The sequence below is a fragment of the Mycolicibacterium iranicum genome (genome assembly GCF_014190915.1).
In the GTDB taxonomy this organism is placed as follows: Bacteria; Actinomycetota; Actinomycetes; order Mycobacteriales; family Mycobacteriaceae; genus Mycobacterium; species Mycobacterium iranicum_B.
Window position 1 is genome coordinate 1 of the sequence record NZ_JACHVU010000010.1, and the last position, 89626, is coordinate 89626.

General features: G+C 69.0%; 81 protein-coding genes, 1 tRNA gene and 1 other RNA gene. 43 read left to right on the forward strand and 40 right to left on the reverse strand.

Annotation, left to right across the window (positions count from 1 at the left end; genetic code table 11):
• Window positions 1-91: 91 nt before the first annotated feature.
• Entirely contained in the window at window positions 92-724 is a 633-nt protein-coding gene (locus FHR72_RS19455) for a TetR/AcrR family transcriptional regulator (protein ID WP_183471153.1), read from the reverse strand.
• 70 nt (window positions 725-794) lie between these two features.
• On the opposite strand from FHR72_RS19455, the gene FHR72_RS19460 reads away from it, so the two are divergent.
• Window positions 795-1823, forward strand: coding sequence for an aromatic ring-hydroxylating dioxygenase subunit alpha (locus FHR72_RS19460; protein WP_183471155.1), 1029 nt, complete (start codon window positions 795-797; stop codon window positions 1821-1823).
• A 19-nt stretch (window positions 1824-1842) separates the two neighbouring features.
• On the forward strand, window positions 1843-2916 hold the full coding sequence (locus FHR72_RS19465) for an NAD(P)H-dependent amine dehydrogenase family protein (protein WP_183471157.1): 1074 nt from the start codon (window positions 1843-1845) through the stop codon (window positions 2914-2916).
• On the opposite strand, the gene FHR72_RS19470 is transcribed toward FHR72_RS19465, so the two are convergent.
• Entirely contained in the window at window positions 2913-4133 is a 1221-nt protein-coding gene (locus FHR72_RS19470; protein WP_183471159.1) for a cytochrome P450, read from the reverse strand. The genes FHR72_RS19465 and FHR72_RS19470 overlap by 4 nt on opposite strands.
• On the opposite strand from FHR72_RS19470, the gene FHR72_RS26595 reads away from it, so the two are divergent.
• Both FHR72_RS26595 and FHR72_RS19475 read left to right on the forward strand, forming a co-directional pair.
• The gene (locus FHR72_RS26595; RefSeq protein WP_260156129.1) at window positions 4132-4254 is read left to right on the forward strand and encodes a hypothetical protein; all 123 of its coding nucleotides are present in this window, start codon (window positions 4132-4134) and stop codon (window positions 4252-4254) included. The genes FHR72_RS19470 and FHR72_RS26595 overlap by 2 nt on opposite strands.
• Window positions 4255-4318: 64 nt before the next feature.
• Window positions 4319-4855, forward strand: a complete 537-nt coding sequence (locus tag FHR72_RS19475; RefSeq protein ID WP_183471161.1) for a TetR/AcrR family transcriptional regulator — start codon at window positions 4319-4321, stop codon at window positions 4853-4855.
• A gap of 25 nt (window positions 4856-4880) precedes the next feature.
• Here FHR72_RS19475 and FHR72_RS19480 read toward each other — a convergent pair whose 3' ends face one another.
• Genes FHR72_RS19480 through FHR72_RS19500 form a run of 5 tightly spaced genes read right to left on the reverse strand, consistent with a single transcriptional unit; the run spans window position 4881 to window position 10674 of the window.
• Window positions 4881-5621, reverse strand: coding sequence for an SDR family NAD(P)-dependent oxidoreductase (locus FHR72_RS19480; RefSeq protein ID WP_183471163.1), 741 nt, complete (start codon window positions 5619-5621; stop codon window positions 4881-4883).
• A gap of 31 nt (window positions 5622-5652) precedes the next feature.
• Window positions 5653-7266 carry a dipeptide ABC transporter ATP-binding protein gene (locus FHR72_RS19485; protein ID WP_183471165.1) on the reverse strand — a complete coding sequence of 538 codons (1614 nt, stop codon included), beginning with the start codon at window positions 7264-7266 and terminating at the stop codon, window positions 5653-5655.
• Window positions 7263-8153, reverse strand: a complete 891-nt coding sequence (locus FHR72_RS19490) for an ABC transporter permease (protein WP_183471167.1) — start codon at window positions 8151-8153, stop codon at window positions 7263-7265. Before FHR72_RS19490 ends, FHR72_RS19485 begins: the two co-directional genes overlap by 4 nt.
• Window positions 8150-9124, reverse strand: a complete 975-nt coding sequence (locus tag FHR72_RS19495) for an ABC transporter permease (protein ID WP_183471169.1) — start codon at window positions 9122-9124, stop codon at window positions 8150-8152. The genes FHR72_RS19490 and FHR72_RS19495 overlap by 4 nt, the downstream gene beginning before the upstream one ends.
• A 2-nt stretch (window positions 9125-9126) precedes the next feature.
• On the reverse strand, window positions 9127-10674 hold the full coding sequence (locus FHR72_RS19500) for an ABC transporter substrate-binding protein (protein WP_183471171.1): 1548 nt from the start codon (window positions 10672-10674) through the stop codon (window positions 9127-9129).
• Between the two features lie 130 nt (window positions 10675-10804).
• Between FHR72_RS19500 and FHR72_RS19505 the strand changes: the two genes are divergently transcribed.
• Window positions 10805-11320 carry a hypothetical protein gene (locus FHR72_RS19505; protein WP_183471173.1) on the forward strand — a complete coding sequence of 172 codons (516 nt, stop codon included), beginning with the start codon at window positions 10805-10807 and terminating at the stop codon, window positions 11318-11320.
• Window positions 11321-11410: 90 nt separating this feature from the next.
• The gene (locus tag FHR72_RS19510) at window positions 11411-12439 is read left to right on the forward strand and encodes an NAD(P)H-dependent amine dehydrogenase family protein (protein WP_221194036.1); all 1029 of its coding nucleotides are present in this window, start codon (window positions 11411-11413) and stop codon (window positions 12437-12439) included.
• Between the two features lie 15 nt (window positions 12440-12454).
• Here FHR72_RS19510 and FHR72_RS19515 read toward each other — a convergent pair whose 3' ends face one another.
• Complete coding sequence (locus tag FHR72_RS19515) at window positions 12455-13537, reverse strand: class I SAM-dependent methyltransferase (RefSeq protein WP_183471177.1); 1083 nt, start codon at window positions 13535-13537, stop codon at window positions 12455-12457.
• Between the two features lie 77 nt (window positions 13538-13614).
• Between FHR72_RS19515 and FHR72_RS19520 the strand changes: the two genes are divergently transcribed.
• A complete protein-coding gene (locus tag FHR72_RS19520; protein WP_183471179.1) occupies window positions 13615-14331 on the forward strand; it encodes an SHOCT domain-containing protein in 717 nt (238 codons plus the stop codon).
• Here FHR72_RS19520 and FHR72_RS19525 read toward each other — a convergent pair.
• Window positions 14325-14954: an MBL fold metallo-hydrolase gene (locus FHR72_RS19525; RefSeq protein ID WP_183471472.1), complete on the reverse strand. Its 630-nt coding sequence runs from the start codon at window positions 14952-14954 to the stop codon at window positions 14325-14327. The genes FHR72_RS19520 and FHR72_RS19525 overlap by 7 nt on opposite strands.
• Window positions 14951-16048: an S-(hydroxymethyl)mycothiol dehydrogenase gene (locus tag FHR72_RS19530; RefSeq protein WP_183471181.1), complete on the reverse strand. Its 1098-nt coding sequence runs from the start codon at window positions 16046-16048 to the stop codon at window positions 14951-14953. Before FHR72_RS19530 ends, FHR72_RS19525 begins: the two co-directional genes overlap by 4 nt.
• A gap of 74 nt (window positions 16049-16122) precedes the next feature.
• Here FHR72_RS19530 and FHR72_RS19535 point away from each other — a divergent pair, with 74 nt between their 5' ends.
• From FHR72_RS19535 to FHR72_RS19545, 3 genes are all read left to right on the forward strand, one after another.
• Window positions 16123-17205, forward strand: a complete 1083-nt coding sequence (locus FHR72_RS19535; protein ID WP_183471183.1) for a class I SAM-dependent methyltransferase — start codon at window positions 16123-16125, stop codon at window positions 17203-17205.
• 22 nt (window positions 17206-17227) lie between these two features.
• A complete protein-coding gene (locus tag FHR72_RS19540; RefSeq protein WP_183471185.1) occupies window positions 17228-18052 on the forward strand; it encodes a serine hydrolase domain-containing protein in 825 nt (274 codons plus the stop codon).
• A gap of 138 nt (window positions 18053-18190) precedes the next feature.
• Window positions 18191-18703, forward strand: coding sequence for a DUF3145 domain-containing protein (locus tag FHR72_RS19545; RefSeq protein ID WP_183471187.1), 513 nt, complete (start codon window positions 18191-18193; stop codon window positions 18701-18703).
• Here FHR72_RS19545 and FHR72_RS19550 read toward each other — a convergent pair.
• Together FHR72_RS19550 and FHR72_RS19555 are read right to left on the reverse strand one after the other, a co-directional pair.
• On the reverse strand, window positions 18700-19602 hold the full coding sequence (locus FHR72_RS19550) for a diacylglycerol kinase (protein ID WP_183471189.1): 903 nt from the start codon (window positions 19600-19602) through the stop codon (window positions 18700-18702). The genes FHR72_RS19545 and FHR72_RS19550 overlap by 4 nt on opposite strands.
• Complete coding sequence (locus FHR72_RS19555; protein ID WP_183471474.1) at window positions 19599-21179, reverse strand: FAD-binding oxidoreductase; 1581 nt, start codon at window positions 21177-21179, stop codon at window positions 19599-19601. Before FHR72_RS19555 ends, FHR72_RS19550 begins: the two co-directional genes overlap by 4 nt.
• Before the next feature lie 53 nt (window positions 21180-21232).
• Here FHR72_RS19555 and FHR72_RS19560 point away from each other — a divergent pair, with 53 nt between their 5' ends.
• A complete protein-coding gene (locus FHR72_RS19560) occupies window positions 21233-21811 on the forward strand; it encodes a TetR/AcrR family transcriptional regulator (RefSeq protein ID WP_183471191.1) in 579 nt (192 codons plus the stop codon).
• A complete protein-coding gene (locus tag FHR72_RS19565) occupies window positions 21808-23346 on the forward strand; it encodes a glycerol-3-phosphate dehydrogenase/oxidase (protein WP_183471193.1) in 1539 nt (512 codons plus the stop codon). Before FHR72_RS19560 ends, FHR72_RS19565 begins: the two co-directional genes overlap by 4 nt.
• 6 nt (window positions 23347-23352) lie before the next feature.
• On the opposite strand, the gene FHR72_RS19570 is transcribed toward FHR72_RS19565, so the two are convergent.
• The 7 genes from FHR72_RS19570 to aceE form a co-directional block, all read right to left on the reverse strand.
• Window positions 23353-24783: an acyl-CoA carboxylase subunit beta gene (locus FHR72_RS19570; RefSeq protein ID WP_183471195.1), complete on the reverse strand. Its 1431-nt coding sequence runs from the start codon at window positions 24781-24783 to the stop codon at window positions 23353-23355.
• A gap of 14 nt (window positions 24784-24797) precedes the next feature.
• A complete protein-coding gene (gene kasB, locus FHR72_RS19575) occupies window positions 24798-26051 on the reverse strand; it encodes a 3-oxoacyl-ACP synthase KasB (protein ID WP_183471197.1) in 1254 nt (417 codons plus the stop codon).
• Between the two features lie 40 nt (window positions 26052-26091).
• On the reverse strand, window positions 26092-27342 hold the full coding sequence (gene kasA, locus FHR72_RS19580) for a 3-oxoacyl-ACP synthase KasA (protein WP_183471199.1): 1251 nt from the start codon (window positions 27340-27342) through the stop codon (window positions 26092-26094).
• Entirely contained in the window at window positions 27339-27638 is a 300-nt protein-coding gene (gene acpM / locus FHR72_RS19585) for a meromycolate extension acyl carrier protein AcpM (protein ID WP_011893658.1), read from the reverse strand. Before acpM ends, kasA begins: the two co-directional genes overlap by 4 nt.
• A gap of 64 nt (window positions 27639-27702) precedes the next feature.
• Entirely contained in the window at window positions 27703-28623 is a 921-nt protein-coding gene (locus tag FHR72_RS19590; protein ID WP_183471476.1) for an ACP S-malonyltransferase, read from the reverse strand.
• A gap of 142 nt (window positions 28624-28765) precedes the next feature.
• The gene (locus FHR72_RS19595; protein WP_183471201.1) at window positions 28766-30055 is read right to left on the reverse strand and encodes a PucR family transcriptional regulator; all 1290 of its coding nucleotides are present in this window, start codon (window positions 30053-30055) and stop codon (window positions 28766-28768) included.
• Window positions 30056-30107: 52 nt separating this feature from the next.
• Window positions 30108-32897, reverse strand: coding sequence for a pyruvate dehydrogenase (acetyl-transferring), homodimeric type (aceE, locus tag FHR72_RS19600; RefSeq protein WP_183471203.1), 2790 nt, complete (start codon window positions 32895-32897; stop codon window positions 30108-30110).
• A gap of 215 nt (window positions 32898-33112) precedes the next feature.
• Between aceE and FHR72_RS19605 the strand changes: the two genes are divergently transcribed.
• The 7 genes from FHR72_RS19605 to FHR72_RS19635 all read left to right on the forward strand — a co-directional run bounded on the left by FHR72_RS19605 (window position 33113) and on the right by FHR72_RS19635 (window position 39393).
• On the forward strand, window positions 33113-33664 hold the full coding sequence (locus FHR72_RS19605; protein ID WP_183471205.1) for an Rv2240c family protein: 552 nt from the start codon (window positions 33113-33115) through the stop codon (window positions 33662-33664).
• 106 nt (window positions 33665-33770) lie between these two features.
• The gene (locus FHR72_RS19610; RefSeq protein WP_183471207.1) at window positions 33771-34199 is read left to right on the forward strand and encodes a DUF3052 domain-containing protein; all 429 of its coding nucleotides are present in this window, start codon (window positions 33771-33773) and stop codon (window positions 34197-34199) included.
• Window positions 34200-34227: 28 nt separating this feature from the next.
• Window positions 34228-34692 (forward strand): peroxiredoxin, encoded by a 465-nt coding sequence (locus FHR72_RS19615; protein ID WP_183471209.1) that lies wholly within the window; start codon window positions 34228-34230, stop codon window positions 34690-34692.
• A gap of 46 nt (window positions 34693-34738) precedes the next feature.
• Window positions 34739-34813 (forward strand) — tRNA-Val (locus FHR72_RS19620).
• 171 nt (window positions 34814-34984) lie between these two features.
• On the forward strand, window positions 34985-35746 hold the full coding sequence (locus tag FHR72_RS19625; protein WP_183471211.1) for an SDR family oxidoreductase: 762 nt from the start codon (window positions 34985-34987) through the stop codon (window positions 35744-35746).
• Window positions 35743-36660, forward strand: coding sequence for an NAD-dependent epimerase/dehydratase family protein (locus FHR72_RS19630; protein WP_183471213.1), 918 nt, complete (start codon window positions 35743-35745; stop codon window positions 36658-36660). The genes FHR72_RS19625 and FHR72_RS19630 overlap by 4 nt, the downstream gene beginning before the upstream one ends.
• Before the next feature lie 3 nt (window positions 36661-36663).
• The gene (locus FHR72_RS19635; RefSeq protein WP_183471215.1) at window positions 36664-39393 is read left to right on the forward strand and encodes a helix-turn-helix transcriptional regulator; all 2730 of its coding nucleotides are present in this window, start codon (window positions 36664-36666) and stop codon (window positions 39391-39393) included.
• A 2-nt stretch (window positions 39394-39395) separates the two neighbouring features.
• Here FHR72_RS19635 and FHR72_RS19640 read toward each other — a convergent pair whose 3' ends face one another.
• From FHR72_RS19640 to FHR72_RS19655, 4 genes are all read right to left on the reverse strand, one after another.
• On the reverse strand, window positions 39396-40475 hold the full coding sequence (locus FHR72_RS19640; protein ID WP_183471217.1) for an NAD(P)-dependent alcohol dehydrogenase: 1080 nt from the start codon (window positions 40473-40475) through the stop codon (window positions 39396-39398).
• Entirely contained in the window at window positions 40472-40978 is a 507-nt protein-coding gene (locus FHR72_RS19645; RefSeq protein WP_183471219.1) for a hypothetical protein, read from the reverse strand. The genes FHR72_RS19640 and FHR72_RS19645 overlap by 4 nt, the downstream gene beginning before the upstream one ends.
• A 3-nt stretch (window positions 40979-40981) precedes the next feature.
• A complete protein-coding gene (locus FHR72_RS19650; RefSeq protein WP_183471221.1) occupies window positions 40982-41437 on the reverse strand; it encodes a hypothetical protein in 456 nt (151 codons plus the stop codon).
• A 66-nt stretch (window positions 41438-41503) separates the two neighbouring features.
• Window positions 41504-42061: an HD domain-containing protein gene (locus FHR72_RS19655; protein ID WP_260156130.1), complete on the reverse strand. Its 558-nt coding sequence runs from the start codon at window positions 42059-42061 to the stop codon at window positions 41504-41506.
• 41 nt (window positions 42062-42102) lie between these two features.
• On the opposite strand from FHR72_RS19655, the gene FHR72_RS19660 reads away from it, so the two are divergent.
• Entirely contained in the window at window positions 42103-42732 is a 630-nt protein-coding gene (locus tag FHR72_RS19660; protein WP_260156131.1) for a DUF4396 domain-containing protein, read from the forward strand.
• Here FHR72_RS19660 and FHR72_RS19665 read toward each other — a convergent pair whose 3' ends face one another.
• Window positions 42733-43371 carry an SOUL family heme-binding protein gene (locus tag FHR72_RS19665; protein ID WP_183471222.1) on the reverse strand — a complete coding sequence of 213 codons (639 nt, stop codon included), beginning with the start codon at window positions 43369-43371 and terminating at the stop codon, window positions 42733-42735.
• Window positions 43372-43430: 59 nt separating this feature from the next.
• Here FHR72_RS19665 and FHR72_RS19670 point away from each other — a divergent pair, with 59 nt between their 5' ends.
• On the forward strand, window positions 43431-45083 hold the full coding sequence (locus tag FHR72_RS19670) for an alpha-keto acid decarboxylase family protein (protein ID WP_221194019.1): 1653 nt from the start codon (window positions 43431-43433) through the stop codon (window positions 45081-45083).
• On the opposite strand, the gene FHR72_RS19675 is transcribed toward FHR72_RS19670, so the two are convergent.
• On the reverse strand, window positions 45084-46793 hold the full coding sequence (locus FHR72_RS19675; protein WP_183471224.1) for an amidohydrolase: 1710 nt from the start codon (window positions 46791-46793) through the stop codon (window positions 45084-45086). It lies immediately after the preceding gene.
• 79 nt (window positions 46794-46872) lie between these two features.
• Here FHR72_RS19675 and FHR72_RS19680 point away from each other — a divergent pair, with 79 nt between their 5' ends.
• Window positions 46873-47811 (forward strand): cobalamin biosynthesis protein, encoded by a 939-nt coding sequence (locus FHR72_RS19680; protein WP_183471226.1) that lies wholly within the window; start codon window positions 46873-46875, stop codon window positions 47809-47811.
• Here FHR72_RS19680 and FHR72_RS19685 read toward each other — a convergent pair.
• The 3 genes from FHR72_RS19685 to FHR72_RS19695 are packed head-to-tail and all read right to left on the reverse strand — an operon-like array spanning window position 47765 to window position 49768.
• Window positions 47765-48601 (reverse strand): SURF1 family cytochrome oxidase biogenesis protein, encoded by an 837-nt coding sequence (locus FHR72_RS19685; protein ID WP_183471228.1) that lies wholly within the window; start codon window positions 48599-48601, stop codon window positions 47765-47767. The two genes, FHR72_RS19680 and FHR72_RS19685, sit on opposite strands and share 47 nt — an antisense overlap.
• Before the next feature lie 2 nt (window positions 48602-48603).
• Window positions 48604-49098 (reverse strand): low molecular weight protein-tyrosine-phosphatase, encoded by a 495-nt coding sequence (locus FHR72_RS19690; RefSeq protein WP_183471230.1) that lies wholly within the window; start codon window positions 49096-49098, stop codon window positions 48604-48606.
• Window positions 49091-49768 (reverse strand): HAD hydrolase-like protein, encoded by a 678-nt coding sequence (locus FHR72_RS19695; RefSeq protein ID WP_183471482.1) that lies wholly within the window; start codon window positions 49766-49768, stop codon window positions 49091-49093. The genes FHR72_RS19690 and FHR72_RS19695 overlap by 8 nt, the downstream gene beginning before the upstream one ends.
• Window positions 49769-49843: 75 nt before the next feature.
• Here FHR72_RS19695 and FHR72_RS19700 point away from each other — a divergent pair, with 75 nt between their 5' ends.
• From FHR72_RS19700 to FHR72_RS19710, 3 genes are read left to right on the forward strand one after another with little or no spacing between them, the layout of a single operon-like run.
• Window positions 49844-50968, forward strand: a complete 1125-nt coding sequence (locus tag FHR72_RS19700; RefSeq protein WP_183471237.1) for a Nif3-like dinuclear metal center hexameric protein — start codon at window positions 49844-49846, stop codon at window positions 50966-50968.
• A gap of 1 nt (window position 50969) precedes the next feature.
• Complete coding sequence (locus FHR72_RS19705; RefSeq protein WP_183471239.1) at window positions 50970-51707, forward strand: zinc ribbon domain-containing protein; 738 nt, start codon at window positions 50970-50972, stop codon at window positions 51705-51707.
• Window positions 51704-52762 carry a bifunctional RNase H/acid phosphatase gene (locus FHR72_RS19710; RefSeq protein WP_183471241.1) on the forward strand — a complete coding sequence of 353 codons (1059 nt, stop codon included), beginning with the start codon at window positions 51704-51706 and terminating at the stop codon, window positions 52760-52762. The genes FHR72_RS19705 and FHR72_RS19710 overlap by 4 nt, the downstream gene beginning before the upstream one ends.
• Here FHR72_RS19710 and FHR72_RS19715 read toward each other — a convergent pair.
• On the reverse strand, window positions 52753-53340 hold the full coding sequence (locus tag FHR72_RS19715; RefSeq protein WP_183471243.1) for a helix-turn-helix domain-containing protein: 588 nt from the start codon (window positions 53338-53340) through the stop codon (window positions 52753-52755). The two genes, FHR72_RS19710 and FHR72_RS19715, sit on opposite strands and share 10 nt — an antisense overlap.
• Window positions 53341-53386: 46 nt before the next feature.
• Between FHR72_RS19715 and FHR72_RS19720 the strand changes: the two genes are divergently transcribed.
• From FHR72_RS19720 to FHR72_RS26600, 5 genes are all read left to right on the forward strand, one after another.
• Window positions 53387-54301: an NAD(P)/FAD-dependent oxidoreductase gene (locus FHR72_RS19720; protein ID WP_183471245.1), complete on the forward strand. Its 915-nt coding sequence runs from the start codon at window positions 53387-53389 to the stop codon at window positions 54299-54301.
• 2 nt (window positions 54302-54303) lie between these two features.
• Window positions 54304-54930: a class I SAM-dependent methyltransferase gene (locus FHR72_RS19725; protein ID WP_396888485.1), complete on the forward strand. Its 627-nt coding sequence runs from the start codon at window positions 54304-54306 to the stop codon at window positions 54928-54930.
• A gap of 39 nt (window positions 54931-54969) precedes the next feature.
• Window positions 54970-56256, forward strand: a complete 1287-nt coding sequence (locus FHR72_RS19730; protein WP_183471249.1) for an HNH endonuclease — start codon at window positions 54970-54972, stop codon at window positions 56254-56256.
• A gap of 61 nt (window positions 56257-56317) precedes the next feature.
• Window positions 56318-56720, forward strand: an RNA gene (gene rnpB, locus FHR72_RS19735) — RNase P RNA component class A.
• Between the two features lie 802 nt (window positions 56721-57522).
• A complete protein-coding gene (locus FHR72_RS26600; RefSeq protein ID WP_260156132.1) occupies window positions 57523-57900 on the forward strand; it encodes a CDGP domain-containing protein in 378 nt (125 codons plus the stop codon).
• Window positions 57901-57992: 92 nt separating this feature from the next.
• On the opposite strand, the gene FHR72_RS19745 is transcribed toward FHR72_RS26600, so the two are convergent.
• Window positions 57993-59510, reverse strand: coding sequence for a CYTH and CHAD domain-containing protein (locus tag FHR72_RS19745; protein ID WP_183471251.1), 1518 nt, complete (start codon window positions 59508-59510; stop codon window positions 57993-57995).
• A 151-nt stretch (window positions 59511-59661) separates the two neighbouring features.
• On the opposite strand from FHR72_RS19745, the gene FHR72_RS19750 reads away from it, so the two are divergent.
• Together FHR72_RS19750 and FHR72_RS19755 are read left to right on the forward strand one after the other, a co-directional pair.
• Entirely contained in the window at window positions 59662-61443 is a 1782-nt protein-coding gene (locus tag FHR72_RS19750; protein WP_183471253.1) for a fatty acyl-AMP ligase, read from the forward strand.
• A 25-nt stretch (window positions 61444-61468) separates the two neighbouring features.
• A complete protein-coding gene (locus FHR72_RS19755) occupies window positions 61469-62248 on the forward strand; it encodes an enoyl-CoA hydratase/isomerase family protein (RefSeq protein WP_183471255.1) in 780 nt (259 codons plus the stop codon).
• Here FHR72_RS19755 and panB read toward each other — a convergent pair.
• Entirely contained in the window at window positions 62245-63084 is an 840-nt protein-coding gene (gene panB / locus FHR72_RS19760) for a 3-methyl-2-oxobutanoate hydroxymethyltransferase (protein WP_183471257.1), read from the reverse strand. The two genes, FHR72_RS19755 and panB, sit on opposite strands and share 4 nt — an antisense overlap.
• Before the next feature lie 158 nt (window positions 63085-63242).
• Between panB and FHR72_RS19765 the strand changes: the two genes are divergently transcribed.
• Genes FHR72_RS19765 through FHR72_RS19800 form a run of 8 tightly spaced genes read left to right on the forward strand, consistent with a single transcriptional unit; the run spans window position 63243 to window position 74145 of the window.
• Window positions 63243-64646, forward strand: a complete 1404-nt coding sequence (locus tag FHR72_RS19765; RefSeq protein ID WP_183471259.1) for a WS/DGAT/MGAT family O-acyltransferase — start codon at window positions 63243-63245, stop codon at window positions 64644-64646.
• Window positions 64647-64705: 59 nt separating this feature from the next.
• Window positions 64706-66238: an alpha/beta hydrolase gene (locus tag FHR72_RS19770; protein ID WP_183471261.1), complete on the forward strand. Its 1533-nt coding sequence runs from the start codon at window positions 64706-64708 to the stop codon at window positions 66236-66238.
• Window positions 66232-66678, forward strand: coding sequence for a GNAT family N-acetyltransferase (locus tag FHR72_RS19775; protein ID WP_311736198.1), 447 nt, complete (start codon window positions 66232-66234; stop codon window positions 66676-66678). Before FHR72_RS19770 ends, FHR72_RS19775 begins: the two co-directional genes overlap by 7 nt.
• 58 nt (window positions 66679-66736) lie before the next feature.
• Window positions 66737-68251 (forward strand): alpha/beta hydrolase, encoded by a 1515-nt coding sequence (locus FHR72_RS19780; protein ID WP_183471263.1) that lies wholly within the window; start codon window positions 66737-66739, stop codon window positions 68249-68251.
• Between the two features lie 45 nt (window positions 68252-68296).
• Window positions 68297-69637 (forward strand): type I glutamate--ammonia ligase, encoded by a 1341-nt coding sequence (gene glnA / locus FHR72_RS19785; protein ID WP_183471265.1) that lies wholly within the window; start codon window positions 68297-68299, stop codon window positions 69635-69637.
• A gap of 46 nt (window positions 69638-69683) precedes the next feature.
• Entirely contained in the window at window positions 69684-72662 is a 2979-nt protein-coding gene (locus FHR72_RS19790; protein ID WP_183471267.1) for a bifunctional [glutamine synthetase] adenylyltransferase/[glutamine synthetase]-adenylyl-L-tyrosine phosphorylase, read from the forward strand.
• 2 nt (window positions 72663-72664) lie between these two features.
• Window positions 72665-73294 carry a PaaI family thioesterase gene (locus FHR72_RS19795; RefSeq protein WP_183471269.1) on the forward strand — a complete coding sequence of 210 codons (630 nt, stop codon included), beginning with the start codon at window positions 72665-72667 and terminating at the stop codon, window positions 73292-73294.
• A complete protein-coding gene (locus FHR72_RS19800; RefSeq protein WP_183471271.1) occupies window positions 73291-74145 on the forward strand; it encodes a TIGR03619 family F420-dependent LLM class oxidoreductase in 855 nt (284 codons plus the stop codon). Before FHR72_RS19795 ends, FHR72_RS19800 begins: the two co-directional genes overlap by 4 nt.
• 1 nt (window position 74146) lies before the next feature.
• Here FHR72_RS19800 and FHR72_RS19805 read toward each other — a convergent pair whose 3' ends face one another.
• From FHR72_RS19805 to glnA (FHR72_RS19815), 3 genes are all read right to left on the reverse strand, one after another.
• The gene (locus tag FHR72_RS19805; RefSeq protein ID WP_183471273.1) at window positions 74147-77392 is read right to left on the reverse strand and encodes a cadherin-like domain-containing protein; all 3246 of its coding nucleotides are present in this window, start codon (window positions 77390-77392) and stop codon (window positions 74147-74149) included.
• 192 nt (window positions 77393-77584) lie between these two features.
• Complete coding sequence (locus FHR72_RS19810) at window positions 77585-78127, reverse strand: DoxX family protein (protein WP_183471275.1); 543 nt, start codon at window positions 78125-78127, stop codon at window positions 77585-77587.
• Window positions 78128-78244: 117 nt separating this feature from the next.
• The gene (gene glnA, locus FHR72_RS19815) at window positions 78245-79681 is read right to left on the reverse strand and encodes a type I glutamate--ammonia ligase (protein WP_183471277.1); all 1437 of its coding nucleotides are present in this window, start codon (window positions 79679-79681) and stop codon (window positions 78245-78247) included.
• Between the two features lie 148 nt (window positions 79682-79829).
• Here glnA (FHR72_RS19815) and FHR72_RS19820 point away from each other — a divergent pair, with 148 nt between their 5' ends.
• The gene (locus FHR72_RS19820) at window positions 79830-80297 is read left to right on the forward strand and encodes an RDD family protein (RefSeq protein WP_183471280.1); all 468 of its coding nucleotides are present in this window, start codon (window positions 79830-79832) and stop codon (window positions 80295-80297) included.
• On the opposite strand, the gene FHR72_RS19825 is transcribed toward FHR72_RS19820, so the two are convergent.
• Genes FHR72_RS19825 through sucB form a run of 6 tightly spaced genes read right to left on the reverse strand, consistent with a single transcriptional unit; the run spans window position 80294 to window position 87385 of the window.
• The gene (locus tag FHR72_RS19825; protein ID WP_183471282.1) at window positions 80294-82105 is read right to left on the reverse strand and encodes an amidohydrolase; all 1812 of its coding nucleotides are present in this window, start codon (window positions 82103-82105) and stop codon (window positions 80294-80296) included. The genes FHR72_RS19820 and FHR72_RS19825 overlap by 4 nt on opposite strands.
• Window positions 82106-82153: 48 nt before the next feature.
• On the reverse strand, window positions 82154-82906 hold the full coding sequence (locus FHR72_RS19830) for a DUF4191 domain-containing protein (protein ID WP_183471284.1): 753 nt from the start codon (window positions 82904-82906) through the stop codon (window positions 82154-82156).
• A 24-nt stretch (window positions 82907-82930) separates the two neighbouring features.
• Window positions 82931-83884 (reverse strand): lipoyl synthase, encoded by a 954-nt coding sequence (lipA, locus tag FHR72_RS19835; RefSeq protein WP_183471286.1) that lies wholly within the window; start codon window positions 83882-83884, stop codon window positions 82931-82933.
• The gene (lipB, locus tag FHR72_RS19840) at window positions 83881-84579 is read right to left on the reverse strand and encodes a lipoyl(octanoyl) transferase LipB (protein ID WP_183471288.1); all 699 of its coding nucleotides are present in this window, start codon (window positions 84577-84579) and stop codon (window positions 83881-83883) included. The genes lipA and lipB overlap by 4 nt, the downstream gene beginning before the upstream one ends.
• A gap of 10 nt (window positions 84580-84589) precedes the next feature.
• The gene (locus FHR72_RS19845; protein ID WP_183471488.1) at window positions 84590-85501 is read right to left on the reverse strand and encodes a TIGR01777 family oxidoreductase; all 912 of its coding nucleotides are present in this window, start codon (window positions 85499-85501) and stop codon (window positions 84590-84592) included.
• A 12-nt stretch (window positions 85502-85513) separates the two neighbouring features.
• Entirely contained in the window at window positions 85514-87385 is a 1872-nt protein-coding gene (gene sucB, locus FHR72_RS19850) for a 2-oxoglutarate dehydrogenase, E2 component, dihydrolipoamide succinyltransferase (protein WP_183471290.1), read from the reverse strand.
• A 161-nt stretch (window positions 87386-87546) separates the two neighbouring features.
• Here sucB and FHR72_RS19855 point away from each other — a divergent pair, with 161 nt between their 5' ends.
• Together FHR72_RS19855 and FHR72_RS19860 are read left to right on the forward strand one after the other, a co-directional pair.
• On the forward strand, window positions 87547-87900 hold the full coding sequence (locus tag FHR72_RS19855) for an oxidoreductase (protein WP_183471292.1): 354 nt from the start codon (window positions 87547-87549) through the stop codon (window positions 87898-87900).
• 22 nt (window positions 87901-87922) lie between these two features.
• Entirely contained in the window at window positions 87923-89506 is a 1584-nt protein-coding gene (locus FHR72_RS19860) for an SDR family oxidoreductase (protein WP_183471294.1), read from the forward strand.
• Window positions 89507-89626: the final 120 nt, after the last annotated feature.

Consider the following 89626-nt stretch of genomic DNA (forward strand, 5'->3'; position numbering starts at 1 on the left):
TGGTGAGCGTTCCTAGACAGCTCGCACTCCACTCGGAGGTCTTCGTCTTGTCACCTCACCACGCCGTCACCAACGTCCGTGGTCAGTACAGCTAGTCGCCGGCCTGCAGGTAGGCCACCAGGGCGTTGGTCAGACCTCGCCGCGCGACGTCGAGGTCGGCGTAGGAGCCCAGCTGTCGCTCGGAGACCAGGCCGCGCATCGCGCCGGGGATCAGTGTCGCGACCTCGCGGACACGCTCCGGGTCGACGCCGAGGCCGGCGAACGCAGTGTGGCAGATCGCCAGCCAGGACTGGCCCCAGGAGTACAGCTCGGCGGCGGTCTGCGGATAGAGCCGTTCCAGTTCGGCGGGATCACGGGGCAGCGCGGCCCGCAGGTTCTCGATGGCGCGCGAATCCGGTGCTGCCAGACCGGCATACAGCGTGTCGATGATGCCCGCGACGCGCTCACGCAGCGAGGCGTCGGCATCGACGGTGGCGAAGACGTCCGCGCGGCGCTGGGCGGTGCGGTGCAGCACGGCCGCCCAGAAGCCGTCGGCGTCACCGAACTGATACTGCACCGCACCCCAGGTCGCGCCGATGTCCTTGGCGATCCGATTGGCCGACACCGATCCGGGATCTCCGGAGGCCAACGATCTGAGTGCGGCTTCGAGCATGTTCTCCCGCGTGGCCTGACCGCGGCGGTTGGTGCGCCGGGGCGGTGTGGCTGCCTGCGCGACGTCGGTCATCGCCCGAGCGTACCGAAAGTTTCGTAGAACCCACTATGTTTCTTTCATTGACTGTTCTATTCTTCTGCGCATGGCCAAACCGCCTCTGTCGATGAAGCCGACCGGCTGGTTTCAGGTCGCATGGTCCGACGAGATCCCGGTCGGCCAGGTGCGCACCATGAAGTACTTCGACCAGGAGATGGTCGCCTGGCGCGCCGAGTCCGGTCAGGTGACGGTGATGAACGCCTACTGCGAACATCTGGGCGCCCATCTCGGTTTCGGTGGCACGGTGCACGGTGAGGTGCTGCAGTGCCCGTTCCACGGGTGGCAGTGGAATCAGCAGGGCCGCAACGTGTGCATCCCTTACGAGGACCGACCCAACCGCGGCCGCCGCATCAAGACCTACCCCGTCACCGAGCGCAACGAATCCGTCTACATCTGGCATGACATCGAGAACCGGCCGCCGTTCTTCGACGCCCCGGACATCTTCGCGAGCTTCGGCGGCGACGCCGGTGTCGAGGACTACTACCCGCAGCAGCGGCTGTTCGAGCAGGGCCACGAGATGCATCCGCAGTACGTGCTGGAGAACGGCGTCGACTTCGCGCATTTCAAGTACGTGCACGGCACCCCGATCAACCCGATCTTCACGCGCCACGACTTCGACGACGCGGTGTCCTACGTGGACTTCACGATCACGTTCGAAGGGGACGACGGGCAGAGCATCGACGACGTCCGCAGCGGTGTCGAGGCCATCAACGGCGGCCTGGGCATCGCGGTGACGAAAAGCTGGGGGATGATCGACAACCGCACGATCTCGGCGATCACCCCGGTGGACGAGTCCACCTCCGACGTGCGGTTCATGGTGTACATCGGCAAACCCAGAGGCGATGTGCGCAATCCCGACCGCGCCCGCGTGAAGGCCGAGGAGTTCGGCGCGGAGGTCATCCGGCAGTTCCGCCAGGACATCCACATCTGGGCCCACCAGCGTTACTCCGACCCGCCGGCACTGGCGAGTTCGGAACTGCAGGGGTTCACCGCGATTCGCGAATGGGCCAAGAAGTTCTATCCCGACGGCAAGGGCGGCAGCGCCGCCGAGCTGGCCGCCCGGTCCGCTCACTGACCCCCAGGAGAGGTTCTCAATGACGATCACGGTATTCCAGGTGGCGACCGGCAACGTCGGCTCCGAGATGATCAAGCGGATCGCCGACCAACCCGACCTCGAATTGATCGGCGTGCACTGCTATTCGCCGGACAAGATCGGCAGGGATGTCGGCGAACTGGTCGGGCTCGCCCCCGTCGGCGTGACGGCGACCGGCACCGTGGAGGAAATCCTGGCCGCCAGGCCCGACGTGGTCACCTTCCACGGCGTGTTCCCCGACGAAGACCTCTACGTCAAGGTGCTCGAGGCGGGGATCAACATCGTCACCACCGCGGATTGGATCACCGGTTGGCACCGCGACCGCAACCATCCGCACCACTCGGGCAAGCCCGTGACGCAGTTGCTCCAGGAAGCCTGTGAGAAGGGCGGTTCCACGTTCTACGGCACCGGGATGAACCCCGGCCTGAACCAGATCCTCGGCGTGGTCTGCTCTGCTGACGTCGCCGAGATCGAGAACATCACGACGATTGAGTCGGTCGACGTGTCCTGCCACCACTCCAAGGACACGTGGATCGAGGTCGGTTACGGCGCACCCGTCGACGACCCCGAGATCCCGGGCAAGCTGGAGAAGTACACCCGGGTGTTCGCCGACAGCGTCTACATGATGGCCGACTGTTTCGACCTGCAGCTCGACGAGGTGAAGTTCACCTACGAGCTGGGCGCGTGCACGAAGGACGTCGACCTGGGCTGGTATCAGCTGCCGAAAGGTTCCCTGGGCGGCAACTACATCAAGTACCAGGGCATGGTCGACGGGGTGCCGCGGGTCGAGACCCACCTCGAGTGGCAGATGACGCCGCACACCGATCCGAGCTGGGACATTAAGGGCTGCTACATCACTCAGATCAAGGGCGATCCCAACATCTACAACAAGCACATGATCTTCCCGCAGCCCGGTGTCGACCTGTCCGACCCTGCGAGCTTCGCCTCCATCGGGATGACGGTCACCGGCATGCCCGCGCTCGCGTCGATCAAGTCCGTGGTCGCGGCCAGGCCGGGCATCATCACCTCGGCCGATCTGCCGCTGCGCGGCTTCGCCGGACGGTTCGCGCTCTAGGAGAAGCTCAGCGGAAGCTCCGCGAGCCGCCGAACCAGCAGGCTGGGCAGCCAACGGCCCGGCGCCGCCGCCTCGATCCAAGACGTCCGCGTGATGAGGTGCTCGAGCACGACCCGGCTCTCGAGTCGCGCCAGCGCCGCGCCCACACAGAAGTGCGCACCCTTGCCGAACGCGATGTGGCCCTTGCTGTTCGGGCGGTCCAGCCGGAATTCGTGCGGTGCCTCGAGATGGGCCGGATCCCGGTTGGCGGCGCCCCAGAGCAGGAGTAGCCGTGAACCCGCGTCGAGTGGGTGGCCGGCAAGATCGCAGTCGGCGACGACGTGCCTGTAGTGCGCGCGAAACGGCGGCTCGAAGCGCAGCACCTCTTCCAGGAACGCCGGGATGAGCGTCGGATCGTCGCGCAGACGCCGCTGCAGTTCCGGGCGTGACGCGATGATCTGGGTGGCCGAGCCGATCAGGGATGCCGTGGACTCACCGCCCGCGCTGAACAGCGTCACCAGCATCACCTGCGCGGTGATCAACTCCACTTCTCCTGTGCCGCAGGCTCGGGCGAGGTCGCCGAGCAGGGTGTGGCCGGGCTCGGCGGCCGATGCCTCCATCTGCTCTGCGATGTAGCCGGCCAGCTCCAGCGCTGCGGTGCCCGCGGCGGCCAGCTTCGGATCGTCGACCCGTCCGTCGAGGACCTGCGTACTGGCGTAGGCCCATTGGCCGACGCGATCGGTGTCCTCGCGGGGAATGCCGATGAGTTCGCAGATGACTTTCATCGGAAGGGGGTTCGCGACCGCGCTCATCCACTCGGTGACACCGACGTCGGTGACGTCCTGCCACAGCGCGGTCATCGTCTGGGCGACGAACGTCTCCAAGGCGCCGATGCGTTTGGCGGCCAGGTGCGGGATCAGCATCCTGCGGTGTGCGGCGTGTGCCGGATCGTCCGCAGTGGCCAGTGCCTGCGTCGGACTGCCGAGAGAATCCAGGGGCAGGAGGTCCACGGTGCCGTCGGGCATATATCTGATCGCGCCGGTCAGATTCGAAGAGAATGTGTCGGGGCGTGCCACCGCCTCCTCCACCGCGGCCCGTCCGCACACCGCGAAGAAGTCGGAGGCGCCGACCCGGTGTACGGCGCCCTCGGCCTGCATCCGGGCATAGAGCGGGTAGGGATCTTGAAGGAACTCCGCGTCGAGTAACGCCAGGCCCAGGTCGGTGTGTCGCGCGGTCATGACGTCAGGAAAGGCCGTCGCCACCGCCCGCGTCAACGGCTGCGCCAAGGTCGAAACCCCGGCCGTCGCGGCGGCCGCATCCGGGTCTCACGCGGCCGCAGGCGAGCAGCGAAAACAGTGAGAAACGCACCGCATTGTGTCTCACACTGAGATATTCGAGCAAGCCCATCTCAGTGAGGACAGCGGTGACGCGGAATGACTGGCTCGTCGGCGACCGGCGTGCGGAAGCGGCCGAGCGCATCTACGCGGCGGCGATCGATCTGATCGTGCGTGACGGCTTGGACGCCTTCGACATCGCCGCGCTGCAGGCGGTGGTGCACTGTTCGCGAGCGACGATCTACCGGCACGCAGGCGGCAAGAACCAGATCCGCGACACCGTACTGATGCGGGAGGCCGAGCGGATCGTGGCGACGGTTCGTACCGCCGTGGCGGGGCTGACCGGAGCGGAGCGCGCCACCACGGCGGTCATCGTCGCCCTCGAGCGCATCCGGGCCGACCCGATGGGACGCGTGCTGCTGAACTCGCTGCGCGGGGGTGAGCTCACCGGGATCGTGCGATCGCAGATTCCGGCCGCGCTGGCCGCCGAGCTGACGGGCGCCACCGACGACCCGCAGGCCGCACAGTGGACGGTGCGCGTGGTCCTTGCGTTGCTGTTCTGGCCTGTCGAGGACCCGGTCGTGGAACGCGAGATGCTGCAACGCTTTCTGACGTCCGGCGCCTGAAGGGCGCGGCGACGTGAGGGTTCGGCTATCCGGCGCCCTTGCCGTTGTCCACCCGGTACACCGCGCCGTGCACGGCGGCCGCGTCGTCGCTTGCCAGGAACGCGATGGTCTTGGCGACATCCTCGGTGGCCATGAACCCGCGCGGTGAGGCGATCCGCATGATGAGGTCCCAGTCGGCGTTCTCGGGCGCCTCGAACTCGGTGGTCTGCGCGGTCGGCATGCCGCCGGGGCAGATTGCGTTGACCCGCAGTCGCTCCTTGGTGAATTCCACGGCCAGCGCGCGTGTCAGGCCGATCAATCCGTGTTTGGCCGCGCAGTAGCCGGCGGAGTAGACCTCTCCTTCGACTCCGGCGATCGATGCGACGTTGACGATGTTGCCCGCGGTCTTTAACAGGTGGGGGAGCGCGGCGCGGCACAGGTAGAACGGGCCGTTCAGGTTCACCGACAGATCGGCGTCCCAGTCGTCGTCCGTCATCGACATGGTGTGGCGCATCTTGTGATAACCGGCGATGTTCGCCAGGACGTCGAGCCGTCCGAACTGCGCGACGCAGTCCGTGACGGCCTGTGCGCAGGCGGCGGGCGAGGTGACGTCCACCGACGAGAAGCGGCCGCCGGGGATGTCGGCGAAGACCTCGGCCATGCGGTCGGCGTCGCGGGCGATGCCGAAGACCGTCGCACCGCGTTCGGCGAACAGCTTCGCCGTCGCGGCTCCCAGTCCGGTCGACGCACCGGTGACCAACGCGACCTTGCCGCTCAGTTGACTCATGCCCATGACTTTCTCATGAGCTCTGCGGCTCTCAGACAGCGGCGCGGGGTGTCACCGGTGGTACCGCCGCCAGCAGATCGCGGGTGTATTGCTGCTCGGGCGAGGTGAACAGCTCCCCGGCCGGCCTGTTCTCGACCACCTCGCCGTTGCGCATCACCAGCACCTCGTGGCTGAGCTGACGGATGACGGCGAGATCGTGCCCGATCAGCAGGTACGTCAGACCCAGCTCGGACTGCAGGCGCGACAACAGATCCAGCACACGCGCCTGCACCGACACGTCCAACGACGCGGTGGCCTCGTCGAGGATCAGCAGGTCCGGTTCGGCGGCGAGCGCCCTGGCGATGCTGACGCGCTGGCGTTGTCCGCCCGAGAGCTCGTGCGGATACCTCTGGGCGAATTCGGCGGGCAGGCCGACGAGGTCCAGAAGTTCGTCGACCCGTCGCCGCCGGCCGCTCCTGCCGTCGGCCAGCTTGTGCACGATCAACGGCTCGGCGATCGATGTATCAACGCGCGCACGGGGATTCAGTGACGCGAACGGGTCCTGGAACACCAGCCCGATGCGGCGCCGCATGTCCCGCGCGGCCGCTCCCTTCACCGACAGGACGTCGTCGCCGGCGAGCGTGGCGGTGCCGGAGTCCGGCGTCACCAGCCCGGTCAGTGCGGCGGCGATCGTGGACTTCCCCGAACCCGACTCACCGACCAGTCCGAGCGTGGTGCCGCTGCGGATGCGGAACGAGACGTCCCTGACCGCGTGCACCGTCGTGCGACCGACCGGGCTGGTCACCGGGAAGCGCACGTCGAGGCCCTCCACCTTCAGGAGCGTCTCGCCGTCGGGGGTCGCCGCCGGCCCGGACCTGTCGAGCACGGGCCGCGCGGCGAGCAGATCGCGGGTGTAATCGTCACGCGGGTGGTCGAACACCTGCAGGATCGGCGCCTGCTCGAGGGCGACGCCTGCGCGCATCACCGTGACGTCGTCGGCGACCTGACCGATCACGCCGAGATCGTGGCTGATCCACACCACGGCGGTGCCGAAATCGCGCTGCAGGTCGCGGACCAGCTCGATGATCTGAGCCTGCGTCGTGACATCCAGCGCGGTCGTGGGTTCGTCGGCGATGAGCAGTTCGGGCTCGCACGCCAGCGCGATCGCGATCATCACGCGCTGGCGCTGGCCGCCGGACAACTGATGCGGATAGGCCTGCAACCGCATGTCGGGATCGGGCAGTCCGACCGCCTCCAGCAGCTCCAGCGCGCGTCCCGTCGCGGCGCGCCGGGTCATGTTCCGGTGTGTCTCCAGCGTTTCGGTGATCTGACGTTCCAGCGTCAGCAGCGGGTTCAGTGACGTTCCGGGGTCCTGGAAGACGAAACCGACCCGGGCGCCGTGGACGCTGCGCAGCACGCGCGGTGACGCACCAACCAGTTGGACCGGCTCGCCCGCATCGCCGCCGCCCAGCGTGCTCGTACCGGACACGCGGGCCCCGGGAGCGTCGAGCAGACCGGTCGCGGCGAGGACCGTCATCGTCTTGCCCGAACCCGATTCCCCCACGATGCCGACGGTCTTGTCGCGCTCCACGTCGAAGGACACGCCGTCGACGAGGGTGCGCGCGCCGATGCGCACACCGAGGTCTGTGACGCTCAGAACGGTCATCGCTCCCGCCTCCGCGCCTCGATTGTGGTGCGCTGCTTGGGATCCAGCACGTCGCGCAGTCCGTCGCCGAAGAGGTTGAAGGCCAGCACGATCACGAAGATCGCGGCGCCGGGGAACACCGCCATCCACCATGCCATGGTGACGAACCCCTGGGAGTCGAAGATCATCCGGCCCAGCGACGGCTGCGGCGGCTGAATACCCAAGCCCAGGAACGACAGTGCGGCTTCGGAGAGGATCGCGAACGCCAGGGACAGCGAGGTCTGCACGACCAGCGGGCCCGTGATGTTGGGCAGGATGTGCCTCCGCAGGATGTAGGAGTCTCCCGTCCCCATCGCCCGCGACACCGACACGTACGGCTCGGTCCGCACCCCGAGCGTGCTGGCTCGCGCGACGCGGGCGAAGATCGGTGTGTAGACGATGCCGATCGCGAGAATGGTCGTCGTGACGCCGGGGCCCAGGATGGCGACGACCGCGAGGGCGAGCAGCAGCACCGGAAACGCGAACATCACGTCGACGACGCGCATCAGGACGGTGTCCAGCCACCCCCCGCGGTAGCCCGCGATCACGCCCACCGCGACGCCGACGACTGCCGCGAGCGCGACGCTGACGACGGCGATGCGCATCGACGCCTGCACGGCCACCAGGACGCGGGAGAGCACGTCACGTCCGAGTTCGTCGGTGCCGAACCAGTGCGAACCACTCGGCGGCTGAAGGGCGTTCGGGACGTCGACGTCGTTGACGCCGTACGGGATGATCCAGTTCGCGGTGACTGCCACGACGGCGACGGCCACCAGCACCGCCGCACTCACCAGGGTGACGGGGTTACGTGCGAGCAGCCGCCAGGACGCCAGGCGGCCGCCGTCGGTGTCGTTCTCGGTGCTCGTCATCCCAGCCGGATCCTCGGGTCCACGACGGCATACAGCACATCGACGAGCAGGTTGATGAGAAGGAAGAGCGCCGCGATCACCAGGACCGCACCCTGGATCAGCGGATAGTCACGCGCGGCCACCGCGATGAACACCAACCGGCCCAGCCCCGGCCAGGCGAACACCACCTCGACGACGATGACGCCGCCGAGCAGCGTGGCCAACTGGATGCCGGTGATCGTCAGGATCGGGACGAGCGCGTTGCGCACCGTGTGCCGGAAGGTCACGACACGTGGCGACAGACCTTTGGAACGTGCCGTGCGCACGTACCCCATCGAGGCGACCTCCAGGACCGCCGCACGCACGTAACGGGTCATGATGGCCGCGGCGACCACGCCGACGGTGAGTCCGGGCAGGATGATGTGCCGCAGCCACCCGGCGGGATCCTCGAACAGAGGCCGGTAGCCCGAGGTCGGCAGCCACCCCAGCACCGTCGAGAACAGGGCGATCAACAGAATGCCCATCCAGAAGTCCGGGATCGACACGCCGAACTGACTCGACACCCGCACCAGCGCGTCGCTGAATCTGCCCTCCCGCAGCGCGGAGTAGATACCGGCGGGCAGCGCGATCACCAGCGCGATGACGATTCCCGCGAACCCCAGTGACAGGGTGGCCGGTAGCCGCTCCAGCAGAGTGACCGTCACGGGGTCGCCGTTGCGGAAGCTGACTCCGAGGTCTCCGGTCAGCGCGGAGCCGAGGTAGCCGAAGAACTGGGACACCAGCGGCCGGTCGAGCCCGCTGGCGGTGCGCAACGCCTCGTAGGCCTCAGGGGTGTAGCGGGTGCCCAGTGCGATGCGCACCGGGTCGCCGGGCACCAGGTGCACCAATGCGAAGACCAGCACCAGCACGCCCAGCATCACGACCGCCGAATACGCCAGCCGCCGGGCGACGAATTGGGTGACGGGGTGGGTCAGGATCGCGGGCGCCGGCACGGTCACACCCCGCCGTCGGGGTCGAGCGCGGCCGTCCGGAACCGGACCGCGCCGTCGCGGCGCGCCTCGTATCCGGTCAGGGCGGGGTTCCAGGCCTGGATGACCGACGAGTTGTACAGGTAGATGTAGCTGACCTCGTCGGCGATGAGCGTGGCGGCCCGGGCGTACACGTCCTTGCGGGTCGCCTGGTCAGTTTCCACGCGGCCGGCGTCGAGAAGGCGGTCGACCTCCGGGTTGGAGAACTTCTGGGCGTTGCTGGTGCCGTCGGTGTGGTGCTGGGCGTAGTAGAAGTCGTCCGGGTCGATGTTGCCGAGCCAGCCGAGCATCAGCATGTCGAAGTTCCCGGAGTTCTGTTCGTCGAGCCAGGTGGCGAAGTCGACGGTCCGGATGCCGACGGTGATGCCCAACGGGGCGAGGTTGTCGGCGACGATCTGGGCCGCGGTGACCGTCTCGGGATATTCGGTGGTCACCAGCATGTCGAGTTCGGTGGGCGCAGCGCCGGCCTCCTGCAACAGTTTTCGGGCGGTGTCCAACCCCTGCTCGCCGTCGTCGCGGTACCTGTCGTAGGGCGTGAACCACGGGTTGCCCTCGGGGATGGCCAGTTCGTTGACCGCAGCCGTGCCGTAGCTGGTGGCCTGCACGATCGCGTCCCGGTCTATCGCGTGGGCGACGGCCTGCCGCACACGCACGTCGTTCCACGGCTCCCGCGCCTCGTTGAGGGCCAGATACCAGTAGTCGTTGCTCGGAGTGACCGACAGCTGCAGTGATTCATCGTCACGCAGCTGCGCAACGCGTTGTGGCGGAACGGAATCGGTCCAGTCGATCTCGCCGGCCTGCAGCGCCGACAGCGCGGTCGAGGGCTCGGAGATGAACCGGAACGTCACCCCGGACACGCCGGGAGCGCCGTCCCAATAGTCCGGATTGGCCGCCAGCGAGATGGAGTCGCCGCTCTTCTGACCCACGAAGCTGAACGGTCCGGTGCCGACGGGGTGGGTGGCGATCCGTCCACTGTCGACATTGGCCCGCGACACGATGGCCATGCCCTTGAAACCGCCGATGTTGGTCAACATGTTCGGCGTCGGGCGGTCGACGCGGAGCACGACGGTGGCGGGATCGGGCGCCTCGACGGCGGTGACCGAGCTGAACTTGTCGGAGTTCGCCAACTGCTCGTCGATGATCCGCCGGTACGAGAAGACCACGTCGTCGGCGGTCAGCGGGGTGCCGTCGTGGAAGGTGACACCGGGCCGAAGACGGAACGTCCAGGTCAGCTGGTCGGGGCTGACCTCCCACGACTCTGCCAGCGCGGGTTTCATCTGCAGGTCCGCGTCCGGCTCGACGAGCGTGTCGAACACGTTCTCCAACACCTCGAACGAGAAGTAGGCCGTGGTCTTGTGGGGGTCGAGTTGGTCGGGCTCGCCGGCGATCGCCGCGACGAGTGCACCGGAGGTGCCGTCACCGAGATCGACGCTCTGGCCGGTGGAACAGCCGGTGAGGGCTGCCAGTAACGCGCAAATGACGAGGACAGCGGCATGCACCGCTGTCCTCGCCATATGCAACCACCCCGGGAACTCGAGCCTGCTTCACTCTGTCTACCCCGGCCTGCGGGCGGCAAAACCACGTGGCGCATCCCAGGCGACAAACCCGTGACTTTGTCCACCCGCGGCTGAAATACTGCGGGGCATGAAGATGCTGCGCGGCCTGGCCGCTGTCGCCGTTCTCGCCGGTGCCTCTGTCGGCGCCGCTGTGCCCGCGCAGGCCGACACCCCCGTGATGCAGGGCGTCTACAACTATGTGTCCGAGGGCAAGACCGGAACGTGGACCATCTACCCGTCCTGCGTCCCCGTCGTCGGCGATCTGCGCGAAGCCCTGTACCTGCCGGTCGGCTGCCAGCTGCACGTCGGCCCGTCCGAGGGCGTCACCGGGGGTGACGCGCGGCTTGTGGGCGGCCTCTGGTCGTTCACGACCCCCAAGCGGGAAGGCATGCAGTGCCCCGACGGCTCATGGGCGCCGACCATCGAGGACATCAAGTTCAGCGAGACCTCCGGTACCCGCAGCATCTCCCACAGCGGGGCGTGCGGGCTTCCTCCGGGCATCATCAAGGTCCCCTTCACGCTGTCGTTCAAGGAGCCGCTGCCGATCCCGGTCGACCAGTACCCGCTGATCTGCGAGCCCGGCGGTCTGCGACGCTGCTTCTGAGTGCCGGCACCAACCAGACGAGAGGCGGTGCGCGTGAGCGTTTCTGACGTGAAAAGGGTGGTCATCTGGGGCACCGGGTTCGTCGGCAAGATGGTCATCGCCGAGATCGTCGATCATCCCCGTTTCGAACTGGTGGGTGTCGGGGTCAGCAATCCGGACAAGGTCGGACGCGATGTCGGGGAGCTCTGCGGGCTCGGCCGCGATCTCGGCCTGACCGCGACCGACGACGTCGACGCGCTGATCGGCCTGAAACCCGATGCGCTGGTGCATTACGGCCCGACGGCGGCGCGGGCGGATGCCAACATCGAGTTGATCACCCGCTTCCTGCGCGCCGGCATCGATGTGTGCTCGACAGCGATGACGCCGTGGATCTGGCCCACCATGCACCTGAATCCGCCGAACTGGATCGAACCCATCACGGTGGCCTGCGAACTCGGTGAATCCTCGTGTTTCACCACCGGCATCGACCCGGGGTTCGCGAACGACCTCTTCCCGATGACGCTGATGGGTCTGTGCTCGGAGGTCCGCACCGTGCGCGCATCCGAACTGCTGGACTACACCAATTACGAGGGCGACTACGACCGGGAGATGGGCATCGGCAAGCCGCCGGAGTTCCGGCCGATGCTGGAGAACCCGGACATCCTGGTGTTCGCCTGGGGTGCAACGGTTCCGATGATCGCGCATGCGGCGGGCATCATGCTCGACGAGATCACCACCACGTGGGACAAGTGGGTCACCCCCGACGAGCGCAAGACCGCCAAGGGCATCATCGCGCCCGGCAACGTCGCCGCGGTCCGCTTCACCATCAACGGGATCTATCAGGGCGAGACCAGGATTGCGCTCGAGCACGTCAACCGGATCGGCAACGACGCCGCTCCGGACTGGCCGTCGGGCAACGAGAACGACGTGTACCGCGTGGACATCGAAGGAACGCCCAGCATCTTCCAGGAGACGGCGTTCCGGTTCACCGACGGTTCGGGGCGTGACGCCGCCGCGGCCGGATGTCTGGCGACGGGCCTGCGTGCGCTCAACGCCGTCCCCGCGGTCAACGACCTCTCCCCGGGCTGGGTGACCGCCCTGGACCTTCCGCTGATCCCCGGCGTCGGCACGATCCGCTAGCCGTGCCGGCGGCGGTCACGCGGCGCGTTTGACCAACACGAGGTGGGCGAGCGGGATCTGCGTGCGCTCCGGGGCCGCGGACAGTCGCGCGGCCACACCCGCTTCGAGACGGTCGAAGAACTCCGGGGCGCGCGCGTCGGCCGGACCGGCGGACAACGCCGCGGTCAGTGCGGGAAACACCGCGGCCCGCGCGAACCCCGCCCACCTGGCCCCGAAAGCGCGTGCGTCACCGTCGATCCGGTAGCGATCCCAGAAGCGGTCCTCGGCGTCGAACACCTCGATGTGGTCGATCTCCAGACGTTCGAATCGCCCGGACGGCGCGAACGGCGCCGTGAAGTCACTCGCGCGGCGCCCGACCGTCGGAATGCACATGCCCGCCACTTCGTCCTCGGTCACGATCCCGCCGCCCGCCAACTCGGCGAGGGCGTCGACGATCGCCGCCAGTAGCGGCCCGAACCCGAAGTCGCCGTCCTCGCTGATCGCCATCGTCATGACGACCAGACGGCCGCCCGGGCACAGTTCCCGTCCACGGAAGGCGACGAACTCGTGCCAGTCGTGGGCCGCCTGCCTGGTGTACGCCGCGCGCACCGCCTCGTCGTGGCAATGGTGGACATGGATGTGGCCGGCGATGCCGCCGGGGGTCTTGCGCAGCCAGTGGATCGCCCAGGCGCTCCATCCCAGGTTCACACTGTTGGACGGAAGGATCTGCGAATAGAAGGACCTACCGACCCCGGAGACGAACGTCGCCCGGTCCTTGCGCAGGTAGGAGTCTGGATCGTTTTCCAGGTTGTGGAACATCTGGGTGAAGTCGTTGTCGGGTCTGTCGGTGTGTGCGACCAGTATCGAGTGGTCCGGCCGGGTTCGGTTGCGCAGCACCGAGATCGCCGCACCCATCGGCAGCAGCGAATTGAGCCCGTTCGAGGCGCCGTAGTCGGCGACGACGATCGGCTGGGGCGGCTTGGGGATCGGCACCTCGGCGGCGGCCCGTTCGAACACGGCGATGGCGGGCGCGAGGCCCGCTGCCTGCAGTCGATTCGCGGCGCTGTAGGAGCCACTGTCCTCGGGCTCCGGGCGCACGACGATGCTCGACTCGGCCATGTTCCGACGGTAATACCGGCGCAGCGATCGCGCCGCCGAACTCCGCGCAGCGACCCGGTCGTGCGAGACTTCGGCTCATGAAGGGACGGGTGGGTCCGCGGGTCGCCCTCACCGGCGCCATCGTCATGCTGGTCGCCGGGGCGGTCGGCCTGATCGTGTCGCTGCTGATGAACGTGTTCGTCTTCGACGAGTTCGACGCCTACGGCGAGATCCCGATCCCCGGTTCGGAGCGCATCCACCTGCCGGCGGGGGAGGTGACGATCAACTTCCACACCTTCTCCACCGGCAGCAGCAGCGGCGGGTTCCCGGTGCCGCCGCTGAAGATCCGTATCGTCCCGCCGGAGGGCGCCCCCGACCCCGTCCTCACCGAGACGATGGGATCGACGACATCGGTGAACAACGATGTCCGCCTGCAGGTGTGGATCGCACAGATCGCCGAGGAAGGCCTCTATGAGATCGAGACCGGCGGCGAGGTCGACGGCTACATCAGCCCTCGGCTGGCGTTCGGGCGCGACACCTCGCCCGGATGGATGCCGTGGGTGTTCGGGGGGCTGCTGGCCGCGGGCATCGTCTCGCTGGTCGCGTCGATCCCCTGGTGGACCCGGTCGGGCCGGCGGCCCCAGCCGCTCCCGGCGCCCGTGAGCCTCGACGAGCCGACGATGCACACCTATCAGCCCACCGACGAGGGGGTGCGGCTCGAACAGCTCAAAACGTTGGCCGCACTGCGTGATTCCGGTGCGTTGACCGTCGACGAGTTCGAGTCGGAGAAGCGCCGGATCCTCGACGGTCAGTGACCCCGGGCCACCCATTCGTCGTAGTGCACGATCTCGTCGCCCACCGTGGTGGTGTCGCCGTGGCCGGTGTAGACCACGGTCTCGCCCGGCAGCGTGCCCAGCCGCCCCGAGATCGACTCGAGGATGGTCGGGAAGTCCGAGAACGACCGCCCCGTCGCGCCCGGCCCACCCTGGAACAGGGTGTCGCCGCTGATCACCGCGTCGAGTTCGGGCGCATGCCAGCACACCGAACCCGGGGAGTGTCCCGGTGTGTGCAACGCGCGCAGTTCCGTGCCCGCCACGCGGAGGGTCTCTGTGTCGGACACCGCCCTGAAGTCGCTGTCCGGGTGGGTCATCCGCCACAGCACCTCGTCGGCGGGGTGCAGGAGCACCGGCGCATCGAGCGCCCGTCCGAGTTCGGGTGCGACGGTCACGTGGTCGTTGTGACCGTGCGTGCACACCACCGCGACGACGTGCCGGCCCCCGACGGCGTCGATGATCGGCTCGGCGGTGTGCGCGGCGTCGAAGACGATGACCTCCTTGTCGTCACCGACTAACCAGATGTTGTTGTCGACATCCCAGCTGCCGCCGTCGAGTTCGAACGTGCCGCTGGTGACCAGGCGCTGGATCGCTCCGCTCATCAGATCACCACCACGGAGCGCAGGACTTCGCCGTTGTGCATCTTGTGGAAGGCGTCTTCGATGTCGTCGAGTCCGATGCGTTCGGAGACGAACTTGTCGAGGGGGAAGCGGCCTTGGAGGTAGAGGCTGATCAGGGTGGGGAAGTCGCGTTCGGGGAGGCAGTCGCCGTACCAGGAGGACTTCAGGGAGCCGCCGCGGGAGAAGAAGTCGATCAGCGGCATGTCCAGGGTCATGTCGGGGGTGGGCACACCGACGAGCACGACGGTGCCGGCCAGGTCGCGGGCGTAGAAGGCTTGTTTCCAGGTTTCGGGTCGTCCGACGGCGTCGATGACGACGTCGGCGCCGAAGCCGTCGGTGAGGTCCTGGATGGTTTCCACTACATCTTTTCCTGCGGAGAGCTCGCCCGCGTTGATGGTGTGGGTGGCCCCGAATTGGCGGGCCCAGTGCAGTTTCTGGTTGTCGCGGTCCACGGCGATGATGGTTTTGGCTCCGACCAGCGCGGCCCCGGCGATGGCGGCGTCGCCGACTCCGCCGCAGCCGATGACGGCCACGGTGTCGTCGCGCGTGATCGCGGCGGTGTTGATCGCCGCACCCAGGCCGGCCATCACCCCGCAGCCCAGCAGGCCGGCCGCGGCGGGGTCGGCGGCGGGGTCGACTTTGGTGCACTGTCCTTCATGGACGAGGGTCTTGTCGGCGAAGGCGCCGATGCCCAGGGCGGGGGTCAGTTCGGTGCCGTCGGTCAGCGTCATCTTCTGGGCGGCGTTGTGGGTGTCGAAGCACAGGTGGGGGCGGCCGCGTTTGCAGGCCCGGCACTGTCCGCACACCGCGCGCCAGTTGAGGATGACGAAGTCGCCCGGGGCGACGTTGGTGACGCCCTCGCCGACGGATTCGACGAGGCCGGCGGCTTCGTGGCCGAGCAGGAACGGGAACTCGTCGTTGATGCCGCCCTCGCGGTAGGTCAGATCGGTGTGGCACACCCCGCAGGCCTGGACGTCCACGACCACCTCACCAGGACCGGGATCCGGGATCACGATCTCGACCACCTCAACCGGTTGAGCCTTCGCCCGAGAAATCACACCACGCACAGTCTGAGCCATGCTTGAACCCTAATGGTTCCGACTTCTTCGTTCGATCGAAGATCCGGGCCGGGTCGTCGGCCTAGCGTCGACACATGACCTCATCAACCGACAACCCGTCGATCTCTGCCGAGACCACCGACGCGTTCGCCCACCGCATCGTCGGCGCCCTCGACGCCGCGAGCATCGCACTGCTCGTGTCCATCGGACACCAGACCGCACTGTTCGACACCATGGCCGCCCAGCCGCCCGGCACCAGTGCCCAGATCGCCGAAGCCGCCGGGCTGAACGAACGCTACGTCCGCGAGTGGCTCGGCGGAATGGTGGCCGGACGCATCGTCGAGTACGACCCTGCGACACAGGCCTATTCGCTCCCCGACCATCGCGCCGCGGTCCTCACCCGCGCCGCCGGACCGGACAACCTCGCCCGGGTCGCCCAGTTCATCCCGCTGCTCGCCGAGGTCGAACAGAAGGTCATCGACCGCTTCCACTACGGAGGCGGCCTGTCCTACGCCGAGTATCCGAGATTTCACACCCTCATGGCCGAACAGAGCGGCGAGGTGTTCGACGCCGCCCTGGTGGACACGATCCTGCCGATGGCCGAGGGACTGACCGACCGGTTGCGCGCCGGTGCCGAGGTCGCCGACTTCGGTTGTGGCAGCGGCCATGCGGTCAACGTCATGGCACAGGCGTTCCCGCAGAGCCGGTTCACCGGGATCGACTTCTCCGACGAGGGTCTGGCCGCCGGCGCCCGTCAGGCTCGCGCACTGGGCGTGACCAACGCCTCCTTCGTCGCGGCCGACGTCGCCACGTACGCCGCGGCGGAGGCGTTCGACGTCGTCACCGCCTTCGACGCGATCCACGACCAGGCGCACCCGGGGGAGGTCCTGAAGAACATCCACTCCGCTCTGCGCCCCGGAGGGACGTTCCTGATGGTCGACATCAAGTCCTCGAGCCGGGTCGAGGACAACATCGGCGTCCCCTTCGCGCCGTACCTGTACACCGTGTCGACGATGCACTGCATGAGCGTGTCGCTGGGGCTCGACGGAGATGGCCTGGGCACCTGCTGGGGACGTGAGCTCGCCACCTCGATGCTGACCGAGGCGGGTTTCGCCGACGTGCGGGTGCGGGAGATCGAGTCCGACCCGATCAACTTCTACTACATCGCCAGGAAATGATCGCTCGCTAGGCTCGGGCGCGATGACTGCTCTCGATGTCCTCGACGACTGGCCGGTCCCCACCGCCGCCGCTGCGGTGGTGGGCCCTTCGGGCGTGCTGGCCACGCACGGCGACACCACCCGCCGCTTCCCCCTGGCCTCGGTGACCAAGCCGCTCGTGGCCCGGGCAGCGCAGGTCGCCGTCGAGGAGGGCGCCGTCGACCTCGACGACGAGGCCGGGCCGCCCGATGCCACCGTCCGGCACCTGCTCGCCCACGCGGCGGGCTACGAGATGACGTCGGCGAAGGTGATCGCCGCGCCGGGCACCCGGCGGATCTATTCGAACTACGGCTTCACCGCGCTGGCCGAGACGATCGAGACCGAGACGTCGATCGCGTTCGCCGACTATCTGGCCGAGGCGGTCTTCGCGCCCCTGGCGATGTCCGACACCGCGCTCGACGGCGGTGCGGAGGCAGCCGGTTACGGGGTGACGTCGACCGTCGCGGACCTCGCGGCCTTCGCCGCCGATCTGCTGACGCCGACGACGGTCTCCGGGCAGATGCACGCCGACGCGGTCAGCGTCCAGTTCCCCGGACTGGACGGAGTGCTCCCGGGCTTCGGGGTGCAGCGCCCCAACGACTGGGGACTGGGCTTCGAGCTGCGCGGCGGCAAATCACCGCACTGGACCGGGTCGACGAACTCCGAGCGGACCTTCGGTCACTTCGGCCAGTCCGGGACGTTTCTGTGGGTAGACCCCGACGCGGTCACGGCCCTCGTGGTGCTCACCGACCGCAAATTCGGAGACTGGGCACACACGGTGATGCCGGCCCTGTCTGATGAAGTCCTAAGAGAGTACGGGGCGGACTAGCGCAACACGCGCCTCACGAGGCACAATAGACACGCAAACCACAATTTCATCGCACGACTCGCACATCGCGCCGCGCGCCGTTCGGAAACCACCAGGTCGTTGGGGAAGACGTCCCTCGTGGAACCGAAGGAGCAGGAGATGCGCGCAGCGAACCAATTCGCCGACGTGACGACGGGCGTGGTGTACATCCACGCTTCGCCCGCGGCGGTATGCCCGCATGTCGAGTGGGCGTTGTCGTCGACCCTCAATGCGAGGGCGAACCTGAAGTGGACCCCGCAGCCCGCCATGCCCGGACAGCTGCGCGCGGTGACCAACTGGGTCGGTCCGGTCGGCACCGGCAGTCAGCTCGCCAATGCCCTGCGCTCGTGGTCGGTGCTCCGTTTCGAGGTGACCGAGGACCCCAGCAGCGGCGTCGACGGGCATCGCTGGTGCCACACCCCGCAGCTCGGTCTGTGGAGCGGCGCGATGAGCGCGAACGGTGACGTGATGGTCGGGGAGATGCGGCTGCGCACCATGATGGCCTCGGGTGCTGACACGCTGGCCGCCGAGCTGGACTCCGTGCTGGGCACCGCGTGGGACGAGGCGCTCGAGGCTTACCGCGACGGCGGCGAGGGCGCGGAGGTCAGCTGGCTGAGCCGGGGAGTCGGCTAGGCCGGCCGCAGGATTCGCAGCGCGTTCGGCACCGCCGACACCTCGACCGGCAGCGGGCACACGAACTCGCCGTCGGCATAGGCGTTGATGCCCGGAGAGTCCACCGAGATCGTGCGGGCGCGCGCCGTCCGCACCTCATCCAGGGCGACGTGGGTGCCCTTGAACACCGTCGGGAACAGCCGGATCAACCGTGACCGCGAGGCCGAGGCCACCATCGTGGCGTCGAGCTGCCCGTCGCGGGGGTCGGCGTCCGGGCAGATCTTCATACCGCCGCCGTAACTCCTGGTGTTACCGAACGCCGCCAGCGTCAGCTCGGTGGCCACCTCATCGGCGCCGTCGAAGGACAACCGGAACGGCAGCAGCCGCAGTTTCGACAGCTCGGCGACCATCGCGAGGTTGTACCGCATCCGCCCGTGCGGCCACCGCATCCGGTTGGTGCGGTCGGTGACCAGCGAGTCGAAACCCGCGGCCATGACCGTGCCGAACCACCGGTCGGTGCCGTCGGCGCCCGCGATCCGGCCGAGGTCGACGGTGTCGACGATGCCGTCGACGATCACGTCGGCGGCGGCCTCGGGAGCCCCGGTGGGGATACCGAATTCGCGCGCGTGGTCGTTGCCGGTGCCGGCCGGGACAAGCCCGAGCGGGATGTCGCTGCGGGCGAGTACCTGCAGTGCCAGGGACACAATGCCGTCGCCGCCGACGACCACCAGGGCGTCCATGCCGCGTTCCAGAGTGCCCTCGACGAGCGCGCGGGCATGGGCGGCGTCGCGCCCGGCGATCGCCACCACGTCGACGCCGCGGCGGTGCAGCTGGGTGATCGCGCGTTCGGCGGCGTGCGGGGCGCTGCCGTGACCGGACGCCGGATTCGTCAACACCGTGACGCGCGCGGGCGGGTTCACGGAATCAGCTTGCCGGGGTTCAGGATTCCCGCCGGGTCCAGTGCCGACTTGACCGCCCGCAGCACCGCCACGCCGACGTCGCCGACCTCGTCGCGCATCCACGGACGGTGGTCGGCGCCGACGGCGTGGTGGTGGGTGATCGTCGCGCCGGTGCGCACCATCGCATCCGAGGCAGCGGCTTTGGCCGTGCGCCACTGCTTAATCGGATTCCCGCGCTGGGCGGCGACGACGGTGAAGTAGAGCGAGGCTCCGGTGGGGTAGACGTGCGAGATGTGACACAGCACCAGCGCCGGGGTGCCCGAGTCGGCGAGCGATCGGGTCAGCGCATCGGTGACCGCCGCCTTGAGAGCGGGCACGTTGGACCAGTTGGTCGCGGTCTCCAGCGTCTCGCACAGGGCGCCGGCGGACAGCAGCGCGTCCCGCAGGTACGGCGCATTGAAGCGGCCGTGCTCCCAGGCCCGTGCCGGTGCTTCGCCCAGTGAGGTACCGCCCTTGTCTGTCAGGAGGTCTCGCGTCTCGGCATGTCGGCTGGCCACGTGTGCCTCGGAGCCCTCGAACGCGGTGATCGCCAGGCAGCCGCCGGTGATCTGCTGCTCGCCGATGTTGTCGGTGGTCGCCAGGTTGACGCCGGTCTCGGCTTCGTCGGACAGCCGGATGACCGTGGGGCCCGTGCCCGTCTGCACGACCGCGCGCAGTGCGTCGGCGCCGGTGGCGAAATCGGGGAAGGACCACGCCTCGTACCGCGTGACCTCCGGAACGGGGTGGACCCGCACTCGGACGCGGGTGATGATCCCCAGGGTGCCCTCCGAGCCGAGGAGAAGGTGGCGCAGATCGGGGCCTGCCGCGGATGCCGGGGCCCGGCCCAGGTCGAGGACGCCGGCCGGGGTGACGGCCCGCAGGCCGCGGACCATGTCGTCGAACCGGCCGTACCCCGCGGAGTCCTGTCCGGAGGAACGGGTGGCGGCAAAGCCCCCGATGGTCGCGAACAGGAAGCTCTGCGGGAAGTGTCCCAGCGAGAACCCGCGCTCGCCGAGCAGCCGCTCGGCGTCCGGCCCGGACAGGCCCGCGCCGAGTTCCGCCTCGCCCGAGACCTCGTCGAGGGAATGCAGTTCGTCGAATCTGCGCAGGTCCACCGACACCACGGCCCTGAAGTCGCCGCGCAGCGGATCCAGCCCGCCGACCACGCTGGTCCCTCCGCCGAAGGGCACGACGGCGATGCTGCGGTCGGCGCAGAACCGCAGGAGGTCGGCGATCTCGTCCTCGGTACCGGGGCTCACCACCGCATCGGGGGCATCCTGCACGCCGAAGTCTCTGCGCCGCAGCAGGTCCAGGGTCGACTTGCCGCCGGCACGCAGCAGCCGCGCCGAGTCGTCGACCGTCAGATGGGCGGCGCCGACGATCGCGGCCAGGCCGTCGCGGTCGGCGGGCGACAGCGCCGAGGGCCGCAGGCGCACCTGCTCACGGGTCGGTTCGTCGGCAGCGGCCCCGTCGAGGCCGAGAGCCCGATCCAGCAGCGAGCGGATGCCGGGCGACAGCGGCTTGGCGGCAGCGGGGTCACCCCAGGCGTTCCACTGCATCGGCGGGTCGCTGGGTTGGGCATCGGCGCGCGTCATGCGTTACAGTATTACAGATGGTGTCAATCCGTAACACTGATGCGACCGTCGAGCAGCGGATCCTCGATGCCGCTGCCGCGTGCATCCTGGCCTACGGCGTCGAGCGCACGACGATGACCGAGATCGCGCGCCGGGCCCGGGTCAGCAGGCCCACCATCTACCGCCGCTGGCCCGACATCCGATGGGTGATCGCCGAATTGCTGACCGTCCGGATCTCCGGTGTCCTGGAGGCGGTCCCGCACACCGGGGTCGGCCGGGCAGATCTCGTAAATCGCGTGGTCAAGATCGCCGAACATCTGCGGGGCGACGAAATCGTCATGTCGGTGATCTTCAACGCCCCGACGCTGGCGATGGTCTACATCACCGAACGGCTCGGCACCAGCCAGCGCCTGCTCGTCGACGCATTGGCCGAGGCGATCACGGCCGGCCAGGACGACGGCAGCGTGCGCGACGGCGACCCCTACCAGATGGGCGCGATGTGCCTGCTCATCGCGCAGTCCACCATCCAGTCGGCTCAGATGGTGGAGAAGATCCTCGACCGCGACGCGCTCAACGTGGAGTTGGCGCACTCCCTGAACGGATACCTGAAACCGTGACCGCCTCAACAGCATTGAACGCCGCCCGGCGCGCCGCCGACCTCGCCGCGGTGGCCGACGGCCCGCCCGTCGACGTCGTCGTGATCGGCGGCGGCATCACCGGCGCGGGTATCGCGCTCGATGCCGCGACCCGGGGTCTGTCGGTCGTGCTGGTCGAAAAGCACGACCTGGCTTTCGGAACGAGCCGTTGGAGCTCCAAGCTGGTGCACGGTGGCCTTCGGTACCTGGCGACCGGCAATGTCGGCATCGCCAGGAGAAGCGCCGTCGAACGCGGAATCCTGATGACGCGCAACGCCCCTCACCTCGTGCGCGCGATGCCGCAGCTCGTTCCGCTGCTCCCCGAGATGAACACGGCCTCGAGGGCGCTGGTGCGGTTCGGCTTCGCCGCCGGGGACGGGCTGCGCAAGCTCGCCGGCACGCCGGCGTCGACCCTGCCCCGGTCGCGGCGCGTCGACGCGCGGAAGGCGATCGCGCTGGCCCCGACCGTGCGGCGCGACGGCCTCGACGGCGCGCTGCTCGCCTACGACGGTCAGCTCATCGACGACGCGCGTCTGGTCGTCGCGGTGGCCCGCACGGCCGCCCAGCACGGCGCGCGGATCCTGACCCGCGTCGCCGCGTCCGAGGCGGGACGTGACTCGGTCACGTTGACCGACACGCTGACCGGAGAGTCGATGCTCGTGAAGGCCCGGGCCGTCGTCAACGCGACCGGCGTGTGGGCCGGTGAGGTCGACGACTCGTTGACGTTGCGGCCCAGCCGCGGCACCCATCTGGTGTTCGACGCCGCGGCATTCGGGAATCCGACGGCGGCACTGACGGTGCCGATCCCGGGGGAGCTGAACCGGTTCGTCTTCGCGATGCCCGAGCAGCTGGGCCGGGTGTATCTCGGCCTGACCGACGAGGACGCGCCGGGCCCCATCCCCGACGTTCCGGAGCCGACCCCGGACGAGATCACGTTCCTGCTCGACACCGTCAACACGGCGCTGGACACGGCGTTGCGTCCCGAGGACGTCAGAGGGTCCTACGCGGGACTGCGCCCCCTGATCGACACCGGCGCGGGCCGCACCGCCGACGTGTCGCGGGAGCACGCCGTCACCGAATCGCCGTCGGGGGCGTTGAGCGTGATCGGCGGCAAGCTCACCGAATACCGTTACATGGCCGAGGACGTGATGGACCGTGCGATGCGCACCCGTGGCCTGGCCGCCGGTGTCTGCCGGACCCGCAACCTGCCGCTCGTCGGCGCACCGTCGAATCCGGTGGCGAGTCTGCGGTCACCGGTCGAGCTGCCGGGGTCCCTGGTCGCACGCTTCGGGGCCGAGGCGCCGAACGTGATCGCGCGGGCCACGTGCGGGCGTCCCACGGACGCGGTCGCCGACGGGATCGACGTCACGCGTGCGGAATTCGAGTACGCGGTCACCCACGAGGGGGCGCTGACGGTCGAGGACATCCTTGATCGCCGCACCAGGATCGGCCTCGTCGCGGCGGACCGCGAACGTGCCGCAGCCGCCGCGGCCGAAGTGTTGGCTACCGCGACCTGAGGCCGGTCAGAGCGGGATGTTCTTGTGGCGGCCGCGGCGTGCGGGTGCCTCGGCGAGCGCCTGCGTGACCTTCGAGCGGGTGTGCGCCGGGTCGATCTTCTCGTCGACCACGCCGATCTCGATCGCGGAATCCACACCGCCGGCGATCTTCTCGTGCTCGATCGCCAGCGCCTCGTGCAGCGCCTCGCGCTCCTCGGGGGCGGCGGCGGCCAGCTTCTTCTTGTGCAGGATGCCGACCGCGGCCTTGGCGCCCATCACGGCGACCTCGGCCTCGGGCCATGCGAAGACCTTGGTGGCGTTCAGCGACCGCGAATTCATCGCAATGTAGGCGCCGCCGTAGATCTTGCGGGTCACCAGCGTGACGCGCGGGACCGAGGACTCACCGAAGGCGTGCAACAGCTTGGCGCCGCGACGGACCACGCCACCCCACTCCTGATCGACACCGGGCAGGTAGCCGGGCACGTCGACGATGACGACCAGCGGGATCCCGAACGCGTCGCAGAGACGCACGAAACGCGCCGACTTCTCGGCACTTTCGGAGTTCAGGCAACCACCGAGCCGCAGCGGGTTGTTGGCGATCACACCGACGGTGCGTCCGGCGAGGCGACCGAGTCCTACGACGATGGACGGCGCCCAGCGCGACTGGAACTCCTCGAAGGGCACACCTTCGTCGAGCAGGGCCTCGACGAGCGGGTGCACATCGTAGGCGCGTCGCGCCGACTCGGGCAGCAGCGCCTTGAGGTCGGTGTCGCCGGCTTCAGCCTTGGAACGGTCGAAATGGCCCTGCTGGCAGAACAATCCGACGAGGCGGCGGCCGCGCTCGTAGGCGTCGAGCTCGTCGTCGGCGACGATGTGGCACACACCGGACTTCTTGTGGTGGGCCTCGGGGCCGCCCAGCGACACCATGTCGACGTCTTCGCCGGTCACGCTGCGCACGACGTCGGGGCCGGTCACGAAGACCTTGCTGTCGGGGGCCATCACGATGACGTCGGTCAACGCGGGGCCGTAGGCCGCACCGCCGGCGGCGAAGCCGACGACGACCGAGATCTGGGGGATGTAGCCGGACGCGCGGATCATCGCCTCGAACACCAGGCCCACCGCGTGCAGCGCCTTGACGCCCTCGGCCAGGCGCGCACCGCCGGAATGCCAGATACCCACGATCGGGCTCTGCTCCTCGATGGCGACGTCGTAGGCGTCCACGATGTGCTTGCAGCCGTCCACACCCATGGCGCCGCCCATCACGGTGCCGTCGGTGCAGAAGGCGACGGTGCGCACGCCGTTGACGGTGCCTGCGGCGGCGAGCACGCCGGACTTGTCGCGCTCGTGCAGCAGCTCGACGCTGTTGTCGTCGAAGAAGGTCGACAGGCGCAGCAGCGGATCGCGCGGGTCGAGCGATTCGTTCACATCGAGTGCGGGGCGGTTCTCAATCGTCGTCATGTTTCTCCTGCGTCCTAGTACTTGCCGAAGGCGAGTGCGACATTGTGCCCGCCGAATCCGAACGAATTATTGATGGCGTATTCGTAATTGCCTGGTCGTGGTCCGCCCGCGACGACGTCGAGGTCGATCTCGGGGTCCAGGTTCTTGAGGTTGCGCGTCGGCGGGATGACGCCGTCCCGCAGCGCCTGCACCGTGAGGATCGACTCCACCGCGCCGACGGCGCCGACGGAGTGACCCAGCGCCGACTTGGGCGCGTACACCGCGGGGCGGTGCCCGCCCATCGCGCTGTTGATGGCGCGGCCCTCGGCGAGGTCGCCGACGGTGGTGCCCGTGGCATGCGCGTTGATGTGGTCGATGTCGGAGGGCTTCAGACCCGCGAGCTCGATCGCGCGCGTCATCGCATAGGCGGCCCGTTCCCCGTCGGGGTCGGGGGCGACCATGTGGAAGCCGTCCGAGGTGATGCTGGCGCCCATCAGGCGGGCCAGGATCGTCGCGCCGCGAGCCTTGGCGTGCTGTTCGGTCTCGATGACCATCAACGCCCCCGCCTCGCCGAACACGAACCCGTCGCGGTCCTTGTCGAACGGGCGGCACGCCCCTGCCGGGTCGTCGTTGTTGGTCGACATCACGATGCGCATCTGGGCGAAGCCCGCGATCGGCACCGCCTCGATGCGCTGCTCCACGCCGCCGCAGATCGCGATGTCGGCCTCGCCGAGCACGATGTTGCGCCACGCCTGGGCGATACCTTCCGAGCCGGAGGCGCAGGCCGAAACCGGCGTGACCACACCGGCTTTGGCGTGGCGCTCCAAACCGACGACGGCCGACGGACCGTTGGGCATGTACATCTGCACGGACAGCGGGGAGACGGAGCGCAGCCCCCTCTCGCGCAGCCCGTCGTAGGCGAACACCAGGGCCTCGGCACCGCCGAGGCCGGTGCCGATCGACACCAGCAGTCGCTCGGTGTCGACCTCGGGCGAGCCGGCGTTCTCCCAGACACGCCGGCCCAGCACCGTGGCCATCTTCTGCACATAGGACATGCGGCGGTTCTCAACCTTGTTCAGTTGAGAGTCGAACTCTTCGAGAAGGTGCCCGCCGATGCGAACCGGCAGGTTGAACTCGTCGACGAAAGGGTCCTCGAGCCGGCGGATGCCGCTCTGGCCGTCCAGGAGGGACGTCCAGGTCGTCTCGGCATCCGCGGCCAGACTCGTGGTCATCGCGATACCGGTGACCACGACGTCCGGGAGTCCGTTCCCTGTCGTCGGCGAAGCCATACTCAGCCGCGCGTCCTTTCTGCCTTGCTACCGATCTGACTCAGTAGCGACCAAACGCCAGAGCCACATTGTGGCCGCCGAACCCGAAGGAGTTGTTGATCGCGTACTGGTAGTCGCCGTACCGAGGCTCACCCGCAACGACATCGAGATCGATCTCGGGGTCGGGCGTCTCGTAGTTGAGCGTCGGTGGGATGACCCCGTCGCGCAGCGCCAGCACGGTGAGTGCGGACTCGAGAGCGCCGACGGCGCCGATCGAGTGGCCCAACGCCGACTTCGGTGCGTACACCGCGGCGTGCTCCACACCGGCGACCCGGATGGCATTGGCCTCCGCGGTGTCACCGATCGGGGTGGCCGTGGCGTGCGCGTTGACGTGGCTGATGTCCTTGGGGGACAGGCCGGCCGTCTCCAGCGCCCGCTTCATCGCCTGACCGGCACGCGCACCGTCGGCCGCCGGAGCGACCATGTGGAACGCGTCGGAGGTGATACCGGCACCCATGAGCCGGGCCAGCGGCGTCGCGCCGCGGGCCTTGGCGTGCTCCTCGGTCTCGATGATCATCATCACGCCGGCTTCGCCGAACACGAAGCCGTCGCGGTTCTTGTCGAACGGTCGCGACGCCCCGGCGGGGTCCTCGTTGTTCGTCGACATCGCGCGCATCATCGAGAACGCCGCGATCGGCAGTGCCTCGATACCGCCTTCGACACCGCCGACGACGGCGAAGTCCGCGTCCCCCATGACGATCTGGCGCCAGCCGTGGGCGATGGCCTCCGACCCGGACGAGCACGCCGACACCGGGGTGATGACCCCGGCGCGGGCGCCCAGTTCCAGGCCGGCGACCGCCGCGGCACCGTTGGGCATGATCATCTGAACGGCGAGCGGGGACACCTTGCGGGGCCCGCCCTCGTTCATCGCGTCATAGGTTTCGACGATCTTCTCGCCGCCGCCCAGGCCGGTGCCGATGACGACCGAGAAACGATCCGGGTCAACCTCGGGCGCGCCCGCGTTGTCCCAGAGACGACGTGCCAACAACTTCGACATGCGCTGCACGTAGGACATGCGGCGCATCTCGATGCGGGTCATGTGGCTGTCGACGTTGTCGACGAGGTGACCGCCGATACGCACCGGCAGGTCCCACTTCTCGACGAAGTCGTCTTCGAGGATCCGGATACCGCTTTCGCCCGCAAGCAGACCCTTCCACGTGCTCTCGATGTCCGCAGCGAGGGCCGTGGTGGCCTCAATGGCGGTCACCACGACGTTAGGAAAACCGCCGTTGGCAGTGGAAGGTCTGGTCACTTGTCGCCCGTGATCTGTGCGCGGATGGCCGCAGCGGCCTCGGGGTTCTCTTCCTCGAGCTTCTGGATGTAGGCGACGACGTCACCGACGGTGCGCAGCCCGGCGAGGTCCTCGTCGGGGATCTTCACGCCGTACTTGTCCTCGGTCTGCACGGCGATCTCGACCATCGACAGGGAGTCGATGTCCAGGTCGTCGACGAAGCTCTTCTCGGGGGTCACCTCGGACGGCTCGATGCCGGTGACCTCTTCGATGATCTCTGCGAGACCCGAGATGATTTCTTCCTGAGTGGCGCCCACTGTGGCTCCTTCTATTTCTTGGTTACTTCAACTGGATGTGATCGCGCTGTGGATATTTGTCTGGTCAGGCGCGGAGCGCTGCTCCGAGTCCGTCCAGGTCAGCGGGGGACTTGACGGCGTGCGTCGGTGTTCCCCGAAGTTCTCGTTTGGCGATACCGGTCAGGGTCCCGGCGGGCGGGAACTCGACGATCGCGGTGACACCGAGTTCCTTCATAGCTTCGGTGCACAGGTCCCAGCGCACGGGGCGGGTCATCTGCGCGACGAGCTTATGCAGCGCATCCCCACCCGAGGACACCGGACGGCCGTCGGAGTTCGACAGCAGCGTGACCGAGGGCTCGGCCGGATTGATGCGGTCGGCGACGCGGGTGTACTCGTCGAGCGCCGAGGCCATGTAGCGGGTGTGGAACGCGCCGGCGGTGGCCAGCGGACGCACGCGGGCACGGGCCGGCGGATCCTCGGCGAGCTTCTCCAGCGCGGCGAGGGCACCGGCGGCGACGATCTGCCCGGCGGCGTTGCGGTTGGCGGGCACGAGGTCGAGTGCTTCGAGCCGGGCCAGCACCTCGGCTTCGTCCCCACCGAGCAGCGCCGACATTCCGGTGGGCTCCAGCGCGCACGCCTTGGCCATCTCCTTGCCGCGGGTGGCGGCGAGCGAGACGGCCTCGTCGGCCGAGATGACGCCCGCGATCGCATACGCGGCGATCTCGCCGACGGAGTGGCCCGCGGCCACGATCTCCTCGTCGCCGGTCAGCACGTCGCGCGCGGTGAGCTGTTCGTAGGCCAGCAGCGTGGCGGCCACGACCAGCGGCTGGGTCACCGCGGTGTCCGTGATCTCCTCGGCGGTGGCGGTGGTGCCCAGCCGGCTCAGATCGAGACCGCTGATCTCCGACCAGCCCGCGATGCGCTCAGCCGCGCCGGGGAGCTCCAGCCACTCGGCGAGCATGCCGGGGGTCTGCGAGCCCTGTCCGGGCGCGAGGAATGCGAGCACAGTCTTCTGAGGCACTTCTTAAGAGAACATTATGAAGACGGTTTTGTGCGGTGTAAGAGATTATGAACCTCGTCTTATGTTTTTGTAGGGAGTCCACAAATCCGCATGTGATGGGACTCCATCGAGATCTGGCCGCGATCTGTTACCCCTGGACAGGTACGGCAGGTGTGACCGGTGCAACACCGGTGACCTGCCCTGATCTTGTTCCTCCTGACGGCGCTATCTGCGCCTGGCGGGTCAATCGGCCCAGCGACGACGCGACCCGCAGCACGTAGGCATCGCGCGGAACGGTGGGGTCACGCCCGGTGAAGTCGGCGATGCGCTTCAAGCGGTACCGCACGGTATTTGGATGAACGAACAATTTGCGTGCGCACGCTTCGATCGCTCCCCCCGAGTCCAGATACGCGTCCAGAGTCTCCATCAGCGCCGGGCCTGCGTCCGAGAGGGGTCGCATGACGTCTGCCTCCAGCGCCGCGGCCGCCGTGATGTCGCCGAGCAGGGCCCGCTCGGGCAGCAGTTCGCGCGCCGACACGGGGCGCGGCGCGCCTGCCCAGCCGACCACGGCGTTCATCCCGGCGATCGCCTCGGTGGCGCTGCGGTGTGCCGCACCGAGTGTCGGAGCGGTCGGCCCGATCACGACGGGTCCGTCGGCGAAGACCTTCATCAGCTCCGACAGGAAGCGCTCGGTCGGCGACAGACCTCCGGAGAGCACCGTGACCAACCACGTGCCGTGGATGTCGGACAGCGCCGCGCGGCCGTTCCGGTTGGCGACGTCGTGGACGTCCTCGCCGGCGAACTCGATCCGGTCGGGCCGGGGCATCCCGACGATGACCGTCGCCGGAGCCGTGGCGTCCCAGTTCAAGGCCGCGGCCTGGGACTGCAGCCCGGGCCCGGTGTCGCCGCGGACGACCGCGTCGACGAGGTTGGCCTCCATCCTGGTGTCCCACGCGCCACGCGCCTCGGCCTGGTCGGCGTAGGCGGTGGCCGCGGCGAACGCGAGGTCGCGGCTGTAGCGCAGGATGCCGGCGGTCAGCGCGGTCAGCTGCTGCTCCGAGCGCGCCAGCAGCGGCACCACTTCCTCGAAGAACTCCATCGTGGTGCGCACCATCTCGACGGACTGACGCAGCGCGATCCGCCGGCGCAGATCCTGCGGGACGACCTCGAACGCCTGCGCGGTGTAGCTGACGTCGCTCTGCGGATTGCGCATCCACTCGACGAAGTTCACCACGGCGGTCTGCACCACGAGCTGCACGCTGGCACGCTGGGACGCCTCGAGCTCGGCGAAGAACGGCAGCCGTTCACCCATGGCCTGCACCGCCTCGGTGGCCAGCCGGCCCGAGTACTGACTGAGCCGGCGCAGCACCGAATCCGGGACGATCTCGAGCACGTCGACGGTCGACTTCGGCGGGATGTACCGATTGTTGTCGGTCATCCCTAAAATCTACGCCGGTTTTTGTGCGAACCCTCCAGCGCCCCGGTGGGTGCTAGGCGACCCCGGGATCCGAGGTCTGCTCCGGGGCGGCCATCACGTCGTCGATCTCGTACTTCCTGGCCGCCTCGACGGCTAGCGAGATGTCGATCTCGCCGTCGCGGGCCAGGCCTTCGAGCACCGCCACCGCGATGGATTCGCCGTCGGTGTTGTAGTAGCGCCGCGCGGCGGGGCGGGTGTCGGAGAAGCCGAACCCGTCGGTGCCCAGCGTCACGTAGGTCCCCGGCACCCACGGCCGGATCTGCTCGGGAACCGCACGCATCCAGTCGGACACGGCCACCACGGGTCCCCGCGCGTCGGCCAGGACCTCCGTGACGTACGGCGTCGCGGCGGGACGGTCCGGGTGGCGCAGCTTCTCCTTCTCGATGGCCACGCCGTCGCGGTTGAGCTCACCCCAGCTCGTCACCGACCACACGTCGGCGGCGACATCCCAGTCCTCGGCCAGCAGTTCGGCGGCTTTGAGCGCCGACGGCATCGCGACGCCGGAGACCAGGATCTGCGCGCTGTAGGTCTTCTTCGCCGGCGCCGCCTGATAGCGGTACATGCCGCGCAGCAGGCCCTCGACGTCGATGCCCTCGGGTTCAGCGGGCTGCACATACGGCTCGTTGTAGATCGTCATGTAGAAGTAGACGTTCTCCGGGTCCTTGCCGTACATGCGGGCCAGGCCGCTTTCGATGATGTAGGCGATCTCGAACGCGAACGCCGGGTCGTAGGCCACCACCGCCGGGTTGGTGGCCGCGAGCAGCAGCGAGTGCCCGTCGGCGTGCTGCAACCCTTCGCCGACGAGCGTGGTGCGCCCGGCCGTGGCCCCGAGTACGAAACCGCGGGCCATCTGGTCGGCCGCCGCCCAGAGCCCGTCACCCGTGCGCTGGAACCCGAACATCGAATAGAAGATGTAGATCGGGATCATCGGCTCGTTGTGGGTCGAGTACGACGTGCCCACCGCGGTGAACGACGCGGTCGAACCGGCCTCGTTGATGCCCTCGTGCAGGATCTGGCCCACTTCGGATTCCTTGTAGGCCAGCATCAGCTCCGCGTCCACGGCCGTGTACAGCTGACCGTTGCGGTTGTAGATCTTCAGCGACGGGAACCACGAGTCCATGCCGAACGTGCGGGCCTCGTCCGGGATGATCGGAACGATCCGCTTCCCGATCTCCTTGTCGCGCAACAGTTCTTTGAACGTGCGCACCGTCGCCATCGTGGTGGCGACCTCCTGCTTGCCCGAACCCTTCTTCAGTGCCTTGTACGCGTCGCGGCCGGGCAGCGGCAGCGGTTTCGCCTTGGTGCGGCGCTCGGGAAGGAAGCCGCCGAGGGCGCGGCGCCGGTCGAGCATGTAGCGGATCTCGGGTGCCTCCGGGCCGGGGTGGTAGTACGGCGGCAGGTACGGGTTGTCCTCGAGCTGCTCATCGGAGATCGGGATGCGCTGGGCGTCGCGGAAGTCCTTGAGGTCTTGCAGCGCAAGCTTTTTCATCTGGTGCGTGGCGTTGCGGCCCTCGAAGTGCTTGCCCAGGGTGTAACCCTTGATGGTCTTGGCCAGGATCACCGTGGGCTGGCCCTTGTGCTCCATGGCGGCGTGATAGGCCGCGTAGACCTTGCGGTAGTCGTGCCCGCCGCGCTTGAGATTCCAGATCTCGGTGTCGGTCATCGGTTCGACGAGGGCCTTGGTGCGCGGATCGCGGCCGAAGAAGTGGTCCCGGACGTAACTGCCGTCGTTGGCCTTGTAGGTCTGGTAGTCACCATCGGGCGTGGTGTTCATCAGGTTGACCAACGCGCCGTCGCGGTCGGCGTGCAGCAGGGCGTCCCACTCGCGGCCCCACACCACCTTGATGACGTTCCAGCCGGCGCCCCGGAAGAACGACTCCAGCTCCTGGATGATCTTGCCGTTGCCGCGCACGGGACCGTCGAGACGCTGCAGGTTGCAGTTCACGACGAACGTCAGATTGTCCAGGCCCTCGTTGGCGCCGACCTGGATCAGGCCGCGGCTCTCGGGCTCGTCCATCTCGCCGTCGCCCAGGAACGCCCACACATGCTGCTTGGAGGTGTCCTTGATGCCCCGGTCGTGCAGGTAGTGGTTGAACCGGGCCTGGTAGATCGCGTTCATCGGGCCCAGGCCCATCGACACCGTCGGGAACTCCCAGAAGTCCGGCATCAGACGCGGGTGCGGGTAGGACGGCAGGCCGCCGCCGGCATGGCTGTGCTCCTGGCGGAACCCGTCGAGCTGGTCGGCGGTGAGCCGGCCTTCCAGGTAGGCGCGCGCGTAGACGCCGGGCGAGGCGTGGCCCTGGATGAAGACCTGGTCCCCGCCGCCGGGGTGTGCCTTGCCGCGGAAGAAGTGGTTGAAGCCGACCTCGTACAGTGCGGCCGACGACGCGTAGGTCGAAATATGGCCGCCCACACCGACTCCGGGCCGCTGGGCGCGGTGGACCATGATCGCGGCGTTCCACCGGATCCAGGCCCGGTAGCGACGCTCCACGTCCTCGTCGCCGGGGAACCACGGTTCCAGCTCGGTCGGGATGGTGTTCACGTAGTCGGTCGACGTGAGCGCGGGGATGGCGACGCGCTGCTCGCTGGCGCGCTCGAGGAGACGCAGCATGAGGTAGCGCGCCCGCGCCGGCCCGGACCGCTCAACCAACTGGTCGAACGACTCGAGCCACTCGGACGTCTCGTCGGAATCGATGTCCGGCAGGTACGACGCGACGCCTTCCCGGATCACCCGGACTCGGTCGGGTTCGCTTGTGCTGGTGGAGTTTTGGGCCAGGTCTTGGCGCACGAACTCGGTGGTCAAACTTCCGCTCCTTGTTGTGGCGGTGGAAAGTGCGCACACGCGTCGGCCCAGTCGGTCACCGAGCGTTCGGCGTGTACGTTTCCATCCTTCTCTAATCCTGCCCGAAGTGCACGAGCGGGTGGGGGCAGTGCCGTCGAAGCGGCGAACGACGGCCGCAACGGGTGCCCGACCGGTAACGTCTGCAGGCTGTGCTGATCGGTTGGCGGAGCACCCGCATGGCGCGGCTCGTCCTGCTCGTCACCGGCACGGCCGCAGCGCTGGCGATGGTCGTGGTGGGGTGCACCAGCGTCACCGACGGCGACGCCGCGGTCGCCGAGGGGGAAGCGCCGCTATACCGGGCGTCGGTCACGGCGTCGAGCGAGGAGGCCGCGGCCAGCTCCAGCGCACGCGAAGCCGAGCGTCAGACGTCGTTGACGGTCGAGGCGGTGCGCACCTCGTGTGAGGCGATGAGTTCCAGCAGTGCGGAGGCCATCGGTGCGGTCAACAACTACGTCGACGCGTTCAACAACAATCCCGCCGACATCGGCAGGATGGCCGGACCTGCCGTCGATGCCCTCAATCACAGCGCCGACCTGGTGGCCGGCAGCATGTCCGACCCGCTCACGCAGGAGCTCCGCGATTCGCTGAACGCCTGGGTGGATTCGGCCCGCGCCGTCGCCACCGCGATCGCAGGCAACTATCCCGCGGACGAATTCAACGCCGCCATCGCGGGCCTGAACGAGTCGAAATCGACCGCCCTGGACCGCTGCGATGCGGCTTACCGATGAAACCTGCCGCTAGATGGCTTGCTGTGTGGCCTCGGCATGCGACGATAGGGCTGTCGAACGTGACCGGGCGCAGGGTGCGACCGAGTCGGCTGAAGGAGGACTGACCGTGGTGTCGGCGGGTGACCCCCCGAACTACGCCCGCAAGCTGGGCATCCAAAAAGATCAGGTTGTGCAGGAGTTGGGCTGGGACGAGGACTCCGACGACGACATCCGGGCGGACATCGAGGACGAGAGCGGCGGTGACCTGCTCGACGAGGATGCCGACGAGGTCGTCGACGTGGTGCTTCTGTGGTGGCGCGACGGCGACGGTGATCTCGTCGACAGGTTGATGGACGCCATCACCCCGCTCGCCGAGGACGGCGTCATCTGGGTCGTCACCCCGAAGACCGGCAAGCCGGGCCACGTGCAGCCCGCCGAGATCGCCGAGTCCGCGCCGACGGCAGGCCTGATGCAGACCTCGTCGGCCAATCTCGGGGACTGGATCGCCAGCCGTCTGGTGCAGCCGAAGGCCAAGGCCGTCACTAAGCAGCGATGAGCGCTCGCGCGAAGAGCAGACAGCCGCGATGAGCGCAGTCGTCGGTGACCCGGCGCCGGACTTCACGCTGAAGGATCAGAACAACCAGCCGGTCTCCCTCGCGAGTTTCCGCGGTCGCAAGAACGTTGTGCTGGTGTTCTTCCCCCTGGCCTTCACCGGCATCTGTCAGCGCGAACTCGACGACATCCGGGATCGGGTCTCGGATTTCGTCAACGACGACACCGCGACGCTGACCATCTCGGTCGGGCCGTCGCCGGCCCACAAGGTGTGGGCCACGGAGCGGGGGTTCACCTTCCCGGTGCTGTCGGACTTCTGGCCGCACGGCGAGGTGAGCCGGGCGTACGGCGTCTTCAACGAGGTCAGCGGATTCGCCAACCGCGGCACGTTCGTCATCGACCGCGACGGTGTCGTGCGTTTCGCCGAATGCAAGGAGCCGGGGGAGGCCCGCGATCAGGCGGTGTGGGTCGAGGCCCTCGCGGCGCTGACACGCTGATCGGATTTACTCTCGCGTGCGGAATCCGTGTAGCCTGCCCGGGATCGGGCGCGTAGCTCAGGGGTAGAGCTCTGGTTTTACACACCAGCGGTCGGCGGTTCGAAACCGTCCGCGCCCACCACGGTGACGTCACGCCGATGGGGCGCGAGCCCGTTGCGTCGGAATCGAATTCGAGAACGCGTGCGTCCGCGTTGTCGCCGCGTGCAGACCGATCCCGGCAATTTCGCCGGTGCCCGGCACGCATCCCTGCACATACCGTCTCCTCATCGACCACCCCACAGGAGGAGACGAGATGAACGTTCTGGTCACCGGCGGCACCGGCGTCCTCGGCCGCGAGGTCGTCAGGCAAATCGCCAACAGGGGTCACCGAGTGCGCAGCCTCAGCCGCACCGCCACGTCGCTGTCCTATGCCGATGTCGTCGCCGGCGATCTCGGCACCGGCGACGGCTTGGTCGCCGCGCTGCACGGAATCGACAGCATCGTGCACACCGCGTCCGACCCGAAGCGCCATCAGGAGGTCGACGTCGACGGCACCGCGCGGCTGCTCACCGCGGCCGCACACGCCGGAGTCCGCCACCTCGTCTACATCTCGATCGTGGGCGCCGACCTCATCCCGTGGCCCTACTACCGCGCCAAGGTCGCCGTCGAGGAGATGATCGAAGCCGCGGGGATTCCGTACACCCTCCTGCGTGCCACCCAGTTCCACGAGTTCACCGAGAAAACGCTCAGCCCGATGGCTCGGCTGGCCATCGCCCCCCGTGGCTGGCGGATGCAGCCCGTCGACGTGGGACTCGTCGCGGCCCGCCTGACGGACGCCGTCGACAACGGCCCCGCCGGCCGGCTGCCCGACCTGGCGGGACCAGAGGCGATCACGTGGGCCGACGCCGTGCGCGCCCTGCGCGTCGCGAGTGGCCGGGGGTCACGGGTGCTCAACGTCCCCATCCCCGGCGGCTTTTCCGCCGCATGGCGCAACGGCGCCGCTCTGGCCCCGTCCGCCGGCGGGCGCACCTTCGCCGAATACCTCGCCCAGCGCGTGAACGCGCCGTCCCGATGATCGTCGTCGTCACCGGGGCCACCGGTGCCCTCGGCAGGCCCACCGTCGCGCAGCTGACCCGAGCCGGGCACCGGGTGAGAGCCCTTGTCCGCAGCCGACAGTCTGCCGACGCGGCGCGCGCCCTGGGTGCGGAGGCGGTGCCCGCTGCGCTCTTCGACCCGGACTCGCTGCGCCGTGCGGTCAGCGGTGCCGACGCGATCATGCACCTCGCCACCCGCATCGTGTCGGCCGCGCGTGCCCGACACCGCGCCGCCTGGGCCGAGAACGACCGCATCCGTCGCGACGGCACCCGCCACCTCGTGGATGCCGCGCTGGCCGCCGGCGTCGGCGCCGTGGTGTACCCGAGCTTCGCGCCGGTCTACGCCGACGGCGGGGACCGCTGGCTGGAGTTCGGCAGTCCGCTCGACCCGACCGACATCCTCGTCTCGACGCTCGACGCAGAACGCGAGATCGACCGCTTCACGACCCACGGGGGACGTGGTGTGGTGCTGCGGATGGCCGCCATCTACGGGCCCTACAGCGCGGCCAGCGGCGACGTGATCGCGCTCGCCCGCAAGGGGATCAGCACCTTCGCCGGTCCGGCCGGTGCTCACCAGTCGCTGGTGTGGGACGAGGACGCGGCGGCCGCACTCGTCACCGCGCTACACGCCCCACCCGGCGGCTACGACATCGCCGACGACGAACCCCTCACCCGTGCCGACCTCGCCGCCGCTCTGGCCACCGCGGTCGGGCGGCGCTCGGTGTGGCGTCCCCCGACGCCTCTGGTCCGCGCCGCGCTCGGCGCCCGGATGGGATTCCTGTTGCGCAGCCAGCGGGTGTCCAACCGCCGCTTCGCCGCCGGCACCGATTGGCGACCGCGCGTGCCGGACGCCACCGTCGGGCTCGGCCGGATGCGGAAGGTCCTTACGATCTGAAGCGTGCTTGCCGGCCGCGACCAGGAACTCGACCACGTGACCACCACGCTGGCCGACGCCCGGGCCGGGGTCGGACGCGTGGTCCTGCTCCGCGGCGAAGCAGGCGTCGGGAAGTCCGCCATCCTGCGGGAGACCGTCGCCGTCGCCGCCGCCACCGACATGACCGTGCTCAGTGCGCGCGGTGTGGAGGCCGAAGCCGACCTCCCGTTCGCCGCCCTGCACCGCCTGTTGCGGCCCGTGCTCGGCCATGTCGATCGGCTCCCCCCGCCACAGGCCGGGGCGTTGCGCACCGCGTTCGGCATGGAGTCCGGCCGCTCCGACGACCGCTTCCTGCTGTCGCTCGCAGTCCTCACGCTCATCGGTGAGGTGGCCGAAGAACGCCCGGTGCTGTGCGTCATCGACGACGTCCACTGGCTCGACACGGCGTCAATGGACGCCCTGACCTTCGCGGCCCGCCGTCTCGACGCCGAGCCGGTGGCCATGGTGCTGGCCGTGCGTGAGGGCGCCGACGGACATCTGCGGCTCGGCGACCTCCCGACGCTGCACCTGACGCCGCTGGGGCTGTCCGCGGCCACGGACTTGCTGACCGCCGAGGTCGGTGCCGGTGTCCATCCCGACGTCTGCGTGCGACTGGCGACCGCGGCCGGGGGCAACCCCCTGGCACTGGTCGAGCTGGCCCGGGCTCTGCACCCCGAGCAGCTCGCGGGCCGCCAGCCGCTGCCCGCTCCGTTGCCGGTCACCGCGCAGATGGAAAGCACGTTCGGACAACAGGTTCGACGCTTGCCGTCGGACACTCAGCAGATGCTGCTCGTCGTGGCCGCGGATGACACGGGCCGGTTGTCGACCGTGCTGGACGCCGCCCGCCGTCTCGGCGTCGGCGACACCGCACTCGGGGCCGCCGAACGCATCGACGTGGTGCGTGTCACCGACGGCGGTCTGGAGTTCCGCCATCCGCTGCTGCGCTCGGCCGTCTACCACGGCGCCACATTCAGCGACCGGCAGGCGGCTCACCGCGCGCTCGCCGACGCTCTGGGCGGCGAGGCGGATCGCGACCGGCGAACGTGGCACCTCGCTGCGGCCGCCGTCGGGCCCGACGCGGACATCGCCGACGCGCTCGAAGAGGCGGCCAACGGCGCCGATCGACGGGGCGCATTCGGCACGGCCGCAACGGCGTTGGAGCGCTCCGCCGAGCTGACTGCGGACACCGACCGCCGTGCGATTCGCTTCGCCAACGCCGCGGAACGGGCCTGGCGGGCCAATCAACACGACCGGGCGGCGCTCCTGCTCGACCGCAGCCGCTCGCTGGCGACGTCGCCGGCGACCCGCGGCCGGGTCGAATATCTGCGTGGCATGGCGCAACTCGCGGCCGGGATGTCGACGGATGCCTACCGCATCGTGCGTGACGCCGCGGAGGACCTCGCGGCGACGGATCCGGCAGGTGCGCTCCAGCTGTTGCTCTTCGCCACCGAGGCGGCCGCGACCGCCATCGACACCGACGCCGTCGTGTCGCTGGGCGAGCTCGCGCTTCGGTTGCAGGTAGACGACGGCCCACGCGAACAGTTCTTCGTCGACGTCCTGGCCGGCACCGCGGATCTGTTCGCAGGCCGGGCGGGTGACGGCGTGATACGCCTGCGCCGAGCGATCACGGTCGCTGCCGACTTCACCGAGCCGACGCTGCTGATGGTTGCGGGACGTGTTGCGTTCTACTGCGGCGACGACGAGGCCGCCCACCGCCTGAGCGCCACCGCGGTGTCGCTGGCCCGCGATGCCGGAGACGTCGGCATCGTGCCGATCGCGGGCGCGCGGGCCGGGCTGGCCGACCTGCTGGCGGGCCGTTGGGCCCAAGGCGAGGCGGCCGCCACGGAGGCGGTGGGCCTCGCCGAGGTGGTCGGGCAGCCCACGATCTCGGGACACGGATTGGCGTGCCTGGCGGTGCACGCGGCGATGCGCGGACACACCGAGCGGTGCCAGGGATACGTCGACCGCGCGCTCGGTGTCGCCGCCGGCCGCCCGATGGAGTTCATCGAGGACTGGGTGCGATGGGCGCAGGGCATATCGGGCCTGGCCGTCGATCAACCTGACACCGCCTACGGAAGGCTTTACGAGATCCGGCATCCGGTCGTCGTCGTGCTGTCCGGTCTCGATCGCGTCGAAAGTGCGTTGCGCGCCGGAGAATTGGATACCGCAGTGCGGTGGACGTCCGAACTCGGCGACTACGCGAAAGCCGCCGCCCAGCCGTGGGCGCTCGCCCGCGCCGCGCACAGCCGCGCGCTGCTGGCCGACATGCCCGATGCCGAGCGGTTCTTCGACGAGGCACTCGACCACCACGCACGGGCCCACCGGCCGTTCGAGCGGGCCCGCGCCCAACTGGACTACGGCGCAACGCTTCGTCGGGCCCGTCGCCGCACCGCCGCCCGCGGGCACCTGAAGGCGGCGTTCGACACCTTCGACGCGCTGGGCGCCGACCCGTGGAGTGAGCGGGCACAGGTCGAACTACGTGCCTGTGGCCAGAGCGTCCGCAAGCGGGACGACAGCTCCCGTCGACAGTTGACGCCGCAGGAGAGCCAGGTGGCCAACTTCGTCGCGCAGGGCCTCAGCAATACCGATGTCGCGGCGAAGCTGTTCCTTTCGCGGCGGACCATCGACTTTCACCTGCGCAACGTGTTCACCAAACTCGGCGTCACCTCGCGCACCGAACTCGCCCGGGTGCTCGCCGAATCGGTCACTCACTGACGTCACGACACCATGATGGCGATCTTGCCGACCGTCCGGCCCGTCTCGCTCGCACGGTGCGCCGCGGCCAGATCTTCGAGGCGGTAGGTCGAGGCGGTGTGCGGCCGCAGCTTGCCCTCGGTCATCCAGCGCGCCAGCGCCGGCAACCCGTCTGCGGCGGGTAACCCGACCAGACCCGGGATCAACCGGTACCTACCCGTCGCGTACCGGCGGGCGAGCCGGGCGCCCAGGACCGCGCCGTCGCGAACTCCGACGTCTTCACCCGGTCGGCCCGGCCGGAAGCTGGGTAGCGCCGCGGTCACGTATCGGCCGGTGCTCTTCAGCAACCACGGCGCCAGCTCGGTGTAGTACCCGTCGTCACCCACGCAGTCGAGGATGAGGTCGAAAGTGCCTGCCCAATCCGGAAAATGGGACGGTATCTCGGTTGTCGGGATGCGGTCGTAGGGCACGACGGTGTGGGCGCCGAGGCCGGCGACGAAGGCCGCGTTGCGCGAACTCGACACGCCGGCGACGAGGCCGGCGCCCACGGCGTTGGCCGCGATCTGCACGGCGAGGTGGCCGACGCCGCCGGACGCGCCGACGATCAGGACCCGGGCGTCCGTGTCGCGTTCCCGGAGGCCGCCGTAGGTGACGAGGCCGGCGTAGGCGACCAGGCCCGCGAAGGGCACCAGCGCCGCTTCGGCGTGGGTCGCTCCGGCCGGCTTGTGGACGATCGCCGCGCGGCGACCGCGGGTGCGGACCGCGATATGTGTGGTGTCGGCGCCGGCGATCGGCATCACGCCCATGACCTCGTCGCCCACCCGGTAGGGAGTCGCGTCGGCTCCGGTGGCGACCACCTCTCCGGAGAAGTCGATACCGAGGACCATCGGCGACCCGATGAGACGGCGCCACAACCGCTTCGGCAGTCCCAGCCCCTGGCGCATCTTCCATTCGATCGGGTTGACACTGGTCGCCGACACCTGCACGAGGACGTCGTCGGGGTGCTGCAGGCGGGGCATCGGCAACTCGGTCATCGTGAAATCGGCGCCGTCGCCGAAGGTCTCCAATACCGCTGCGCGACGGGTTCTTTCGAGCGTGCTCATGATGTCGCCGCTCCCTTCCTCAATCGTCGTACATACAGCGCCGCGATCAGGGCCGCATCGCACACCAGCAATCCGGCCAGCGCAGGCACGGTCATCGCCCACCCGGTGCCCGAGCCTGCAGTCACACCCCAGAACAGCTTGCCGATGGCGATCAGATTCACAAGGACCAGGCCCCACCGCAGCGACCGTTTCCAGAACACTGCGCAGTAGACGGCCAGCAGCGCCGGGGCGAGGAGCGCCCATCCCAGCTTCGAGGCCGTCCAATCACCGGTCAACGATTCCCGCTCGAACGCAAGGAACTCGGCGACCCGCGGGTCCGGGGTGTCGGGCGCGGGGAACCAGAACATGCTGGTGGCCAACGCCACCAGGGTGGCGGCGATGCCCACTCCGCTGCGCCGGTAGGCGAACCACGCGAGCGGCAGCATGAACAGCGGACGGATGTACCAGCTCACGACGTTGTGGTGGCGTAGCCACACCCACTCGAGAATGTCTGCGGCGGTCATCGGTCACCTCCCGCCCGCGTAGGTCAGAGCCGGCGCCTTCGCCTCCGGGGACACCGGCAACCGGAACGCCAGAACGGTCAGCGCGACGGCGGTCACCGACACGAAGGACAGCGTGACGGTCTGCATGATCTGCTCCGTCACGGTGGGCAGGATGTCGATGTGCGCCTGGTGATAGATCTGGTGTGGGACGTTCGCGACCATGACCGCCATACCGGTGACCCTGGCCAACCAGACGCCCCCGATCAGCAGCGCGGTCAGCGCGAGCAGGCCCATCGCGACGTTGCCCTGGCCCACGTCACGTAACAGGTGCTCGTTGTAGGGCCCGTCGATGTCCACCCAGTGCAGTCCGAACCCGGGGAAGTGGTCGTAGAACGAGCGAGGGGCCGCTTGCTGCCAGACGCCGGTGGCCAGCAGATAGGTGGCGAACCAGGCCAGAAGCAGCGTGACGGCGCGATTCATGGTTCCTCCTTGAGCGCGATTGTTGTCGAGGCAATCGTGCGTCGGGGGGAGTGTGCTTCGAACCGGTCAAATTGCCGGGATCAGCGATCCGCTCCCCGATGACCGGAGCGGGTCAATGCGTTGCCAGGGCGCAGGAAACCCGGTTGTTCGAGGCGGCGCACCGCACGCAGCACTCCGGTCGGGACGACACCGGATCAGACCCTGGCTGACGTCGATGAGGTCGGCTCGCCGAACCGCCTCGACCAGCGGTGCGAACGGACGCTTCTGGCTGTAGGGCAGAAGCCGATGGTGTTGGGCGACAACGAGCGCCAACTCATCGGACCACAGTGCGCGGCCGGTCCTCCGCAGCCACGCGTCCTGCGCCTGGATCGAGGGCACGAGATAGTCCAGCGTGGTGAAGGAAGCCAGGTCGTGAAACGCCGCGCCGATCGCCAGCTTCTCGTCCCTGTCGGCGTCATCGGCACCGGAGGCGTCGGGTCCGAGCGCCCGAGCGAAGTTGATGACCCGGTAGACGTGCGCCCGGTATGCCCCCCAGCCGACCTCGTCGCCGCCCGCCCGGTCGCGGTGAGATGCGAGAATCTCCTCGGCCAGCGGCGAGTCGCGGACGATCTGCGGTAGCGGCATCACGCGATGCTAACTGCGAAGCGCTGATCGGAGGAGCACCCATGAACGGCGACGACCATCATCACGGCGCCGGCGGTGGCATCAACGCGATGGCCGTCAGCGCCACGTTGCACTGCCTCACCGGTTGCGCCATCGGCGAGATCGTCGGGCTGATGGTCGGAACCGCCCTGGGCCTGTCCAACGCGGTGACCATCGCGCTGTCGGTGGGCCTGGCCTTCCTGTTCGGGTACTCACTGTCGACGCTGCCGCTGCTGCGAGCAGGCCTGGCGCTGGGGGCGGCGCTGAGCGTGGTGCTGGCCGCCGACACCCTGTCGATCCTGACCATGGAGATCGTCGACAACCTCGTGATGGCCGTGATCCCCGGAGCGATGAACGCGGGACTGGTCAACAGCGTCTTCTGGATCGGCATGATGATCGCCCTGACGGCCGCCTTCCTGGCTGCCTACCCCGTCAACCGGTACCTGCTGCAGCGCGGCAAGGGTCATGCCCTCACCCACGAATATCACGGGGCCGGTGGGTCGGTGACCGGCCTGCGGCGCTTCATCCCCCAGCTGGGCACCGGCGCGTTGATCGCGGCGATCGCGGCGTTCCTCCTGGGCGGACTGGTCACCTCGATCGCCGCGGAGATCGGCGGCGCCGACATCGGCTCCACCCACACGCCATCGGCGTGATCAGCCTGCTTTGACGACCACCGCGACCTCGTTGCGCCGCCGGAACGGCAGCGTCCACGGCGGATCGTAGAACCAGGCGACAGGGTCACCCGCCGGCCGGAAATCGCTGCCGCCCACCGCCTCAAGCAACTCTGCCGTCTTGGCCGCAACGGCTTTCGGGCTGCGGTCGCCGCTGAAGCGCAGCACCGCATAGGTCTCACCGGGCACCTCGACCAACTCGACGCGCGAGTCGTCGGGCTCGGGTAGCAGCTCCATCGACCACTTCGACGGCATGAAGAACCGGATCACCGAGGCGCCGTCCGCGCTGCGGGACTGCGCGACGGGCGCAGTCATGGCGATCTTGTCGCTCTGCTGGGCCACCGGCGCCGTCATCGCGATGGTGGTCCGCCGGCGATTCCCTCCGAAGATGTAGCCGGCGAGTCGACGGAAACCGGCGTTGCGCGCCGCCTCCTCGTCGCCGTCGACCGACGTCTGCGCGGCGATGCGGGGGCCGTACCGACGGATCTCGACATCCCCGGACCCCGACGTGACCACGGCCTCGCGTACGAACATCGGTTCTTCGGTGCCGGTACGGATGCCGACGATCCCTCCGGCGCCTTCGGCGATCTGCGCTGCGGTTTCGGTGATCTTGGAGAACATGCCTCCGGGATACCCTCAGGTCCCCGAAAAATCAACGACGCCATTGTTAGGTTGAGGCCATGGCCGTGGCGCAGACAGTCATCGAATATGTCCTGGACCGGCTGTGTGACATCGGGATCACCGATATCTTCGGTGTGCCTGGGGATTTCGCATTCCCGATCAATGACGCAATCGTCACACATCCACGGGTGAACTGGATCGGCTGCTGCAACGAACTCAACGCTGCCTACGCCGCGGACGGGTATGCGCGGGTACGCGGTGTCGGGGCGGTCAGTACCACCTACGGCGTCGGCGAGTTGGGGGCCATCAGCGCGATCGCGGGGTCCTACGCCGAGAACGTGCCGGTGTTCCACCTGACGGGCATGCCCAACCTGGCGACCCAGGCGCACCGGTCGGTCGTCCATCACACCCTCGGCAACGGCGAATTCGACGTGTTCCGCAGGATGGCCGACGCCGTGGTCGGGGCGAGCGCGATCATGACCCCGGCCAACGCCGTGTTCGAGACCGAGCGTCTGATCGGCGAGGCGCTGTATCACCGGCGGCCGGTCTACATGGCGTTTCCCACCGACGTCGTCGATCAGCCGGTGCTCGGTCCGGGGGAACCGTTGCCGATGCCCACCAGCAACCCGGCGACCCTGCGCGCGGCTGCCGACGCGGTGGCCGGTGCGATCGCCGCGGCGAGCACGGCGGTCGCATTGCCGGGTCTCGTCGTCGACCGGCTCGGTCTGCGCGAGGACGCCCGTGCCTTCATCGAAGCCGCCGCCCTCCCGTTCGCCACGATGTTCGCCGACAAGTCCGTCCTCGACGAGACGCATCCGAACTTCATCGGCATGTACGACGGGAAGCTGATGGACGAACCCGCCCGGGCGTACATCGAAAGCGCCGACCTCGTGCTGTCCCTCGGAACCCTGCCCAGCGACTTCAACACCGGGGCCTTCACCGCGACGCTCGACCCACTGCGCACGGTCGGTATCGACGTGCACCGCACCACCGTCGGGGCGACCGTGTACCAGAACGTCGAGATGGGCGAGCTGCTCGGAGAACTCGCGCGCCGCGCCTACGGTGAGCGTGAGCTCCCCGACATCCCGCTGCCGACACTGGGGCCGGTGACCGGTGCCGGCGACGACCCGATCACCGCCGCCACGCTCTATCCCAGGTGGGCGAACTTCCTCCGCGAAGACGATGTGATCATCGCCGAAACGGGCACCGCCTCGATGGGCCTGGCGTTCACGACACTGCCGCGCGGGGCCCGCTATCACAACCAAACCCTGTGGGGCGCCATCGGTTGGGCGACGCCGGCGGCGTTCGGGGCGGCGATCGCCGACCGGCGACGACGGTTGGTGCTCATCACCGGAGAGGGGTCGCACCAGTTGACCGCCCAGGAGATCAGCCAGTTCGGCCGGCAGGGCCTGACGCCGATCATCTTCGTGCTCAACAACAACGGGTATCTGATCGAACGGCTGCTGTGCGCGGAGCCGGGCATCGAGTACAACGATCTGGCCCAGTGGAATTATGCCGAGCTGCCCCACGCCCTGGGCTGCCGCGACTGGTACACCCCGAGGGTCACCACGCTCGGCGAACTCGACGAAGCTCTGGAGACCGCGGGCACCGCGGAACGGGCGTGCTACATCGAGGTGGTCACCGGCACCTACGAATCGCCCCCGCTGCCGAAGCTGTTGCACGACAGCATGAATACGCTCTACCGCACCTGATCAGCAGCATTTCTTGGTGCTTCGTTCCGCCAGATGCGTGTGTTCGGAACCGTCGGCGCCTCTGATCGCGGCGAGGAATTCGTCCAGATCGATCCGGCGGCCGCCCAGCCAGGTACCCGTCACCTTCACGCTGTCGATCAGCGACGCAGGGTCGACCTCCCACGGGTCGGCGGTCAGCTCGACGAAGTCGGCCAGCTTGTCCACCTCGATCGAGCCCACCAGGTGCTCGCGCCGCAGAGTCCGCGCCGCATCGAGGGTCTGGGCGCGCCAGGCCTGACCCAGCGTGATGGCCTGATCGGGTCCGTGTACCCCGCCGTCGCGGGTACGTCGGGTGACGGTGGTGGCGATGTTCACCACCGGCGTCGGCGGCGAGACCGAGCCATCGTTGTGCAGGGACACGCACGCACCGGATTCCACGGCGTCGTGGAACGCGGCCCAGCGGGAGCCGTGCTCACTGTCGAAGATCGCGCCGTCGAGCAGATCGCCCCAGTAGTAGTACTGGAACGGCGACATCGACACGTGCACACCGAGGCGTGCGGCGCGGTCGAAGTGCTTCCGCGTGCCCGCGCCACAGTGTTCGAGGCGCCACCGATGGTCGGTGCCGAGCAGACCGTGCCGGGTCAGGGCGTCCTCGTAGGCGTCCAGTGCGAGGTCGAGGGCCAGGTCGCCGTTGGCGTGGAACGCCATCTGCCATCCGGCGGGCGCGGCGCGGTCGAGGATGGCGTCGAGCTGTTCGCGGCTGTAGTTCATCGAGTCCGCCCCACCGGCCGTCGCCGGGTTGATTCCCGCAGTGCGGGTGACCTCGGTGTCCAGATACGGGAACGAGATCGCGATGTTGCCGACCCACGGTGAACCGTCGGTCCAGAGCTTCACGCCGGTCTTGGTGAGCCATGAGTCACCGGCAGTGAATGTCGTTGGCTCCGAATAGGTGTCGCTGGTCGACACCTCCCACATGCTGATGCGCAGCGGGCAGGACGGCGCGGCGGCGAGGGCTTCGTAACCGGCGGCGAACTTCGGGTCGTAGGTCATGTCCGACGTGGAGGTGTAGCCGCCGCGCGACATGAGCGCGAAGTACAGCGCCCCCGACATCAGCGGGTTGCCCAACTGGGCCATCAGCGGCCCGGTCACCGCGGTCAGCACGGCGAGCTCGAAACCCTGACCGTTCAGCGATCCGTCGGGGTGGCGCCCGAATCGGGACGCGACGGGGTCGGCGGGCGGGTCCGTGTCCCACCCGCGGCTGCGGATCAGCGCGGAGTTGAAATACACCCCGTGACCGGAGTTGTCGGTCACCACCACGACGCGGTCACCGAAGATCGCGTCGAGCTCGGCCGCGTCGGGCGCCGGATGACGGTGCAGCAGTGCGTCGAATCCGGCGAACAGCAGCGGGGTGGTGGGATCGCTGCCGGCGATCGTGTCGGCGAAGACGCTCTGCACGTCGGCCCATGTCGGGCAGTCCCACGGCGCGATCGATCGGGCGGGAGCCTGGGTGGCCACCCCGCTGATCAGCGGATGACTGTGTGGTTCAACGAAACCGGGCGCAAGCGCGGCGGCGCCGGTGTCGACGACCTCTCCGCTTGGCAGTGCCGCGCGGCAGTCATCGAGGCTGCCCACCGCGACGATCCTGCCGTCCGAGACCGCGACGGCGCGGGCGCGTGGTGCGGCGTCGTCCATCGTGATGATCGTCTGTGCGGTCAGGATCACGTCACCCATGGGCACAGTGTGTCATCGCAACCTCGCCGCAACCGGGCGAATCGTGCTGTGAGACGCTGCCGGGGTGTTTGCTCGAGCAATGGGCATCGCCGCAGGCGCGGTGGCCGACCTCCTGTTCGGTGACCCGAGGCGGGGTCACCCGGTGGCCGTATTCGGCACCGGTGCAGCCGCTGTGGAACGCCGCACCTACCGCGACGACCGGGTGGCCGGGATCCTGCACTCCGCGGGGCTGCTGACTGCCGTCGGCCTGTTCGGCGCCATGGCGGAGAGGGCTGGTCGCCGGCGCGGCGCGGCGTCGGAAGCGGCAGCGGTCGCGGCAGCGGTGTTCGTCGCCTCGGGCGGGACGACACTGTGCCGCACCGGGGAGCAGATGGTGGCTCTGCTGCGCGCCGACGATGTCGAGGGGGCCCGGCGCCTGCTGCCGTCGCTGTGTGGACGCGACCCGTCAGCGCTGGACGGGCCGGGGCTGACCCGCGCCGCACTGGAGTCCATCGCCGAGAACACCTCCGACGCACAGATCGGCCCGCTGGTGTGGGTCGCAGTCGGTGGTGTGCCAGCGGCACTCGTCTACCGCGCCGCCAACACCCTCGACGCGATGATCGGGCGCCGTTCGCCGCGCTATCTGCGCTTCGGTTGGGCGGCAGCCAGATTCGACGATCTGGTCAACCTGATGCCGGCGCGGCTGACGGGACTACTGGTCGTCGTCGGCGCCCCCGCGGTGGGAGGCTCGCCGGCCGGAGCATGGCGGGCGTGGCGGCGCGATGCGGCGAAACATCCGAGCCCGAATGCCGGCGTCGCGGAAGCGTCGTTCGCCGGCGCGCTCGGAGTGCGCCTCGGCGGACCCACGCAGTACGCCCACGAGTTGGAGATCCGTCCGACGCTCGGCGACGGGCGAGATCCCGGCGTCGAGGACCTGGCGCGCGCCGTCCGGCTCTCGCGGGTTGTCCAGGTGCTGGCGGCGATCGCCGCGGTCAGCGTCGCTTCCCGTACCGGTCGGCGAGCTTCTGCTCGGTGGTGAGCGGTGCGGCGGACGCATCGTCGGTGTCGGCCGCCGCAGCCGCAGCCGCGGCCTTCTCGCGTCGGCGGACCTGGATCTCCGAGTACACGAAGTAGCCCACACCGATCGGGGCGATGATCCCGAACGCGATCCACTGGATGCCGTAGGACAGGAACGGCCCGGCGTCGAGGTGGGGGAGCGGGATCGTGCCGAGCCCGCCGGGCTGGCCGTCGACGAGCTGGAGATAGGACCCCGCCAGCGGAACTCCGGTCAGCGCGGAGATCTGCTCGATGTTGATCGAGTACACCTGCTGCACGCCGTCGGCGTCGAACGGGGCCTTCCCGGCGAGGCCTTCGGAATCCCGCAGCCGCGCCGTGATCGTCACCGGTCCGGTCGGGACCGCGTCGATGGGCGGGACCGCCGAACCCTCGACCGGGCGCACGTAACCGCGGTCGACGAGCACCGTGGGGCCGCCGTCCACCGCGAACGGCACGAGCACCTCGAAGGCGGGATCGCCGTCGATCAACCGCAGCCGCGCCAGGACCTGTACGTCGGGCACATAGCGCCCCGTCGCCGTCACCCGCTGCCACTGCTCCTGCGGCGCCGACGAATCCTGCTGCGGCAGAACAGACGTGACCGGCACCGGGTCGGCATCCAACGATCGCGAGATCTGGGCGTTCTCCCGCGAGGTCTTGGTGTTCTTGCCCAGCTGCCACGGTGCCAGCACCGTGAAACACAGGTAGGCGAACGCGAGTACGACGACGAACAGCGCCAGCCATTGCGGCCGCAGCAGAAAAGCCCAGCGCCGCATCGTCAGCCGGCCCGTCCGATGTCGGCGAGCCGCTCGTCGACCCAGCCGTGCAGGCCGGGCAGCGCCGCGTCGATAACCGAGTAGGTCTCCTCGAAGTCGTCCTGGGTTCCGTAGTAGGGGTCTTCGACGTCGAGAACGTGCGCGCCGGATCTGGGATCGAACGAGCGCAGCATCCGCAGACGTTCGGCGGGCACGCCCATGTGCTGCAGCATGCGCAGGTGGTTGCGTCCGAGGGCGACGATGAGGTCTGCGGCGAGATGGTCGTCGCCGATCTGCGCGGCACGGTGCTCGGTCGGGTAGCCGTGGGCCCGCAGGGTGTGGCCCGCCCGCCGGTCCGCCGGTTCACCCTCGTGCCAGTGGCCCGTCCCGGCGCTGGTGACGCGCACCACGTCGGAGAGTCCGCGTTCACTGATCTGGTGGGCGAACATCTTCTCGGCCATCGGGCTGCGGCAGATGTTGCCCGAGCAGATGAAGGTCACGTGCAGAAGTTCAGACACCGAGCACCTCGCGCAGTTCCTGCACGGTCGCGACATGGGCGAGTGCCCCGCCGTCGCCGTCGGCGAAGTCGCGGTGGCCGTAGCCCCAGCCCACGACGATCGTGCCGACCCCGTGCGCGGCGGCGCCTTCGACGTCGTGCGAGCGGTCCCCGATCATCAGGATCCGCTGCGGAAGCGGCGCCAGGCAGCTCAGCGCGTGCGCGACCACGTCGGCCTTGGCCGAGCGGACGCCGTCCGTGCTCGCGCCGGCGATGACCTCGAAGCAGCCGTCCAGGTCGAAGTGGGCGAGGATGCGTTGCGCGGTGGGTTCGGCCTTGGAGGTCGCCACCGCCAACCGGACACCGCCGGCCCGCAGGTCGTCCAGCAGGCCGGGGATGCCGTCGAACGGGCGGTTCATCGACCATCCGCGGGCGGTGTAGTCGGCGCGGTAGGCCGCAATCGCGGCGTCCGCGCAGCTCCCGAGACCCATCTGCTGCAGGGTGACGTGCATCGGCGGTCCGACGATGCGGCTGACGAGGTCACCCTCGGGGACGGGCGCACCGACGGTCTCCAAAGCGTGACGGAAGCTGGCGACGATGCCCTCGGCCGAATCGGTCAGGGTGCCGTCGAGGTCGAAGAGCACCAGATCGCCACGGCCGACCGGGGCGACGCGGCGGGTGCTGTCCAGCATGTCTGTCACAGCGTCCATTGTCCCTGAGACGGGTGGCTGCCTCGTCCGCAGGCCCGCGAGCACTACTGTCGTGATGTGGCAGACGTCCGGCTGGTCGACATCATCGACGTGCTCGAGGCCGCCTACCCACCGCGCCTGGCCGAGAGCTGGGATTCCGTCGGGCTGGTGTGCGGCGACCCGGCCGAACCGGTCGAATCGGTCACGGTCGCCGTCGACGCCACCGCCGACGTTGTGGCACAGGTGCCCGAGCGCGGGCTGCTGCTGGCGCACCATCCGTTGCTGCTGCGCGGTGTGGACACCGTGTCGGCCGGAACCGCCAAGGGCGCCCTGATCCACTCGCTGATCCGCACCGGACGGGCCCTGTTCACCGCGCACACCAACGCCGACAGTGCGTCGCCGGGGGTCTCCGATGCGCTGGCCGAGGCGCTCGGCCTGGAGGTGACCGGCGTGCTGTCACCCGCGAAGGCGCGACCGAATCTGGACAAGTGGGTCGTGTTCGTCCCGGTCGAGGACGTCGACGCGGTGCGGTCGGCGATGTTCGACGCGGGGGCCGGCCGGCTCGGGGACTACTCGCAGTGCAGCTGGAGCGTGACCGGCGGCGGACAGTTCCTTCCCGGCGACGGCGCCTCGCCGGCCATCGGCTCCGTCGGCACCGTCGAGCACGTCACCGAGGACCGGGTGGAGATGGTGGCCCCCGCAGGGGCGCGCGCAGCGGTGCTGGCCGCCCTGCGCCACGCCCACCCGTACGAGGAACCGGCCTACGACATCCTGGCCCTGCAAGCCCCGCCGGGCGACGTCGGCCTCGGTCGTATCGGAACCCTGTCCGAACCGGAACCGTTGGCCTCGTTCGTATCCCGGGTGCGTCGTGCGCTGCCCGCGACCTCCTGGGGGGTCCGGGCCTCCGGCGATCCGGAGGCGACGGTGTCGCGCGTCGCGGTGTGCGGCGGTGCGGGGGATTCCTTCCTCACCGACGTGGCCGCCGCCGGGGTGCAGGCCTACGTGACCGCCGATCTGCGGCACCACCCCGCCGACGAGCACCGCCGCGTCTCGGACGTCGCGCTGGTCGACGTGGCGCACTGGGCCAGTGAACACCCGTGGTGCGGGCAGGCGGCGTCGCTGTTGCGCCGCCACTTCGGCGCCGCGTTGCCGGTCACCGTCTCCGAAGTGCGCACAGACCCATGGAATGTCGAGGAGTGCTGACATGAAAGCCGCCGTGGCACAACAGCAGATGCTGGCCGAGCTGGCCGAGCTGGATGCCGAGATCAGCCGGGTCGAGCACCGGACGAAGAACCTGCCCGAGCAGAAGACGGTGGAGGAGGCGCAGGCCGCGCACCGCGAAGCCGAGGACCGCCTCGCCGCGCTGCAGATCGCCCTGGACGACATCGACGGCCAGGTGGCGAAGTTCGAGACCGAGATCGACGGGGTGCGGCAGCGGGAGGACCGCGACCGCGCGCTGCTGGAGGGTGGAACGGTGGATGCCAAGCAGCTCACCGACCTTCAGCACGAACTCGAGACCTTGCAGCGGCGCCAGGCCAGCCTGGAGGACGCCCAGCTGGAGGTCATGGAGAAGCGCGAGGAGCTGGCCGCCCAGCAGGCCGAGGCGCGCGCCCGCATCGAGGAGCTGCAGACCGTGCTGGCCGACGCGCAGCGGGCCTGCGATGACGCCCGCGCCGAGCTCGCCCGCACCAGGGACCACTCGGTGGCGCGTCGCGCCGAGCTGGCCGGAACCATCGACGAGGCCCTGGTGACGCTCTACGAGCGGCAGCGGGCCCGCGGCGGGGTCGGCGCCGCGGTGCTGCAGGGCCGGCGGTGCGGCGCCTGCCGGCTGGAGATCGACCGCGGCGAGTCGGCACGGATCGCGGCCGCCGCGGACGACGACGTGCTGCGGTGCCCGGAGTGTTCGGCGATCCTGCTGCGCGTCAAAGGGTTTCGGGCGTGAAGGTGCTCGTCGAGGCCGACGGGGGTTCACGCGGAAACCCCGGACCGGCCGGATACGGCGCGGTTGTGTGGTCGGCCGACCGCGGGTCGGTGCTCGCCGAGGCGAAGTCGGCGATCGGCACCGCCACCAACAACGTCGCCGAGTACCGCGGGTTGATCGCGGGCCTGGAAGCCGCGGCGCGGCTGGGCGCCACCGACGTCGAGGTGCTGATGGACTCGAAGCTGGTGGTGGAGCAGATGTCGGGCCGCTGGCGCGTCAAGCACCCGGATCTGACGCCGCTGAACCAGACCGCCCGCGACCTTGCCCGCAGATTCGAGCGGATCTCCTATGCGTGGATTCCGCGCGCGCAGAACGGCGTCGCCGACCGGCTGGCGAACGAGGCGATGGACGGCGCGAGCACGACCGAGGTGGTCACCAACCCCGCGGGGTGGACGGGCGCCCAGGGTGCGCCGACGAAGCTGCTGCTGTTGCGCCACGGTCAGACGGCCCTGTCGGTGGAGCGCCGCTACTCCGGACGGGGCAACCCGCCGCTCACCGAGCTCGGTACCCAGCAGGCCGGCGCCGCGGCGCGCTACCTCGGGGACCGGGGTGGGGTCGACGCCGTCCTCGCCTCACCTCTGCAGCGTGCCCGTGACACCGCCTCGGCCGCCGCGGCCGCGCTCGGACTCGACGTCGTCGTCGACGACGACCTGATCGAGACGGATTTCGGTGCGTGGGAGGGGCTGACGTTCCGGGAGGCCTCCGAGAAGGACCCCGAGCTGCATCGGCGCTGGCTGCGCGACACGTCGGTGCCGCCCCCGGGCGGGGAGAGCTTCGATGCGGTCGCGACACGGGTGCGCGGTGCGCTGCAGCGCATCCTGGCCGAGCATGCGGGGCAGACGGTGCTGGTGGTGTCGCACGTGACGCCGATCAAGACCCTGCTGCGGATGGCGCTCGATGCCGGGCCCGCGATCCTGTACCGCCTGCATCTGGACCTGGCGTCGCTGTCGATCGCGGAGTTCTACCCCGACGGTGCCGCGTCGGTGCGTCTGGTCAACCAGACGGCCTACCTCTGATCGGTGTGCAGGTGCACGCGCTCGCCGTGCAACCCGAACAGGGCGATCGCCTCCACCGGTCCGTCGACCACCCCGAACCAGTGTGGGGTCCATGTTGAGAACTCAACGGCCTCACCGGGTTTGATCGTGAAATCCCGGTCGCCGAGCATCAGTCGCAGTTGTCCTGACAGCACGTACATCCAGTCGTGGCCCTCGTGGACGGGGAGCTCGTCCGGAGGTGTGCGCCGACGCGCGCTGATGCGGATCTTGTAGGCGTGCAGTCCGCCGGCGGGGCCCTGCCCGGTCAGCGGCCAGAACGTGATCTGGTTGTGGGTGTGGGACTGCCCACGCACGCGGGGGTCCTCGACGTCGGGCGAGCGCAACAGCTCGTCGGTGCTGACCGACAGGGCGCCCGCCAGTCGCGGCAGATGGTCCAGCGCGAGCCGCCGCTTCCCGGATTCCAGTCGGCTCAGCGTCGAGATGTCGATATTCGACCGCGTGGCAACGTCTTCGAGCGTCATGCCGCGCTGGAGTCGTAGGTCGCGCAGCCGCCGGCGGACACGGGCGTCGACCCCCTCGTCGTCCTCATTTGCCTTCATGGCAAAACAGCTTGGCATGTATGAACGTGCGCGGCAAGGTGGGGTCATGGACAAGATCTGGGATTGCGTGGTGGTCGGCGGCGGAGCCGCGGGCCTGAGCGCGGCACTCGTGTTGGGCAGGGCCAGGCGGCACACGCTGGTGGTGGACGCCGGGGCGCAGAGCAACCTCGCGGCTCACGGTATCGGTGGCCTGCTGGGTTTCGACGGGGTCGCCCCGTCGGAGTTGTACGCCAAGGGCCGGCGCGAGTTGGCCGCGTACCCGACCGTCGAGGTGCGCGCCGGCGAGGTGCTGGTGCCGACCGTGGGAGAGGACACCTTCACCCTGGAACTGGCGGACGGCAGCGTCGTGCACACACGGCGGGTGCTGCTCGCGATGGGCATGCGCTACGAGGCGCCCGATCTACCGGGATTGGCTGCGCTGTGGGGTGATTCGGTGTTCCACTGTCCGTTCTGCCACGGCTGGGAAGCGCGGGACAAACCGCTGGCGGTGCTGGCGAACGGTGACCGGGGCGTGCACATGGCCACGATGCTGCAGGGGTGGAGTGACGATGTCGTCCTGCTGACCAATGGCCCGGCCGAGGTGACCGCCGACGCGCGGGCGCGGCTGACTGCTGCGGGGGTGCGCCTCGACGAACGCGCCGTCGCGGAGGTCGCCTCGGAGAACGGGGAGATGACCGGCGTGGTGTTCGCCGACGGGACGACCCTGGCGCGGGGTGGGCTGCTCGTCGCCACCACCTTGCATCAGCGGTCGGCGCTGGCGGCGAAGCTCGGAGTGGAATTCGCGGCGCCGGGACCGATCACCGCCGAGGCGATCCGGGTCGACGGCGCGTGGCGCACCTCGGTTCCCGGGGTCTTCGCGGCCGGCGATCTCAGCGTCCCGATGCCGCAGGTGGCCGCTGCGATCGCTTCGGGTTCGGCCGCCGCCGCGGCCGTGGTGGGAAGTTTTCTGGAGGAAGGATGACAATGTCTGAGGTCAAACAACATTGGGAAGAGCGCTACGCCGAGCGGGATCGCATCTGGAGTGGGCGGGTCAACCCCTGGCTCGCCGACGTCGCCGAACCGCTGCCTGCCGGCCGGGCGCTCGATCTGGGGTGCGGTGAAGGCGGGGACACACTGTGGCTCGCCGAGCGCGGCTGGCAGGTCGTCGGGGTCGACATCTCCGACACCGCACTGGGACGTGCGGCCGAGGAGACGGCCCGGCGCGGGCTGACGGACCGGGTGCACCTGGTGCAGATGAACCTGTCCGAGTCGTTCCCCGACGGCACCTTCGACCTGGTGTCGGCGCAGTTCCTGCAATCGATGGTCCACCTGGACCGCGAACGTATCTTCGCCGCCGCCGCCCGCGCCGTCGCACCCGGCGGGCTGCTCATCGTGGTGGATCACGGTGCGGCACCGCCCTGGGCGCCGCAGCACATTCTCGACCACGTTTTTCCCGGCGTCGACGAGGTGTTCGCGGCCATCGATCTCGGACCGGGGCGGTGGGAGCGGCTCCGGGTCGGGTCGGTCGAGCGCGATGCGGTGGGCCCGGACGGGCAGCCCGGTGTGCTGGTGGACAACCTGATCGTGGTGAAGCGGCTGTCCACGGACTAGTCACCATGGGTTGTCGGTGGGCGGCGGTAGCGTCGGGGCATGTTCGAAAGTATGTTCGAAATCGATGCCGCGGCGTCGCAGGCCGACCTGCGGGCGATGGTCGAGCGCTGTGAACGGCTCAAGGCCCGGGCTGCCGCCGCCCAGGCCCGCGCGACCGCCCTGTGGGCGGCACGGCGAACCGCCGCCGAGCGGGCCGCGGGTATCCGGGCCGACAAACGGGGGAGGGGTCTCGGTGCCGAGGTTGCGCTCGCGCGCGGCCAGGCGCCTCAGACGGGCGGGCAACATCTGGGCTTCGCCAAGGCATTGGTACACGAGATGCCCTGCACCCTTGCGGCATTGGAGTGCGGGGCGCTCACGGAGTGGCGGGCGACGCTGATCGTGCGGGAGTCGTCCTGCCTCAGCGTCGCGCACCGTCGCCAACTCGATTCCGAACTGTGCGCCGACGTCGCCGCGCTGAAGGGTTGGGGGAACAGACGGGTCGAGGCCGAAGCGAAGAGGATCGCCGCACGCCTGGACGCCGCAGCGGTGGTGGAGCGCATCGACAAGGCGGCCGCGGCTCCGCGGGTGTCTTGCCGGCCGGCGCCGAACGGCATGGTGTACTTCACCGCCCTGCTGCCGCTGGCCAAAGGAGTTGCTCTGTACGCGGCGTGCACGCGTGCCGCCGACACCACGTTCGACGAGCGCTCCCGCGGCCAGATCATGACCGACACCCTCTACGAACGCGTGACGGGACGTCCCGCGGGACAACCGGTGCCGGTCGAGCTGAACCTGGTGATGGCCGACACGACGCTGTCCGGCGACGACGAGGAACGCGGCTGGCTGGACGGCTACGGGCCGGTCCCGGCCGGGTTCTGCCGAACCCTGATCGGCGAAGCCGCCGCCGACGCCGAAACCAGGGCGACGTTGCGGCGGCTGTATCGCCACCCGCGGTCGGGTCAGCTGGTCGCGATGGAGTCGCGCGCGCGAATCTTCCCGAAGGGATTGGCCCGGTTGTTGGAGCGGCGGGACCAGACGTGCCGGACCCCGTACTGCGACGCCCCGATTCGGCATCACGACCACGCGACGCCCCACCGCGAAGGAGGGAAGACCAACGGGCGGAACGGGTTGGGTCTGTGTGAGGCGTGCAATTACGCCAAAGAGGCGCCCGGATGGGCGGTCGACACCTACTGCGAGGACGGCGCGCACACCGCGGCGTACACGACGCCGACGGGGGCGACGTATTACTCGGTCGCCCCGGCGCTGCCGGGACCTCCGGTACGCCGGCAGGTCAGCCTGATGGAGGGCAGGCTGAGCGTCGACCTGGTCACCTTCGACGCGGCCGCCTGACCGGCGGGCGCCGCATTCATTACGTATTTCGGCGCCGCACCCATTACCTTGTGAGTGCGGATGAGCTGGCTGGGCGGCCGCGGCACTCAGGTGTCGAGGAAAGTCCGGACTTCACAGAGCAGGGTGATTGCTAACGGCAATCCGAGGTGACTCGCGGGAAAGTGCCACAGAAAACAGACCGCCACCACCACGTCTTCGGACCGGTGGAGGTGAGGGTGAAAAGGTGCGGTAAGAGCGCACCAGCATCCCGGGTGACCGGGGTGGCTAGGCAAACCCCACCCGAAGCAAGGCCAAGAAGGCCGCAACCTGGTTGCGGCCGCGCAGGCGCCCGAGGGCTGCTCGCCCGAGCCTGCGGGTAGGCCGCTCGAGGCACCCGGCAACGGTGTGTCCAGATGGATGGTCGCCGCCTCGCTGCCAGTTATGGCGGTGAGGAACAGAATCCGGCTTACAGGCCGGCTCATCCGCCCCCGGCGACCTCAGGACTTGCTTCTCGCTACATGAGGGTCGGTGCCGTCCTCCGATGCCCACGTCTCGTCCGAGGTCGGGTCGACGGGCCCGCCGGCCGTCCGTAATGGGCGTCAAGTGAGCTGAACGTGTGCGAGTCTCATTATCTGCGCCATGTGGCCGAGCTGTGCTGTCGAAGCCGATGACTGATGTTGAAGCACGGATCCAACACCGGCACCCATCGCCGCGGGCAATTTGTATAAGGAGGGGGCATCAAACGGGAGACTGGATCGTCTTGAATTCTGTTCGCGCACAACGAGCTCAAATCCTCTCGGCGTCTTCGCCCCCTAGCTGCCCCGGGCTCTGAATGCCCATGTTGGTGATTGACTCGCATACTGAATAAGGGGTAGGCGAACGTCGTCGGCTGCTTCTTCTGATCATCGATTCGTGACGTGTTGGCGCCTTGGGGCCGGGCCGTCCGGATCGGTCAAAGGTCGCGCCCGAGGCGAGTTCATCTTTCGGCGCGCTCGTATGTATCCCGCCTGTTTATACGCACCGCCGCGACGTGATCCTTATCTAACTGGCGGTTCGTCGAGTTTCTTTCGAGCGGCGTAGTTGAGCGTGCCGGCACTGAAGATGATGTACCTAAGCCGGGTAATCAAGCTGCAACGAAGGTCTCAGTTAATCGCTGGACCACTGCGCAACGGTGGCCCGCGGTATTCGCCCATCGGCATTTCGGCGTTCGCAGCAAATATTCACGAATGCGTTAACCGCCGTCGTGAATCGTGATGCAATCGATGCACAATTGGAGGGGGAAGGAAAATGAAGGGTGTCTATACGGCTCTGACCACGGCGGCAGCGATAGCGAGCTCGGTCTCGATTGTGGGATTGGCCCCATCTGCCAACGCGCAACAGAACTGCTTCACCGACCAGGTGCGCCGAGGTATTTTCGGGCTGCAATTTTTGACGCGCACGATGTGCGATGGGCCGGTCCTGCCTGATGGCTCGTGGATGCGTCACCGTTTGATCGGGATTCCGGCGCACTACAGAAACGCGAGTTCAAGCTGCACAAGCGGCACGTACACCAGCAACTGCACCTACTACGAGGCCGGGTGGGTTCGCGAACAGATCTATGAAGAAGACTTCTACCCGGTGCGACCAGAAACTGTGCTGCCCGACGAGCCGGGCCACATTGGGTGATCACCTATGCAAGCGCCTTACCGGCCTAGTCCACGCAAGTCCTCGATTGGGATGCTCCGGCTTACAGGCCGGCTCATCCGCCCCCGGCGACCTCAGGACTTGCCGACGGATTTGTCCAGTTGCTTGAGCGCGTCCTCGATCTGCTCTTCGCACCGTCGCGCCAGATCGTCCTCGAGCTGGTACAGCAGCCCGTAGGTGAAGGTGTCCTCGCCTGCGGTGTGGGCCACCTCGGCCTGGCGACTGAGGTGGGTGCGGCTGACGACGCTGTCCTGGTGATCGCCGAGCAGTGACTGGATCGCCTTGGCGCGATCGGCCACCTTCGCATCCCCGGTGGCCGCCGCGGTGTAGCGAAGAGCCTTGGCGCGCTTGCGGATCCGATGCAGGGCCTCGTTCGACTCGTCCGCGTCGACCTCGGGATCGCCGGCGGCGACCCGCGCGGCCTTCGCTGCCTTACGGACCCTCTTGTAGGCGGAGTGAATGGTGAGCTCGGCGGGCTCCTCACCCGTGGCCGACTTCGGCGGCTCCGTGGCCACCAGCGCTTCGAGCGCGTCGAGCAGACGGAAGTAGCGCTGCGAGCGCATCGCGGTCAGCGACCGCCTCCATCCGGTCTGATAGCGCTTCTTAGCGCCCTCCACCAGGCGTTCCCGCACCGGACCGCGCACCGTGGCCTCGGGCAACCCGTCGAGCGCACGCTCGTAGCGTTCGGCGAGGACCTCGGCGTCACGCGCCACCCCCAGCACCGCCGCGAGCTCCCGCAGCTCGTCGAGCACCCACGCATGGGCGTCGATGTCGAACGATCCCTCGGAGGACTGCAGCAGGCTGCGTATCTTGCGGGTCGTCACCCGCATCTGGTGGACCGAATCCCACACGTCGGAGCGGACCGCCCGATCCCACTCGATGAGTTCTCGGACATGCTGCGCCACCGCGCGGCGCGCCGGGTCCTTGATCGCCCCGGGCCCCTTCCCGGAATCCCCGGCCGCCGGGGCGCTCGACAGCACGCGCGCGAGCTTCGACCCGTGGCCGGCCGGCTGCGCACCTGCGTCCAGCAGTCGGTTGGTCAACCGGTCGAACAGGTCGCCGTCGGCGCCGGGTCGCAGTTCGAGTTCCCATTCGCGCCAGCGCTGTTCGTCCCCGCCGACCGCGCTGGCCGTCACTTGGTCGTCGCAGAACTCGGCGATGACCTCGCCGTCGGACCCGTAGAGCAGCTCCACGGTCCTGGTCGTGTCGATGCGCGCGACCGGGGTCAGCGGCCGGTCCCGCACGATCGCGAGCACTATGTCGCGCAGACTCTCCGGCACCTCCGGATGCTCGGGGGAATCGTCGTCGGAGAGAGGGGCGTGGACCTCGGTGCGGGTCTCGCCGCCCTTGGGCAGCTTCAGATGCCACGCGGCGTCCGTTCCACCCGTGCGGCGACGCAGCGTGATCTTGTTGCGGGCCAGATCATGACCCGGGGTGTCGAAGTACACAGCGGCCAGCGACTGTGACGGCGGCCGCTCGACGCGGGCGACGGACGACAGGCCTTCGAAGGAGGGGGAGACGGTGGACTCGACCACCTCGAACTTCCGCTCGGTCTCGGTGTACCTGGAGGTTTCGGGCGATTTGGCGGCCATGGTCACCTTCGTCTCTGGCGTGATGCGGGGGACCATAGCCTGCCACACGGAGATGAATCTCCAGCCTGGCCAGGTCTCGGCCGTGCAGCGGCGGGGCCACGCTCGGGTGTCGCCTCCACCAAAAAGTAAAGATTTCTCTTAATATCGGCTCATGAGTCCAAACCAGAGGCTCGACGACTACCTCGACCGCGACGGTGCCATCGCCGTCCCGGCCGGGGTCACGCTGACCTCCTTCCTCGACAGCAATGCCGCCACCTTCGGCGACGCCCCCGCATACCGGTACCTCGACTTCGACGGCGATCGCACGATCGAGCTCAGCTGGACGCAGCTGCAGACGCGGCTGCGCGCGGTGGGTGCCCGGCTGCAACAGGTCACCCAGCCCGGCGACCGGGTCGCGATCCTCGCGCCCCAGGGCGTCGACTACGTGGTCGCCTTCTTCTCCGCGCTGCAGTCCGGGGCGATCGCGGTACCGCTCTTCGCGCCCGAGCTGCCCGGCCACGCCGAGCGCCTCGACGCCGTACTCGACGACGCCCGACCCACGGTGGTGCTGACGACTTCGGCTGCGGCCGAGGCGGTTCGGACGTTCCTGCGCGGGGTGCCGCGGCCGCGCCGCCCCCGTGTCATCGCGGTCGACGCCGTGCCCGATGCGATCGGCGCCGACTTCGTGCCCGCCCCGCTGCAGACCGACGACATCGCCTACCTGCAGTACACGTCCGGGTCCACCCGCGCGCCCGCGGGCGTCGAGATCACCCACCGCTCGGCGTGCACCAACGTCGTCCAGATGATCCTGTCGGTCGGTCTGAACCGCGGTATCCGCAGCGTCAGCTGGCTCCCGCTGTTCCACGACATGGGCCTGCTGATGATCATGTTCCCTGCGCTGGTCGGCGGGCACATCACGCTGATGTCGCCGGTGGCGTTCGTGCGCCGGCCCTACCGGTGGATCCGGGAACTCGGCGCCTCGGATCTCCCGACGTTCGCCGCGGCCCCGAACTTCGCCTTCGAGCTCGCGGCGCAGCGGGGCCTCCCGCCCGCCGGTGACGACCTCGACCTGAGCAACGTCGCCGGACTGATCAACGGCTCGGAGCCGGTGAGCATCGCCTCGATCGACGCGTTCAATGCCGCCTTCTCTCCCTACGGGCTGCCCGCCACGGCGATCAAGCCGTCGTACGGCATGGCCGAGGCCACATTGTTCGTCTCGACCATCGCTCCCGATGCGCAGGCCGGCGTGGTCCACCTCGACCGCGCACAGCTCGGCGCCGGGCATGCCGTCCCGGTCCCGCCGGACCATCCCGACGCCGTCGCGCAGGTCTCCTGCGGGCGGGTCGCGCGCAGCCAGTGGGCGGTCATCGTCGACACCGGCACCGAAGCCGAACTGCCGGACGGGCAGGTGGGCGAGATCTGGCTGCACGGCGAGAACATCGGCAACGGCTACTGGGGCCGTGCCGACGAGACCGAGCTGACGTTCCAGAACAAGCTGCAGTCCCGCCTGCTCTACGGCAGCCACGCCGACGGCTGCGCCGACAACGCGCTGTGGCTGCGGACCGGCGACCTGGGTGTCTATTTGGACGGTCAGCTGTACATCACCGGCCGCATCAAGGACCTGGTGATCGTCGACGGTCGCAACCACTACCCGCAGGACATCGAGGCGACGGTCGCCGCAGCTTCCACGGCGGTGCGCGCGGGCTTCGTGACGGCGTTCTCGGTGCCCTCGGGCGGCCGCGAAGAAGTGGTGGTCGTCGCCGAGCGCGCACCCGGAGCAGGCCGCGCCGACGCCGGTCCCATCCAGGAAGCGGTCCGCGCGGCGGTGTCGCGGCGGCACGCGCTACCGGTCAGAGACGTCAAACTCGTTGCCGCCGGGGTGATTCCGCGGACCACGAGCGGTAAGCTCGCGCGCCGGGCATGCCGGGCGGCCTATCTCGACGGCACGCTGTAGAACGGCGGACGTTACAGTCCGGGGTGTGACTGATTACCAGACCCTCTCCGTCGACCAGTCCGGAGCCGTCGCCCGAATCACGCTGAACCGGCCCGACGCCGCAAACGGCATGAACGACACCATGACTCGGGAACTCGCCGCCGCCGCCGCGCGCTGCGACACCCCGGCCACCAAGGTCGTCGTCATCACCGGGGCCGGCCGCTTCTTCTGCGCCGGCGGCGACCTCAAGGACTTCGCCTCGGCCCCGAGCCGGGGCCGGCACATCAAGGGCGTCGCCGACGACCTGCACCGCGCCCTCTCGACGTTCGCTCGCATGGACGCGGTCGTGATCACCGCCGTGAACGGCGCCGCCGCCGGTGCCGGTTTCTCGTTGGCCGTGACGGGTGACCTGGTGCTGGCCGCGCAGTCGGCGTCGTTCACGATGGCCTACACGCGGGTCGGCCTCAGCCCCGACGGCAGCTCCTCGTACTACCTCCCGCGCCTGATCGGCATCGCCAAGACCAAGGAGCTGATGCTGACCAACAGGAAGCTGTCGGCCGACGAGGCGTCGCGGTGGGGTCTGGTCACCGAGGTCGTCGCCGACGACGAACTCGCCGCCCGCGCCGATCAGCTCGCCGAGCAGATGGCCACCACGTCGGCCGGATCCAACGGGGGAGTCAAGGCACTGCTGCTCGACACCTTCGGCAACGGGCTCGAGCAGCAGATGGAGCTCGAATCACGGCTGATCGCCCAGCGGGCGGAGTCCGCCGACGGACGCGAAGGGGTCGACGCGTTCCTGGCCAAACGCGCTCCGGAGTTCCGCTAGTAGGAGTGCTCCTCGGCGGGGAAGGTGCCGGTGGCGACCTCCTGCGCGTAGTCGGTCGCGGCGCGCCGCAGCTCGTCGCCGACGGCACCGAACCGCTTGACGAACTTGGCGGTCCGGCCGTTGGTCATGCCGGCCATGTCCTGCCACACCAGAACCTGGCCGTCGCAGTTGGGTCCCGCGCCGATGCCGACGGTCGGGATCGTCAGCTTGCCGGTGATCTGCGTGGCCAGCTCGGCCGGCACCATCTCCATGACGACGGCGAAGGCGCCGGCTTCCTGGACGGCGATCGCGTCGTGGATGGTCTGCTCCGCGGCGTCGCCACGGCCCTGGACGCGGAAGCCACCGAGGCCGTTGACGCTCTGCGGGGTGAAGCCGATGTGGGCCATCACCGGGATGCCGGCGGCGCTCACCGCGGCGATCTGGGCGGCGACGCGCTCGCCGCCTTCGAGCTTGACGGCGTGGGCGCCGGTCTCCTTGAGCATGCGGGTCGCGGTGGCCAGGGCCTGCTGGGGGCCGGCCTCGTAGCTGCCGAACGGCAGGTCGGCCACGACGAGTGCGTGCGGGGCGCCGCGGACGACACCGCGGACGAGCGGGATCAGCTCCTCGATCGTGACCGGGACGGTGGTGTCGTACCCGTAAACGACGTTGGCGGCGGAATCGCCGACGAGCAGCACAGGGATCTGCGCTTCGTCGAACACTGCGGCGGTGGAGTAGTCGTAGGCGGTGAGCATGGCCCACTTGTGCCCTTCGGACTTCCACTTGTGGAGATGATGAGTGCGTACTTTCGTCCGCGGCTTGATCTCAGCCGCAGCACCGTAGACGGTCTGCTCAGACATCGTTGTCCCCTCAGAGGGCTTCGTCGTTTCGAATCCTCGTGGCCGTACCGGTCCCCGGGTTCGCTGACACGACAAGTGTGCCACCGCGTCACCGGAAGTTGAACAGTGCGTTAAGTGGATTTCCTCACACCCGTCACCGCCGGGCATACGATCGCGGCATGCAACGGCTCAGCGGACTCGATGCCAGCTTCCTCTACCTGGAAACCGCCGCTCAGCCGCTGCACGTCTGCTCGATCCTGGAGCTCGACACCTCCACCATGCCCGGTGGTTACTCCTTCGACACCCTGCGTGAGAACCTGCGCCTGCGCATCAGGGCGATGCCCGAATTCCGTGAACGCATCGCGGATACCCCGTTCAATCTGGACCACCCAGTGTGGGTGGAGGACAACGACTTCGACGTCGACCGGCACCTGCATCGCATCGGTCTGCCCTCGCCGGGCGGCCGCATCGAACTCGGCGAGATCTGCGGGCACATCGCCTCGCTGCCGCTGGACCGCACGCGTCCACTGTGGGAGATGTGGGTCATCGAGAACGTCGGCGGCACGCACGACGGGAACACGGCACCGACCGGCGGCCGTATCGCGGTGATGACGAAGGTCCACCACGCCGCCGTCGACGGCGTCACGGGGGCCAACCTGATGTCGAAGCTGTGCACCACCGAGCCGGATGCGCCGGCACCCGATCCCGTCGACGGGCCCGGCGGCGGCAGTGATCTGGAGATCGCGCTCAGCGGGGCGGTGCGGTTCGCGACCCGGCCGCTCAAGCTCGCCAACGTGGTGCCGGCGACGGTGTCCACGGTCGTCGACACCGTCCGGCGCGCCCGCTCCGGCCTGACCATGGCGCCGCCGTTCACCGCCCCCAGGACCGCGTTCAACGCCAACGTGACGGGTCACCGCAACGTCGCATTCGCCCAGCTGGACCTCGACGACATCAAGAAGGTCAAGAACCACTTCGGCGTGAAGGTCAACGACGTGGTGATGGCCCTGGTCTCGGGAGTGCTGCGCACCTTCCTCCTCGAACGCGGGCAGCTGCCCGAGAACTCCCTGGTGGCGATGGTCCCGGTGTCGGTGCACGAGAGGTCGGATCGCCCGGGGCGCAACCAGGTGTCGGGGATGTTCGCCAAGCTCGAAACCGGCATCGAGGACCCGGCCGAACGACTGCGCGCCATCGCCCAAGCGAATTCGGTTGCCAAGCAACATAGTTCGGCGATCTCGGCGACCCTTCTGCAGGACTGGACGCAGTTCGCGGCCCCGGCGGTGTTCGGCACGGCGATGCGCGTCTACGCGCGTAGCCGCCTCAGCGGCGCCCGGCCGGTCCACAACCTCGTCGTCTCCAACGTGCCCGGCCCGCAGGGCGAGCTGTTCCTGCTCGGCTGCGAAGTCAGGGCGATGTACCCGCTCGGCCCGATCTTCCACGGTTCCGGGCTGAACATCACGGTCATGTCCCTGTCGGGCAATCTCGACGTCGGCATCGTGTCCTGCCCGGAACTGCTGCCGGACCTGTGGGACCTCGCCGACGACTTCGACGTCGCGCTGCGCGAGCTGCTCGACGCGACGACGTAAGAACCCCCGCTCACGCGCCTCGCCAGCGCAGATCGGCGTCCATGGCAGCATGTGGTCCCATGAAGCTCAAGACCGGTGTCGTGCGACCCGGCCTGCTCCTTTCGCTGTCGGCGCTGCTGGTGGCCGGCTGCAGCCAGGTCGTCGAGGGGCGTGCGGAGATCTCCGTGCCGCGGCCCGGAACGCCCATCGCCTGGGAGGAGTGCGAAGCCGGCGCATCGGACCAGACCGGCATCCCGCCCGGCGCGGAGTGCGGCATGCTGTCGGTTCCCGTCGACTGGGACGACGCCGACAACCCCGACGGTGACATCGCCCAGATCGGGGTGCTGCGCATCAAGGCCACCGGCGAGAAGATCGGGTCTCTGGTCATCAACCCCGGCGGACCGGGCAAGTCGGGCAAGGAATCGGCGGCCCTGATGGCCGCGACGCTGCCCAAGGAACTGCGGGAGCGGTTCGACCTCGTCGGCTTCGACCCCCGCGGGGTGGCGAGTTCGACGCCCGCGGTCTGGTGCAACAGCGACGCCGACCGCGACCGGCTGCGCGCCGACAACGTGGTGGAGTACACGCCCGAAGGCGTTGCGCACCTGGAGAAGCTGACCAAGGAGTTCGTGCAGCGCTGCGTGGACAAGATGGGCGTCGACTTCCTCGCCAACGTCGGGACCGCCGATGTGGTCAAGGATCTCGACGCGCTGCGGGCCGCTCTGGGCGACCAGAAGCTGACCTATCTCGGCTACTCCTACGGCACCCGCATCGGCGCCAGCTACGCCGAGGCCTTCCCGCAGAACGTGCGGGCGATGGTGCTCGACGGAGCCATCGACCCTAACGCCGACCCGATCGAGGCCGACGTGCGACAGGCCGCGGCATTCCAGAAGGCGTTCGACGACTACGCCACCGACTGTGCGATCGACCCGGACTGCCCCCTGGGCACCGACCCGGCCAAGGCCGTCGACGTCTACGAATCCCTGGTCTATCCGCTGGTGGACACACCCGCCGACACCAAAGACCCCCGCGGACTGAGTTACAACGACGCCGTCGTCGGCACGATCCTGCCGCTGTACTCGCCGGGATTGTGGCGCCACCTGACGCAGGCGCTCACCGAGGTCAAGGAAGGCCGCGGTGACACCATGCTCGCGCTGGCCGATCTCTACAACGGCCGGGACGCGCAGGGGCACTACAACAACGAGGTCGACTCACGGATCGCGGTGAACTGCGTCGACAAGCCCCCGGTCACCGACCGCGCGAAGCTGGTGGAACAGGACCGCCGCGTCCGCGAGGCCGCCCCGTTCATGTCCTATGGCGAGTTCACCGGCCTGGTGCCGATGCCGACGTGCGCGATGTGGCCGGTGCCGCCGACGACCACGCCCCACGAGATCAACGTCGACGGGCTGCCACCCATCCTGGTGGTCTCCACCACGAACGACCCGGCCACGCCGTATCAGGCCGGTGTCGACCTGGCGCGCCAACTCGACGGCACCCTGGTGACCTTCGAAGGCACCCAGCACACCGTGGCGCTGCAGGGCGACGCCTGCGTCGACGACATCACCACGCGCTACCTCGTCGACGTCACCGTGCCTCCCGCGGACACCCGGTGCTGACCATCGCCGTCGTGGGCACGGCCGACCTGCCGGAGCTCGCACCGCTGATGCGGGGCTACTGCGATTTCTACCGGGTCGACCCGTCCGACGACGAGCTCGCCGCCATGTCGCGGGCGCTGATCGCCAACCCCGACGAGGGTGTGCAGTTGATCGCCCGGGACGCCGCGGGGACGCCTCTGGGATTCGCGACCATCTTCTGGACCTGGCAGACCCTCTACGCGGCCCGTGTCGGCGTCCTCAACGACCTCTACGTCACCCCGGAGTCCCGCGGCACCGGCACCGGCCGGGCTCTCATCGCCCACGGCCTGCAGCTCTGCCGCGACCGGGGCGCTGCGAAACTCGTGTGGGAGACAGCGCCGGACAACGCGACGGCGCAACGACTTTACGACGGGATCGGCGCCGAGAAGTCGACCTGGCTGACCTACGAACTCGACGCCTGATAACAGCCCGGTCACCTTTGCGTCCCGGGGGCGACCGTCGCCGGGTTCCCGTGCAACGATGTTCGCCATGCTGCGCGCCGGACGGATGATCGCGGCGCTGGCCCTGCTCCCGGCCGCGCTGTGCCCAGTGGCGTCGGCGGCGCCGGCTGCGGTCGACGAGCCGTATTCGGCTGCGCCGGTGTGGAGTTCGTGTTCGACCTTCGTCGACACGTCCGCCGTCCCCGCCGCGAGGTGCGGGACGGTCGCCGTTCCCGTCGACTACGCGAAACCCGATGGCGCGCAGGCACAGTTGGCCGTCATCAAGGTGCCCGCCACCGGTCGGCGCCTCGGCGTCCTCGTCGTCAACCCCGGTGGCCCCGGAGCCTCGGCGGTCGACACCGTCGCCTCGATGGGCGCCGCGCTGGCCGACACCGAGATCGGCCGCAGCTTCGACCTCGTCGGCATCGACCCCCGCGGCGTCGGGCACTCCACACCGGAGCTGCGGTGCCGCACCGACGCCGAGTTCGACGCCTACCGGGCCGAACCGCTGGCCGACTACAGCCCGGCCGGCGTCGCCCACATCGAGGACGTCCTGAAGCGTTTCGCCGCGCAGTGTCTGGACCGGATGGGGGCGGACTTCCTGGCCAGTGTCGGCACCGCGAACGCGGCACGGGACATGGACGTCGTCCGCGCTGCGCTCGGCGAGGCGCAGATCAACTACCTCGGGTTCTCCTACGGCACGCAACTCGGCGCGGTCTACGCCGCGCGTTATCCCGACCGGGTCCGCGCGATGGTCCTCGACGGCGCCGTCGATCCCAGCCAGGACCCGATCGCCGAGAGCCTCGACCAGATGGCCGGCTTCCAGAAGGCGTTCGACGACTACGCCGCCGACTGCGCCGAATCCGCAGGTTGCCCGCTGGGCACCGACCCCGCCCAGTTCGTCGCACGCTTCCAGCAGCTCGTCGACCCCCTCGTCGCCCGCCCCGCGGCGACCACCGATCCGCGCGGGCTCGGATACCAGGACGCCATCACCGGCACGGTCAGCAGTCTGTACTCCCAGCGGTACTGGCCGTACCTCACCAGCGGGCTGCTCGGCCTGCAGAGGGGCACCGACCCCGGGGATCTGCTGCTGCTGGCCGACGACTACCAGCAGCGGGACCGCAACGGCCACTACAAGAACCGCCAGGACGCCTTCACCGCGATCCGCTGCGTCGACGCGGTGTTCCCGACCGACTCCGCGGCCTGGGTCGAGGCCGACCGCCGCTCCCGCGAGATCGCCCCGTTCCTGTCCTACGGCTCGTTCACCGGTTCCGCGCCCCGCGATGTGTGTGCGATGTGGCCGGTGCCGCCCACCTCAGTCGTCGGGCCCGCGACCTCCCCGGGCCCGGGCAAGGTCGTCGTGGTGTCGACCACCGGCGACCCCGCGACGCCGTACGAGGCGGGGGTCGAACTGGCCCGGCAGATGGGCGCCGGACTGATCACCTTCTCCGGCACCCAGCACACCGTCGTCTTCAACGGCGACGCGTGCGTCGACACCGCCGTCGTCGCGTTCCTGACCAACTCGACGCCACCGCCCGCCGGATTGCGCTGCTAGCAGCGCCGTAACACAGAATTAACAGGCGGAACCTAGGCTTCGATCATGGATCGGCAGAAGGAATTCGTGCTGCGCACGCTGGAGGAACGCGACATCCGCTTCGTCCGGCTGTGGTTCACCGACGTGCTCGGATACCTGAAATCCGTCGCCATCGCCCCCGCCGAACTCGAGGGCGCCTTCGAGGAGGGCATCGGCTTCGACGGCTCGTCGATCGAGGGCTTCGCCCGGGTGTCCGAGGCCGACATGGTCGCGCGCCCCGATCCCTCGACCTTCCAGATCCTGCCGTGGGCCGACGGCTCCGGAAAGCCCCACTCGGCGCGCATGTTCTGCGACATCACAATGCCCGACGGTTCACCGTCGTGGGCCGACTCGCGCCACGTGCTGCGCCGCCAGCTGTCGAAGGCCAGCGACCTCGGCTTCTCCTGCTACGTGCACCCCGAGATCGAGTTCTTCCTCCTCAAGCCCGGCCCCGACGACGGCACCCCGCCCGTGCCGGCCGACAACGGCGGCTACTTCGACCAGGCCGTGCACGACTCGGCGCCGAACTTCCGCCGGCACGCGATCGACGCCCTGGAACAGATGGGCATCTCGGTCGAGTTCAGCCATCACGAAGGCGCCCCCGGCCAGCAGGAGATCGACCTGCGCTACGCCGACGCACTGTCCATGGCCGACAACGTCATGACCTTCCGCTACCTCGTCAAGGAGGTGGCCCTCGGCGACGGCGTCCGGGCGTCGTTCATGCCCAAGCCGTTCGCCGAGCATCCCGGGTCGGCGATGCACACCCACATGAGCCTGTTCGAGGGTGAGACCAACGCGTTCCACAGCCCCGACGACCCGCTCCAGCTCTCCGACATCGGAAAGTCGTTCATCGCAGGCATTCTCGAGCACGCCAACGAGATCAGCGCCGTCACCAACCAGTGGGTGAACTCCTACAAGCGGCTGGTGCACGGCGGTGAGGCGCCGACCGCGGCGTCCTGGGGTGCGGCCAACCGCTCGGCGCTGGTGCGGGTTCCGATGTACACCCCGCACAAGGTGTCCTCGCGGCGCGTCGAGGTGCGCAGCCCCGACTCGGCCTGCAACCCGTACCTGACCTTCGCGGTCCTGCTCGCGGCCGGACTGCGCGGCATCGAGAAGAACTACGTGCTGGGCCCGCAGGCCGAGGACAACGTCTGGAGCCTCACGCCCGAAGAACGCCGCGCGATGGGCTACAAGGAACTGCCGGGCAGCCTCGGGGTCGCGCTGTCGGACATGGAGAACTCCGAATTGGTCGCCGAGGCGCTCGGCGAGCACGTCTTCGACTTCTTCCTGCGCAACAAGCGCAGCGAGTGGGAGAACTACCGCAGCCACGTCACGCCCTACGAGCTGAAGACCTACCTGTCCCTCTGACAGGGCTGTGTCCCTGGCGGGCCGGGGCCCGCGCTACCTTGATGGCGTGGCCAAACCCGCGACGCAGCGACCCAAGCTGCCCGGCGTCGGTCGACTCGGGCTCGTGGAACCGACGGCGCAGGCCGACCTCGACGCACTCGGGTGGAACACCGACGCCCACGTCGAACTGCTGTGGTCACTGTCGCGCGCTCCCGACGCCGACACCGCGCTGAAGGCGATCGTGCGCCTGTCCGAAGCGCTGGAGTCCGGTTGGAACGACCTCGACACCGCGCTGCGTAAGGATCGCGGGCTGCGCGGACGCCTGTTCGCCGTCCTCGGATCGTCGTTGGCCCTGGGCGACCACCTGGTCGCCAACCCCGACTCGTGGCGACTTCTCGCCGGCGACGTCAGGCTGCCCGACCCTCAGCAGCTGCGCGACATGTTCGCCGAACGGGCCGACAGCGCAACGGGTCCCACGAGCGCGGCGGTCCCGCCGCTGCGCACCCTCTACCGCGACCGTCTCCTCGTGCTGGCTGCTCTGGACGTGGCCTCCACCGTCGAGAACGAACCGGTGCTGCCGTTCACCGTCGTCGGCGAACACCTCTCCGACCTCGCCGACGCGGCGCTGGCCGCGGCACTGCGGGTCGTGACGGCGTCGGTGTGCGGCGACCAGCCCGCGCCCACCCTGACCATCATCGCGATGGGCAAATGCGGTGCGCGGGAACTGAATTACGTCAGCGATGTCGACGTCATCTTCGTCGCCGACGACGACGCCCACAGCAGCCTCGCGCTGGCCACCCGGATCGCCGGCGAGATGATGCGGCTGGCCTCCGATGCGTTCTTCGAAGTCGACGCCGCGCTGCGCCCCGAGGGCAAGCAGGGGCAGCTGGTGCGCACCCTGGAATCGCATGTGGCCTACTACGAGCGCTGGGCCAAGACGTGGGAGTTCCAGGCATTGCTCAAGGCCCGGCCCGCCGCCGGTGACGAGGACCTCGGGCGGCGCTACATCGACGCGCTGATGCCCATGGTGTGGACGGCCTCCCAACGCGAGGACTTCGTGCCCGAGGTGCAGGCCATGCGCCGGCGCGTGGAGGAATTGGTGCCCGCGGGTGTACGGACCCGCGAGATCAAGCTGGGCACAGGCGGTCTGCGCGACGTCGAGTTCGCCGTGCAGCTGCTGCAACTCGTGCACGGCCGCACCGACGAGTCACTGCACGTCGCCTCGACGGTGAACGCGCTGACCGCGCTCGGCGACGGCGGGTACATCGGGCGCGACGACGCCGCGAACATGACGGCGTCCTACGAATTCCTGCGGCTGCTCGAACACCGGTTGCAGCTTCAACGCCTCAAGCGCACCCACATGCTGCCCGAGGCCGACGACGAGGAGGCGATGCGCTGGCTCGCCCGCGCCGCCCACATGCGACCCGACGGCCGCCACGACGCGCTCGGCGTGCTGAGGGAAGAACTCAAGCGGCAGAACCACCGGGTGTCGCGCCTGCACGCGAAAATCTTCTACCAGCCGCTGCTGGAATCGGTCGGTCAAGCGTCCCTGGGCATTTCGGACGTGATGAGCACCGACGCCGCCGAACGCCAGCTGGCGGCACTGGGGTACGAAGGGCCGCAGAGCGCGCTGACACATCTGGCGGCGCTGACCGGCGGGACGGGCCGGCGGGGCCGGGTGCAGCAGGTGCTGCTCCCCACGCTGCTCGACTGGCTGTCCGACACCCCCGACCCGGACGCCGGGCTGCTGAACTACCGCAGGATCAGCGACGAACTCGCCGAGCAGCGCTGGTTTCTCGCCACCCTGCGCGACGAGGGGGCCGTCGCCAAACGGCTGATGCACGTGATCGGCACCTCCGCCTACGTCCCGGAGCTGTTGATGCGCGCACCCGAGGTGATCCAGATGTATGCCGACGGCCCCAACGGGCCCAAGCTGTGTGACGTGGACACCGAGGGTGTCGCGAAGTCTCTGGTGGCCTCGGCGGCGCGCCACAGCGACCCACTGCGGGCGATCGCGGCGGCGCGCTCCCTGCGCCGCCGTGAGCTCGCCCGGATCGCGTCGGCCGACCTGCTGGGCATGTTGGACGTCACCGATGTCTGTAAGCAGCTGACGCTGGTGTGGGTGGCGGTCCTGCAGGCCGCCCTCGATGCGATCATGCGGGCCAACGCCCCGGACGGACGGGCCCCGGCGCGCATCGCGGTCATCGGCATGGGACGCCTCGGCGGTGGTGAACTCGGGTACGGCTCGGACGCCGACGTGATGTTCGTCTGCGAACCCACAGCGGGCGTCGAGGAGTCGGTGGCGGTGAAGTGGGCGGTGACGGTGGCCGAACAGGTCCGCGCCCGGCTCGGAACGCCCAGCGCCGACCCGCCGCTGGAGGTGGACGCCAACCTGCGACCCGAGGGGCGCAGCGGCCCCCTCGTGCGCACCCTGGCGTCCTACGAGGCCTACTACGCGCAGTGGGCGCAGGCCTGGGAGATCCAGGCGCTGTTGCGCGCGCACCGGGTGGCAGGTGACCTGGAGCTGGGGGAGCGGTTCCTGCTGATGATCGACAAGACGCGCTACCCCGCCGGGGGCGCATCGGCCGAGACGGTGCAGGAGATCCGCCGGATCAAGGCGCGCGTCGACGCCGAACGGCTGCCGCGCGGCGCCGACCCCAACACCCACACCAAGCTGGGGCGTGGCGGCCTGGCCGACATCGAGTGGACCGTGCAGCTGCTGCAACTGCGCTTCGCCCACAAGATCTCGGCGCTGCACACCACCTCGACGCTGGACACCCTCAACGCCATCGGTGCCGCCGAGCTGATCGCCGAGGGCGATCTGGAGCTGCTGCGCGATGCGTGGCTGACCGCGACGAAGGCCCGCAACGCGCTGGTGCTGGTGCGCGGCAAACCGACCGATCAGCTGCCCGGCCCGGGCAAGATGCTCAACGCCGTCGCGGTGGCGGCGGGCTGGCCCAACGGCGACGGCGGCGAATTCCTGGACAACTACCTACGGGTGACACGCAGGGCAAAAGCCGTGGTGCTGAGAGTTTTCGGAGGCTGAGGGTGCAATTTCCGTTCGACGTCATCAGCGCCGAGGAATACGACCGGCAGCGGGAGAGCTATGTGCCGCTGACCGACGCGCTGCGCCGCCTGATCGACGCGGGCATCCACACCGCCGTCGACGAGGCGACCGTGGCGCAGGCGCTCGCCCACCTGTCGGCGGCGACGGAACTGCTGGAAGGCGAACAGCGCACCGCCACCTCGACGCTGCGGCACGCGGACACCGGGCGCCCGCTGGCGTGGGCGAATCCAGCTGTGGGACTGCGCAATGCGATCGCCCCACCGATGATCATCCAGCACGAGGCCGACGGGACCTGCTGGAGCGAGTTCACCCTCGGTCCGGCGTATGAGGGTCCCCCCGGATGGGTGCACGGCGGAATCTGCGCGTTGCTGCTCGACCACATCCTCGGTGAGGTCGCCAGCGAGGGACTGAACCAGCCGAAGTTCACCGGCACCATCAGCGTGAAGTACCTGCGTGGCACACATCTCGGACGGGTGCGCGCCGAGGCGTTCGTCGAACGCTCCGAAGGCGTGAAAACCTATGCGCGCGGCTACCTCAAGGACGACGAGGGCATCACCGTCGAGGCCGACGGCGTGTTCATCAAACCCGCCTGGGCGCGGGACGCCGGATGAGGTTCTACATCTCGACGGCGTTCCTCGACACCCGCGAAGCCGTCGAGATCGCCCGCGCCGCAGACGACCTCGGCTACTACGGGATGGCGATCCCCGATCACGTGATCAACCTCGAGACGCTGGCCACGCCCTACCCGTACACCAAGGACGGGGCGAGGCGCTGGGAGGCGTTCACCGATTGGCCGGACCCGTGGGTGATGATCGGCGCCGTCGCGCTCGCCACGACGCAGCTGCACTTCGTCACCACCGTGTACCTGCCCGCGATGCGGGACCCGTACTCGGCCGCCAAAGCGATCGGCACCGCGGCGGTGCTCGCCGAGGGCCGGTTGCAGCTCGGCGTCGGCGTGGGCTGGTGCCGCGAGGAATTCGAGCTGCTGGGCCAGCAGTTCGAACGGCGCGGCAAGCGCACCGACGAGATGCTGGAGCTCATGAAGGCGCTGTGGTCGCCGGGCTGGACGGAGTTCGCCGGCGAGTTCTACACCGCCCCACGGCTGGAGATGGAGCCGACACCGCCGCCCATCCCAATCTACGTCGGCGGACTGTCCGACATCGCCCTGCGTCGCGCTGCACGCCACGACGGCTGGATCGGCGACCTCATCAGCCTGGACCAGGCGCTCGAGCGGGTGGCCACCGTGGGCCGGCTACGTGCCGAAAAGGGCCTGACGATGGACGATTTCGAGGTCATCACGCCGCTGACCGATGCCTTCCTGCCCGAACACTACGAGCGTGCGGCGGCCGGTGGGATCACCGGCATCATCACGATGCCGTGGATGTTCTACAGCGGCCCCGACGCATCCCTGGACCAGAAGATCGACGGGATGCGCCGGTTCCGTGAGGATCTCGGTCTGTGAACTAGACGATCACGCCCGAGGCCCCGGCGATGGGCACTGTGACCGTGATCGGCAGGGTGCCGCCGTAGCCGTCGTCGACGATGATCGTGAAGACGTCCCGCTTGTCGTTCTCGGTCGCGCCCGGAGCCCCCGCTGCAGCGCGGGCGGCGTCGGTCGGGGTGTAGACGAACGCGCCTGTCGCACCGACGAAGACGGTGCCCCTGGGCGTGCCCCCCGGGCCGGCGTAGGTGATGACGTCGCGTTCGGGGTCGGTCACCGACACGGTGCCGGCGACCTTGCCGCTCCCCGGTGCCGGGGTGCCGACCGTGACCGCGCCGTCCTTCGGACCCTGGTTGACATGCCCCAAAGGTGCGATCGTGGCGCTGACGAGCACCGACGTCGTGCCGCCGTGGCCATCGTCGACCGTGACCCGGAACCGGTCGATCCTGTCCCACGACGGCGCGAAGCGCTCGCTCGCCTCCGCCCGGGCCTCGGCGGTGGGGGTGTAGGTGAACGTGCCGTCGGGGTTGACCGTGATCGTGCCCTTGCGCGTGCTCTCCGGCGCGCTGAACGTCAGGGTGTCTCCGTCGGCCTCGTCCGCCGTGATCTTGCCGGTCACCAGACCGCTGTTGAGGTTGGTGAACTGGTCGGCGACATCCACCCCTGACGGCCTGCTGTTGAGCGGTTTGATCCGGACGGTCACCGCGACCGTCGCGGTGCCTCCGTGGCCGTCGTCGACGACGATGTCGAAGGTGTCCACCTTGTCGTCTGCGCCGGCGCCGGCTGCTGCGGCGGCATGGCGGGCGGCCTCGGTGGGCGTGTAGGTGAAGCGGCCACGCGCGCTCATCACCACCACGCCGCCCTTGTCGGTGGCCGACGCCGTGTAGGTCAGGCCGTCGCGGTCGAGGTCACGGGCGGTGACCCGGCCGTAGACGTCGGCGCTGAACCACGAAGGGCTCGTGCTGACCGTAGCCGACGGAGAGTTGTTGCCCGGCTTGACCTTCACCGTCACGGTGATGGTCCGCACCCCGCCGTGACCGTCGTCGACGACCACGTCGAAGGTGTCCTGCTTGTCGGCCGCGGTGGCGCCGGCCGCCGCGGCGGTGTGCCTGGCCGCTGCGGTGGGGTTGTAGGTGAACCTGCCGTCCTCGTCGATGACGACCGTGCCCCCCTTCGCGGTGGGCGACGCGGTGTAGGTCAGCGTGTCCCTGTCGGTGTCCCGGCCGGTGACGGTGCCCCGGACCGTGGCGCTGAACCACGACAGGCTCGACCTGACGGTCGCGGTGGGCGCGGCGTTGGCCGGGGCGATGGTGACCACGACGGGCACCGTGATGACCCCGCGCCTGCTGTCGCTGATCGTCAGGACGAAGGTGTCCTGCTTCTGGTCGGCGGTCGCGCCCGTCGCGGCGGCGGCATGCCGCGCCGCAGCGCTCGGGGTGTAGGTGAACGTGAACCCGTCGCCCGACCGCGTGACGGTGACGGTTCCCTTGCCCGGCCGCGACGCCGTGGCGGTCAACGGGTTGCCTTCGGGGTCGGTGACGCCGACCGAACCGGTGACCACCCCGGATCCGTTGGGCGCGTTGACGACCGGCGCCCCGGCCACCGGGTTCTGATTGGGTCCCGTCAGCGAGATCAGGTGGACCTTGTTGTTGCTGAAGTCGGCCCAGTAGAGCTGGGTGCCGTCGGGGCTCACCGCGATGGCGGCGGGGCCGTCGACGAGGTACGGATTGGCGACCACGGTGGTCAGTTCGGCCTTGCTCGCGATGTCGTAGACCGACAGCTTGCCGTCCCCGCTGCGCGCCACGAAAAGCGTTGTGCCGTCCGGACTGACTGCGACGTCGAAGGGCGTGCCCGCCCCCACGGCGATGCTGTCGACGATCTCATGTGTCGCGGTGTCGATGATGTGCACGCTGCCGCTGGGGTCGGAGAGGTAGACCCGCGAACTGTCGGCCCCGAAGGTTAGACCCAACGATCCCGGCGTGACGGACGCGATGGTCGTGGCGACGAGGGAGAACGGTGAGAAGTAGGACACGTCGCCGGTGTCGCTCGTGGTGTAGATCTTCAGTCCGTCGGGGCTGACCGCGATCGTCGACGTGCCCTCGGGCACACCGAAGATGGTGCCCGTGACGGTATTGCTCAGGGTGCTGATCCGCGACACCGTGCCGTCTTCGCCGTTGACGACGTACACGCTGGACCCGTTCGGGCTAATGGCGATACCGGTCGGAGCCTTGCCCACCCGGATGGAGGCGACCAGGGAGTTCGTCGCGGTGCTGATGACCGAGACCCGACCGGACGCGACGCCGGTGACGTAGAGGCGGCTTCCGCCGGGTGTCAGCGCCATCATCGCCGGGTTCGAGAAGAGGGTGATGGTGTCGATCACCGAGCCGGTCAAGGTGTCGATGACCGTGATCGACTTGCTGCCGGAATTCGCCACGTACGCCCGGGTGTCGGTGGCGACCACGTCGGTCGGCTGCGTGCCGACGAGCACCTCACCGAGACGACTGATGGCGGCCGCCTGTTCCGGCGTCAGCAGTGCGGTGGCGATGGCGTTGCCCGACGCTCCGGTGAGCTTGGTCGAGTCGGGCAGGCCGAGCTGACGGCGTGCCGCGCCGGCGAGCACCCACCACAGCGGCGACTCGGTGGGCGCTTCGGGTGCACCGGCGGGGCCGAGCAGCGACGCGAGAATGCTGGACAGGGTGACCGAGGCCGACGCAGGAGCGGGGGACTGATCGGCGGGGGCCGGCGGCGCGGCGGGAACGTCCTCGGCCGCGGCCGGTTCGGCTGCCGGCACCTCGGGATCGGCGGCGGCCGGCGCGGCGACCGGCTCTTCGGCCGCGGGCTCGGGATCGGGCGTCGTCTCGGCATCGGTCCCGAGATCGGCGTCGTCACCGGCGACCTCTTCGGGGGCTGGGGTCGGCGCGGATTCCGAGCCGGCGCTGTTCCCCGAACCGTCCGACCCGGTCTCCGGGGCGGGGTCCTCGTCCTCGGACTCCTCGTCCGCCGGGAGCTCCTCGTCCTCGGGTTCGACGTCGGCAGGCTCCTCGTCTGCGGGGGGCTCGGGATCACCGGTGTCCCCGTCGGACGGGCCGGGGTTCTCGCTACCCAAATCCTCGGTCGTCGTGTCGCCTGCGGGGCTTTCGCTCACCGAGTTCGACGCGCCGGCACCGTCATCGGCTAACGCGATTCCCGGAGATCCGGCGAGGCCGAACCCCACCCCCAGAGCAAATGCCAACGCGCCGATACGCCCGACGTAGTGTGAATGCCGCACGGCATTCCTCCCCCCGAAGAATTTCTACCGCTGTCAATTAAGCGAGATCCTAAGGGGGCGAGCGCGCGGATCGCGGCGCATTCCCGAATATTCACGTACGCGTCGGCGACGAGTCGTCCTCACGCACTGCAAACCCGGTTGCCATCGGTGCGCCTTGATGGCAACCGGGTTGTGAGCAAACGTGGTTTTGCGTCAGCGGCGACGGGCGAAGCGATCCCGCAATCCGGCGATCCCACGGCGGCGCGGCACGGCGGTCGTGGTGGCGGATTGGGTGTAGCCGGCACGTGGTGCGACATAGCCCGTGCCGACGCGACGACGTCCGTCCACCGACCACACGCCGGCGCCGGTCGTCGCCAGAAGCAGGAACGCGAAGCAGAACAGCAGCGAGGCCTCACCTCCGTTGCCGCCTGCGGCCGCGTCGTAGGGCCAGAAGCTGGCAGGCGTGCCACCCAGGATGCCCCAGTGCTGCCACAGATACGCCACGGCCATCTCGCCCGAGGCGATGAACGCGGCGATGCGCGTGAAGAACCCGATGGTGATCAGGAGCCCGAGGACCAGCTCGAGGATGCCGGCGAACCAGTAGGGCCAAGTGCCGACCGGCACGGCTTGACCGAGCGGCCAGCCGAACAGCTTCATCGTGCCGTGCAGCATGAACACCAGACCGAAGACGATCCGGAAGATGCTCAGCACGGGGGAGGAGTAACTCGCGAGACGGGCGTCGAGGTTCGCAGTCATGGGGTCAGCCTATCGCGGCGGACCGCGGTCCGGATATAGCCGGCGTCAACGTCGATCAGTGGGCCGGACGCAGAAAAGCCCACCCGCGGGAACGGGTGGGCTTCTCTGCGATTCGACTTACACGTCGTAGTACAGCGAGAACTCGTACGGGTGAGGACGGATCTGGATCGGCATGATCTCGTTCTCCCGCTTGTAGGAGATCCACGTCTCGATCAGATCGGTCGTGAACACCCCACCCTCGGTCAGGTATTCGTGATCCTGCTCGAGCTTGTCGATCACGGCCGCCAGCGACGTGGGCGCCTGCGGGATGTTCGCGGCCTCCTCGGGAGGCAGCTCGTAGAGGTCCTTGTCGACCGGGGCCAGCGGCTCGATCTTCTTCTTGATGCCGTCGATGCCGGCCATCAGCATCGCCGCGAACGCCAGGTACGGGTTGCCCGAGCTGTCCGGGCAGCGGAACTCGAGGCGCTTGGCCTTCGGGTTGTTGCCCGTGATCGGGATACGGACGCACGCCGACCGGTTGCGCTGGCTGTAGACCAGGTTGATCGGGGCCTCGTAACCCGGAACCAGACGCTTGTAGGAGTTCACCGTCGGGTTGGTGAACGCCAGCAGCGACGGGGCGTGGTGCAGGATGCCGCCGATGTAGTGGCGGGCCATGTCCGACAGGCCGGCGTAGCCCGACTCGTCGTGGAACAACGGCTTGCCGTCCTTCCACAGCGACTGGTGGGCGTGCATGCCGGAGCCGTTGTCACCGAACAGCGGCTTGGGCATGAAGGTGACGGTCTTGCCGTTCTGCCACGCGGTGTTCTTGATGATGTATTTGAACAGCAGCACATCGTCGGCCGCGTGCAGCAGCGTGTTGAACTTATAGTTGATCTCGGCCTGACCGGCGGTGCCGACCTCGTGGTGGCCGCGCTCCAGGGTGAACCCGGCGTTGATCAGGTTGGTCGACATCTCGTCGCGCAGGTCGACGTAGTGGTCGTACGGGGCGACGGGGAAGTAGCCGCCCTTGGGGCGGACCTTGTAGCCGCGGTTCGGGCTGCCGTCGGCCTCGAGCGGCTCGCCGGTGTTCCACCAGCCCGACTCGGAGTCGACCTCGTAGAAGGTGCCGTTGATCCGCGAGTCGAAGGACACCGAGTCGAAGATGTAGAACTCGGCCTCGGCGCCGAAGAAGCACGTGTCGGCGATGCCGGTGCTGGCCAGGTAGTTCTCGGCCTTGCGGGCGACGTTGCGCGGGTCGCGCGAGTACGCCTCGCGGGTGAACGGATCGTGCACGAAGAAGTTCAGGTTCAGCGTCTTGGCGGCACGGAACGGATCGATGCGCGCGGTCGCGGGGTCGGGCAGCAGCATCATGTCCGACTCGTGGATGGACTGGAAGCCACGCACCGACGAGCCGTCGAACGCGAGGCCGTCCTCGAACACGCTCTCGTCGAACGCCGACGCAGGGATCGAGAAGTGCTGGACGACACCGGGCAGATCGCAGAACCGGACGTCGACGTACTCGACGTTCTCGTCCCGGATCAGCTTGATGATGTCGTCTGCGGTCTGTTCTGCCACTGATTGCTCTCCTTTTGACTTTGTAGCCCGCCGGTGACGCTATGGACACGATGTTGCACGGCAGTCAACCGCATGTTGCGTAGACGTTACGCATGCCCGCCGACGCGGCCGCGCCGAAGCGGTCCCGGCCGACACCTATCCTTACAGCATGGCCCGAACCATTGGGTCCTGGCTGTCGGGACCGTCGCAATCGGACGATCCCGGCGCCCGGTCCACGTATCCAGGCGAACGCCTCGGCCTGCCCGCGACAGGTCCCGGCTCGATCGCACGCTTCGGACGCCGCATCGCCGCCCTGCTGGTCGACTGGCTGATGTGTTACGGCGTGACCGCCCTGGCGGTCTCTGTCGGCTGGATCAGCGAGGGATTCCAGTCGACCGCGGTGCTGCTCATCTGGCTCGTCCTCGGCGTGGTGTCCGTCCGGCTGTTCGGGTTCACCCCCGGTCAACTGGTCCTCGGGTTGAAGGTCGTCTCGGTCGACCATCGCGCGCACGTCGGCTCCGGACGCGCTGTGGGCCGCGGCCTGCTGATCGCCCTGGTGATCCCGGCCTTGTTCACCGACTCCGACCTGCGGGGCCTGCACGACCTGGCGACCAAGACCGCCGTCGTCAAACGTTAGACCTGGTGGCGGATCCGGCCGTTCATCATCGTCATCGTCACGGTCGCGGCATGGATGTCGTGCGGGTCGATCTCGAAGATGTTGCGGTCCAGCACGATCAGATCCGCCAGTTTGCCCGTCTCCACCGAGCCGACCCTGTCGTCGAGTCTGATCTGGTAGGCCGCGCCGAGGGTGTTGGCGTGGACCGCCTCCGCGACGGTGAGCACTTGATCGGCCGGGGCGAGCACCGCGGCGGCGGGGTCGCCGACGAGCTGGCGGGTCACCCCGATCTGGATGGAGTCCAGCGGCTTGTACGTGGAGAAGTACCCGGCCGCGGGCCAGTCGGTGCCCAGCGAGATGCGCCCGCCGGAGCGCAGGACGTCCTGCGGCCGGTACATCAGGTCCTTGCGGGGTGCGCCGTAGCGTGCGGCCATGTTCTCGAGCGTGTCCGGGTCGGCGGACATCCAGTTGGCTGAGAACTGCGCGGTGACCCCGAGTTCGGCGAACCGCGGCGCGTCACTGTCCTCGACGTAGACGAGGTGCGCGATCGCGTGGCGGCGGTCGCGCGGCGGGTTCGTGGCGATCGCGCGTTCGACGGCGTCGAGTCCGACGCGGGCCGTCCGCTCCCCGCACGCGTGGATGTGCACATCGAAACCGGCGGCGTCGACGTCGCCGACCAGCCGGTGCCACTGCTCCTCGCTGAACGGGGACGCTCCGGTTGACGACGGTTTGTCGGCGTAGGGCTCGATCAGCCACGCGGTGTACCCGCCCTGGGTGCCGTCGCCGATGATCTTCACGACGCCGACGGACACCAGGTCGCCGGCGACCTCGTCCCGGACCGCCGTGAACTTCTCGACGGTGCCCTCGATCGGCGTGGTGCGCACCGAGTACGACGCGACCACCCGGAACGGCAGCAGGTTGCGCCGTTCGGCGTCGGTGTAGAGCCGCAGGATGGCCGCCTGGTCGTCGCCGATGGGTGGCACACCCGCATCGAAGACCGACGTGATGCCAGCTGCCGATGCCTTCGGCAACCACCCCTCGACCAGCGTGCCCATCGTCTCGGGCGAGATGGGCTCGACGGCGTCGACGAGGCCGAGCACGGCGTTGACCTCGAGGACGTAGCCCGTCGGTTCGCCGTTCTCGTCGCGGGCGTAGTAGCTGAACCCGGGGACCGGGTCGGGGGTGTCCTTCCCGACGCCGGCCATCTCAAGGGCCTTGCTGTTGGCCCACAGGCTGTGCCCGTCGATGGCGAAGAAGAAGCCGGGACGGTCGGGCAGCACCCGGTCCAGATCCGCGCGGGTCGGACCCTGTGGCCCGAACATGTCCACGCGCCAACCGAATCCGCGCACCGCGCCGGTCGGGTTGGCCTTGGCATAGGCGTCGATGGCGTCGAGTGCCTCGGTCAGCGTCGGCACCTGCAGGTCTACTCCGGACGTCAGGAACGCCCCGAGGAACGGGTGCGTGTGGCCCTCGACGAAGCCCGGCATCAGCAGCTTGCCGCCGAGGTCGACGACCGTCGTGTCGGCGCCGGCCAGCGCCATCGCGCCGGACTCGTCGCCGACGTAGGAGATGGTGGAGCCCGTGACGGCCACGGCCTCGGCCCACGGGGTGTCGCCGGCCACGGTGTACACGCGACCGTTGCGGAACACGAAGTCGGCATCGGCCGACGCCGACGGTGTGGTGGCGGTGTCAGGGGCCGGGTCCGTCGCGCAGGCGGCCGCGGTGGCGGCGACCGCGGTCACCGCGGCCACACGCAACAGGGACCGCCGGTCCAGAGATCGGCGACCGAACGCCGCGAAGTGCGGCGCCCATTCACACGCAGTGCACATGTGGCCATCCCCCCGGGCCGCGCGGCGTACACCCGCGCACAGTGTCGGTCAGCGCCTGCGGACGGTGCGCTGCACGCCGCGCATCTTGGCCTGCGCCGGCAGCGGGCCCTTGGGCATGGCGGCGGGGCCGACCTTGGTTCCGAGTGCCGCCAGGCGCGACTCCAACGAGTCCATCTGCTTGGCGGTGATGTTGGCGGGCAGCTTGTTGAGGTGGCGCTCCAGCTTCGACAGCGGAACCTCGCCGTCACCGTTGCCGATGATGATGTCGTAGATCGGGACGTCGCCGATGAGCCGGGCGGTGCGCTTCTTCTCCTGCGCCAGCAGCGGCTTGACGCGGTTGGCCGCGCCTTCGCCCACGAAGATCACGCCGGGGCGGCCGATCACGCGGTGCACGGCGTCGAAGTGTCCGGTCGCGGCGACCCCGGGCGTGACCCGCCATTTGCCGCGCAGGTTGTCCAACGCCCACGCGGCGGCACCGGTCTGTCCCTCGGCCTTCTTGTAGACGGATTTCTGGGCGCGGCGGCCGAAGATGATGAACGCGACCAGCGCGCCGAGCACCACGCCCAGTGGGATGAGCATGTACATCGTGAAGCCGCCGGCGACGACGCCGCCCACCACGGACAGCGCGACGATCAGCACGAACGCGCCGATCATGTACGGCAGGAGTCGCTTGTCCTCCTTGCGCTGGATCTGGAACGCCTGCCACAGCTGACTGCGCCGCTGCTTGGACGCCGCCTTGCGGGCGGCCTTGGCTTCGGCCTTGGCGGCCTTATCCTGCGCGGGGTTACGCGATTTCGCCATTGGATCAGGATACTTCGCCGACGATCACGACGATGTCGGCGTCGGCGCCGCTGCGGCGGGTCGCGCCGCGACCGCCTGGGCGTACAGCTTCCCGGCCCGGTAGGACGAGCGGACCAGGGGACCGGCGAGCACTCCGGCGAAGCCGATCTCGGTGGCGTAGCGCTCGTGCTCGACGAACTCCTCCGGGTGCACCCACCGCTCCACGGGATGGTGGCGCGCCGACGGGCGCAGGTACTGGGTGATGGTGACGATGTCGCAGCCGGCGTCGTGCAGGTCGTGCAGCGCGGTGCGCACCTCCTCGGGTGTCTCGCCCATCCCCAGGATCAGGTTGCTCTTGGTGACCAGACCGAACTCGCGGGCCATCGTGATGACCGACAGGCTGCGCTCGTACCGGAAGCCCGGCCGGATCCGCTTGAAGATGCGGGGCACGGTCTCGACGTTGTGGGCGAGCACTTCCGGTCGTGTCCGGAACACCTCGTCGAGTTGGTCGCGGTCGGCGTTGAAGTCGGGGATCAGGAGTTCGACGCCGGTGTTCGGGTTGAGTGCCTTGATCTGGCGGACGGTCTCGGCGTACAGCCAGGCGCCGCCGTCGGGCAGGTCGTCGCGGGCGACGCCGGTCACCGTCGAGTAGCGAAGGCCCATCGCCTGCACGCTCTCGGCGACGCGGCGCGGCTCGTCGCGGTCCAGCTCCGCCGGCTTGCCCGTGTCGATCTGGCAGAAGTCGCAGCGGCGGGTGCACTGCTCGCCACCGATCAGGAACGTGGCCTCGCGGTCCTCCCAGCATTCGAAGATGTTGGGGCAACCGGCTTCCTCGCACACCGTGTGCAGGCCCTCGCGGCGCACCAGGCCCTTGAGCTCCTTGTACTCCGGACCCATCTTCGCCCGGGTCTTGATCCACGGCGGTTTGCGCTCGATGGGCGTCTCGGCGTTCCGTACTTCGAGACGCAGCAGCTTGCGGCCGTCAGGAGCGATAGTCACTGTGCTGATTCTACGCTCGCCGCGCCGACCGCTCCGATCGCGATGCGACCGTCGAGCGAGTCCAGAACGGCGTCTGCCACGCGGTCGATGGCGTCGGCCACGGCGACGGTGTGGCCCAGCTCGGCGGTCAGCGAGGTCACCCCGGCATCGGCGATGCCGCACGGGATGATCGAATTGAATGCGCCCAGGTCGCAGTCGCAGTTGAGCGCGAAGCCGTGCAATGTGGTCGCCCGGGCGACACGGATGCCGATCGCGGCGATCTTGCGGTCCGGACGTCCGCCCCGGCCCGCCACCCACACCCCGGAACGTCCCTCGACCCGGCCCGTCTGCACCCCGAAGGACGCACACACCGTGATCAACGACTCTTCCAGGCGCCGAACGAAGTTGACCACGTCGAGGGGTTCGGCCAGCCCGATGATCGGATAGCCGACCAGCTGCCCGGGCCCGTGCCAGGTGATCTTGCCCCCGCGGTCGGTGTCGATGACCGGTGTGCCGCCGGCGGGCCGCTCCTCGGGCAGGGTCCGCCGGCCTGCGGTGTAGACCGGCGGATGCTCCAGCAGCAGCAGCGAGTCCGGACCGCCGGCCACCCGTTCGTCGGCCAACTCGCGCTGGAGGTCCCACGCGGACTGGTAATCGATCCGGCCCAGCCACTGCACCCGTACCGGCTCGGATGCGGAGCGGATCGACGGCGCCATGCTCTCGACGCTACTCACGGTGGGGCGCGGTGGCGAACGTCAGCGCTTCGCCGATCGTGTTGTGCTGGAATTCGAAACCGGCCCGCTCCAGCGCCGCCGGGATCGCCCGCTGGCCGCCGAGCACACCTTCTTCGGCGAACTCCCCGAGCGCTGCGCGCAGCGCGAATCCCGGAACCACCAGTGGCGTGGGGCGTTTCACCGCGCGGCCCAGCGCGGCGGTGAACTCCGCGTTGGTGACCGGGGCCGGGCCCGTCAGGTTGACCGGTCCGGAGAGGTCGTCGTGCTCCATCGCGAACAGCAGGGCCCGGATCTGGTCCTCCATGCTGATCCACGACAGGTATTGGCGCCCGTTGCCCAGCCGGGCGCCGAGACCCAGCGAGAACAGCGGTTTGAGCCGGCCGAGCATGCCGCCCGACTGCGACATGACCAGGCCGGTCCGCGTCAGCACCACGCGCGCACCGGACTCCGCCGCCGCGGCCGTCGCGGCTTCCCAGTCGATCGTCAGGCGTGCCAGGAAGTTGTGGCCCGGCCCCGCCGTCTCGTCCACGGGCGTGCTGCCGGTGTCGCCGTAGTAGCCGACAGCGCTGGAATTGATCAGCAGCGGCACCCCGGCCTCGGCGACGGCGTTGGCCAGCACCTCGGTGGGTTCGATCCTGCTGTCGCGCAGCGACTGCTTGAACGCCCCGGACCACCGCTTCTGCCCGACGTTGACGCCGCACAGGTTGACCACGGCGTCCACCCCGCGCAGCACGGTGGAGTCGAACGCGCCGGTGTCAGGGTTCCAGAACACCTCGTCGGCGTTGGACGGCGCGCGGCGCACGATGCGGATCACCCGGTGATCGGTGGCGCGCAGCGCATAGACCAGCGCCGTACCGATCAGACCGGACGATCCCGCTACCGCGACAACCGATTCCGCAGGTATCGACACCGTGGTCTACAACCCCAGGTCGGCCTCGAACGCGCCCTCTTCGAGACGGCGCTTGATGGTGGAGACGAACCGGCCCGCGTCGGCACCGTCGATGAGGCGGTGATCGTAGGTCAGCGGCAGGTAGGACACCGACCGCACACCGATCGACTCGTTGCCGAACTCGTCGACGATCACCCGGGGACGCTTGACGATCGCGCCGGTGCCCAGCATGGCCGCCTGCGGCGGCACCAGGATCGGGGTGTCGAACAACGCGCCCTGGCTGCCGATATTGGTGATCGTGAACGTGCCGCCGGACAGTTCGTCGGGCTTGAGGTTGCTCGACCGGGCCCGCGCCGCGATGTCGGAGATCGCCCGCGCCAGCCCACCCAGCGACAGATCGCCGGCGTTCTTGATCACCGGGGACAGCAGCCCCTGCTCGGTGTCGACGGCGAAGCCCAGATGCTCGGCGTCGTAGTAGGTGATCTCCTTGGACTCTTCGTTGTAGCTGGCGTTGATGTTCGGATGCAGCTTCAGCGCGTCGATGACGGCCCTGGCGATGAACGGCAGGTACGTCAGGTTGACGCCTTCGCGCTCGGCGAAGCCGGCCTTCGCCTTGGCCCGCAGGGCCACGATCTTGGTCATGTCGACCTCGTGGACCTGAGTGAGCTGCGCGGTGGCCTGCAGCGACTCGCGGGTCTTCTTCGCCGTGATCTGCCGGATCCGGTTCGCCTTCTGCGTGGTTCCGCGCAGATGAGCCAGCGCGCCCTCGGGCGGGGGCACGGGCGCCGAAGGCTTGCTCGGCGCCGACGCTGCCGGCGCGGATTCGGTCTTCGGGGCCTTGTTCGCCTCCGCGGCGGCGAGCACGTCCTGCTTGCGGATGCGCCCACCGACGCCGGTGCCCTTGACCGACGTCAGATCGACGTTGTTCTCGCTGGCCAGCTTGCGCACCAGCGGAGTGACGTACGGGCTCTCACCCGTCGACTCGGCAGCGGCCGTCTCGGGCTGGGGCTTGGAGTCGGACTTGGAATCGGCCTTGGGCTCGGACTTGGGCTCGGCCTTGGGCTCGGACTTGGGCTCCGGCTTGGCCTCTTCGGACGGCTTCGCCTTGGGCTTGGTCTGCTCGGGCTCGGGCTCCGGTTCGGGCTCGGGCTCAGGCTCCGGCTCGGGCTCGGGTTCTGGCTCCGGTTCGGGTTCTGGTTCCGGCTCGGACGAGCCCTCGGCGCCCTCGTCGCCGATGGTGGCCAGCTCGCCGCCGACCTCCACGGTGTCGTCTTCCTCGGCGGTGATCGACAGCAGGGTCCCCGCGACCGGAGACGGGATCTCGGTGTCCACCTTGTCCGTGGAGACCTCGACCAGAGGCTCGTCGACCTCGACGCTGTCGCCGACCTTCTTCAGCCAGCGGGTGACCGTGCCCTCGGTGACGGACTCGCCCAGTTCGGGCATCAGGACCGGCTGGGACTTGCCCGAACCGCCGGACGATCCCTTGGACGTGGGCTTCGACTCGGGCTCGGGCTCGTCCTGGGAGTCTTCCTCGGGCTCGGGCTCGGGCTCGGACTCTTCGGCCTCGTCCGCGCTGCCCTCGTCCGCGCTGTCGCTCTCGTCGTCGGCGCTGTCGTCGCTGTCGCTCTCGTCGTCCGAGCCCTCGTCGCCGTCGCTGTCGTCGGCGTCCCCGATGACCGCGAGTTCACCGCCCACCTCGACGGTGTCGTCCTCCTGGGCGACGATCTTCTTCAGCACACCCGCGGCGGGGGAAGGAATCTCGGTGTCGACCTTGTCGGTCGACACCTCCAGCAGTGGCTCGTCCTCCTCGACCGTGTCTCCCTCTTGCTTCAGCCAGCGGGTGACTGTCCCCTCGGTAACGCTCTCTCCGAGTGCGGGCATCTGGACGGAGATGGCCATAGGTCGTGGCTCCCTTGCACGTTCATCGCAGGTGTCTGAGGTCTCGCAACCCATCCTGTCACGTCCGACGGGACCTTTCGTCGCGGACGGGCCGACTGATCGCTCTGGCACTATCGAATCAGGAGAGATGGCTAGGGGATGCCCGGAAGGAGCAAGCCCAGGTGGGACTGTTCGACAAGCTTCGCGGCCGGCGCCGCGGAAGCGGTGCGACCACGCGCGACCCCGCGGCGGATCTCCGCTACCTGCAGCAGTGGGTCGCCGAACACCAGGGCGTCGAAGCCTTCATCGAGCCGAAGACGACCGTCACCGAACTCACCGTCGTGCTGGTCGCCGCCGACGGAGAGTGGACCCGGCGCAGGACCGGTGGTGACGCGGGCGCCCGCAAGCTGTCCGACCGGCTGAAGATCCCCGTCTACGACGTGCAGAAGGTCGGCTACCCGCAGCGCATGCGTGACTACGACGCGCGCAGACGGGCCGAACGCAAGCGGGCCGCCCGCGAGGAGCTGGACCGCTAGGCGGTTTCGGTACTGTCCGCTCGTGGAGAACGAGCGGTGTGTCCAGAGCAGCGGCGGCGTCCTGATCGACGTACACGAGCAGGGTGCGCAGGCGGGGCCGACCATCCTTGCGCTGCACGGTCACCCCGACACCTCCCGGGTGTGGGATTCCGTGGTCTCCCGACTGCCTGACCGTTACCGGGTGGTGCGCTGCGACGTGCAGGGGACAGGCCGCTTCGGCGCCGACGAAGTGGCGGCGGTGCTCGACGCGGTGGGCGGCGACGCCGTTCACGTCCTCGCGCACGGCTGGGGGTCCGCGGCGGTATGGCAGTACCTCTCGCGCCCGGGTGCGCAGGACCGCATCGCCTCGTTCACGTCCGCATCGGGACCCAGCCGGGAACAGATCTCCCGATACCTGCGCGGTGCGCTCAGCAGACCGCAGAACCCGCGCCGGTTCGCCGGCGGCGTCGGCCAGCTGGCCCGGCTGGCCGCCGCGGCGCCGCGGTCGGTCACCGACAGGGCCGTGCGGGCCCACCTGCGTTCCGCCGCTGCCGACACCGCGACCGTCGACATCCCCGTTCAGCTCATCGTCGCCAGCGGCGACCGGTATCTCGCCCCGCGCTTCTACGACGAGATGGCGGCCTGGGCGCCCCGGCTGTGGCGACGCGACCTCACCGCCGGCCACGACACACCGCGCTCACACCCGCAGGCGCTGGCCGACGCGGTCACCCAGCTCGTCGACCACCTCGGCGGCGCCCCCGCCTCCCGGGAGTTGCTGCGGGCCCAGGTGGGCCGTCCCCGTAAGGCGTTCGGCGACACCCTCGTCTCCGTCACCGGCGCCGCCAGCGGCATCGGCCGCGAAACTGCGCTGGCATTCGCCCGGGAGGGCGCGGACCTTCTGATCAGCGACGTGGACGCCGACGGCCTCGACGAGACCGCGCGGCTCGTCGGGGCACTCGGCCGGCAGGCCCACACCTACACCGTCGACGTCGCCGACGCCGCGGCGGTCGAATCGTTCGCCGCGCAGGCGTGCGCCGACCACGGGGTCCCCGACATCGTGGTGAACAACGCCGGCGTCGGGCACGCGGGATTCTTCCTCGACACCCCCGCCGAGGAATTCGACCGCGTGCTCGACATCAACCTCGGCGGCGTGGTGAACGGCTGCCGGTCGTTCGGCAAGCGGCTCGCCGACCGCGGGACCGGCGGGCACATCGTCAACGTCGCGTCGATGGCGTCCTACACGCCGGTCAACGTCATGAACGCCTACTGCACGTCCAAGGCCGCCGTCTACATGTTCTCCGATTGCCTACGCGCAGAACTGGATTCGTTCGGCATCGGGTTGACGACGATCTGCCCCGGCATCATCGGCACCAACATCGTCAACACCACCCGCTTCTCGCTGCCCGACGAGCGCAGCTACGACGCGGAGACGATCCGGCGACGGGTCCGGCGAGGCTTCGCGGTGCGCCACGTCGGGCCCGACAAGGTCGCTGCGGCCATCGTCTCGGCGGTCAAAGCCAACAAGCCGGTGCGGCCCGTCACCACGGAGGCCTACCTCGTGTACGGCGTGTCCCACGCGTTGCCGCAGGCGATGCGCAGCGCGGCCCGCGGCGGAAACATCATGTGATCAGCCGCTCGCGGCTCCAGCCCGATCAGCCGCTCGCGGCTCCAGCCCGATCAGCCGCTCGCGGCTCCAGCCCGATCAGCCGCTCGCGGCTCCAGCCCGATCAGCCGCTCGCGGCTCCCG

Excerpts from the sequence above, each read along its gene's own strand:
- FHR72_RS19455 (WP_183471153.1), bottom strand. The coding sequence starts at position 724 with ATGACCGACGTCGCGCAGGCAGCCACACCGCCCCGGCGCACCAACCGC.
- FHR72_RS19460 (WP_183471155.1), top strand. The coding sequence starts at position 795 with ATGGCCAAACCGCCTCTGTCGATGAAGCCGACCGGCTGGTTTCAGGTC.
- FHR72_RS19465 (WP_183471157.1), top strand. The coding sequence starts at position 1,843 with ATGACGATCACGGTATTCCAGGTGGCGACCGGCAACGTCGGCTCCGAG.
- FHR72_RS26595 (WP_260156129.1), top strand. The coding sequence starts at position 4,132 with ATGACGTCAGGAAAGGCCGTCGCCACCGCCCGCGTCAACGGCTGCGCC.
- FHR72_RS19470 (WP_183471159.1), bottom strand. The coding sequence starts at position 4,133 with ATGACCGCGCGACACACCGACCTGGGCCTGGCGTTACTCGACGCGGAG.
- FHR72_RS19480 (WP_183471163.1), bottom strand. The coding sequence starts at position 5,621 with ATGAGTCAACTGAGCGGCAAGGTCGCGTTGGTCACCGGTGCGTCGACC.
- FHR72_RS19485 (WP_183471165.1), bottom strand. The coding sequence starts at position 7,266 with ATGACCGTTCTGAGCGTCACAGACCTCGGTGTGCGCATCGGCGCGCGC.
- FHR72_RS19490 (WP_183471167.1), bottom strand. The coding sequence starts at position 8,153 with ATGACGAGCACCGAGAACGACACCGACGGCGGCCGCCTGGCGTCCTGG.
- FHR72_RS19500 (WP_183471171.1), bottom strand. The coding sequence starts at position 10,674 with ATGGCGAGGACAGCGGTGCATGCCGCTGTCCTCGTCATTTGCGCGTTA.
- FHR72_RS19505 (WP_183471173.1), top strand. The coding sequence starts at position 10,805 with ATGAAGATGCTGCGCGGCCTGGCCGCTGTCGCCGTTCTCGCCGGTGCC.
- FHR72_RS19510 (WP_221194036.1), top strand. The coding sequence starts at position 11,411 with ATGGTCATCGCCGAGATCGTCGATCATCCCCGTTTCGAACTGGTGGGT.
- FHR72_RS19515 (WP_183471177.1), bottom strand. The coding sequence starts at position 13,537 with ATGGCCGAGTCGAGCATCGTCGTGCGCCCGGAGCCCGAGGACAGTGGC.
- FHR72_RS19520 (WP_183471179.1), top strand. The coding sequence starts at position 13,615 with ATGAAGGGACGGGTGGGTCCGCGGGTCGCCCTCACCGGCGCCATCGTC.
- FHR72_RS19530 (WP_183471181.1), bottom strand. The coding sequence starts at position 16,048 with ATGGCTCAGACTGTGCGTGGTGTGATTTCTCGGGCGAAGGCTCAACCG.
- FHR72_RS19535 (WP_183471183.1), top strand. The coding sequence starts at position 16,123 with ATGACCTCATCAACCGACAACCCGTCGATCTCTGCCGAGACCACCGAC.
- FHR72_RS19540 (WP_183471185.1), top strand. The coding sequence starts at position 17,228 with ATGACTGCTCTCGATGTCCTCGACGACTGGCCGGTCCCCACCGCCGCC.
- FHR72_RS19545 (WP_183471187.1), top strand. The coding sequence starts at position 18,191 with ATGCGCGCAGCGAACCAATTCGCCGACGTGACGACGGGCGTGGTGTAC.
- FHR72_RS19555 (WP_183471474.1), bottom strand. The coding sequence starts at position 21,179 with ATGCAGTGGAACGCCTGGGGTGACCCCGCTGCCGCCAAGCCGCTGTCG.
- FHR72_RS19560 (WP_183471191.1), top strand. The coding sequence starts at position 21,233 with ATGGTGTCAATCCGTAACACTGATGCGACCGTCGAGCAGCGGATCCTC.
- FHR72_RS19570 (WP_183471195.1), bottom strand. The coding sequence starts at position 24,783 with ATGACGACGATTGAGAACCGCCCCGCACTCGATGTGAACGAATCGCTC.
- kasB (WP_183471197.1), bottom strand. The coding sequence starts at position 26,051 with ATGGCTTCGCCGACGACAGGGAACGGACTCCCGGACGTCGTGGTCACC.
- FHR72_RS19595 (WP_183471201.1), bottom strand. The coding sequence starts at position 30,055 with ATGACCGACAACAATCGGTACATCCCGCCGAAGTCGACCGTCGACGTG.
- FHR72_RS19605 (WP_183471205.1), top strand. The coding sequence starts at position 33,113 with ATGGCGCGGCTCGTCCTGCTCGTCACCGGCACGGCCGCAGCGCTGGCG.
- FHR72_RS19615 (WP_183471209.1), top strand. The coding sequence starts at position 34,228 with ATGAGCGCAGTCGTCGGTGACCCGGCGCCGGACTTCACGCTGAAGGAT.
- FHR72_RS19625 (WP_183471211.1), top strand. The coding sequence starts at position 34,985 with ATGAACGTTCTGGTCACCGGCGGCACCGGCGTCCTCGGCCGCGAGGTC.
- FHR72_RS19630 (WP_183471213.1), top strand. The coding sequence starts at position 35,743 with ATGATCGTCGTCGTCACCGGGGCCACCGGTGCCCTCGGCAGGCCCACC.
- FHR72_RS19640 (WP_183471217.1), bottom strand. The coding sequence starts at position 40,475 with ATGAGCACGCTCGAAAGAACCCGTCGCGCAGCGGTATTGGAGACCTTC.
- FHR72_RS19645 (WP_183471219.1), bottom strand. The coding sequence starts at position 40,978 with ATGACCGCCGCAGACATTCTCGAGTGGGTGTGGCTACGCCACCACAAC.
- FHR72_RS19650 (WP_183471221.1), bottom strand. The coding sequence starts at position 41,437 with ATGAATCGCGCCGTCACGCTGCTTCTGGCCTGGTTCGCCACCTATCTG.
- FHR72_RS19655 (WP_260156130.1), bottom strand. The coding sequence starts at position 42,061 with ATGCCGCTACCGCAGATCGTCCGCGACTCGCCGCTGGCCGAGGAGATT.
- FHR72_RS19660 (WP_260156131.1), top strand. The coding sequence starts at position 42,103 with ATGAACGGCGACGACCATCATCACGGCGCCGGCGGTGGCATCAACGCG.
- FHR72_RS19665 (WP_183471222.1), bottom strand. The coding sequence starts at position 43,371 with ATGTTCTCCAAGATCACCGAAACCGCAGCGCAGATCGCCGAAGGCGCC.
- FHR72_RS19670 (WP_221194019.1), top strand. The coding sequence starts at position 43,431 with ATGGCCGTGGCGCAGACAGTCATCGAATATGTCCTGGACCGGCTGTGT.
- FHR72_RS19675 (WP_183471224.1), bottom strand. The coding sequence starts at position 46,793 with ATGGGTGACGTGATCCTGACCGCACAGACGATCATCACGATGGACGAC.
- FHR72_RS19680 (WP_183471226.1), top strand. The coding sequence starts at position 46,873 with ATGGGCATCGCCGCAGGCGCGGTGGCCGACCTCCTGTTCGGTGACCCG.
- FHR72_RS19685 (WP_183471228.1), bottom strand. The coding sequence starts at position 48,601 with ATGCGGCGCTGGGCTTTTCTGCTGCGGCCGCAATGGCTGGCGCTGTTC.
- FHR72_RS19695 (WP_183471482.1), bottom strand. The coding sequence starts at position 49,768 with ATGCTGGACAGCACCCGCCGCGTCGCCCCGGTCGGCCGTGGCGATCTG.
- FHR72_RS19705 (WP_183471239.1), top strand. The coding sequence starts at position 50,970 with ATGAAAGCCGCCGTGGCACAACAGCAGATGCTGGCCGAGCTGGCCGAG.
- FHR72_RS19715 (WP_183471243.1), bottom strand. The coding sequence starts at position 53,340 with ATGAAGGCAAATGAGGACGACGAGGGGGTCGACGCCCGTGTCCGCCGG.
- FHR72_RS19720 (WP_183471245.1), top strand. The coding sequence starts at position 53,387 with ATGGACAAGATCTGGGATTGCGTGGTGGTCGGCGGCGGAGCCGCGGGC.
- FHR72_RS19725 (WP_396888485.1), top strand. The coding sequence starts at position 54,304 with ATGTCTGAGGTCAAACAACATTGGGAAGAGCGCTACGCCGAGCGGGAT.
- FHR72_RS19730 (WP_183471249.1), top strand. The coding sequence starts at position 54,970 with ATGTTCGAAAGTATGTTCGAAATCGATGCCGCGGCGTCGCAGGCCGAC.
- FHR72_RS26600 (WP_260156132.1), top strand. The coding sequence starts at position 57,523 with ATGAAGGGTGTCTATACGGCTCTGACCACGGCGGCAGCGATAGCGAGC.
- FHR72_RS19745 (WP_183471251.1), bottom strand. The coding sequence starts at position 59,510 with ATGGCCGCCAAATCGCCCGAAACCTCCAGGTACACCGAGACCGAGCGG.
- FHR72_RS19750 (WP_183471253.1), top strand. The coding sequence starts at position 59,662 with ATGAGTCCAAACCAGAGGCTCGACGACTACCTCGACCGCGACGGTGCC.
- panB (WP_183471257.1), bottom strand. The coding sequence starts at position 63,084 with ATGTCTGAGCAGACCGTCTACGGTGCTGCGGCTGAGATCAAGCCGCGG.
- FHR72_RS19765 (WP_183471259.1), top strand. The coding sequence starts at position 63,243 with ATGCAACGGCTCAGCGGACTCGATGCCAGCTTCCTCTACCTGGAAACC.
- FHR72_RS19770 (WP_183471261.1), top strand. The coding sequence starts at position 64,706 with ATGAAGCTCAAGACCGGTGTCGTGCGACCCGGCCTGCTCCTTTCGCTG.
- FHR72_RS19780 (WP_183471263.1), top strand. The coding sequence starts at position 66,737 with ATGTTCGCCATGCTGCGCGCCGGACGGATGATCGCGGCGCTGGCCCTG.
- glnA (WP_183471265.1), top strand. The coding sequence starts at position 68,297 with ATGGATCGGCAGAAGGAATTCGTGCTGCGCACGCTGGAGGAACGCGAC.
- FHR72_RS19800 (WP_183471271.1), top strand. The coding sequence starts at position 73,291 with ATGAGGTTCTACATCTCGACGGCGTTCCTCGACACCCGCGAAGCCGTC.
- FHR72_RS19810 (WP_183471275.1), bottom strand. The coding sequence starts at position 78,127 with ATGACTGCGAACCTCGACGCCCGTCTCGCGAGTTACTCCTCCCCCGTG.
- FHR72_RS19820 (WP_183471280.1), top strand. The coding sequence starts at position 79,830 with ATGGCCCGAACCATTGGGTCCTGGCTGTCGGGACCGTCGCAATCGGAC.
- FHR72_RS19825 (WP_183471282.1), bottom strand. The coding sequence starts at position 82,105 with ATGTGCACTGCGTGTGAATGGGCGCCGCACTTCGCGGCGTTCGGTCGC.
- FHR72_RS19830 (WP_183471284.1), bottom strand. The coding sequence starts at position 82,906 with ATGGCGAAATCGCGTAACCCCGCGCAGGATAAGGCCGCCAAGGCCGAA.
- lipB (WP_183471288.1), bottom strand. The coding sequence starts at position 84,579 with ATGGCGCCGTCGATCCGCTCCGCATCCGAGCCGGTACGGGTGCAGTGG.
- sucB (WP_183471290.1), bottom strand. The coding sequence starts at position 87,385 with ATGGCCATCTCCGTCCAGATGCCCGCACTCGGAGAGAGCGTTACCGAG.